Here is a 115,343-nt window from a genome sequence, read left to right as displayed (position 1 = left end):
CTAACTGACGTGATCCATTCGCCAAGAATTGCAGTTATAAGCAATAAGGTACATGAAGCGCGTTACGCAGATGTTGCAGGTCTTACGCTTTGAGTACTGAGGTTCAGAGAGTGTAATAACTATAAATGCTCAATGGAGCTGAGTGGGCAATATCGTGAAAGAAAGAAAGTCAAGACCCGTAAACCTCGACCTCCAGACGATTCGTTTCCCGATAACAGCGATTGCGTCTATATTGCATCGAGTGGCAGGTGTCATCACCTTTGTCTCGATCGCCATCCTCCTATGGCTGCTTAGCCTGTCTCTCTCTTCTCCTGATGGATTTCAATCCGCTGCTGCCATTGTCGATAGCTTTTTCGTCAAACTGATCCTTTGGGGCATTTTGACGGCGCTGGCGTATCACATTGTTGGCGGGATCCGTCATTTGATCCAAGACATGGGTTATTTTGAAGAGCTGGAGTCTGGCGCGCAAAGTGCGCAGGTTGCATTTGTTATCACTGGCGTGTTGTCTGTGTTGGCGGGGGTTTTAGTATGGTAACTAAAAACATCTCATCGGTCGGGCGCAATGGTGTGCACGACTATGTGCTGATTCGCGCCACTGCGATTCTCATCACACTTTACACACTTTATATGGTCGGTTTTGCCGTTTTTGGTCCTGAGATTACGTATGCCTCATGGACAGCGTTTTTCGGCCAGACCAGTACCAAAGTCTTTACCATGTTAGCCCTGGTCTCCGTGCTGATTCACGGCTGGATCGGAATGTGGCAAGTATTGACTGATTATATCAAGCCAGCCTTGCTGCGTGGCATGTTGCAACTGGGCGTTGTGGCCATGCTACTGATCTATGTTTTCGCCGGTTTCTTTGTATTGTGGGGTGTGTAAGTGAGTATTCCAGTTCGCGAATTTGACGCAATTGTCATTGGCGCAGGTGGCGCAGGTATGCGCGCCGCACTGCAAATATCAGAGCAGGGCCTAACCTGTGCACTGTTATCTAAAGTGTTTCCAACTCGTTCGCACACTGTGTCCGCGCAGGGTGGGATTACGGTAGCACTGGGTAACTCGCACAAGGACAACTGGCAATGGCACATGTATGACACGGTGAAAGGGTCGGATTATATTGGCGACCAAGATGCCATTGAGTACATGTGTAAGACAGGCCCTCAATCTGTGATTGAGCTTGAAAAAATGGGGCTGCCATTTTCTCGCTTCGAAAACGGATCCATCTATCAACGCCCGTTTGGTGGCCAGTCCAAAGAGTTTGGTGGCGAGCAAGCAGCGAGAACGGCAGCGGCTGCTGACCGGACCGGGCACGCACTGCTGCACACCTTGTATCAACAGAATATTAAAAACAAGACCACGATCTTCTCTGAATGGTATGCGCTTGATTTGGTTAAAAACCAAGACGGTGTAATCGTTGGTGCCACGGCCATGTGTATGGAAACTGGGGAGATTTGCTACTTCAAATCCAAAGCAACCGTGTTGGCGACAGGTGGCGCTGGTCGTATCTATCAATCAACCACCAATGCGCATATCAATACCGGTGACGGTGTTGGTATGGCGCTGCGCGCAGGCGTGCCAATGCAAGATATGGAAATGTGGCAATTCCACCCCACAGGCATTGCTGGAGCGGGTGTATTGGTGACGGAAGGTTGTCGTGGTGAAGGCGGTTATCTGCTCAATAAAGATGGTGAACGCTTTATGGAGCGTTACGCCCCCAATGTGAAAGATTTGGCAGGGCGTGACGTGGTGGCGCGTTCGATGATGATCGAGATTCGAGAAGGGCGTGGCTGTGACGGCCCATGGGGCCCACACCTCAAACTGAAGCTCGATCACCTTGGCAAAGATGTGCTCGAGTCTCGTCTCCCCGGTATTCTTGACTTGTCGCGTACCTTTGCGCACGTCGATCCTATCAAAGAACCGATTCCGGTGATCCCAACCTGTCACTACATGATGGGGGGCATTCCAACACAAGTGTCTGGCCAAGCAATCAAGCAAGACCCGCTCGGCAATGACATTGAAGTACAAGGTTTGTTTGCCTGTGGCGAGATTGCCAGCGTGTCTGTTCACGGTGCCAACCGCTTGGGCGGCAACTCATTGCTCGACTTGGTTGTCTTTGGCCGAGCGACCGGCCTGCACCTTGGCGAGACACTCGCCGCGCAAGTAGAAGCGCGCGATGCGAGCGAGTCAGACATTGAGGCGTCACTGGCACGGGTTAATCGTTGGAATAACACCCAGCAGGGTGAAGACCCGGTTGAGATCCGCAAAGATTTGCAAGCTTGTATGCAAGAAAACTTCTCTGTGTTCCGAGAAGGCGAGGCGATGGAAAAAGGGCTGAAAGAGCTGAAGGAAATTCGCGAACGCCTTAAGTCGGCGCGTCTTGATGATACGTCAACCGAGTTCAACACCCAGCGTGTCGAATGTTTGGAGCTGGAGAATTTGATGGAAACCGCGTACTCAACGGCGGTATCAGCCCATTATCGTACTGAAAGCCGTGGCGCACATGCGCGTTTCGACTATCAAGACCGCGATGATGAAAACTGGCTATGCCACTCCATCTATAACCCAGAAACCGAAGCCATGTCGAAGCGCGACGTCAATATGGCGCCAGTGCACCGTGAGGCTTTCCCACCGAAAGTCCGCAGTTACTAAGGGGGTCGAGAACGATGAATGTTAAGTTTTCTATCTATCGCTACAACCCAGATGTAGATAATGCGCCATACATGAAAGACTACACGCTGGATGTGCCTGAAGGGTCTGACATGATGCTGCTAGATGCGCTCATCCAGCTTAAAGAGCAAGATCCTACTTTGGCCTTCCGTCGCTCGTGCCGTGAAGGTGTCTGTGGCTCTGACGGCGTCAATATGAACGGTAAAAATGGTCTGGCATGCATCACGCCGCTGTCCTCACTGATGGACAAGTCCGAAATCGTGATTCGTCCGCTACCCGGTCTACCGGTGGTGCGTGATCTTATTATTGATATGGGGCAGTTCTATGAGAACTATGAGCGTGTCAAACCCTACCTGATGAATGATGAAACGCCACCGTCGCGAGAGAACTTGCAAGCGCCGGAAGATCGCGCGGAACTTGATGGCTTGTATGAGTGCATTATGTGTGCATGTTGTAGTACCGCATGCCCTTCATTTTGGTGGAACCCTGACAAGTTTGTTGGTCCAGCGGGCTTGCTTGCCGCTTACCGTTGGTTGGCGGATAGCCGTGACACAGCGACCGAAGAGCGGTTATCTGATCTAGACGACGCTTTTAGTGTCTTCCGTTGCCACGGGATCATGAACTGTGTCAGTGTATGTCCAAAGGGACTGAACCCAACCAAGGCAATTGGGCATATCAAGTCTATGCTGATTCAGCGCGGCGTTTAAAACGCTGAACCAATAACGTAGAAAAAAATGCCCCGTCCTCGGACGGGGCTTAATAACAGGTAACCCGGCCTCAGACCGGTGTTTGGATAAATAACTAGTGGTTAAGGGATAACAATGCAAAATGGCGTGATGAAGGCTTGGTTAGAGTCTTCTCATTTGGCTGGCGCCAATGCAACGTACGTAGAAGACCTCTACGAAATGTACCTCAGTGACCCGGAGTTAGTTGATCAAGAATGGAGAGCGGTTTTCGACCAGCTGCCAGTGGTAAGTGATACCGCGGTAGAACAACCTCACTCTCGTGTTCGTGATTACTTTCGACGCTTAGCTACCGATACATCGCGTGCAAGTGCTTCAGTCAATGATCCAGATGTAGACGCGAAACAAGTCAAAGTTCTTCAACTGATTAATGCTTTTCGTTTCCGCGGCCACCAACAGGCCAGCCTAGACCCTCTCGGGTTATGGAAACGTAAACCTGTACCTGATCTGTCACCTGCTTTTCACTCTCTCAATGAGCAGGATTTCAACGAAACCTTTAATGTCGGCTCATTTGCGATTGGTAAAGACAATATGCAATTGGGCGAGCTGTATGATGCGCTTGAGAAGACCTATTGTGGGTCTATCGGTGCAGAATACATGCACATTACCGATACCGAAGAAAAGCGCTGGATCCAAGGTCGCCTGGAATCTGTGGTTGGACAGCCGCAGTTTAGCGAAGAAGAAAAGCTCACCTTTTTAGAAGAGCTCACCGCAGCTGAAGGCCTCGAACGCTATCTTGGTGCCAAATTCCCCGGCGCTAAGCGGTTCTCTCTTGAAGGCGGTGATTCGCTGATCCCGATGCTGAAAGAGCTGATTCGCCACGCAGGTAGCGAAGGCGCACGAGAAGTGGTGGTCGGAATGGCTCACCGTGGGCGCCTCAATGTGTTGGTAAACGTATTAGGTAAGAAACCGTCCGAGCTTTTTGATGAGTTCGCGGGTAAACAAGACGAGAGTTGGGGAACCGGGGATGTGAAATATCACCAAGGCTTCTCGTCTGATTTCGCGACACCGGGGGGGGATGTTCACCTTGCGTTGGCGTTCAACCCCTCACACCTTGAGATTGTGAACCCGGTGGTGATGGGATCAGTGCGTGCTCGCCAAGACCGACTGGAAGATAATACCGGCTCGAGTGTTCTCCCTATCACCATCCACGGTGATGCCTCTATCGCCGGGCAAGGGGTGGTACAAGAGACCTTCAACATGTCGCAAGCGCGAGGCTTCCAAGTAGGCGGCACCGTGCGCATCGTGGTCAATAACCAAATTGGGTTTACCACGTCGAACCCGGCTGATTCACGCTCGACGCAATACTGTACAGACATCGCTAAGATGGTGCAGGCGCCGATTTTCCACGTCAATGCAGATGATCCCGAGGCGGTTGCTTTTGTATCGCGCTTGGCGCTCGATTTTCGCAACGAGTTTAAGCGTGATGTGGTGATTGACTTAGTCTGTTACCGTCGCCATGGCCACAACGAAGCGGATGAGCCCAACGCGACTCAGCCGATGATGTACCAAAAGATCAAAAAGCATCCTACTCCGCGTAAGTTGTACGCCGATATATTGGATCAACAAGGGGTCGCTAATCTCGAAAAAGCCACTGAGATGATCAATGAGTATCGTGATCTTCTTGATAGTGGTGAGTGTGTGGTGAAAGAGTGGCGCCCAATGGTGTTGCATTCTGTCGACTGGACGCCCTATCTAGGCCACGATTGGACGGTAGAGTGGGCGAATAAGTTCGATGCTAAGCGTCTGAAAGAGCTGGGTCATCGCATTTGCCAGTTGCCGGATAGCCATAAACTCCACAGCCGTGTTGCCAAGCTCTACAAAGATCGCAAAGCGATGGTAGAAGGCGAAAAGATGGTTGATTGGGGGATGGCTGAGACCCTTGCTTATGCCACTTTGGTTGATGATGGCAAACGTATCCGCATTACGGGTCAAGACTCAGGTCGCGGCACCTTCTTCCACCGTCATGCGGTGCTCCACAACCAAGAAGATGGCAGCACGTATTTGCCACTTGCAAATATCCATGACAAACAAGGACCATTCGAGATCTTCGATTCCGTGTTATCGGAAGAAGCGGTACTGGCGTTTGAGTATGGTTACGCCACCGCTGAGCCAGGCGGTTTAACCGTGTGGGAAGCACAGTTTGGTGACTTCGGCAATGGTGCGCAAGTGGTGATTGATCAGTTCATCAGCTCTGGTGAACAAAAATGGCGCCGCATGTGTGGCCTGACCATGCTGCTTCCTCATGGCTATGAAGGGCAGGGCCCCGAGCACTCGTCAGCACGTTTAGAGCGTTATCTGCAACTGTGTGCTGAGCAAAATATGCAGGTTGTGGTGCCATCAAGCCCCGCGCAGGTTTATCACATGTTGCGCCGGCAAGTGGTGCGCCCAATGCGTCGTCCTTTGATCGTTATGTCACCGAAGTCGCTGTTACGTCACCCACTGTGTGTGTCTAACTTGGAAGACTTAACCGAGGGTGATTTCCTACCAGCGATTGGTGAAATGGACGATCTTGAGCCAAGCAAGGTGAAACGCGTCGTGATGTGCTCGGGCAAAGTCTATTATGATTTGCTACAAGCACGCCGAGAGCAAGAGATTGATGACGTTGCCATTGTCCGTATTGAGCAACTTTATCCATTCCCTCTGGACGCGGTTAAAGACGCGATTGCGCCTTATAGCAATGCGAAAGACTTTGTTTGGTGCCAAGAAGAGCCACAAAACCAAGGGGCGTGGTACAGCAGCCAGCACAACTTCCGTGCTGCCTTACCGCAAGATGCCACATTGACCTATGCCGGACGCTCGGCATCCGCATCACCTGCGGTAGGTTATATGTCTGTACACCAGAAACAACAAAAAGCGTTAGTTCAAGACGCTCTGACCCTAAAGTAAGAACTAGAACATTAAGGATAAATACGATATGACAATCGAAATTCTGGTTCCCGATTTACCCGAATCTGTGGCTGACGCAACCATTGCCACATGGCACAAACAGCCAGGTGACTCGGTAACCCGTGACGAAGTACTGGTTGATATTGAAACAGATAAGGTCGTGCTGGAAGTGCCTGCCCCTGCTGATGGGGTGTTGGAGTCCATCATTGAAGATGAAGGGTCAACCGTATTAGCGAAACAGGCCATCGCTAAAATCAAAGAAGGTGCCGTCGCAGGTGAGCCAACCAAAGACGTTCCTGCACAATCAGAGTCTTCACCTGACAAGCGCCACACCGCCTCACTAGAAGAAGAGACGAACGACGCGTTAAGTCCTGCGGTACGTCGTCTGCTTGCTGAGCATGACCTCTCTCCTGACGCCGTGAAAGGCACAGGTGTGGGTGGACGCATTACGCGAGAAGATGTTGAAGCACACCTTAAGAGTCAGCCTGAGCAGGGTGAGCAAAAAGCACAAAGCCAAGATGTGCCACCTGTGGCTGAACGCGGTGAGAAGCGTGTTCCTATGACGCGCTTGCGTAAACGTGTCGCTGAGCGCTTGTTAGAAGCGAAAAACAGTACCGCGATGCTGACCACCTTCAATGAAGTGAACATGAAGCCCATCATGGACTTGCGTAAGCAATACCGTGATAGTTTTGAAGAGCGTCACGATATTCGTCTCGGCTTTATGTCTTTCTATGTGAAAGCGGTCGTCGAGGCCTTGAAGCGTTACCCAGAAGTCAACGCATCCATCGACGGTGATGATATCGTTTATCACAACTACTTCGATGTCAGCATGGCGGTATCTACACCGCGTGGTCTGGTTACCCCTGTGCTGCGCGATTGCGACAAGCTGGGCTTTGCGGATATTGAAAAGGGTATCCGTGATTTGGCGATTAAAGGCCGTGATGGCAAGCTCACCGTCGATGAACTGACAGGGGGCAACTTCACCCTCACCAATGGCGGTGTCTTTGGCTCATTGATGTCAACGCCGATCATTAATCCCCCTCAAGCAGCCATTCTTGGCATGCACAAGATCCAAGACCGCCCAATGGCGGTGGATGGCAAGGTCGAAATCTTGCCGATGATGTACCTGGCGCTTTCTTATGATCACCGTCTGATTGACGGTCGTGAATCGGTAGGCTTCTTGGTGACCATCAAAGAACTTCTAGAAGACCCAACACGTCTGCTTCTGGACGTTTAATGGCGCGCTACCCCCTGTTTTTGAGGGGAGCCATTTTAGAGGGGACGGAGGTCCCCTCATTTGGAAAGCAAAAAGACACAATAATGGACACTAACACGGATAGAACATCATGAATCTGCACGAATATCAGTCAAAGCAGCTGTTCGCTGAATATGGTCTACCAGTTTCAGAGGGCTATGCTTGCGACACACCACAAGAAGCTGCTGAAGCAGCCGATAAAATTGGCGGAAACAAATGGGTCGTTAAATGCCAGGTTCACGCTGGTGGGCGTGGCAAGGCAGGCGGGGTAAAACTGGCTAACTCCAAAGAGGAGATCCGTCAGTTTGCTCAGCAATGGCTTGGTAAAAACTTGGTGACCTTTCAAACCGACGAAAACGGTCAGCCGGTAAGCAAAATTTTGGTGGAGTCATGCACCGATATCGCCAAAGAGCTTTACCTGGGTGCGGTTGTCGACCGTGGTTCACGCCGCGTTGTTTTCATGGCATCGACTGAAGGCGGTGTCGAAATCGAGAAGGTGGCGGAAGAAACCCCTGAGCTTATCCACAAAGCATCGATTGATCCCCTTGTTGGCCCTCAGCCTTATCAAGGTCGCCAACTGGCCTTTAAACTGGGTCTAGAAGGTGAGCAAATCAAGCAATTTACCAAAATCTTTGTGGGTATCGGCCAGCTGTTTTTGGATAAAGATGTTGCACTGGTTGAGGTTAACCCTTTGGTTATTACTGACCAAGGCAACTTGCACTGCTTGGATGCTAAATTGGCCATTGATAGCAACGCTGTCTACCGCCAACCCAAAGTGCGCGCGATGCACGACCCCAGCCAAGAAGACGAGCGTGAAGCGCATGCCGCGCAATGGGAACTCAACTATGTCGCGCTAGATGGCAATATTGGCTGCATGGTTAACGGTGCGGGCCTAGCAATGGGCACCATGGACATTGTTAATTTGCACGGTGGCAGCCCAGCTAACTTCCTTGACGTTGGCGGTGGCGCGACCAAAGAGCGTGTAACAGAAGCGTTTAAAATCATTCTGTCTGACAGCAACGTAAAGGCTGTCTTGGTGAATATCTTCGGCGGTATCGTGCGCTGCGACTTGATCGCAGATGGCATTATTGGCGCAGTCGAAGAAGTTGGCGTTAAAGTTCCAGTGGTGGTTCGCCTCGAGGGAAATAATGCTGATGTAGGTGCCAAGAAACTGGCCGATAGTGGTTTGAATATCATTGCGGCAACATCGCTAACCGAAGCCGCTCAAAAAGTCGTTGCTGCCGCGGAGGGTAAATAACAATGTCAGTGCTGATTAATAAAGATACCAAAGTGATCTGCCAAGGTTTTACAGGTGGACAAGGTACTTTCCACTCAGAGCAAGCTATTGAGTATGGAACACAAATGGTCGGCGGTGTATCCCCCGGTAAGGGCGGTACGACTCACCTAGGTTTACCTGTGTTCAACACGGTGGCCGATGCGGTCGAGGCGACGGGTGCGACAGCATCAGTTATTTATGTTCCGGCCCCTTTCTGTAAAGACGCGATCCTAGAAGCGATCGATGCTGGTATTGAGCTTATTGTATGTATTACGGAAGGTATCCCAACACTGGATATGCTGGAAGTAAAAGTGAAGCTGGACCAAGCAGGCGTGCGTATGATTGGGCCTAACTGTCCAGGTGTGATCACGCCGGATGAGTCTAAAATCGGCATTATGCCGGGGCACATTCATCAATCTGGTAAAGTGGGCATTGTGTCGCGCTCGGGCACACTGACGTATGAAGCCGTTAAGCAAACCACTGATGAAGGCTTTGGCCAATCCACCTGTGTTGGTATTGGTGGGGACCCTATTCCAGGCTCAAACTTTATCGACATTTTAGAAATGTTCGAAAAGGATCCGGCGACCGAGGCGATCGTGATGATCGGTGAGATTGGCGGGACTGCAGAAGAGGAAGCGGCGGCTTACATCAAAGCCAATGTGACCAAGCCCGTAGTGGCATATATTGCCGGGGTAACAGCACCTCCAGGTAAGCGCATGGGTCATGCGGGAGCAATTATTTCTGGTGGTAAAGGAACCGCAGACGATAAATTTGCTGCCCTTGAAGCAGCGGGTGTCACGACGGTTAAAAGTCTTGCTGATATTGGTAAAGCATTGCGCGAGAAAACCAGCTGGTAAGCCAGACAAAGTAATCGCATAAACAAAAGCCGCTCATATGAGCGGCTTTTTGATATAGAAAACATAATAAGTGGTTAGGGCTTAGTGCGAGCGATTCGGCAATAACTGCGCCAACATAAAGACACTGGCTGCTGCAACCACCACAGATGGGCCAGCGGGCGTATCATAAAACCAAGAGCCTGCCATACCTAGCAGCACCGCAGCCATCCCAATGAGGCTAGCAAACGAGGCCATTTGCTCTGGTGTTGAGGCGATGCGCCGTGCCGTTGCCGCGGGAATGATTAGCATAGAGGTAATAATTAATGCCCCGACAAATTTCATCGCCAACGCAATGACCAAACCAATCAGTAGCATCAATAACAGCCGCAGCTTTTCTACTGCAATACCTTCTACCTTGGCAAGCTCTTCGCTGACTGTCATCGACAGTAACTGCTCCCAGAAATACGCGAGTACCCCGAGTGTTAAGCACGCGCCAATGGCGAGTAAAGTGAGATCGGCAAAAGAGACCGCCAACAAATCGCCAAACAAATAGGCCATGAGATCGACGCGCATGTTGTCCAAAAAGCTTACTGACACTAACCCCAATGACAGGGCACTGTGAGCCAATATACCGAGCAAGGTATCAGTCGAGACCAGGTGTTGGCGCTGTAGTCCCACCAATAAAACCGCCAGGAGTAAGCAGGTGATCACGAGTGCGAGGTTTAAGTCGATTTGCAGCAGAAAGCCTAACGCTAAACCGAGTAGTGAGGCGTGAGCGAGGGTATCGCCAAAGTAGGCCATACGTCGCCAGACCACAAATGAGCCCAAAGGGCCGGCAATGGCGGCGATCAATAAGCCGCCCATGATAGGGGCAAGTAAGAACTCAATCATGATGATGCTCTTGGTGTTCGCAGCTTACAGGTTGCCCTGCAAGATCATGTTTATGATGATGGTGGTGGTGATATAGCGCGAGTTGCTCACTGGTTTGGCGACCAAACATCGCCACATAAGAAGGGTGCTGCGAAATGGCATCGGGCTCACCGGAGCAGCAGACATGATGCTGCAAACAAATCACTTCATCGGTTTTAGCCATTACTAAATGCAAGTCATGCGACACCATGAGTACCGCGCACCCAAGGCTATCACGTAATTGACTGATCAGGCTATACATCTCCAATTGACCGCTGACATCAACCCCTTGCACTGGCTCATCTAACACCAACACATCAGGGTGCTTTAAAATGGCGCGGGCGAGTAGGACGCGTTGCGTTTCACCGCCGGAGAGGGTATGCATATTCGCATATTGCAAGGACTCGGCATTGACCGTATGTAGCGCCTGGCTAATCTGCGCATTGGTATAGCGTGTTCCCAGACGAATAAACCGATCAACCGTTAGCGGCAGAGTTTGATTTAACTGCAACTTCTGAGGTACGTAACCGATTTTTACGTCTCGGGCTATTTGTACTGTGCCGGCGCTCGGCTTAACTAAACCGATCAGTGCTTTGACAAGCGTCGATTTCCCGGCGCCATTGGGGCCAATTAGCGTGGTAATTTGCCCGCGCTTTAGTTGCATCGAAACCTTATCCAGCACATGGCGGCCATTGAAGGTCACCGTCACCGCATCGAGCGAGACTAGCGAGTCAGTCATAGTGAAAAAAGCATTGTGAATTGGAATTGTTATATTATAACATTTATAGCCAGTGAGAAAACATAAGAATGAGAGGAAAGATGATGGCGCGTATTATTGGGGTATTTATTGCACTACTACTGGCATTGCCCGCGCAAGCCACGTCGGTAATGACATCGATTAAGCCTTTACAGCTGATCGCGGCAGGACTTGTGACACAAGATGATACCGTCGATGTGTTGTTGCCGCCGGGGGCGTCACCGCATAGCTATGCGCTAAAGCCATCGGACATACGCGGTTTAAATCAAGCGGATGTGACGATTTGGGTGGGACCCGAGCTAGAGCTTTTTCTTTCTAAATTGTTGGCGGATAAACCTTCTGTATTGACCTTGACACAGGTCGAGAATATGCCGTTGCGCCATTTTGATGGCGGGCACCATCATCATCATGGACACGATCATGGCGAGCACAATATTGACCCGCACCTTTGGCTGGGACCCAAAACGACTCGAGTGGCGGCACAAGCTATTACAGAGGCATTGATTGAAGCCGCTCCCGGTAAAGCAGAGCAATACCAAGCCAACCTGACTCGTTTCAATGATAAGCTCGATCAAACCGTTGCCGATATTCAGCAAGACCTCGCCACCCGTATTCAGTCAGGGTATTTTGTCTTCCATGATGCCTATGGTTACTTTGAGGATGCTTTTGGCCTCGAAAAAACAGGACATTTTACGGTTGATCCAAGTCAAAAGCCTGGGGCGAAAACCCTGGTGACGATTCGCCGAGGTTTGCTTAATCATGATGCGACCTGTATCTTCACTGAGCCGCAGTTTAATCCCGCACTGATTGATGCTGTGACACGACATAATGACGTCAATGTACTTGCCTTAGATCCATTGGCGACATCAATTCCGGTAGCGCCTGATAGCTATCAGGTGTTTTTAAAAGATTTAGGAAATCGTTTCACACGTTGTTTAAAGCATGAAACTACTGACTAACTGGCTCGCTGTGACAGCCAGACTTCCTCGCCAGCACAAGCTGGCCCTGGCTTCATTATCTCTTTTGGTTGGCGCTGCCCTCATGTGGCAGCCCCATCCTTTTTCTCCCAAAGAACGGCAACCGTTGCCGGCGGTCAACCAACACCAAGCGCCGGCGACAGTGGATCACAGTGAACCGATTGAGCAAGGCATGGATGCAAACGATCCTGCCTTGAGTGTGCCTGAAGATGCGCTCGAGCAAGACATCACATCTGAGGCGCCGCGTGTCCATCACCACACCGTCGCGGCAGGGGATACACTCGGTGAGATCTTCTCACAGTATGGTCTCGCTATCGGTCAGCTCTACCAAATGCTGGATGTGAACGATAAAGCCGGCGATATTCGCCGCGGACAAAAAATGGAATGGCAAGTTGACGAGGAAGGTCGATTGCTGACGTTCACCGTTTATCAATCGATTAAATACCGCGACTATTACCAGTTCGATCAAGGTACCGTTGACTATCAGCGCTTGGAAACCAAAGGCGAGTTTGAGAGTGTGACCTTGATTGGACGGGTGAACAGTAGCTTTTATCAGCAGGCGCGCCAAGCTGGGCTCACACCTAATCAGATTCAAAATCTGGTCTCGGCGTTACAGTGGCGTTTTGACTTTGGACGTCAATCTCGTCGCGGCGATCAGTTTGCGGTACAAGTAAACAGAGAGTTCATCGACAATAAACCCGTGTCATCGGGTAAGGTCACGGCCATGCTCTACAAATCGGGCAGTCGAGACATTTTTGTCTATCGTCATCATGATGGACGCTTTTATGATCAGAAGGGGCAAAGCCTTGATCGTGCGCTCCGTCGTTACCCCACTGCCAAGCGCTATCGTATTAGCTCATCGTTTAACCCACATCGTAAACACCCGATCACCGGGCGTATTTCACCGCACAATGGCACTGACTTCGCGACGCCAGTGGGTACCTCAGTATTGGCCGCCGGTGATGGTGTTGTCGTTAAAGCGCGTAAACACCCGCTAGCGGGTAATTACGTGGTGATTAAACACGGGCGTGAGTATTCAACGCGATATTTACATTTGCATCGGATTTTAGTGAAGCCGGGCGATCATGTGTCGATGGGACAACGAATCGGATTAAGTGGTAATACCGGTCGCTCAACGGGGCCTCATCTTCATTTTGAATTGCTCAAATACGGTCACCCGGTCAACGCGATGAAGGTACCGCTGCCTGAGGCGCACCCCGTTCCTAATGGCGAGCGTAATGGGTTCCAGCGTCAAGCTAAACGTGCACATCAGGCGTTGGCGCAGCGATTAAATGGGTAATGGGTATCAATTATGTGAGGCCTAGCTCACATTTAGGGTTGCAGGGTTTTATTTAGGGGCAGGTCGCAGGACACTACGCTACTGAATCCTGCAACCTGTCTCTCTTCTCGTACATGAAACGCCGATGTCTCTGTTTGTTATGGCTGGCTCTCATCTTTCCTTGCCTACCTTTGCAGGCGCATGATCCCTTGCTCACATCGTTTCAATCATACGGCGGTCTCAATGGCCTCGGTGATGTTCGCGATGTGGCGGTGCAGTCATCTGGTGGTATGTGGCTGTTGGATAACCAAGGACGCATTCATTTTTTTGATGGTCATCAGCGCCATCCACTCAACGACGCCCTGACCTTGCCTGATGAAAAGATCCTGACCATTGCTTATGCTCACCAGGCGCTTTGGATGGCAGGAAGGCAACATGTTTATCGTTTCCAGCCAAGTACCAATACGCTTACCGCTTTCCCGTTGCCCGATGCCGTTGCACAGACAAGCGCTGATCATGGGCCTCGTCCCCCCCAATCGCCACGACTGGCGACGATCAATAATACGCTATGGCACATCCAAAGCGGCCAGATAAGCGTCTATCAACGGGAAGATAAGGCATTTCACGTGTGGCGAACGGGTCCGTGGCGTGCTGATAGTGTTTGGTTTACTGCGGGTCATCGATTGTTTGCGGTCGGGACAAGCTTATACCAACTCAGTGACGCGGGTGTGCGTCAACTGACACGCTTTTCTACGCCGATTACAGCGATCACGGCGAAACAAGACAGAGCATGGATCAGTACCGAAAAGCGTGTTTATCTACTGGCATTATCGGGCGATCAAGTAAAAGCACAACACGTGTTGAATACGCGTGGAGGCTACCAAAGAATGACGGTCGGCTCGGGCGGGTTGTGGGCCGCCAATCATAACGGGTTATTTCGACTTTCCCTAGACGGTGTCGCGACGCCTGTTTGGCAGCCAGGCTCTCAGGGCATAGCAGGCCAAAGCATCACTTTTTTATGGGCAGATTTTGAAGGGGGGATCTGGTTTTCAACCGATCAGGCTGCACGTTATCGTGCGCCGGGCCAGCGTTGGATCACTCATCAACACCGTGCGTTTCCCAGCGTGCTTACCCATGGTTTTATGGCGCAGAGTAACCCTTGGGGGCTAGAGAGAGGCAGTTGGCGCGATTTAAGTGGGTATCGCACTGTACCATGGACTTCGGATGCACCAAGTGGTGAATACCTCAGTGCCACCCGAGACGGTCAGCGCCTTTGGTGGTCAACACCGTCAGGTACAAAAGGGATCAATACGAAAACAGGGGCAAGCATCGTCATACCCGACCAGTTGGCAACCTTGCCCGCTGAGCATTTGTATACTGATGCCGAGGGCACCATCTGGTTATCGGTTGACGATCAGGTGATGCGCTACTGGCCGGACACACAGACATTGGTCAGTTATGGCACGCGATGGCAGACCCATCACGCGGGTGAGGTGTTAGGCTTTTACGATGATGGTCGCGGCAGTGTATGGATCCGTGACCAGAATGGCTTAACCCGTTATCGAGACGGTCATTTTAAGCCGGTCCCCTTGGCGAAAGACCGACTGCCTGTGCAGGATATGTATACCGATGAACGAGGTCGTTTATGGCTCACCAGTGCGCGCGGTGTGTATCAATACGATCCTAGCGCCCCAGACGCCGCGTCATTGGTTTATTTATCGCTACCCGATGAGCGATTCCACTGTGTCACTGGTAACCGCGACGGCGTATGGGCGTACAGTAACCAAGCATTGGTACACATTGCCCCACGAGGGTTCGTGCGCACATTTCGCCTCCCATCTGATGCAGAAAAAGTGGCCTGCTACGCGACCCAACCCCATCAACTCACTCTGTTGGCAGGGGATTATACCTACCAGATAGATACTGACCAATTGGCGTTTTCTCTGCGTAAACCGCCAAGTGTTGTGATTGGTGCGGTTTGGCAGCAACGCAAGCGTTGGCGTATTGGCCCTCGACAGCAAACAGCGGTGACATTACTAGAGCAAAGCCCCGCCTATCTAGCGTGGGGGAGTTGGCCACCAGAACGACAAGTGACACGCGTGCATTACCAGCTCGTGCCTTATCAGCACGCTGGCCAGCCAATGGCTGACAAACTGGCCGCTTGGCAGCAGACCGGCAGTGATACGATTTCTTTGGCCAATATGGTGGGAGGGCACTATCAATTACGTATTGCTATCCCGCGTGATGGTGCTTCCCATACTGTGTTAGATATCTCTGTCTCTCTTCCTCTGTTGCCTCACATTATCAATGGCATGGTACTGGCCTGCTTTGTGAGCCTGGTTCTTGCGGCTGTCATCTTAGCCTTGAGACAACGTCACTTGTCGGCGGTGCACATAGAGACATCGAGCGTGCCCATCTCCGGGCCGCTGGATGAAATCTCGGATGTCACATATCCTATCGGATTTGAATCGCCCTCATCACTGGCGCTGGCTTCAGACCAAGCCAATCAGCGATGGACAGCCGAGTTTGAGAAAGTTATCGCGGCCAAGTACCAAGATCCTGACTTTTCAATGGCTCAGGTAGCAAGCGCGTTAGCGATGTCTGAGCGTAATTTGCAACGTAAGTGTCGACAGTATTTTGGTGTGACAGTGACCGCTTATGTGACGCAGAAAAGACTGAGTGATGCCGCTGCGCGCTTGCAGCACGGGTATTCGGTTGCGGATGTGGCTGAGGCGTGCGGATATCGCGATCCGGCTTACTTTAGTCAACGGTTTAAAAGCTACTTTGGTGTCAGTCCTTCGCAGTATCGACGCACGACGACCGATATGACCGTGGCAGATATACGTGATTAGGTTGGGCTGTTGACCTGAAACCCAGGGGGAAATGCGCGTAAAAGAAAACGTGGCATAGCCGGGGAGCCATGCCACGGGTGTCAACGACACCTTCGCTTGCTGCCGAGGGCGGGGAGCCCGCCCTGGTAAAAAACGGGCTGGTCAGGCGTGTATTGTCTCAACCAGCGGCATCAATATACCGTAATTTGCGCTTGAGTCGTTATGACTAAACCGCCAATCGCATCTTGACAGGATTAAGGTTAAGGTATTGATAATTATTGCTTTTATTTCCTTTTTTCTGATTTTGACGAAAATAACGAAGTGCACTTACCCATTGACGACTAACCCACTGGCGGCGAGTGTCTCCCTCAGCTGTTGGATGAGGGGCTGTGCTTGCTCGTGAGGACGATGCCCCACTTGTAGGTGGCCCCAAATCGGATTTGGCCATACCGGATCCGTTTTAAACCGAGCAACATGGTGGAGATGGAGCTGGGGAACTAGGTTGCCGATTGCGGCGATATTGAGCTTGTCAGGGGAGAATAGACGCTCAAGACAGCGCGCCACTATGGCCGACTCTTGCCACAGCGAGTGCTGCTCAGTATCGTCAAGGTGGTGAATTTCTTCGATGTCCTGCTTACGTGGGATCAGCAAGAGCCATGGACCAATATCGGCATGCGCAAGGCGCAACTGACAAAGTGAGAAATCACCGACATAAGCGCTATCGGCGGCTAATCGTGAGTGGAGAACAAAGGACATACAGACTCCTTATTGCAATGCGAGCACATAGCTTACATCACAACTTGCTTTTGGGTCACAAACTCCTCACCGAATAGGAGGATTCGCCTCATAAGAAACAAAAAGCAAGTACGCTTAACACCAAGTACGCTTAACACAATGTTGAAGCCAAATGTGTCGACGAACGCGAGAGGAGGTGGCATGCATTATCAAGACGTCCTAGCTTTTTGGTTTGGCGACGAGCGTAGTGAGTGGGTTCCTTCGTCCGCCTCGCAGGCACGATGGTTTGGCGGTAGTCCAGACGTTGATGAGGCGATTCGCGAGCGATTCCAATCTTGGGTCAGTGCGGCCGGCGCGGGCGCATTAAATGACTGGGCCCAGACCGCAGAGGGGCGTTTGGCATTGATTATTCTGCTCGATCAATTCCCCCGAAACTTATATCGCGGGTTGGCGGCAGCATATCGGTATGATGCCTTGGCATTGGCTCTCTGTAAGGCAGGGCTTGCGAAAGGTGACGACCAAGTCTTGACCCCGCTTCAACGGGTGTTTTTCTATCTTCCCTTGGAGCATGCTGAAGAAGAAGCAGACCAAGAAGAAGCACTGTTTCGGTTTGATCAACTGCGTCAGCGAGTGAGTGGGGAGGCAAAAGCTTGGTACGAGCAATGCTTTGATTACGCACGCCAGCACTACGACATTATTACTACCTTTGGTCGATTTCCTCATCGCAATGCGGTGATGGGACGGTTATCGACTCCCGAGGAACGATTGTGGCTTAGCGAAACGGATCAGCATTTTGGTCAGGGATAAAAAAGGCGCCCACTTGCAACCAGTGGGCGCCCTTCTTCTGTGCTTATCCGCACAACAAGGATCATCTAACCTTGTTACATGCGCTCAAGCGTGTTGATACCCAACAGATCTAGGCCTTGCTTGATGGTTTTGGCCGTCAATGCAGCCATTCTTAGGCGGCTTTGGCGCGTATTCCCTTCAGAAAGCAGGATAGGGCATGCTTCGTAGAAGCTTGAGAATAGACCAGCCAGTTCAAATAGGTAGCTACACATTAAGTGAGGCTGACCCTCTCGCGCGACTGATTTAACCGCTTCTTCAAACTGAAGCAGTTTGGCGACCAGCGCTTTTTCTTTCTCATGCTCAATGAGCATTTCACCGTCGAGTGCATCACGGTCAACCCCAGACTTGGCAAAGACTGACGCCACACGGGTATAGGCATACTGCATATAGGGGGCGGTGTTGCCCTCGAAGGCCAGCATATGATCCCAGTCGAAGATATAATCCGTGGTACGATGCTTTGACAGATCGGCATACTTGACGGCTGCCATCGCGACCGTGGTTGAGATATCTCGCTGCGTATCAGCATCCATATCTGGATTTTTCTCTGCGATCAGTGCCTTGGCTCGTGTTTCTGCTTCATCGAGTAAGTCAGCGAGGCGGACTGTGCCCCCAGAGCGGGTTTTGAAAGGTTTACCGTCTTTGCCGAGCATCATGCCAAACGCGTGATGCTCAAGACTGACCGAATCCGGCACATAGCCCGCTTTGCGCACAATGGTCCAAGCTTGCATGAGATGCTGGTGCTGACGTGAGTCAATAAAGTAGAGCACACGGTCAGCGTTGAATTGCTCGTAACGATATTTGGCACAAGCAATATCAGTGGTGGTGTACAAATAGCCACCATCACGTTTTTGGATGATCACACCCATTGGCTCGCCGTCTTTGTTTTTGTACTCGTCAAGGAAGACAACTTGTGCGCCATCATCTTCTACGGCAATCCCTTTGGCTTTTAAGTCTTCAACAATACCGGGCAGCATATCGTTATACAGACTTTCGCCCATCACATCTTTATTGCTCAATGAGACATTCAGGCGATCATAGTTACGTTGGTTTTGCTCCAACGTTACTTTGACAAGCTTTTCCCACTTTTCTTTGCAGTAGGCGTCACCGCGTTGCAGGCGAACCACGTAGTCGCGCGCTGTGGCGGCGAAAGCTTCATCTTCGTCGTAGCGGGCTTTGGATTCACGATAGAAGTTTTCGATATCACCCAGTTCCATGGAGACATCGTCACCGCGTGACTCATGTAACTCGAGGTTGGCAATGAGCATACCGAACTGTGTCCCCCAATCACCGAGATGATTGGCACGGGTCACGTTGTGGCCTAAAAATTCTAGGGTGCGTACAACGGCGTCACCAATGATAGTGGAGCGAAGGTGGCCAACGTGCATTTCTTTTGCCACGTTAGGGGCTGAATAGTCCACCACAATGTTTTGTGTGTCTTGTTTATCGACACCTAAACGTGCGTCCGACAGGGCGGCATCTGCCTGTTTGGCTAACCACTGATCGTTAAGGAAGATATTGATAAAGCCTGGGCCGGCAATTTCTGTTTTGCTCGCCATATCACCGAGGTCGAGCGCATCCAAAACGTGTTGAGCAAACTCACGGGGGTTCGTGCCGAGCTTTTTGGCTGCTCCCATGACTCCATTCGCTTGATAGTCACCAAATTGTGGCTTCGCAGACTGACGCACTGCCGCTGGTGTGCCCTCAGGCGCACCCGCCGCAACCATCGCGGCAGACACTTTTTCGTTAAGAAGACTTTGAATATTCACTTGCTTACCTTTACTACTAGCCGGGCTGATTATGAACGACCCGTTATGTGGGCTTCCAGCTTATTAATACAAGAATCCGCCAACACTGCACTGCCACGTAACCAAGCGTGCAAACACAGTGTTGGCGGGATGCTGTATTGTTGCGAACCATGACGTCAATCGACGCGGATTAGCCCTAATGATACCCATAAAACAGCAGGCATTGGCAATAGTTATTCAACGCCATCCTTGATATCTTTCGCGACTGGAAGACAACGAGCACTATAAAACCTTGAGAGGTCACTATGCATGATGCCAGCAATTGGGTATCCCTGATGCGAGATCAAGCAACTTTTACAGATAAAATCAATCAGTTGCTGGAAACGCTGGCGATTGATTGTACCCAGTTAACGCTTGATCACGTTGCGATCCGTACCAATGATAGCGTGTTAACACAATCGCTTGCCGGCCATCTAAGCGAACAGGGGCAATTAATATCACAGGCGATGGTCAACCAGCGGCCGATCCATATTTATCAGCTTGATACCCCATTACACTTTGGTGTCTGGCAAACTGATTTAGTGGAATTGCCGTTTCCTCACCACAAAACCTATCCTTTTCAAAACTGGGAACATATGGAGTTTGTGGTTCCTTGCCGCCATGCCACCCTATCAGGGCTTGAAGACGCGTTACACGTGCAGTTTCCAGGCTTACTCGCGCGCGCAGCAAAGCTGAGCGAGATAACGGTTAAACACAGTGAGCCACAGGTTGCGGGAGAGCGGTTGGCCAATCCAACCATCGCGTTTAAGCAAAATGGTGTTTGCGTGAAGTTTCATCCTTATTCACTCGCGCAAATTATTGCTAGCGAAGCCAGTGCTTGAGCACTGGCTCAACCAATGTTGTCGTTTTACAAGATCACGGTTTTATTGCCATGGACAAATACCCGGTCTTCGACAACACATTCAATTGCTTGACTTAGCACACTTTTTTCCACGTCGCGGCCTGCTTTGGCCATATCTTGTGCGCTAAAGCTGTGATCAACATGAATCACGTCTTGGCCAATAATCGGCCCTTCGTCCAAGTCATTGGTGACAAAGTGGGCGGTGGCACCAATGATTTTGACCCCACGCTCAAACGCTTGATGGTATGGACGGGCACCGATAAATGCGGGCAAAAAGCTGTGATGAATATTGATGATGCGATGCGGATATTGGGCAACAAAGTCAGGCGTCAGAACCCGCATGTATTTCGCTAGAATGATGTAGTCAGGCTGATGGGGTTGAATCGCTTTGAGCATGGCTTGCTCGTGCTCTTCTCGGCTTAGGCCCTCATGGCTGACATAATGAAAAGGGATATCAAAGCGCTCAGTCAGATGTTGTAGTTTGTCGTAGTTACCGACTACCGCTGCAATATCAATCTCGAGCGAGCCATCATAGGCTTTCATTAAAATGTCGCCGAGGCAGTGGGATTCTTTGGTGACCATGATGACGACGCGTTTGCGGCGCGAGCTAATCAGCTGGCGCTGGCTGCCAGGTGGTAGCGCATGGTCAAGGTCGAGAAGCAGGGTGTGATCGTTAAAAATCCCCTCCAGCTCAGTGCGCATATAAAACTGCCCAGTGACATTATCGACATACTCTCGGTTGTGAATAATGTTGAGCTGATGTTTATAGCAAATGTTGGTGATGGTCGCGATGAGCCCTTGGGCGTCAGGACAGTCCGTGAGAAGTGTTTTTCGTTCCATGTTGGTCGTGTACTGCTGATGACTAAACCCTCGGTTGTACCCTGTCTCAGCCGCAAGGTCAAAGTGATTTTACGATGCGCCATCGGTTTCTCAGGGGAGTGGTTTCATCCCGAAGAGGGGTTTGGCATAATGGCGGCTTTCCCCCTGTGTATTTATACAATGATCCGTAAGGTTTTCTCAGACACCGGTGCGCTGGCCAAAGCGATTGATGGTTTTGTGCCTCGCCAGCCGCAAACAGATATGGCGATTGCTGTTGATGCGGCAATTCGTGACCAAGGCCAGCTCGTGGTGGAAGCGGGCACAGGAACCGGGAAAACCTATGCCTATCTGGCGCCTGTTTTATTAAGTGGTAAAAAGGCCATCATCAGCACGGGCTCGAAAAATCTGCAAGAGCAGCTCTACCATCGAGACTTACCGCTGATGAAGTCAGCCTTGGGCTATACAGGAACCACCGCCTTATTGAAAGGCCGAGTCAATTACCTGTGCCCAGAGCGACTCGAGCGACAAATTAGTGAGTGCCACCGCCCCGACAGCGAGCCTGGGCAATTGAGTCAGCTGGTTAAAATTCGCGAGTGGTCGTCCTATACCGAGTCGGGTGATCTGAGTGAATGTGACGCACTGGCTGAAGACAGCCCACTGATCCCTGTGGTGACGTCCACCAATGACAATTGCCTTGGTAAAGACTGTCCAAGTTATGAAGACTGTTATGTGGTCAAAGCGCGGCGTCGTGCGATGGATGCCGACGTGGTGGTGGTCAACCATCACCTATTTTTAGCGGATGTTGCCATCAAAGAAACGGGGTTTGGCGAGCTCATCCCAGAAGCAGACGTGATGGTGTTTGATGAGGCGCATCAGCTTCCGGACATTGCCAGTCAGTATTTTGGCCAATCTCTATCTAGCCGGCAGCTGCAAGATGTTGCCAAAGACATTCATATCGCCTATCGCACTGAGTTACGAGACACGCGTCAACTGGAAAAAGTTGCTGATCGCCTCTCGCAAGCTGCGATGGATATGCGCTTGGTGATGGGCGAGCCTGGATACCGAGGTAACTGGCGCGAATTACAGACGTCGCCCAGCGTAGAGAAAGAACTGGTACGGTTATCAGATGCGCTCGATCTTGCGCATGACGTGGTGAAATTATCACTCGGCCGCAGTCAATTGCTTGACGCTGCATTTGATCGCATCACCTTATTTAAAGCGCGGCTTGCACGCTTAAAAGATACCTCAATCACCGGGTACTCTTATTGGTACGAGTGTACTCGTCACCACTTTAGCCTCAATATTACCCCCTTATCGGTGGCGGATCGTTTTCGTGAGCAAATGGCCGAACAGGGCGGCGCTTGGATTTTTACCTCCGCTACCTTGGCCGTTGAGGGCGACTTCGCGCATTTTAATCACCGTCTCGGGATTGATGCTAAGCAACAAATGACATTGGAAAGCCCCTTTGACTACCCCAATCAAGCGAGGCTTTGCGTGCCTCGTCATGTACCGGAAACCAATAGTTTTCGTCGTGCCAACAAACTTGCCGCATTATTGGGACCGGTGATTGAACGTAACCAAGGGCGTTGCTTTTTCCTGTGTACGTCACATCAAATGGTACGAGAGCTGTCAGCCTTGTTTCGTGAGCAGCTGTCATTGCCCGTCCTCATGCAAGGAGAGATGCCCAAGCAGCGCTTATTGGCGGAGTATTTGTCGTTGGGCAATGCGTTGCTGGTGGCGACGGGCGCCTTTTGGGAAGGCATTGATGTGCGTGGACAAGCGCTCAGTTGTGTGATCATCGATAAACTCCCGTTTGCTTCCCCCGATGATCCTTTATTAAAAGCACGAATAGAAGATTGTAAACTGCAAGGGGGCGATCCCTTTGCTCAGGTACAGATCCCCGAAGCGGTGATCACCCTAAAGCAAGGGGTGGGGCGTCTCATTCGGGATCAACAAGATTTTGGTGCACTGGTTATTTGTGACAACCGATTGGTGACCCGCGCATACGGCGCAACCTTTTTGCGCAGCTTGCCGGCGATCCCTCGCACGCGGGATTTACACCACATTGACGATTTTTTGTCGGGCAGTGACACCGACAGCAACACGATGCAATCGCATTTATTAGATCAACCGATAGAGGGTTAAATGACGCTACGAATATTGGCCGTAGATACGGCGACCGAAAACTGCTCTGTCGCACTGTGCTGTGATGATCAGATTATCACACGCAGCGAAATTGCACCGCGTGAGCATACCAACAAGATCCTACCCATGGTCGACGAGGTATTGGCAGAAGCGGGCCTAACATTGACGCAATTGGATGCACTCGCGTTTGGCCGCGGGCCGGGGAGTTTCACAGGCGTCCGTATTGGCATCGGAATTGCACAAGGTCTAGCGTTTGGTGCAGATCTCCCAATGATTGGCGTTTCAACATTGGCAGCGATGGCAGCACAAAGCGGTCGCTTACATAATGCGACGCGCGTATTGACGGCGATTGATGCGCGTATGGGTGAACTCTATGTTGGCCAATATCTGCGGACTGACGCTGGCGTATGGCAGTGTGTCGGTGAAGAGAGGGTCGTCGCCCCGGACGCATTCACCCCTGAGTGCACCGAGGGGGTGTGGACATTGGCAGGAACCGGATGGGCAGCCTATCCTGATCTGGCAACACGCTTAGCATTGCAGACAGCGCCGTCAGAGGTGTTATACCCCCAAGCACAAGATATGCTGGAGATTGCTAAGCAGGCGTATCGTGCGGGAGACACAGTCGCTGCGGAGCTTGCTAGCCCCACGTATCTGCGGGATAAAGTCACTTGGAAAAAGTTACCCGGGCGCGAATAACCACCATGAGGCCGGCAGCATAGGACGTGAATATGGTATCGATTAACGGTGTATCCTCCCCACAGACAAACCGGCCTAACCATCCCCAGCGTGCGGGCAAAAAGCCGCAAACGACGCGCAAACAAACGCCCAAGACGACGCAAGTGGCTAAGGCGGTTCGCCAGCGTGTCGACCCCGCCGCGATTGCGCAAGCAGAACAGGCGAAACAAGCGTACGTGCAATATGATTTGCCGGATGGCCGCGGCCGTCAAGCGATGGCTTCCTACTTCGCGGTGTTAAATCAAGCCAGGCGAGAGGAACTGATCAACTTAGTAGGCGTCGATATCTATGTGTGATGTGGCGCGAAAGGAGCCTGATATGAAGTCTTACCTGTTAGTTTTATGCGGCATGTTACTACTGAGTGGCTGTACAAGTTTGCCTGAGTCCCTAAAAGGCCGGATGGACCAGCCCGTGACCGAATACCCGGTGGTCGCGAAAATGACAGAGGCAAACCAAGGGGAAGAGGTGCGCCTTGGTGGCTTGATCGTTGGGGTGAATAACCGTGAACAGGACTCTGTGGTTGAAATAGTGGCGGTGCCAACGTCGACAGCGGGTCGGCCCGATATCGATGCCTCGTCGCTTGGGCGCTTCAAAGCGATTTTTACTGGCTTTATTGAACCGGCTGATTATGCCAAAGGCCGGCCGATAACGGTGTTGGGCGAGTTTCAGGGCCGTCAAGCGGGAAAAGTGGGGGATTATTCCTATGATTACCCCGTGCTTAGGGTAACAGGGCACCAGCTTTGGGATATTGAACAGCATGTGGTTGATGATGACAGACCTTATTGCTACGGCTTGTACTGCTCCCGAGTGCGCATTGGCGTCGGCACGGGACGGGTGCAAAGCGTGATTAGCTTACCTTATTAGCCCTTGTATGTGATTGTGATGATGACACCGCCATTGACGGAGGCTCTCGAGGCATTATTGGCGTCTGATCCGGCAGCACTCGGGTTATCGTCTGGCTTAACGCCGACCTCGATTCGACTTAATGATGTGACAGTGGCCGCGGCAAGACGCCCAGCAAACGGCTTAGCGCCAACATTGGTTTTTTTACATGGCTGGCAAGACAACCTGGCGAGTTTTGATTCGCTGATCCCCATGCTGCCTCAAGACTACGGGTTACTTATGTTTGATTGGCCCGGGCACGGTTTGTCTGAGCACAAAACCGGGGATTATCACTACCCGTTTTTTGATTATCTAGACAGCTTGCATCAAGTGCTTCACCAAACACTTTGTTCGCAACCTGAGAAAAAGGGACCCGTCATATTGGTGGGGCACTCATTGGGAGGGTTAGTGGCTAGCTGTTACGCGGCCAGTTTTCCTGAGTCGATCGCGGGGGTTGTCTCGATAGAAGCGTTGGGGCCCATTGTTGAACCTGAACATAAAATCACCGAACGCATCGCGAAAAGTCTCAATCAGCGCTTAAATTCAGCGCAAAAACCCCCACGTCTCTTTGATTCTGCGATTAAGGCGCTACAATTGCGCGCATCCATTAATAAAGTCGCCTGTCAGTCACTGATGCCACTGGTAGCACGCGGGATCGAGACATGCGGTCATGGTGTACGTTGGCGTCATGATCCTAAGCTTCGTGGTGAGCCACTGTATCGAATGGCGCCCGGCCATGGAGAGTCGATTATTCGAGCGATTGAATGCCCTGTGCTGGCGATTCGCGCGACAGATGGGTATCCTGCGCTGCGCTCTGCCGATGCCGCGCAACGAGCCACGTGGTTTAAGCAATTGACACTCATTGAGATCCCCGGGACACACCATTGTCACCTTCAGCAACCGCAACAAACTGTGTCGTTAATAACGGATTTTGTGACCAAAATTCAAACGCGCACTTAAAATGCTCGTGTAAAAATAATATTAACGCTATGGTGGGCAGGTTAAACACCTGTTTGAATTATGCCTCGCGTCGATCGAAGCAGGCAATATAGCCTGCAAGTTAACACATAGGAGAAAGCCAGTGGAAAAGGTATGGCTTAATCGTTACCCGTCGGATGTGCCGGCGGAAATAGATCCAGATGCCCATCGCTCTCTGGTCGAGATGTTTGAACATTCTGTCCAGCAGTACGCGGATCAAACTGCCTTCATTAATATGGGGCAGGTCATGACATTTCGTAAACTGGAAGAGCGTAGCCGTGCGTTTGCAGCCTATCTACAAAACGAGCTGAAACTGAAAAAAGGCGATCGCGTTGCCATTATGATGCCGAACTTGCTGCAATACCCAATTGCCCTGTTTGGTATTTTACGAGCCGGTTGTGTCGCCGTGAACGTTAACCCGTTGTACACCCCTCGCGAGCTTGAGCACCAATTAACGGACGCCGGGGCAAAGGCGATTGTGATTGTGAGTAACTTTGCTCACACGTTAGAGAAAGTGGTCGACAATACGCCGGTGAAACACGTGGTATTGACCAGTTTGGGTGAACAGTTGCCACGAGCCAAAGGGACCCTGGTTAACTTTGTAGTCAAATACGTCAAAAAAATGGTGCCTAAGTATCATTTGCCGCACGCGACCTCGATGCGCCAAGCGCTGCGCCGTGGTCGACGTATGCAATATGTGAAGCCTTTTTTGAAAGGCGAGGATATTGCATTTTTACAATATACCGGTGGCACCACGGGGTTAGCGAAAGGCGCCGTACTCACGCATAGAAATATGTTAGCTAACGTCTATCAAGCCAAAGGGACGTATCAGCCGGTACTCAATGCAGGTGAGGAGTTAGTTGTCACTGCATTGCCGCTTTATCACGTATTTGCGCTCACGGTCAATTGCCTCTTGTTTATTGAAATGGGTGGACAAAATCTACTGATCACCAACCCACGCGATATTCCAGGTTTTGTTAAAGAGCTACAAAAGTATCCGTTTACGGCCATTACAGGCGTGAATACCCTGTTTAACGCGCTACTCCATAACGAAGATTTCCATGAGTTGGACTTTTCTAACCTGCGCTTGACCGTCGGTGGCGGTATGGCCGTGCAAAGGGCTGTCGCGGAAAATTGGAAAAAGCTGACTGGCAAGCATTTGCTCGAAGGATATGGGTTGACGGAGTGTTCGCCACTGGTTGCGGCCTATCCTTATGATTTACGTGACTACAACGGCTCCATTGGGTTGCCCGTGCCATCGACGGAGGTGCGCATCGTTGATGATCAGGGTGAAGATGTGGCGGACAACCAGCCGGGTGAGTTGTTAGTGCGTGGCCCGCAAGTGATGCAAGGGTATTGGAATCGTCCAGAGGCGACACGAGACAGTATCGACGAACAGGGTTGGTTAGCGACTGGCGATGTGGTGCAGTTCGATGATGATGGTTTCTTGCATATTGTCGATCGCAAAAAAGACATGATCCTCGTCTCTGGCTTTAATGTGTATCCTAATGAAGTGGAAGATGTCGTTGCGTTACATGACAAGGTGTTAGAAGTGGCCGCCATTGGCCAGCCAGATGAGAATTCTGGTGAAGTGGTTAAAATTTGTGTGGTCAAAAAAGATCCTTCGCTTACGCGAGATGATCTTGTGGCGCACTGTCGCAAACACCTCACTGGCTACAAGGTACCACGTGTCGTGGAATTTAGAGATGAACTGCCTAAAACCAATGTGGGTAAAATTCTGCGTCGAGAGTTACGCGATGAGCCGCAAGCCACTGAGCAAAAAGCGTCAGCTTAATGCGAACCGACCCAGAAAAGGGTAAACTGTCGATAACGAATCACGAAATGCCGGCCTCGCCGGCATTTTCTTTATGGGCTTTTTTGTGAACTATCAACAAATCACCACCGATCAACAGCTGGTCGATATCTGCGCACATTTCCGTGACCAAGCCGTTGTGATGCTTGATACCGAGTTTGTCCGTACGCGTACCTTTTATGCACAATTGGGGCTGGTCCAGATTTATGATGGCGAGCAACTGGTGCTGGTTGACCCGCTAGCCATTGATGATCTTTCTCCGTTATGGGCGCTGTTGACTGACACCCAAGTCACCAAGGTGTTACATGCGAGTAGCGAAGACTTAGAGGTTTTTCAGCACTACGCGGGCGTGTTGCCAACCCCCATGGTAGACACGCAAATCGTCGCCGCCTTTTTAGGTCATGGCGTCTCCGAGGGCTTCGCAAGCTTGGTAGAGCGTTATGTCGGCGTGAGCTTAGATAAAGGAGAGTCGCGCACTGATTGGTGTGCACGTCCCTTAACGGACAAGCAGAAACAGTATGCGGCCGCTGATGTGTATTACTTGCTACCGCTTTATCAAGCGCTGACTCAAGCGCTATCCGACACACCGTGGTATGACGCCATGGTAGAAGAGTGTGGCCTGTTGTGCCGCAAAAAGCAGTGGGTAAAGCCGGATGAAGCAGCTTATCTCGATATTAAATATGCGTGGCAGCTTAAACCTCAACAGTTAGCGGTATTGCAAGCCCTTGCCAAGTGGCGAGCTAAGGAAGCGCGCCGCCGGAATATGGCACTCAACTTTATCGTTAAAGAGCAAAACCTCTGGAAAATGGCGCGTTATGGTATTCGTACGGTTGAGCAAATGAACGAGCATGGGTTCGACAAATTTGAAGTGCGTTATCACGCGCAAACCTTGATCACGTTGGCCACGCAAGCGGATAAAACCCCGTTAGCCAAATGCCCGCCGGCCATCACACGCTTAGTCGATGAGCCTGGGTATAAGTCGGTGATTAAAGCGATTAAGGAGCAGGTGCAAGCCCAGGCAGATAAATCAGGCTTAGCGCCTGAGTTTATTGGTTCTAAAAAGCAGCTTAATCAATTGATTACCTGGGTATGGCGAGAGGAGCGTCAAGAAGACAAACGTCCTGACTTAGCCTCGGGGTGGCGCTTTCGGTTAGTGGGTGAGACATTGCTGACGATGATCCCTAACGCCCCAGGGGCATAGTGATCATCTCACGCATAAACAAAAGCGGTGGCCTTGAGCCACCGCTTTGTGTATTAGCCCGTTGTGATTGAGATCTAGCTCTCTTTTCCCTCTTCGGGCAAGGTGACATTCAGCTCCAAGACGGATAGGTCATCATCGCCTTGCTCTAGGCTGACAGACACTTGGTCCGGTGCGATATCCACGTATTTGCGGATCACGTCTAAAATATCTTGCTTGAGCTGAGGCAAATAAGTCGGCGCTGGGCTATCTGCACTGCGACGCTCGGCAACAATAATTTGTAAACGCTCTTTGGCAATATTGGCCGACTTTTTCTTAGATGGGCGGAAGAATTCAAGCAGTGCCACATTAGCCTCCAAATAAGCGTTTTAGGAAACCTTTGCGCTCTTCCTCGATAAAGCGGAAGGGACGCTCTTCACCCAGCAGACGCGCAATGGCATCTTCATAGGCTTGGCCTGCATCAGATTCTTGGTCAAGTACCACTGGCTCGCCTTTGTTTGAGGCGTGCAACACAGACTGGCTCTCCGGGATGACCCCTAACAGTGGAATACGCAAGATATCTTCAACATCCTCAACACTGAGCATTTCACCGTTGGTCACACGTGCAGGATTATAGCGAGTGAGTAATAAGTGATGTTTTACCGGATCCTCGCCGTTTTCTGCGCGGCGTGACTTGGAGTCGAGAATACCAAGAATCCGATCAGAGTCGCGTACGGATGAAACCTCTGGATTGGTGGTAACAATCGCTTCGTCAGCAAAATACAGCGCCATTAATGCACCGGCTTCAATGCCCGCGGGCGAGTCGCAAATAATGTATTCAAAGCCAAGCTCATCCATGTCTTTTAGAACCCGCTCCACGCCGTCTTTGGTTAGCGCATCTTTATCGCGTGTTTGTGAGGCTGGCAGAATAAACAAATTGTCTACGCGTTTGTCTTTAATTAATGCTTGATGCAGATTGGCTTCGCCATTAATGACATTGACAAAGTCATAGACGACCCGACGCTCACAGCCCATCACCAAATCCAGGTTACGTAGGCCAATATCAAAATCGACCACGGCGGTTTTTTTGCCTGTCATGGCCAACCCGGTCGCCAATGCCGCACTCGATGTTGTTTTACCAACACCGCCTTTACCGGAAGTAATTACAATAATTCGTGCCATTCCTCTTCCTTATTCTCTTATAGCGTGAGGGGGTCAATGTGTAAGCTTTCTTGATTAAGCGAGACCATGGAAGGTCGCTCTAAATGTTCTGATGGAATTTTATCGCTGAGCCAATAGCTTCCTGCTACTGACAATAATTCTGACTGAAGGTTCTGACAATAAATACGCGCTTGCTTTTGTCCACTTGCGCCGGCAATAGCTCGGCCACGCAAAACGCCATAGATATGAATACTGCCATCGGCTATCACTTCCGCGCCGGCACTGACATGATTGAGGATCACCAGATCGGCGTTTTTCGCATAGATTTGCTGACCTGAACGCACGGGGGCGGTGACCACTTTGGCAGGCGGCTGAATCGGATCGGCAACTCGGGATTGCTTGCTTGACTTGAGCACGGCTAGTTGCGCATTCAGCGCAAGCTCGCGTGTATCATTATGGGTGACGCCGGTCAATCCGACGAGAATCATGCCTGTGGCCTGTAAGCACTGCTTTAAGGCACCGATATCAGGACATTGTGATAGGCGGCTAATGTCAGCGACAACAGGGGCGCCTTGAAAAAAGGCCGGTGCTTGGGTGACTTTCTCTGTCAAAACATTGGCAGCGGCAGCAAAATTATCGTCAACGAGGTGGAGGACGGAAAGGGTAAAGGTTGAGCCTTTCAACTCCGGTTGTTTGAGCATGTTATTCGATCCCGGTTTTGTCATTTAAACACGAGTCAGACGCGCATTATCAGACGTTGGATAGCATGGTATATTCACAGCGCCAATGCGGCAAGCAGGGTTTGCCGTTGATGCGGCATTTCTCCCTTTAATGGTGTTTTTTTAACGTTTGAATGAGAAATGGCAGCAGAGACGCGTTTTGACACACTTTGCTGCAAAGCTTAACAAACCTTTACCCCGAGATGACAATTTATCGCCAGTAATATGGCATGCTCATGAGGACTTTTGAGATGTATTGCGCAATTTATCGTAGCAAAAAGAAAGAAGGCACCTATCTTTATCTTGCAGAGAAAGATAAATTTGATGATGTGCCTGAGGCATTAATGAATAGCTTTGGGCAACCCGAATTTGCCATGATGATCAACTTAGACAAGCGCGATAAACTGGCTGCTGTTGACATCAATAAGGTTAAACAAAGCCTGCAAAGTGATGGCTTTTTTGTGCAATTGCCCCCGCCACCTGATGCGGCATTGCAGGCCATTCGTAATAAAAACGAAAAACTGTAAAAGGAAGACTATGCGCAAAGGTATGATTTCAGCTTCTATCGCGGCGGCACTTTTGGTGAGCCCTGTGATGGCCAAGCCCGGATTCGAGCAGTATGTGACCACCTTAAAAGCCGAGGCACGAGAGGCGGGCATCAGTGATGCGTTACTTGAGCGTGCGTTTAAGGACGTTGAATACCACGAGCGTGCGGTCAGCTCCGATCGAAATCAACCTGAGCGACGCCTTACGCTGGATGAATATATTCCGCGTGCTGTGCCTGATTGGAAAGTCGCCCAAGCGAAAAAACTGTATCGTGAACATTACGACACGTTGAAAACCATCGGTGAGCAGTACCAAGTTCAGCCGCGTTTTATTGTGGCTTTATGGGGCGTAGAAAGTAATTTTGGCAAACTTCAGGGCAGTTATAATGTGATTGAAGCTTTATCAACATTAGCCTTTGATGGTCGTCGAGAGGCCTTTTTTCGTAAAGAGACCATGGCTGCACTGAAGATATTACAGCAAGGGCACATTGCGCCAGAAGCGATGAAAGGCTCTTGGGCAGGGGCAATGGGCCAATGCCAGTTTATGCCAAGCTCGTTTATTAATTACGCGGTCGATGGCAATCAAGATGGTAAGAAAGACATTTGGCAAACAGAAGCCGATGTTTTTGCGTCTGCTGCGAATTACTTAAAAAAAGCCGGGTGGGATGATACTTATACATGGGGGCGGCAAGTACAGCTACCTGCAGGAATAGATCGTACTTTGCTTGGCACCGACAGTGATAAAGCACACTCATTGAGTGCCTGGCAGACGCGTGGTGTGCGCCGTTTGAATGGTCAGGCGCTACCCGCCGTCGATATCAATGCGTGGTTGATTCAGCCTGATGATGGTAAAGGCAGGGCTTATCTTGTTTATAATAATTATCAGAGTTTATTGAAATGGAATCGCTCGCACTACTTTGCGTTAGCGGTGAGCCATTTGGCAGACAGAATTAAATTTGGTTAAGGGATAAAAAAAAAGAGGCTGAGCGCCTCTTTTTTTATGCGGGAATATGGACTTAGGCTTCTTGGCCTGGGATGAGGAAATCTTCCTGCTTAGCCGCACCGCTCTCAATCGCTTCGCGAATCACTTTCGGCATACGACCTTGGCCTGTCCAGGTTTTTTGTGAGCCATCTTCGCCCGTATATTGATATTTTGCTGGACGAGTCGCGCGTTTACCCGATGCTTTGCTCTTAGAAGCACCACCTAACAATGCCACGATTTCTTCTGGGTCAATACCGTCGGCTTCTAACATAGCACGGTATTTTTCTAACTTCTCTAAGCGCTCTTTTTCTTGCGCTTCAGCTTGGCGATCGATTTCTTTGCGCTCTTCAACAACCGTTTGTAATTTTTCTAAGGCTTCGTTCAGTTGCTCAGTAGACATCTCTTTTGCAACTGCGCGTAAGCTACGCAAATTGAGTAAGGCTTTCATTGCATCAGACATTATTGGTTCCTATTTGATTTATATGTTAATTGAAAGAATGATAGCAGTATAATTGAAATATACAATATGACCTATATTAATACGCCATATTGTTCATTAATTGCAAGTTAACCGCAAATTTGACTTTAATTCTATTGTCTTTTTTGAAACAGATGTCTAAAAAAATAGAAGATAAGACGCATTTTATTGGCATCGAGTTAAGGTGGGGGTTAATCGACGTTTTTTCAACCATAAATAGTTGCGATAGTAAACACGTTGTGTAGAATGCACCACGCTTAACGTAGAGGTGCGTTGTTTATAAGTCGTGCGCAAGAGGGTGATACCGATGAGAGCGCATAAAAGGAAACAACGCCGAAGCCAATCAGGTCATCACACCGATTGAGCTGGGGCTGTTACCGAATAGGGGCAGCACTGCCATAGTACTTGGAAATACACTATGGAGCGCTACTGTATGTAGGAGGCAAGCTGTTTGCCGTGTGATACCACACCTTACCGTCTTCATTTCTGCAGTAGATCTCCAACCACCTGGTTGACACTGAGATCATGAACTTAACAGATTTTTCTTCATCCGCTTTATCACTGCTTCCCCCTTTATTGGCGCTAGGCCTCGCGATTGCCACACGACGGGTTTTATTGTCGTTGGGCATGGGAATCGTACTAGGTACTGTGTTACTGACCGATTTTTCTTTCCTCTCTTCTGGACAGTACTTACTTGAGGTGATCACTGGACTATTTATTGCTGATGGAGGCTTAAATAGCTGGAATTTAAGTATTCTCGCGTTTCTTATTTTACTCGGTATGATCACTGCGCTCCTGTCTCTTTCTGGAGGCACACGCGCGTTCGCCAATTGGGCGCAAAGTCGGATCAAGAGTAAACGTGGGGCGAAACTGCTCGCCGCTTTTCTCGGCGTATTTATATTTGTCGATGATTATTTCAACAGCTTAGCGGTGGGCGCCGTTTCTCGCCCCGTGACAGATAGATTTCACGTCTCTCGAGCGAAACTGGCTTACATTCTTGACTCCACGGCAGCCCCTATGTGTGTGATCACACCAGCATCAAGCTGGGGAGCCTATATCATTACCGTGATTGGCTCGATTTTAGTGGCGCATGGTGTGACGGATTACACGGCGCTAGGGGCATTTGTCACCATGATCCCGATGAACTTTTACGCCATTTTTGCCTTGCTCTTAGTGTTTGCGGTGGTTTGGTTTCAACTGGATATTGGCCCGATGCGTCAGTTTGAATATCAGGCGAAAAAAGGCAGTCGATTGGGCGATGAAAGTGAAAACTGCGCTGATATCTGCGATGACTTAGGGATTGAAGAAAGTGATAAAGGCAGCGTGGCTGATTTGGTCGCCCCCATTATTATGCTAGTCGTGGCGACGGTGGGGGCGATGCTATATACCGGCGGACAGGCCTTGGCCGCTGATGCACAATCCTTTTCTCTCCTCGGCGCGTTTGAAAATACCGATGTCGGCATGTCATTGCTGTGGGGTGGACTGGCGGGTTTAGCTGTGTCCTTAGTGATGACAGGTAAACAAGGTATTGCGGTATCAGATATTGCGAAAACCCTTTGGGTGGGCGCAAAGTCTATGTTTGGCGCGATCCTCATTCTGTTATTTGCTTGGTCAATTGGCCATATTATTGGTGATCTACAAACAGGCAAATATTTGTCGTCCTTGGTTGAGGGGAACTTACCGGCGCAATTCTTGCCTGTGGTGCTCTTCTTGTTGGCGGCAGTGATGGCCTTTGCAACAGGGACGTCGTGGGGGACGTTCGGTATTATGCTTCCTATCGCGGGCGATCTTGCCGCGGCGACAGACATTGCTCTGATGCTACCTATGCTCTCAGCAGTATTGGCGGGGGCGGTATTTGGCGATCATTGTTCACCAATTTCTGATACCACTATCTTGTCTTCAACAGGGGCACGATGTGGACATATTGATCACGTCGCCACCCAGCTCCCTTATGCTATTGGCGGGGCGCTTGTCTCAACCGTAGGCTTCATGGTGTTAGGCTTTACCGCGTCACTTCTTTGGTCTTTGATGGCGACCGTGTTTGCGTTCGTTGCACTATGTGCTGGGTTAATGTGGCTTAAAAAGCGACCGTGTAAATTGGTCGGTTAATTATCTAGCCTCGCTTCGGCGGGGCTTTTCTTTTTCTGCTAGTGCGGTAGCATGCCTGTTTATTTAATCCAGCTCGCCCACAATGGGCATTACGTGTAGAGACAGTTATGGCTCAGTTATACTTTTATTATTCGGCAATGAACGCGGGTAAGTCGACCACCTTGTTACAATCGGCCTTTAACTACCAAGAGCGCGGTATGCAGCCTCTACTCTTTACCGCCGCGATTGATAACCGCTATGGGGTCGGAAAAATTAGTTCGCGAATTGGCTTAGAAGCTGATGCCCACCTGTATGACAATCAGACGTCGCTATTCGAGCACGTTGCGACTATCTTGGCGCAAGAGAAAGTTGACTGTTTATTGATTGATGAGAGCCAATTTTTGACCAAACAGCAAGTCCTTGAGCTCACTGATGTGGTGGATAAGCTGCGGATCCCAGTATTGTGTTATGGATTAAGAACGGATTTTCGTGGTGAGCTGTTTGAAGGGTCGCAGTACTTGTTGGCGTGGGCTGATAAGCTCGTTGAACTGAAAACCGTGTGCCATTGTGGACGTAAAGCGAGTCGAGTTATTCGCCAAGATAGCGAGGGTAATGCCATTGCGGATGGTGATCAGGTGGTGATTGGGGGCAATGAACGTTATGTTTCTGTGTGTCGCCGCCACTACAAACAGATGCTTGGGTTACTCTAGACGGCATTGAGTTCGGTCAAACACAACAAAGGCGAGCGGTAAGCTCGCCTTTTCCATTTGGCCGACCGGATTCAGCGCTATTTAGCCGCTTCTTGATCGACTGGCACAATTTCACTGGCATGGTAGCCTTTTGGTCCTTCCTGAACCTCGTAGTTGACGGTTTGTCCCGCCTTTAATGTCTTATATCCGTCCATCTGGATGGTAGAATAGTGGGCAAACACATCGCCTTCTCCTTCTACCGGACAAATAAAGCCAAATCCTTTTGCATTGTTAAACCATTTTACTGTACCAGTTTCCATGCGACACATCCTTCTTGCATCAAACTTTGCATACCTGCGATAAACGCGTTCATTCCACCTCATCAATCCCGGCAGCGCGGCACTGTTGCCATCACTGATATGATTGAATAGAAGTGACATGGTTAGTTTACCTACCACATGTTTCACTTTAGTAGATACTTTTAGGCAGTCAAGTGTGGGGTATAACTTATAACAGTAATGTAATATCGAATCGAAAAAGTGTGAGGAAGTGGCAATTATTCATTCAACAACAGACATCTCAATTGCATAGTTTTTTAGATTTTACCCTGGATGTTTTCGCTATAAACCCGTGTGATTACAGTGATAGATGCGCTATTACAGGGCTGAACTATTACTTTTTATTCTAATAACTTGCTCTTTAGCCCTTAAGTGTTTGGATTGGCATGAGCGCTACTGGCATTACGCAACGAGTACGCCTGCTTAAAAATGATCATGGAGTGAATATTGTCGAATCGAGAGAGGCGTGTACCTATTTCTCACCTGTCGCGCTTGATGCGATCCACCCACACGTTATTGGCTAGCCGGATTGCCTTGTTTTTTATGCATTTTGATGCAGTGAGCGATGACACGTTCGTGTCGCGCGCAGTGAACGAAATGCTGCGCCAGACACTATTACATAATGCAGTGCTTAACAATTGCTCAGGCAAACGGTGTTCGCAATGAAAAGGTTGCTGGAATACAATCTGTGGCTTAACTTTAAGTATAGGTGGACGGGAATCGTGGATGGCAGTAGTGCCCCGCCACATCACTTACCGAGACACCCTAACAATGCATTGAATGAGTTATGAGTAATTGGAACCAGTGGGGTTTGCCTGACGCAGAGGCCGAATCGTCAGAAAAAACCAAGTTGCAACCGCCATCAATGTACAAGGTGGTGCTAAATAATGATGACTATACTCCGATGGAGTTTGTTATCGATGTGCTCCAGACGTTTTTTGCCATGGATGTGGACAAAGCGACGCAAGTCATGCTGACGGTGCACTATGAAGGAAAAGCGGTCTGTGGCGTATTTACCGCCGAGGTCGCTGAAACGAAAGTGGCACAGGTAATGATGTATGCCAAAGAGCATGGCCATCCGCTACTGTGCACGATGGAGAAAGCTTAGCCGGCTCCATCACGCTTTAGCGCGGTTTTTGAGGGAGGTGCCTTTATGCTTAACAAAGAACTTGAAGCCAGTTTGAATGGCGCGTTTGCACGTGCGCGTGAAAAACGCCACGAATTCATGACGGTGGAGCACCTGCTTCTCGCGTTGATCGAAAATGCGGCCGCGCACGATGCGCTGGTCGCGTGCCGTGCAGATTTGGAGGCGCTGCGCAAAGAACTTGATGCGTTTATCGAACAAACCACGCCGCTGATCCCTGCGGACGATGAGTCGCGGGAAACGCAGCCAACGCTAAGCTTCCAGCGAGTACTCCAGCGGGCTGTTTTTCATGTGCAGTCATCCGGTCGTAGCGAAGTAAGCGGTGCGAACGTGTTGGTGGCCATCTTTAGCGAACAAGAGTCCCACGCCGCTTACCTGCTTAAAAAGAACGACGTGAGTCGCCTTGACGTAGTCAACTATATCTCTCATGGCACCACGAAAGATGAAGGCGACGATCTGCCAAGCAGTGACATGGGCGCCGATGAGGCCGGTGCGGAGCCGGGTGAAGACCGGTTGGAGAACTTCGCGACTAACCTTAATCAGCTCGCGCGGGTTGGCGGTATTGATCCGTTAATCGGTCGTGATAAGGAACTTGAGCGCACCATCCAAGTCCTGTGTCGCCGTCGTAAGAATAACCCCCTGTTGGTTGGCGAAGCCGGGGTCGGTAAGACGGCAATTGCAGAAGGGCTCGCATGGCGTATTGTCGAAGGGCAAGTGCCAGATGTGATCAAAGATTGCGTGATTTATTCGCTCGACATTGGGTCTCTGTTAGCCGGGACCAAATACCGTGGTGACTTTGAGAAGCGCTTTAAATCGATTTTGAAGCAACTCGAAAAAGAAGATCATGCGGTGCTCTTTATCGACGAGATCCACACTATCATTGGCGCAGGTGCTGCCAGTGGTGGCCAGGTAGATGCCGCCAACTTGATTAAGCCGCTGTTGAGTAGCGGAAAGTTACGCTGTATCGGCTCGACGACCTACCAAGAGTATGGCTCTATCTTCGAAAAAGAGCGGGCACTGGCGCGCCGTTTCCAGAAAATCGACGTGATTGAGCCATCTATTGATGACACCACTAAAATCTTGATGGGGCTGAAACCCAAATACGAAGCCCACCACGAAGTGCGTTATACCAATAAGGCCATTCGTGCTGCTGTGGAGCTGTCGGCGAAATACATTAATGAGCGTCATTTGCCAGATAAAGCGATCGATGTGATCGATGAGGCGGGGGCGCGGTGTCGTATGGCGCCAGCCAGCAAACGCAAGAAGACGGTCAATGTCCCTGATGTTGAGAGTATGATTGCGAAAATGGCGCGTATTCCTGAGAAGTCGATTTCTTCGTCAGATAAAGACGTGCTGCAGTCGCTGGATGACAAGCTGAAAATGTTGGTGTTTGGCCAAGATACCGCCATCACCGCGTTGTCTGAAGCGATCAAGTTAAGCCGCGCAGGACTGGGCGATGAGAATAAACCGGTCGGCTCTTTCTTATTTGCCGGGCCTACTGGGGTCGGTAAAACCGAGGTCACGGTACAATTGGCCCGCGCGATGGGCATTGAGCTGCAGCGCTTTGACATGTCGGAGTACATGGAACGTCACACAGTGAGCCGCTTGATTGGTGCTCCCCCAGGCTATGTGGGATACGATCAGGGCGGGTTGCTGACCGATGCGGTGATCAAGCACCCATACAGTGTAGTGCTGCTTGATGAAATTGAGAAAGCACACCCAGACGTGTTCAACCTGTTGTTACAGGTGATGGATAATGGCACTTTGACGGACAACAACGGACGCAAAGCCGATTTCCGCAATGTTATCTTGGTGATGACGACCAATGCTGGCGTGGCCGAGACGGTGCGTAAGTCGATTGGCCTGATTCAGCAAGACCACAGTCATGATGCAATGTCCGAAATTAAGAAGGTGTTCTCGCCAGAATTCCGTAACCGTTTGGACAACATCATCTGGTTTAATCACTTGGATGAGCAAGTTATCTTGCAAGTGGTGGACAAGTTCATTGTCGAGCTACAAGCTCAGCTGGACGCCAAGGGCGTGTCGCTTGAGGTGACGTCAGAGGCTAAGCGCTGGCTAGCGGAAGAAGGCTATGACAAGGCAATGGGAGCACGGCCGATGGGGCGCGTTATCCAAGATAACTTGAAAAAGCCACTGGCTAATGAGCTGCTGTTTGGCTGTCTGGTCAATGGAGGGACGGTTCGTGTGGTATTGAAAGATAACCGGTTAGACTTCCAATTCAGTGATCAAATGGAACCTGCTTAACCAGCTTGAGGCGAAAAAGCAAAACCCGGCATCGCTGCCGGGTTTTTTGATCGCGTTCGGAGGATTAACGCGAACGGAAAACGATGCGACCTTTGGACAAATCGTAAGGGGTCATTTCAACAGTGACTTTGTCGCCGGTCAGGATGCGGATGTAGTGCTTACGCATCTTGCCTGAAATGTGGGCAGTCACCACGTGACCGTTTTCTAGTTCTACGCGGAACATAGTATTAGGCAACGTATCGAGTACGGTGCCTTGCATTTCAATTACGTCTTCTTTTGCCATTGAATCCTCTTAGGCCTCTTCTGGTAGCCAATTTTTTGACCGACAGATAATGCCTCTATTCTGAAAGTCTGTAAAGTTCGGGTGCGAATTTTACCCTGTTGGGGCGCTCCTTGCTAGAAAAAATAGCCACTATTGTGGAATAAGCGGCCAGGAAAACGCCCGCCACTGCTGGTTGATAAAGCGTTGATGTGGATAATAGTCCGCCTTGTAGCGCATCGCTGGACAGGTGTCGATTTGATAGCCCAGGTAGAGCCAGGGTAAATGGAGTGAATTTGCCAGTTGTAGCTGTGCCTGAATACTGACGCGTCCAAGAGAGAAGCGGTGCTCTGGTTCGAAAAAGGTATAAAGCGCACTTAACCCGTCGGCGACGACATCAGTCACGGCGATGGCAACCAGGGTGAGTTGGTTATGATCGCGTTGATACAAATGGATAAAGCGCGGGGATAACCAGTCACTACCGATAAAGTCGAGAAAATCTTGGCGCTTGGCAGGGTACATATTGCCATCAGCATGGCGAGTGGCGATGTACCGTTGAAAGAGCGCAAACCAGTTCTCATCAAGCTCATCACTCACTTTAATCTCTAGGCGATTAAGCTGGCTGCGATGACGCTTTTGGCTTTTTGAGGGTTGATATTTGGCCACATCAATCCGAAGCGCTTGGCAGGCCTGGCATTGAGGACAGTGCGGCCGGTAAATAAGGTTACCACTGCGACGAAAGCCAGCGGCTAACAGTGCAGCATATCGCTCGGGCGTGTGGTAATCCGCCGACATCACCACGGCCAGTTGCTCTTGCTGGTGAGACAAGTATTGGCAAGATGCTGTAGGTGTGACGCCTACTTGGATCCCCACACTCATTGTGGCCTCCAATCTGCTATCTGCTGCGGTTGGCAGCCCTGGATAATGGAGTGATCGCGATGAGCGTGCAGCGCGGCGATAAACGCGTCGCGTGTCCAGGGTTTGGCGCCCAAAGAGGCTAAATGTGGGGTCATCATCTGACAGTCAATATAGTGCCCTCCTCGTTGCGCGAAGAATTGGCTAAATTGCCAAAGGGCAAACTTTGACGCATTGGACGTGTGGGAAAACATGGATTCACCACAGAACACACGGCCTACAGAGACACCGTAAAGCCCGCCGACAAGGTGTGCTCCGTCCCACACTTCCACACTGTGGGCATCGCCTTGCTGATGAAGCTGGCAGTAAGCGGCTTGCATCTCATCGGTAATCCAGGTCTGTTCAGGTCCACGAATAGTCGCGCAGGTAGCGATCACCGTCTCGAATGCGCGATTGAACGTGATGGTATACGCAGACTTTTTGGCGGCTTTACGCAAACTGCGACTGGCGTGAAAATCAGAGGGCTGAAGGATGGCGCGTTCACTCGGCGACCACCACAATAAAGGGTCATCTTCGCCAAACCAGGGGAAAATACCACTGCGATAAGCCGACATTAGCCGCGCAGGTGATAGATCTCCCCCAATGGCGAGCAAGCCATCGGGGTGAGAGAGCGCCTCATTCACGGGCGGAAAGCCGACATCATTTTGCGCTAAAGGGGGTAAAAAGAGGGTCATCGTACACTCTCTTATTACAAGCGGTTCATGAGTTGTGCATAGCGACCGTTACGTGCCAGCAAGTCTTGGTGCGTGCCTTGCTCAATAATGCGGCCTGCATCCATTAAACACACTGTGTCCATATGTGCCAAGCCAACCAATCGATGGGTAATGATCACCACGGTTTTATCCTGACAATGGTCTTGCAGTAAGGATAGGATCTCTGCTTCGGTTTGCACATCCAGTCCTTCCGTTGGCTCATCAAGCAACATAATCGGCGCGGGGTGCAAGAGGCCACGAGCAATCCCCAAGCGGCGGCGCTCGCCCCCAGAGAGTTGTCGTCCGCCGTCGCCCAACCATGCGTCTAGCCCTTGGCCTTCGAGCAGCCCGGTTAAGCCGACGCGGTGCAGGGCAGAGGCGAGATCATCGTCTGATGCCTCTGGGCAAGCGAGGGTAAGGTTGTCGCGCAGTGTGCCATTGAACAAATCAACGCTTTGTGTCACCACAGACATGGCGTCACGCAGCGCGGTTTCTTGCCATTGCATTAGAGGCACCCCATCAAGGGTGATTTGACCTTGGGTGGGATCCCACGCGCGGGTGAGCAAGCTCAATAAGGTTGACTTACCACATCCCGTCCTTCCTAGCAGTGCCAGTGTGTGTCCCGGTGTCACGTGGAGCGAGATATTTGAAACCGCGTCTTGTGCCGCGCCTGGGTATTGGTAACTGACGTTATCAAAGCAAATATCGCCGACGGCAGGGCCAGTATGTCCGTGGGAAGGGAAGGGGACACTGGGGGCTCGCTCGGTGATCGCATTCAGTCGTTTGGCAGCGGTAAGCGTTTTACCCAGATATTGGAACGCGGCGGTAATAGGCATCATCAGCTCAAAGCTGGCCATGGTTGTAAAGGCGACCATCGCGATCAGTGGGCCTGGCATACGCTCACCGACACCATCTGCTGCGAGCCAAATCATCATCACCAATGTTAGCCCTGTGGCCGCGACGAGCACGGCATTGGCCAATCCGGTAATACGCGCCATATTGGCTTGTGCGTGAAGCATCGCTTGCTCGCTGTCATCGATGCGGGCGCGATAACGGTCACGTGCGCCAAATAAAGCCAGCTCGGCGTGGCCTTGTAACCAATCGAGCAGTGCTATGCGTGTGGCTGCGTTTTGCTCCAATTGAGCACGGCCTTGATCGTTACCCAAGCGATAAAAAAGGATGGGCAGCCCAATCAGTAACGCGAGCAAGGTCAGTCCAAGCGCCATGCCAAGCCTTGGGTCAAACCACCCCAGGAAGATACTCACGGCCAGGATACCGACGATACCGACCATCATCGGGCTGACTAGGCGCAGATAAACGTGGTCCATCGCATCGACATCGGCGACCATGCGATTAAGCAAATCGCCATCACGCATATTCAGCCCTTGATCAGGGACTAACGGGGCGAGTTTGCGAAAAAATGACACGCGCAAATCTGCCAATAGTTTGAAGGTGGCATTGTGGCTAACCACACGTTCGGCCCAACGACCAAAGGTACGACCAATAGAGAAGCCACGCACACCCGCGGCAGGGAGCATGTAATTAAAGGTAGCGATACCCGCCAGGCCTGCAACAGCCGCAGCGGCAATAAACCAGCCGGAGAGGGTGAGTAGGCCAATAGCAGCAAATAGTGTGGCAAACGCCAGTACCATGCCTAAACTCAAACCAAACCAGTGGCGCTTATAAAGGCGAAGATAGGGCAGTAGTTCACGCATCGAGGTTTCTCCTATCGGCGGAAGCCAGCATCTCTGCCAGCGGGCCCGAGTCAGCCAGACTGTGATATGGGCCTTGTTGCACGAGTTTCCCATCCATCATTACCCAGACTTGGTCACTGTTGGCGAGTGAGTCCAAACGGTGCGATACCTGTATACAGGTTTTATCTTGTGTTGCTGCACTCAAGGTTTCCAGCACGCGATTTTCGCTATGTGCGTCTAGGCTTGCAGTCGGTTCATCCAGTACCCAGAGGGCGCCATCTTGTAATAGCGCTCGCGCGACGGCAATACGCTGTGCTTGACCCACCGATAACCCCCCATTTCGGTCACCGACAGCGTGGGCTAAGCCGTCGGTCAATCGCATCACAAATTCATCCACGTACGCTTGCGTCATCACCTGATTAATCATATCTGGCGTTGCCTCAGGGTTGGCCAGAGCAATATTGTCGCGGATACTGCCGTGGAAAAGTTGCGGATTCTGCCCGACCCAACTGATCGATTGGCGCCAGTGGCTGATGGAGAGATCACGGCGTTCGCAGCCATTAATGGTGAGGCTACCACGGTAGGGCAGAAAACCAAGCAGGGCGTTAAGGAGGCTGGATTTGCCTGCGCCACTGACGCCAATGAGCGCAATCTGCTCGCCTGGCTGAACGGAAAAACGCATGGGCCCAGCCAATACGTGGCCGTCGGGACTGAGTACCTCCAGGTCGTGCGCGATAATAGCGACGGTGGATAAATCAGGCGTGGCCTCACCTTGAGTGCCGGTATCTGGCTGAGCGTCCAGGAATTCAACGATCGACTCAGCCGCACCAATCGCTTGCGCCTTGGCGTGATAAAAGGTGCCGAGATCGCGCAACGGCTGATAAAACTCGGGGGCGAGCACTAAAACAAATAAACCGGTAAACAGCGAAATGGAGGCGCCATAGTGACCAAAGTCGAGCTCACCAATAAAGCTAAAGCCGAAATAGACGGCGACAACGGCGATGGAAATAGCGGTGAAAAACTCCAGCACGGCCGATGATAAAAAGGCGAGGCGAAGCACTTCCATGGTGCGTTGACGAAACGTGTGTGACGCGAGGTGAAGCTGTTCGGCCTCCGCTTCGACGCGGTTAAACAGCTTGAGTGTGGGCAGTCCACGTAATCGGTCGTAGAAGTAACCGGATAAACGTTGCAGTGCCTTAAAGTTCTTTCGGTTGGCATCAGCGGCTTTAATGCCAACTAAGGCCATAAAAAAGGGGACCAACGGTGCGGTCACTAAAAAGATCAATCCTGAGGCCCAGTTGATTGGGAAAACGGCGACTAAGATCACCAACGGGATCAGGACGGCGATGGCCATTTGTGGTAAATAACGGGCAAAAAAGTCTTGTAACTCTTCCACTTGCTCTAAAATCAGACTCGCCCAACTGCCTGCTGGGCGCCCTTGGATACTCACCGGCCCCAACGCCTCGAGACGATTCAGGATTAAATGACGAATATGTTGGCGAATCGCTTCACCACAGCGGTAACCCGTTTGCTCTTTCGCCCAACTGCATAGCGCACGCACTATCACGACAACAGCCAGGGCAAAAAAGCTTGGGAGTAGGGCAAATTTATCTGTTTGTTCAATAATCAACTGGTGCAGCAGGTGGGCAAGAAGTGCTGCCTGGGCAATCAAAAGCACACCGGAGAGGAGTGCAATACTAATCGTCGCAACTAACCAGGGTTTGGCTAACGTGCTCTGCGACTTGAGCCATTGGGTTAGCGCCCGCTGTTTAGATTTATCCATATCGTCTTATTGTTTTATGAGAGCCTACAAATAGGCTGGGCAGGCCACCGAACGGCAGCCTGCATGAGAGCGTGGGCTTACTGATTATTTGCCAGAGCGTCGAGATAGCGCTCGGCATCTAATGCGGCCATACAACCGGTGCCTGCAGAGGTGATCGCTTGACGGTAAACATGATCCATCACATCACCAGCAGCAAAGACACCTTCAACGCTGGTTTGGGTGGCGTTGCCATTAAGGCCCGACTCGACCTTGATGTAGCCATTTTCCATCTCTAATTGACCCGCAAAAATATCGGTGTTGGGTTTATGGCCGATAGCAACAAACACACCCATCACATCCAGTGTTTCGGTTTCATCACTTTGGGTGTCTTTCAAGCGTGCTTGGGTCACGCCCATTTCATCGCCTAAAACTTCATCCAACACGCGATTGGTATGAAGGAAAATATTGCCGTTGTTGACTTTATCCATCATGCGGTCAACGAGGATTTTCTCGGCTCGGAAGGTCTCGCGACGGTGAACAACATGCACTTCTGAGGCAATATTCGACAAGTACAAGGCCTCTTCGACCGCCGTGTTACCACCACCGATCACCGCGACTTTCTGGTTGCGATAGAAAAAGCCATCACAGGTCGCACAGGCTGAAACGCCTCGCCCTTTAAATGCCTCTTCAGATGGAAGGCCAAGATATTGCGCAGAGGCACCGGTAGAAATAACCAACGCATCACAGGTGAACTCACCGTTATCACCTTTTAAGCGGAACGGGCGTGAGGATAAGTCCACGTCATTGATGTGATCAAAGATAATCTCAGTCTCGAATTTTTCCGCATGGGCTTTCATGCGATCCATCAATGCCGGTCCTGTCAGTCCCTCAGGATCGCCAGGCCAGTTTTCAACGTCGGTGGTGGTGGTCAGCTGGCCACCTTGTTGCATTCCGGTCACCATCACAGGGTTTAAGTTAGCGCGCGCGGCGTAAACAGCGGCCGTATAGCCAGCCGGGCCTGAACCCAGGATCAATAGGTTCGCATGCTTAATGTTACTCATTCACGTCTCCGAGCAGGAAAGAGGTTCGTTTTTGAATGGACTGATTGTAGGTAAATTAGAAAGGTAAAGAAAGGGCACCGTGATGGTGCCCTCGATTTCTATGATTGGCGTGGCCGATTAATGTGCCGACTTCAGTGCGTCCATTGCGTCAACATAAGGTAAATCAAAACCTTCTGCGACTTCTTTGATGGTCACTTGACCGCCAATGACATTCAGACCGTTACGTAGATGCGCATCTTCGACCAAGGCATCACGATAGCCTTTATTCGCCAGCTTAACGATATAAGGCAGTGTGGCGTTGTTCAGAGCGACGGTAGAAGTACGTGCTACCGCGCCAGGCATATTGGCAACACAGTAGTGAACGACATCATCCACGATATAGGTAGGATCCGCATGGGTTGTTGCATGTGATGTTGCGAAACAGCCACCTTGGTCGATAGCGACGTCCACCACGGCGGCGCCTGGCTTCATACGCTTAATGTGATCTTCGTTAACCAGCTTGGGTGCAGCAGCACCTGGGATCAGCACGGCACCGACAACCAGATCGGCGTTCAATACGTGTTGTTCAAGGGTTTCTTCTGTGGAGTAGACCACTTTGGCACGCCCTTGGAACTCTTCATCAAGGCGACGTAAGGTATCGACATTTTTGTCGAGAATCGTGACGTCAGCACGCAGACCAACGGCCATACGAGCGGCGTTCGAGCCGACAACACCACCGCCTAGTACCACGATTTTCGCCGGCTCAACGCCGGGTACACCGCTGAGCAGCATGCCCGAACCGCCGTGTGATTTTTCTAGCGCTTGTGCACCTGCTTGAATAGACATACGGCCGGCGACCTCAGACATGGGCGCAAGGAGTGGCAATCGACCTTTAGAATCTGTTACCGTTTCGTAGGCAATACAGATGGCTTTACTTTTAATTAAGTCTTCTGTTTGCGGAAAATCTGGTGCAAGATGCAAATAGGTGAACAAAATCTGTCCTTCGCGGAGCATCGCACGCTCAACGGCTTGTGGCTCTTTCACTTTGACGATCATCTCTGCTTTGGCAAAGACGTCAGCAGCAGTAGGAAGGATAGACGCGCCGGCGGCTTTATAGTCGTCGTCAGAGAAACCAATACCGTTACCTGCGTTGGTCTCAATGTAGACAGAGTGGCCGTGAGAAATAAGCTCGCGAACACTCGCTGGCACCATACCAACACGGTACTCATGGTTTTTGATTTCTTTTGGAACGCCAATGATCATGCTGTCACCTCTTGTTTATTCAGTGTTATCGGCTGGCTTGTTATTGATATTGTCAATTTTCAGGCTAGTATAAAGGCAACAAACCAGCATTTGATGCTAAAGATCATTTAGATGTTATTTAATTTGGTATATCTTTTTGCAAGGAAGTAACAAGGTGGAATAAAAAATGGTAGATACCAAAAAAAAGCCCTCCAAGGAATTGGACCGCATTGACCGCAACATCCTGAACGAGCTCCAAAAGGATGGGCGAGTCTCTAACGTTGAGTTATCAAAACGTGTTGGTCTTTCTCCTACCCCCTGTCTAGAACGTGTACGACGTCTTGAGCGTCAAGGTTATATCCTTGGCTATACGGCACTGCTTAACCCCCAGTATTTGGATGCATCACTGTTGGTGTTTGTCGAAATCACACTCAACCGCGGCGCGCCTGATGTGTTCGAGCAATTTAACAAAGCGGTGCAAACGCTTGAGGACATTCAAGAGTGCTCGTTGGTGTCAGGGGATTTTGACTACCTGCTTAAAACACGAGTAGCGGATATGTCGGCTTATCGCAAGTTATTGGGTGAAACTTTGCTGCGTTTGCCCGGCGTGAATGACACCCGTACCTATGTGGTGATGGAAGAGGTTAAACAGAGCAATCATCTAGTTATCCATACCCGTTAGCCAGGTGATGAAAAGGGGTGCGATGCACCACCTATCGAGACTGAAGCCGAGCGTCATGCTCGGCTTATTTTTTGTGCGGATAGCATAAGATTGTGTGATATCTCGGTAAAGATTTGGCGTAAACATGCATCATGCCTGCCCTCACGGCATGAATGTGATAAAGTCAGGGCAACATGAGCAAGCCTCAAAGTAGGATGAGGAATGCGGTTCAAGAACGGTATTAAACAGGTGATGATGGAGTTTTCTTTACGTCGGGAGCCCAAAGCGGCTCGTGCTAAAGCGCGTTTAGATGGCGTTCAGCGATTAAAAGAGTGTGGGTTTATTCTGGTACTCGCGGCAGCCGTGTTCACCATGGTGGCCCTATTGTCTTTTAATCCGGCCGACCCATCCTGGTCGCAAACTGCCTGGCATGGTGATGTGCACAATGCGGCGGGTGCCATGGGCGCATGGCTCGCCGACAGTCTCTTCTTTTCGTTTGGCATCTTAGCGTATCCGCTGCCTCCAGCGGCGATCCTCGGAGGGTGGGTGTTCTTGCGTCGCCGCAGCGACGATGAACTCATTAATTACACCATTATCGGTGCGCGCATATTAGGACTGTTCATCCTGTTTTTAACCAGCTGCTCGTTGGCCGATTTGAATTTTGACGACTTTTGGCATTTTTCCTCTGGTGGCGTGATGGGGGATGTCACCAACAGTTTGGCGCTGCCGCTATTTAATGTATTAGGCACGACCTTGGTGATGCTGTTTGGTTGGGCGGCCGGCTTTACCCTTTTTACCGGTATTTCTTGGTTAACCATTGTTGACCATCTTGGCGCGATGACGCTCAACGGTGTGACGTGGGCGGTGAATCGGATTCGTGGTGACGCGCCGACCGAGTTAGGCGTGCCAGACACCGAGACACAAAGCACCGCAGCCAATGCATCTGAACCCATGGAGCTCAGTGATTTACGTCGCCTGACGCCGTCAGCGCCGGAAAAGGCGGAGCGTACCACCAATGATGAGCAGACACAGAGTAAGGCTGCGTCGCCTATTATTTTTGGTGGACAAGCGCGTTCGGAAACCGATGTACCAGCGACCGATAATTCATCCGTAGACGATGCGGCATCCGTGGCCCATGAGAGCGATCAACCCAGTGAACCGACGCTAGGGCAGTGGGATATCGCGATCGAGCACGAAGTGCCATCTTTCTCGTCATCGGATGTTGAGGTAGAGGACACAGAGGCGATCAGCGCATCAGCGGAGCAAATGAGTGACCACTCGCAAGCGGATGAAGCGCCTTCAGCCTCATCGTCTCGCCACGCCGACACAACCTATGGCAATCAAGATGGACTGTCCGAGCTTGAGCGTGCAGAACAAGCGAGTAGTGGCGCGGATGAAGATGACGATCCCTTCCAAGAAACCATTCGCCAAGCGCAAAAGGCTCAACAGCAGGCGGCGGGGCTCGACCATCCTTTCCTGGTAAAAGATGAGCCGGATTTACCCACGCCGACAGAGCCTTTCCCGACCCTCGATCTACTCGATCCCGCTCGCCATACTGCAGAGCAGGCGACGCGTGAAGAGCTTGAGAAGATTGCCCGCTTGGTTGAAGCACGGTTAGAAGATTTTAAAGTCCAGGCGCGAGTGGTTGGCGTGTACCCAGGCCCAGTGATCACCCGTTTTGAGCTCGACTTGGCCCCTGGGGTGAAAGTCTCGCGCATTTCTGGCCTATCCAAAGACTTGGCGCGTGCTTTGTCGACCACGGCAGTGCGTGTGGTCGAAGTGATCCCAGGGAAGCCCTACATTGGCCTTGAGCTTCCCAATGAGCACCGGGAGACGGTGTTTATGTCCGAAGTGATTGGAAGCGAACGTTTTAAGAATAGCCACTCGCCTATTTCGGTGGTGCTGGGGAATGATATCGCGGGTGAAGCGATTATCACTGATTTGGGGAAGGCACCACATATGCTGGTGGCCGGTACCACAGGCTCGGGTAAGTCGGTGGGCGTGAACGTCATGCTGGTGAGCATGTTGTATAAAGCCTCACCCGAAGACGTGCGCTTTATCATGATTGACCCTAAAATGCTCGAGCTATCGGTATACGAGGGGATCCCACACCTGTTAACAGAGGTCGTGACCGACATGAAAGACGCTGGCAATGCCCTGCGTTGGTGTGTTGGTGAGATGGAGCGTCGTTACAAGCTGATGTCGGCGCTTGGGGTGCGAAATCTAAAAGGCTTTAACGAAAAAGTGAAGGCGGCTGAAGCCGCCAACAACCCCATCCCCGATCCGCTCTGGAAACCGGGTGATTCGATGGACGAATCGGCGCCTAAACTCGAGAAATTACCTTATATCGTGGTGGTCGTGGATGAGTTTTCCGATTTGATGATGGTCGTGGGCAAAAAAGTGGAAGAACTGATTGCGCGACTAGCACAAAAAGCGCGGGCAGCGGGGATTCACCTTGTGCTTGCCACTCAGCGTCCGTCCGTTGATGTGATTACAGGCTTAATCAAAGCTAACATTCCAACGCGGATGGCGTTTACGGTGTCTACTAAGACAGATTCACGCACTATCCTCGACCAAGGCGGCGCAGAGTCGTTACTGGGGATGGGTGATATGCTCTTTATGCCCAATGGCTCCAACCACCCCATCCGCGTACATGGCGCTTTTGTCAGTGATGAAGAGGTTCACCGTGTGGTGAATAACTGGAAAGCACGTGGTAAGCCACAGTATCTAGACGAAATAACCAAAGGGGATCAAGGCTCTGATAGCTTGTTGCCCGGTGAAGCACCCTCAGGCGGAGATGGGGAAGAGTTGGACCAGCTTTTCGACCAAGTGGTTGAATTTGTCACCGAGAGCCGCCGAGGCTCTGTCTCTGGTGTGCAGCGCCGCTTTAAAATTGGCTACAACCGTGCGGCGCGTATTGTGGAACAACTGGAAGCACATGGTGTCGTAAGCTCACCAGGCCATAATGGTAATCGCGAAGTCATCGCGCCACCGCCACCCAAAGATTGATCGAATGGAAGGTTTCATGACTCGATTCTCTGCTATCCGCCACCTAATGGTGGTGCTGTCTCTACTTTTTGCATTGTCGGTGCAGGCGAAAACGCAGGCACAACAACACCTGATGGATCGCTTGAGTCAGGTTGACGCCTTTAGTGCGCAGTTTTCCCAAACAGTGCAAAGCCCAGAAGGAGAGGTGATTCATCAAGCAAAAGGGCGGTTGGCGATTCAGCGGCCAAACTTGTTTAACTGGACCACGACCTCACCAGACGAAACCATCATGATTTCCGATGGCGAGACGCTCTGGTACTACAGCCCATTTGTTGAGCAAGTGACGGCGATGTGGTTGGAGGATGCTACGGCACAAACGCCGTTTGTCCTACTGACACGCAATCAGCCAAGTGATTGGCAGGCTTATCAAATCACCCAAGAGGCTGACACCTTTACCCTAACGCCAAAAACCACAGGCACGATTGGCGAATTTGAAGTCACCGTGAAGCCGGATGGTACCTTGACCGGCTTTACCGTGGTTGAGCAAGATGGGCAACAAAGCCAGTTCACGCTGAGCCAATTTAGCCGACAAGCACCGGCGTCGGACGTGTTTTCGTTTACGCCACCCGATTCAGTGATGCTCGACGATCAGCGCCAACCAAGATAATTGCCTCGGAGGTGACTGTGTCGACCTTACCGCTTGATTTTGCAGACGATTTTCGCCCACTGGCCGCACGTATGCGGCCACTCACGCTTGACCAGTACATCGGTCAGCGTCATCTTCTCGCCGAGGGTAAACCGCTTCGCCGGGCGATTGAGTCTGGCTCCCTCCATTCGATGATTTTCTGGGGGCCTCCGGGGACCGGTAAAACCACGCTCGCCGATATTGCCGCGCGCCAAGCCAACGCAGAGCTGGAACAAATCTCGGCTGTGACGTCTGGCGTCAAGGAGATCCGAGAGGCGATTGGACGCGCAGAGCAAAACAAGCAAGCTGGTATTCGTACCGTTCTGTTTGTGGATGAAGTGCACCGCTTTAATAAAAGCCAGCAGGATGCGTTTTTGCCTCATGTGGAAGCGGGAACGGTCACGTTTATTGGTGCCACCACGGAAAATCCCTCGTTTGAGCTTAATAACGCGTTGCTATCGCGTGCCCGTGTGTACCGTTTAACCAGCCTTGACGAGAGCGATTTGGAAGCGGTGATTGATCAAGCACTTGCCGACTCACAACGTGGGCTCGGTGAGCAGTCCCTGGCCTTTGATGATGGCGTTAAAAGGGCGTTAACGGCAGCGTGCAGTGGTGATGCACGTATGGCGTTAAACCTACTGGAAATGTTGGCAGACATGGCCGATGGCCAAATCACGATGCCGATGCTTAAAGACGTGGCCGGTGAAAAAGTGGCACAGTTCGATAAGCAGGGGGATGCGTGGTATGACTTGATCTCTGCATTTCATAAATCAGTGCGTGGTTCATGTCCCGATGCCGCGCTGTATTGGTATGCACGCATTGTGAGCGCGGGAGGTGATCCGCTTTACGTGGCAAGACGTTTGTTAGCGATAGCCTCTGAGGATGTCGGTAATGCCGATCCGCGCGCGATGCAGGTGGCACTGAACGCATGGGATTGCTTTACCCGCGTCGGGCCTTCGGAGGGTGAGCGCGCCATTGCACAAGCCGTGGTGTATTTGGCCAGCGCCCCGAAAAGCAACGCGGTGTATACCGCATGGAAACAAGCCTTGCGTGACGCGAAAGACACCGCCAACGCGCCCGTTCCCATGCACCTTCGTAATGCGCCAACAGCATTGATGGAGCAAATGGGACACGGTGATGGCTATCGCTATGCCCACGATGAACCCAATGCGTATGCGGCGGGCGAGCGCTATTTGCCCCCAGAGCTTGGTGAGGCGCGTTACTATCAGCCCGTCAATCGTGGGCTAGAAATTAAAATCGCCGAAAAGCTCGCCTTTCTCGCTGAGCAAGATGCAAAAAGCCCGCAAAAGCGCTAGGCAAATTTACCCTTTTTGGGTAAGGTTTAAGTTCGTCAATTTACAGTCAATAACCCGAAAGCACAGGATTAGCATGCTGGATTCCAAATTACTTCGAACTGAGCTGGAAGAAACCGCTCAACAACTCGCTCGTCGTGGCTTTACGCTTGATGTTGACGCTATGCGTGAACTCGAGGAACAACGTAAGGCGCTGCAAATTCGCACCGAACAACTGCAAGCTGAGCGTAATTCCCGATCGAAGTCCATTGGCCAGGCTAAAGCAAAGGGTGAAGACATTGCACCATTGCTAGAAGAAGTATCAAACCTTGGTGATGAATTGGATGCGGCGAAAACGGAGCTCGCGGCACTCCAGCAAAAAGTGAATGACGTGGTCATGAGCGTGCCCAATCTACCTGCGGCCGACGTACCAAGCGGTAAAGATGAATCTGAGAACCAGGAAATCTCACGCTGGGGCGAGCCGCGTCAATTTGAGTTCGAGATTAAAGATCACGTCGACCTCGGTGAACTCACCGGTGGCCTTGATTTTGCCAGTGCAGTGAAGCTGTCTGGCTCTCGTTTTATCGTGATGAAAGGGCAAATGGCGCGTATGCACCGTGCGCTCACGCAATTTATGCTCGACTTGCACACCAATGAGCACGGTTATACTGAGATGTATGTGCCTTACTTGGTCAATGCGGACAGCTTGTATGGCACCGGTCAGCTGCCGAAATTTGGTGAAGACTTGTTCCACACCCAGCCTGCGACGGAAGAAGGGGTGGGCATGTCTTTGATCCCAACGGCGGAAGTGCCGCTGACGAACATGGTACGTGATGAGATCATCGATGAAGCCGATTTGCCGCTGTGCATGACGGCACACACACCGTGTTTCCGTTCAGAAGCTGGCTCGTATGGTCGCGATACGCGCGGTCTTATCCGTATGCACCAATTCGACAAAGTTGAGTTGGTGAAGGTGGTTAAGCCAGAAGAGTCGATGGAAGCACTTGAATCTTTGACTGCCGATGCAGAAAAGGTGTTACAACTGCTCAATTTGCCATACCGCAAAGTGTTGCTCTGCACAGGCGACATGGGTTTTGGTGCGGCGAAAACCTATGACCTAGAAGTCTGGTTGCCAGCACAAAACACCTATCGTGAGATTTCATCGTGCTCAAACACCATGGATTTCCAAGCTCGCCGTATGCAGGCGCGTTTCCGCCGTAAAGGTGAGAAAAAGCCTGAGCTGTTGCATACCTTGAATGGCTCAGGCTTGGCGGTTGGCCGTACCTTGGTAGCTATTTTGGAAAACTACCAACAAGCAGATGGCCGTATTGAAGTCCCTGAGGTATTGCGTCCATATATGGGTGGACAGACTCATATTGGGTAAGTGTCATCGTGTTGCTATTAAGCCGGCCTTGCGCCGGCTTTTTTATTGCTGTGTATGGTTGAATCCTTGATGGTGTGGATCATTGATGGGTGACAGCGTATTGAAGATATCATCTTCTGGTGTAGGAAAGCGGGCGAGCAGCGCAGCCAGAAAGGTATCGAGTGCATCCAGCATCACGGCGTTAACTTGCTGTGCCAGCGCTAGGCGGCGATTGAGTGACAAGGTGTGTACATCATCAAGCTGTGAGATAACCTGATCTATCTTATCGGTGAATGCATCGCCCAATTCAAGGTCGCGCAGTTGTGCTAAGCGCTTGGTGAGTATTTGTTGTTGTAAGCTTAGGGACTGGTGCGCATTGGGCGTTGCGTTCTCCAGTTGTATTGACGCGTAGGAAAAGCGTTGGCGAGCTTGAAGTAGCTCTAGCACGGCATACCAAATTTGTTGGTAAGACGAGAGCGTGTGGTCATCACCACAGGCAATTAACACCGGCGGGATGGCTTCATCCACCAAGTACGCTAGGTGCTGCAAGGCGCGGTTTTTCATCTTGGCCTGGGTCACATCATCATATTGTGGTAAGGCGTGAAGGTGATGGAAAAAAAGCCGATACATAGGCTTTTGCGCATGGGGTGCCAAGTGGTGTAACTGACGTGTTTGATCCAGCAATCGTTGATAGTCATACGGATCGACGCGCGGTTGGGTGGCGAGGTAACCTGCATGCTGGAGCAAAGCTCGTAACTCATGCAGTTGATGCAATCGCCAATCCGGTCGTTGACGATACACGATGACCGCCACCACGCTAGCAATCGTGAGCGCCAGTATTCCTATCATCACTAACCATCCCATATGCTCTCCTTGCTATGGCTTCCGCTTATACAGAGCAGAGCATGAAGCATGCCAAAATTGAGAGATTAATCACGCCTTGTAGCGCAATGACTGGCGCGTGGATGTGCTCTTACTGCGCACCTTACTTGGGCGTGATTGCTCCCTCGTAGTGCAGGGGAGAATCGATGGATGGCACCCATTGGACAAAAAAAGAGCCCGACTGGGCTCTTTATTCTCTGCTTGTGCAAATTGATGAGGCAGCAAGGTTACATGACCCGCATACCTGGCTGGGCGCCCTCATGAGGCTCTAAGATCCAAATCTCTTTCCCGCCAGGGCCGGCCGCTAAAATCATGCCTTCTGACATGCCAAACTTCATTTTTCTTGGTTTTAAATTAGCGACCATCACGGTGTGCTTGCCCACCAGATCTTCCGGCTTGTAGGCCGATTTGATCCCAGAGAAAACCTGACGTGTTTCACCGCCAATATCGAGCTTGAATTTGAGCAGTTTATCCGCTTTTGGCACGGCTTCACACTCAAGGATTTTAGCGACACGAAGATCGACTTTAGCAAAATCACCAAATTCGATTTCATCCGCGAGTGGTTCATCGGCAAGTGGCCCTTGCGCGCTTGCTTTCGCCGCCTCTTCAGTCGCGACATCTTCTTTGCTGTCAGCAATCATGGCATCGACCGCTTTTGGATCAATTCGGTTAAATAGCGCCTTGAACTTGGTGATTTGATGGCCAGTCAGCGGGGTCGCAATGCTCTCCCACGTTAAGGTGTCGTTTAAAAAGCCTTCCGCACGCTCGGCCAGTTTTGGCATCACAGGTTTTAGGTAGGTCATCAGCACTCGGAACAAGTTAATACCCACCGAGCAAATCGCTTGCAGTTCGGCGTCTTTACCGTCTTCTTTGGCGATGACCCAAGGGGCTTTCTCGTCGACGTATTGGTTCGCTTTATCGGCAAGCGCAATGATCTCACGGATCGCTCGGTTAAACTCGCGTGCCTCGTAGAGTTCCCCTATGTGCTCGGCTTTATCGATAAAGTTTTGATAAAGTTCAGGCTCAGAGCAAACGGGCGACAGCTGGCCGTCAAAGCGTTTGCTGATAAAACCCGCGTTGCGAGAGGCCAAGTTGACCACTTTGTTGACAATGTCGGTATTCACACGCTGAATAAAGTCATCCAAGCTTAAATCGAGATCATCAATACGGCTGTTGAGCTTGGCGGCGTAGTAATAGCGTAAGCATTCGGGATCAAGGTGTTTTAAGTAAGTGCTCGCTTTAATGAATGTCCCTTTCGACTTGGACATTTTCGCGCCATTGACGGTGACATAACCGTGCACGAAGACGTTATTTGGCTTGCGGAAACCGGCACCGTCGAGCATGGCTGGCCAGAACAGACTATGGAAATAAACAATGTCTTTGCCGATAAAGTGATATAGCTCGGTGTCGCTGTTGGCTTTCCAATACTCGTCGAAGTCGATGTCGCCGCGTTTGTCACAGTAGTTTTTAAATGACCCCATATAGCCAATCGGCGCATCAAGCCAAACGTAGAAAAACTTGCCGGGTTGATCAGGAATTTCGAAACCAAAGTAAGGGGCATCACGTGAGATATCCCACTGCTGAAGGCCGGTTTCGAACCACTCATTCATTTTGTTGGCAATTTCACTTTGCAGTGAGCCGGACTTTGTCCACTCATTCAGCATTTGCTCAAATTGCGGCAAATCGAAGAAGAAGTGCTCAGAGTCACGCATTACGGGCGTGGCGCCACTCACCGCTGAGCGTGGGTTAATCAGCTCTGCTGGGGTATAGGTCTCACCACAGTTGTCACAGTTGTCACCGTACTGATCGTCGGCGTGACATTTTGGACACTCGCCTTTGACAAAGCGATCCGGCAAGAACATTTCTTTTTCCGGATCAAATAGCTGAGAGATCGTACGGCTGGTGATGTAACCTTTATCGCGGAGCTGAGTATAAATAAACGAGGCGAGCTCACGGTTTTCATCACTGTGGGTGCTGTGATAGTTATCGAAGCTGATATCAAAGCCATCAAAGTCAGCTTGGTGCTCTTGTTGCACGCCAGCGATCATGGCTTCTGGCTCGACACCCATTTGCTGTGCTTTCAACATAATGGGGGTGCCGTGGGCATCGTCGGCACAAATAAAGTGAGTCGTGTTGCCACGTAGGCGCTGATAGCGCACCCATACATCTGCTTGAATATGCTCGAGCATGTGGCCCAAATGAATTGAGCCGTTCGCATAAGGCAGCGCACAGGTCACCAGAATTTTCCGTGGGTTTGCAGCCATAATCTTGTTTGTTCGCTCTTATGATATGAATGGAATGATTGCGGAAATCTTACCTGATACGATATGCCTTGCCTAGTGCAGGCCGTGAGTGAGGCTGTTTATCCGTTAAACGTTAGCTATCCGGCCTAATATATTTTAATCAATGGGATGGTGATGCATGTTGTTTGGCTCTAAAAAGAAAAAAGCACAAAAACAAAAAAAAGACACGGCCGCCCCGCTGACCAATGTGGATGAAGCAGTGAGTCTATTGAATCAGTTTTCACATCCGCGTTTGGTGGAGCAGTGGGCAAGCCAACCACATTGGGTGAGCGTGGCTGAACACGGCTTTAAAGTGACGTTTCCATTTGCAGCGGCGTCAGTGATGCAGGCGCTCAATGACTGGCTGAATGCCCAGTCGACGACATTGGCGCAGCAGTTTCAACTGACACAGAAAGTGGCGCCGTTAAAAAGTGGTGATAAGGCGCCTGTCAAAGGGGTGAAAAACCTGTTAGTGGTGAGCTCGGCCAAAGGCGGCGTGGGTAAATCGACGACGGCGGTCAATTTGGCACTGGCACTGCAGGCGGAAGGGGCATCGGTGGGCATTGTCGATGCGGATGTGTATGGCCCATCGCTCCCGATTATGCTCGGCGCTAAAGACAGCGAGCCGCAAACCCATGATGGCAAATTGATGGAGCCTGTGATGCGTCATGGCATTGCCTCTAATTCAATTGGTTACCTGGTGCCCGCTGATAATGCCACTGTGTGGCGTGGGCCAATGGCCTCGAAAGCCTTTGCTCAATTGATCAATGAAACCCGCTGGCCCGAACTTGATTATTTGGTAGTTGATATGCCACCAGGCACCGGTGACATTCAGCTTAGCTTGGCGCAGCAGTTTCCGGTGACGGGAGCGATGGTGGTTACCACGCCACAGGATCTCGCACTGGCTGATGCGATTAAAGGCGTGGCGATGTTTGAGAAAGTACAGGTGCCGGTTCTCGGGGTAATTGAAAACATGAGCTACCATATTTGCTCACAATGCGGTCATCATGAAGCGATTTTTGGTACTGGTGGTGCAGCGAAAATGGCTCGTGAGCAAGGCGTGCCAGTGTTAGCTCAAGTGCCGCTTCATGTCGCGATTCGTGAGGACATAGACGCAGGCACACCGAGTATGGTGGCGCGCCCTGACAGTGAGCATGCTGCTGTCTATCGTCAAATGGCCGCCACCGTCGCCAGTCAGCTTTATTGGCAAGGGGAAACGTGCCCTGAACAAATAAGCGTACAAACGGTGTCGCCCTGATTGAGCAACGTGCAGCTATCGCAGGCTTAAAGCAGCGGGTCAGTCAGGGAAGCGTGATTTTCTCTGGCGCCAGCGGCTTCAACTCCCTATAATCAGGCGGTTTATGTAGATTCCGCCAAGCTTCCTCTGGGTATTCATATTATGAGTGACAACAACCACCAATGCGTTATTATCGGCATAGCAGGTGCCTCTGCTTCCGGTAAAAGCCTGATCGCTAGCACCATTTATAAGGAATTAAAGGAAAAAGTCGGCGATCATCAAATCGGCGTGATCACGGAAGATAGATATTACCGAGATCAAAGCCATCTCAGCATGGAAGAGCGCGTACAAACCAACTATGACCATCCACAAGCGCTAGACCATGACTTGCTTTGCGAGCACCTAGAAAGCCTCGCGGCGGGTCAGTCTGTCGATGTGCCTGTGTACAGCTACTCAGAGCATACCCGCATGGATGAAACCACCACCATGACACCCAAAAAGGTGATCATTTTGGAAGGGATCCTGTTGCTAACCGATCCACGCCTGCGCAATCTTATCCATGCCAGCGTCTTTATGGATACTCCCCTTGATATTTGCTTGTTGCGCCGCATGAAACGTGATGTGGCTGAACGTGGCCGCACCATGGACTCCGTGATGGAACAATATCAGAAGACGGTCCGCCCTATGTTTATGCAGTTTATTGAGCCGTCAAAGCAATATGCCGATATTATCGTGCCACGCGGGGGTAAAAACCGCATTGCGATTGATGTGTTAAAAGCGCATATCGCGCGATTACTGAAAGCCTGATTTGGGTATGATGGTTTCACTGACCTCAATCTCGCTGCTTTTTATGCAGTGGACAACAAGCTAAATGAATGCGGTGCGTGAATGTATCGCCCCATCTATTAACCGTGAGGACTATCCGATGCGACTATGCGACAGGCATATCAAAGAACACCTTGATGATGGCCGCATCAAAATTGAGCCACGTCCGGCAGAGGCGTCGATTTCTGGTGTGACGGCGGATGTGACGTTGGGCAATCAATTCCGGGTGTTTAATGACCACGGCGCAGCATTTATCGATCTGTCTGGCCCGAAAGAAGAGGTCAATGCCCAGCTTGAACGTGTGATGAGTGATGAAATTGAGATTGCTGATGGTGAGGCTTTTTATCTTCATCCAGGCCAGCTCGCGCTTGCTGTCACGCATGAAGCGGTGACCTTGCCTGACGATATCGTCGGCTGGCTTGATGGCCGCTCGTCGTTGGCACGTTTAGGGCTGATGGTGCATGTGACTGCGCACCGGATTGACCCGGGCTGGTCGGGCCGTATTGTGCTGGAGTTCTATAACAATGGTCGTTTGCCCTTGGCGCTACGACCCGGTATGCCGATTGGTGCGTTAAGTTTTGAGCCTATGTCGGGCGCGGCTGATAAGCCGTATAACAAACGCGACAACGCAAAGTATAAAAATCAGCAAGGGGCAGTTGCCTCTCGCATTAGCCAAGACAAGGTTTAACGATTGCAATGCGCCTACGGGCGCATTTTTTTGTTAACGTGGAACCCGATCGCGAAATCATGGTCGATAATGCGGGTATCTCTCGTAAGTGGTATCGCCTGTTACGCACAAGGAGCATCTTGCAATGATAAAAAAAATCGCCCTTACTCTCGCTGTTTTGGTGGTGGTCGTCATGGGTGGCATCGCCGCTTTGCTCGCCACCATTAATCCTAACCAGTTTAAGCCATTGTTGGTCGAGCAAGTTAAAAAACAGACAGGCTATGACATGGTGATCGGTGGCGACATTGCTTGGCAGTTTTGGCCAAGTTTGGGTTTTTCAATCGAGGATGTCGCGATAAAAAATCGCCCCGGCTTTGATGAACCCGATTTGATGCGCTTATCTCAAGCACGCCTCTCTGTCGATGTGTTGCCTTTGATGTCGCAAACCTTGCAGATCGGCGAAATTACATTGCAAGACCCACATGTGTTTATTCAAACCCTGAGTAATGGGGAGAGCAATCTCATCGCGACATCGCCGACGGCTGAGCCTCAAGCTGAGCCAGCGCCACAATCAGGCACATCCGCTGATAGCACGAGCACCGAGGCAAAGGCGTGGAACGTATCGCTACAAGGGCTCAGTGTGGCCAACGCGAGTGTGGTCGTCAAAGATGACCAAGCGGGCACCATGACAGCGTTGCGCGATGTGGATCTTGAGGTGGGCAATCTGGCGACGGATGTGTGGACGCCACTGTCACTGTCGTTGCGCGGCGAGCAAAATGACGCTCGCGTTGAGCTGGAAGGTCAAGGTGAGTTGAAATTGGCCAGTGACCTGATACAAAGCCAGATGCGCAAACTGGCGTTGACGCTCTCCGCCGAGCAAGGTGCACTGACCCTAGAACAAGCGAACCTCACCCTCGATCGTTTGGCGCTGGGTGAGGCGGCGCAGTTGGGCTTTAATATCAACGCGCAAACCGCAGACATCGACGTTGAAAGCTCGGGGCAAGCCCAGGTCACTATCCCAACGACGCAAGATAAGATCACGGTTCAGGGGTTAGACATGCTCACGACGGTGTCTGGCGAGCCTATCCCCAACCAGTCGCTTAGCCAAGCGCTAGCCGCTGATATTGTGTTTGACATCAACCAGCAAACGTTGACGGTCAGTGAATTGATCAGCCGATTAAACGACGATGATGTTGTGGTGGATGGCAAAGTGGCAGTTAAATTGACGGAGATCCCCCAAGTCCGCTTTGCGCTGAATACCAACCACATTGACCTCGATACGCTGATACCGACAGACAATGCAGCGCCTAATCAATCTGCAAACGATAGTGAATCTGGCTCTAATGATAAATCCAGCCCGAGTACGCAAGCGGCGCCACTGAGCAAAGAAGAGCCTGATTTGAGTGTGTTGAAGACGCTAGATATTGCCGGCTCACTGGCAATGAAAGGGCTTACTGTGAGTAACGTTACCTTAGGGCAAACACGCGCGACGGTGGCCATCGACCGTGGCAAGGTCGACGTGTCAGAGCTGACGACGCAAGCCTATGAAGGCAGCGTGGTTGTGCAAGGGATGTTAGATGCTACGCAAACGCCCGCTCGCTATCAGGTAAGTAAAAAAGCACGTGGGATCCAAGTGCTTCCGCTGCTGGAAGACGCTGCCCAGGTTGATCTTTTAGAGGGTAAGGGTAACGTCGATATCAATGTACAGGGCAAAGGTTTGTCGCCGTATGCATTACGTCAAGCGATTCAAGGCAGTGTCGCTATTTTCTTCGAAGATGGCGCGATTAATGGGATAAACTTGGCACAGATGCTCAGAGAGGCGAAAGCGACGCTGAAAGGTGAGTCGGCAGCGGCCGCCAATGAAGTACGTAAAACAGACTTTAGCGCACTCACTGCGAGCTTTACCTTAGGTAACGGCATGGCTCGCACCACCGACTTACTGTTGGAAGCGCCCGCGCTTCGGGTACGTAGTGACGGACAAACCGATCTGTTACAAGAGACACTCGATTTTAATGTCTATACCTCGGTGGTCGAGACCAGTAAAGGCCAGGGCGGTAAAGATATTGATGAACTGCGTGATGTCACCATCCCAGTGACGGTGGCCGGTACCTGGCAATCGCCGAGCTATAAACTAGACATTAAGCAGCTACTCAGCAGTAATAACGCGTTGGAAGAAAAAGCCCGCAAAGAGGCGCAACGAGGGTTGAAAAAGCTACTGGGTGATAAAGCGGATGACGATAAGGTCAAAGAGACGGCAGATAAACTCCTTAATTTGTTTCAGTGATCGGCTGACAAGCTATTGGGCTATCTAATGCAAAGCCATTAAAGGACGTTTTATGGATTCTGTCACGCAAGCAGCGTTGGCGCCACTGTCGCGGGTCTGGTTGCCGGCAAACGCTGCTCTCCGAAAGTGCTACTGGCGGGCGCAGCCCTCGGAACCTTACCGGATCTGGATGTATTGATTGATTACGGCGACCCGGTGGCGAATACCGTGAATCATCGTGGCTTCAGCCACTCGTTGTTTGTGTTGCCTTGGGTCGGCGCGCTCATTGCATGGTGCTGGTGGCGCTGGCAGCGTCAGTGGCCACTTTGGCAAGTGATGACTCTGGTCATCGCGGTGCTTGTCACCCATCCATTGCTCGATGCAATGACGGTATATGGAACCAAGCTATTCTGGCCGCTTGAGGTGCCATCGGTAGCGGTGGCGAGTCTGTTTATTATCGATCCCCTGTATACGGTGCCTCTACTGGTTGCGCTCATCAGCGCATTGGTATGGCGCCATCTTGGAGCCAAGGCATGTGGTGTTGGGTTGATGGTCTCGAGCCTTTACTTGGCCAGTTCTGTGTACCAGCTCCAACAAATAAAAACCCGTGTTGCCGAACAAACACAAGGAACCTTGCTGGAAGGCCAGCCGTTAATCATTATGCCAACACCGTTTAATACCTTACTGTGGCGTGTGGTCGTCAGTGGCGAAGAGCAATACTGGGAGGGGTTAGCCTCACGACTTGATGCCAACCCTTCAATTGATTGGGTGGTGCAGCCTCTGGGAGAGTGGCCACTGGCCAACTCTGATACCCTCAGCGCTCTGCGGACGTTTTCACGTAATTTTATTCGCTTTGAAAACCGAAACGGGCAGCAGGTAGTCACCGACTTGCGCTTTGGTGTGGCCGCCTATCAGCCGTTCCAGTTTTTGCTTGCAGAACAAAATACAGACGGGGACTGGTACCCTGTGTCGCCCAAACAACTTGAGCCTGGCCCGTTGCCCGAGACCGCGCTACCCGCGTTGTGGCAACGTTTGTTGGGCGATCAATCGATTGACGCCAAACTCTGCCGGCAGTCGTGTCAGCAAACTGACCCGCGTTGGGCCGAGCCCATCTCATCTGCCGCCTTACCGGCGACGGCCTCTGAAAAACAATGAGCGCACTCCGTGCACACTTATTGTCTCACGTTGTCAAAGGTTACCAATCAATGCCTTGGCGCGCTTTGATACCGGCATCAAACGCATGTTTGACATTGCGAACTTCAGAGACAGTATCGGCGATTTCGATTAAACGACGGTGAGCGCCTCGACCCGTTATCAGCACAGATTGCTCACTTGGGCGTTGGCTAATTGCATCGATGACATCGTCCAGGTCAATGTAGCCATAGGTGATCATATAGGTGATTTCGTCCAGGACGACCAAATCATAACTAGGATCGCTGAGCATGGTTTTGCATCCTGACCAGATTTTTTGTGCGGCTTGCGTGTCGGCTGTTTTATCTTGGGTATCCCAGGTAAACCCTGTACTCATCACATGAAAGTCCACGCCATGCTGACTGAGTAAGTCTCGCTCACCGCATGCCCACGTTCCCTTGATATACTGCGCCACCCCGCATTTGAAACCATGGCCTGCCGCGCGTGCGACAGTGCCAAAAGCGGATGTCGATTTGCCTTTGCCGTTGCCTGTAATAATAAGAAATAGCCCTTTTTCTTGTTGTGCGGCGTCAATCCGAGCATCGACTTTTTCTTTCAGTTTTTGCTGGCGCTGTTGATGACTGTGTTCTGACATGTGATTTCCAACCTTTGGTTAACTTAGGTCTATAGTAAAGGGACGATAGGGTGGATGCCACCCATGACATTCTGGCCGCAAACCGACGGCCCCAGCCAAAGGACGCTATGATGAGAAAAGGAACGCACGCTCTTATTGCTTTGTTGGCTCTATGCTCGCTGCCTGCTGTGGCGGGTAAACAGATAGATTATCAGTTAGACGGGGAGGCATTTTCCGGCTACCTGGCTATCCCTGCCTCTTTTGAGAAAGGCAGTGTGGTGATTATTCATGACTGGGATGGGCTAACGGACTACGAACGTCAACGAGCGGATATGCTGGCAAACTTGGGCTATCGTACGTTTGCATTAGACATGTTTGGCGCCGGGAATCGACCGACCAGCCTAGAGGCGAAGAAAGCGGCGACTGGTTCACTGTATGAAGACAGAGTGCGGATGCGCGAACTGATTGAAGCAGGGATGAGTGCCGCGCAATCGCAAGGTGTGACGCAGCCAGTAGTGGCTGGCTATTGTTTCGGTGGCACGGTGACGTTAGAGCTTGCACGCAATCCAGGCAATATGCCTGTCAGTGGCTACGCGAGTTTTCATGGCGGTTTGGGCACGCCAGATGGCCAAGGCTATTCAGAGGACATTGCGCCACTGTTTATTGCTCATGGTGGGGCGGATAAAGCGGTGCCCATGGCAGATTTTGCGACCTTTATACAAACGCTAGAGCAGGCGGGTGTCGATTATTGGTCGCAAGTGTATGGTGGGGCGCCGCATGCGTTTACCGTATTTGGCTCGGAGAGGTACCGTGAAAAAGCTGATAAAAAGTCTTGGCAGGCGTTTAAAACGTTTTTGACGGATCGGATGGAATAGTGACACGAGGAGAAAAGAAATGATTCGTCATGTATTGCTTGTTCGTTTTACCGCTAATGCGCGCGATGATCAGATCCAAGCATTGAAAGATAAATTTGAATCAATGCCTAGCGTCATTGATGGCGTTGGGCCGGTCGAATGGGGAGAAAACAACAGCCCAGAAGGTAAAGACCAAGGCTACACGCATGTGATTGTGATGACGTTTCGTGATAGTGCTGCGCGGGAGCGCTATTTACCGCATCCTGAACATGAGGCGCTAAAAGCGATATTTCGTCCTATCCTAGAAGACATTATTGTTGTGGATTATTCCGTGCCTGCATAGGTGCTGACAAACTGCCCTATCACCGAGTATTACCTGCCTCACTATAGGCAGTGCTTAGCCTTATTGGTAATCTGAGGGCTTATCAATAAGGAGGTTTGACGCTGATGACAACTGATAATCAAAGGCCCAGTGTTTTGGTGGTGTGCTTGGGTAACATCTGTCGTTCGCCCACCGCAGAAGCCGTATTACGTGCTCGCGCACAGGCGCGAGGCTTGGCAGTCGATATTGATTCGGCGGGCACGGCAGGTTATCACCAGGGTAACCCGCCTGATAGACGTAGCCAAGCGGCAGGGCAGGCGAGAGGCTACTCGTTTGAAGGTATTCGAGCGCGCCAGGTCGGCCCCGCAGACTTTGTGTGTCATGACATGATTCTGGCAGCCGATGAGAGCAACCTGGCTGACTTGCAAGCACAATGCCCACCCGAGCACCAAGGCAAGCTGTCTTTATTTCTCCACTGGGGCGAGCATACCGAGGGGCCGATCCCCGACCCTTATTATGGTGGCCCTGACGGCTTTGAGCGGGTGTTAGACTTGCTTGAACAAGCGGCAGATGGGGTGCTGAATCATATTGAAGCGCATCTTTTGCCTCGATAGTTGAGAGAGTGCGCGTCTAGGATGAACGCATGGATGGGAAGAATAAGCAAAAGGCGCGTGATGAACGCGCCTTTTGTTCTAAGCCTACGTGAGCTGACTTACCATTTCTTTTTCGGTGCAAACAACTCGTCTAGATCGCTTCTTTCTTCTTCTTGCTCCGACTGGAGTTTTTCATGGCCCGTATTCAGTGTATGGGTAATATCGCTATGCATTTGCTCTAAATGCTTTTTCATCTCTTGCGAGTAATCATCGGTTTTGGGCGAGACCACATCAATGGCTTTTTTCAATAACTGCTGAGCGGTGCCCATTTGCCCTTTTTGCTTGGCGTCATTGGCACGCTTAATCACATTCTCAATATTGATTTTAAGTTGCATCTTTTCCAAGCGTGCGTTCTCAGCCACAAACGCTTGCGTCGCTAGTCGTCCCTTAGAGTGCTCCGCTTTCACCACGGAGCGTAGACGTTTTACTAGCTTGAGCATCGAAATCGCTTGTCGATCGTTATCTGGCACTTTAAAGGAAGTCGACTCGCGGTTTGAGTAGCTTTGTTTGATTTCATCGATCTGCGCTTGCGTCGCACTAATACGTTGCTTGATGGATTTATCGGAATCATCAATCTCGTACATGGCTTTCAAAGAATCTAGGATCTTCTTATTCAAGCAAACCAACAGCGTCCCGCTATATGGCAGATTATGTGCATTACCAATCAGCTCTTCAGTGGCGTCAATCACTGCAATGTGCTTAGCCATCTCTTGGCGCTTGTGAGATTCAATTTGCTTACGTTGTTGAGCCAATATGTTGTAGCCGACAATCAGGCCGAGCAATATGACACAAAGGCCAGCTATCAAGGCAATATTCATAATTCAGCGTCGATGTTCCTTGTAATAAACTCAACTGGTTAAGATACACGATCTCAACCGACAGAGATAGCATCAATCAAGGATGGAGGCAGCATGAGTGATCCGCCTCTAACTCTGCACATTACATCCGATTCGCATGCGCTGGTAATAGTGTGGCCCATAATCGTGCACTTGGCGATAAACTGGTTGAAATAATCGGATTTTAGCGATTGGGCAATACCCTATTTGTTCACCAAATTGCTTAGTGAATGTGCAATCGCTAACGTTTATATAACCAAAGCCTATTAAATAGTCTAATTTGGGTATATAAATAATCTATCACAACCCAATGCTGTCACTTAACCCATGAGGCTCGCGCGTCTGCACTATGAAATTACAACAGCTTAGATATATCGTTGAGGTCGTCAACCACAACCTAAATGTGTCTGCGACCGCAGAGAGTTTGTATACCTCTCAGCCTGGGATCAGTAAACAAGTTCGATTACTAGAAGACGAACTAGGCGTGCAAATATTTGAGCGCAGTGGCAAACACCTTACCCAAGTCACTCCTGCTGGTGAGGCCATTGTGGAAATATCTCAAAGTATTTTGTCTCGGGTTGAAAGCATTAAAGCGGTGGCGAGTGAACATACTCATCCAGAAATGGGAAATCTCAATATTTCCACCACCCACACACAGGCACGATATGCACTGCCCGATGTGATCAAAGCATTTACTGCCCGCTACCCTAAAGTCTCTTTGCATATGCATCAGGGAACGCCGACGCAGATCTCCAGCTCGGTCGCCAAAGGCACATCAGATTTTGCTATCGCGACCGAAGCTTTCCACCTCTATGAAGACTTAGTGATGCTGCCGTGTTACCACTGGAATCGTTCGATTATTGTGACGCCTGATCACCCACTGGCACAGAAAAAAAACAATATCACCATTGAGGATTTAGCGGCCTATTCTCTTGTGACCTATGTCTTCGGTTTTACCGGGCGTTCAGAGTTGGATGAGGCGTTCCATCGCGCCAATCTCACTCCCAAGATTGTATTTACCGCCACAGACGCGGACGTAATTAAAACCTATGTGAAGTTAGGGTTAGGGGTTGGCGTTATCGCCAGTATGGCGATGGATAGCCAAGCTGACTCGGATCTGGTCGCCATTGACGCTAGCCATATTTTTGGTGCTAGCACGACCAAAATTGGATTTCGTAAAGGCACCTTCCTTCGCAGCTACATGTATGACTTTATTGAACGCTTCGCCCCACACCTGACGCGCAATATGATAGATAAAGCGGTGGCTCTGCGTTCAAACGAAGAAATTGATGCCATGTTTAAGGACATTCCGCTGCCAATTCGCTAAACTGCCCGTGTACGACAAGGCTGCGTCAAGCAGCCTTTTTTGATCACGCTTTTATTCAAGTCCTGATAGCAGCCATGTCTTCCGTCTCTTTTCAGCAACAGTTCACTCAATTAACCCAACTTCTTACCCAGTTTCAATGGCTATGGCAACCGATGCCAATGGCACATAGATGTTTACCGTGGCAGGAAGAAGACGCATTGTGCGCTTGGCTGGCCAGCTTGGATTATTCCCAGATAACAGCACTCAAGGCAGCACCTGAAGTTGTGATTACCCAGTTGTCGAGCTGGTGGCCTGCGTTGGCGCCATTGACCGAACTGACTGCTGTACCGCAGGCGAGTACGACCAAGGTGGGTGTGGATCCGCGGTTGGCGGTAGGGGTTCCGGGAAGAAAGTGGGCGCAAATCGAGGCATACATCGGTGCGGTTCCCACTCACGGGGAGACGGTACGCTATCTCGAATGGTGTGCCGGAAAAGGGTATCTCGGGCGTGCCATCTCATCGGTGACCGGTAAGCCGGTTGAGAGTATCGAATGGCAAAAAGCACTTTGTGATCAAGGACAAGCGTTTGCACAGCGCAACGCCCTCGCGATGCGATTTTACCCCTTAGATGCCATGGACACGGAGGCGGCCGCTGTGATGGCCGGTTGTGACCACGGATTAGCGTTACATGCCTGCGGCGACTTGCATGTAACGCTCCTGCAAAAAGCAGTGACGTGCGGTATGCCGCGTCTATCCGTCTCTCCATGTTGCTATCAGCTGATTCGTGGGGAGATTTATCAGCCACTCTCGGATGTCGCCCAGAATACGGGAATGCGGCTGACAAAAGCTGACCTTAAACTTGCCGTCCAAGAATCGGTGACTGGCGGACAGCGAGTGCGTCGCCAACGGGAACAGGAAGTTATTTATCGCTTAGGCTTTGATGAATGGCAGCGAGACTGGCAAAACCAGGATCATTACTTGCCATTACCTGCACTGAAAAAATCACAACTTAGCCAAGGGTTTGCGGAATTCTGTCGTTGGGGTGCGGCACAAAAAGGGCTCTCGTTACCCGATGATTTCGATGTGGATGGCTACTTTCGCCGCGGGGAGGTGCGTTTTTCCATTCTCGAACAAATCAACGTCGTTAAGAGCGCTTTTCGCCGAGCAATGGAAATATGGCTGGTGTTGGACAGGGTGTTATATCTTGAGCAACACGGATACTCGGTGAGTCTGATGCAGTTTTGTGAGCGTGAATTGACGCCTCGCAATCTATTGATTCATGCTGAAATGATTAATGCGCCCAGCACACCAGCCCATCCTTGACGTGTTACGCGCGGTGAACAAGTGTCGATAAGATGATCAGCCGTAAAAGCTCGCTCAAGACTGAGTAAATCGTTACACTCTGATTACCTATCTTTACCTGAAGTTACTTTTTATGCCTGATATCGGCGTTTCCATAGCGGTGGCCATGATCTTGGGTCTCGGCTGTTTTGTGCAAAGTTTGGTAGGCTTTGGTATGGCGATTGTGGCGGCACCACTATTGCTGATGATTGATCCCAAACTCGTCCCAACCACCATTTCTATGGTGGGGCTGACATTGGCGAGCATTAATGCTTGGCAATATCGGCATCAACTCTCATTTCGTGATCTTAGTTGGGCTTATTTAGGCCGTGTGCCGGGGACTGCCGTGGCTGGGGGCGTGATGTTAGTCGTCACAACTCAAATGCTGGAAATTATCATCGGGGCAGCCGTCTTAATCGCAGTATTGGCCAGTGTCATGCGCTTTGACATTACCCCTAATCGACGAAACTTTTTTGTCGCCGGTTTTACCTCTGGGGTGATGGGCACGACGACGAGTATTGGTGGCCCGCCAATGGCCCTTGTACTGCAACACGCTGATGTCAATAAGATGCGCGCATGCCTGGCGGGGTACTTTGCGATCAGCTGCATCTTGTCTTTGATCGCCTTAAGCGCCACGGACTTTCTGACATGGTGGCACTTAAAGCAAGCGGCTTTTGCGGTGCCTGCTGTACTGGTGGCGACATGGCTTGCTTATCGGGTCGCACCCCGGGTGAAACCGCAGCTCGTCCGTCGGGCAATGTTGCTACTCTGTACCTTAGCTGGGGTCAGCACGCTGGTACGCGGCTTGATGGGTGGATGAAACGTGTAAAACGCAATGACGCCCCAGAGTTAGTGGGGCGTCATTGAATCATTGGATGGTTAGTGAGTGATAATCAGCCAATAAATTGTGCCACCACAACGCTTATTCCTCCCACCATTGCCAAGCTAAGGCCAAGGTTCCCGCCAATCACCTGATAATGCTCATCCGTCGAGACGGTTTGACGTGCTTTACGCACCATCAGCACAGGTAGCACCACCGCAAGAATCACCAGAGCAATTGCCGCGTAACCTAACGCAGTGATAAACCCTTGAGGGTAGAAAAGTGCGAACACCAAAGGCGGTAAGTAAGTAATAGCGGCGGTTTGCAAGCGGCCACGCACACTGTCTTGGCGATTAAAGCTATCGGAAATAAAGTCAAATAATCCTAAGCTAACGCCGAGAAATGACGTGGCTAAGGCTAAATCAGCAAAAAGCGAAATGCTGGAGGCGATATAATCTTGTTGCACCACCGATTGGATGATGGCAACGAACTGAGACAGTTCACCGTTTTGCACCAAGGTAGCTTGTGCCACTGTTCCTAAACTCGCGACTTGCCAAAAAATGTACAGTGCAAGTGGAAGAGTCGAGCCGACGATCATCACTTTACGTAGTGAAGGCAGATCTATCCCGACATAACGTACAATCGAGGGGATACTGCCGTGGAAGCCAAAAGAGGTGAAAATAACGGGCAGTGCAGCGACCAAGAGCCCTTTTTCGACTGGCATCTCTACGAGGTTAATACTGGAGACGTGTGGGGTGAGTAAGGTTAACGCTAAAATCAGGAATAAGACTTTAACGGTAAATAAACCACGGTTGATTAAATCCACTTTACTCGTACCCAGGGTCACCACTAAGCCAAATACGAGGGTGAACAACACCGCACCGGCTGCTGGCGGTAGCTCGATGGTTGACCATTGTGCCAGCTTCTCATTGAGCTGGCTCCCACCGCCCGCAATATAAGCGGCGCACAGAGAGTAAAATAAGAACAACATGGCGAATGAGGCAAGCCACTTGCCCTTGTCCCCTAAAAACTGTTTGGCCAGACTGTGCAATGTGGCATCCGCGTCAGCGTACTGATGGACCTCTAGCATTAACAGCGCTGTGTAGGTCATCAGAGCCCACATCGCCCCCATTAATGCCATCGATGCCCCAAATCCAATACCAGCGGAGGCAAGTGGTAAAGCTAGCATGCCTGCGCCAATGGTTGTCCCTGCGATAATCAGCGAACTTCCTAGTACTTTATTCATATTATGTTTAACCAGTGTTAATAAAAAGTTAATTGTTGTGTTCGCACAAAAGATAACGTGAATTTATGCGCATTGTGCACTGTCTATGCAGATAAAAAAACGGATGCGTGTAATGCTAAAGGTACGAATAAGTAAAGTAAAGTGTACGGTTAGGCTGGGGTAGTGAATCGAGCGGTCTAATGTCATAATCAAAGACGAATCACGGTGACCAATAAGGAGCGGCAGGGTGGAAAACCAACAACATCAAGCACCAATGCCACAAATCGCGATGCTTTCTACCGGAGAGGAAGTGTTGCTGGGAGATATCACGGATACCAATGCAGCATGGCTATCAAGGACGTTATTTGAGAACGGGCTAACAATGTCTCGTCGCGTGACCATTGGAGATGACCTTGATGATATGGCGATCGAGCTGGTTCGATTATCACAGACAGAGCAAGTGGTCATTGTGAACGGAGGGCTGGGACCGACCACAGACGATCTCACTACGGCAGCAATGGCATCGGCGATGGGGGTTGAGCTAACACTGAACGAAGCGTGGCTTGATGAGCTGAAACAGCGCTTTGAGCGACACGGCCGGCCGATGGCACAAAGCAACCTTAAGCAAGCGATGTTACCTGACGGTGCGCGCTTAATTGAGAACCCGAAAGGGACGGCGTGTGGTTTTCACTGTGAACTCAATGGGTGTCATTTTTATTTTACACCTGGTGTGCCCTCTGAGTTTTTCGACATGGTTGAGCGCCAAATCCTTCCTGAGTTGTTACATGTTTACGCGGCAAAAGCGCGATCGTGTTACCGTTTGTTTACATTTGGCTTGTCAGAGTCCGGGATCAGTGACGTGATGGCATCATTAGTGCTTCCTGACGATGTGTCACTGGGATATCGCTCGAGTTTGCCTTTTATTGAGGTGAAGCTGTTTATTGATGCAGAGCATGATGAAAAAGACACCATACTTGAGGCGCTGCAACAGCGGCTCGCTGATTATGTGGTGTCATATAATGAGCCAATGGCTTCAGCATTAGCGTTTGATGTTAATCGTCACGGTATTGCGTTGAAAGTGGCTGAGCAGTTCACCGGTGGCTGGCTATCAAGCTTACTCAATGGACAAGCGGCTTATTTGGTTGAACAAGGCTGGGTGATGTCGAACGCCCATGTGCCAGAGCAAGCGTTGGCCAATCCGTTAGCAGCCTCACTGGCGATGGCCAGTGCGACGATCAGCCCCGAGCAAAAGCAAGTTGGCCTTGCCTGTGGTCCGGAACTTCACGGACAAATCTGTGTGGCTATCTCCACACCCGAGGGTGAGTGGGGGCAGCGTTTAAGCTTTAAACGGCAACTGTCTCACGACGATGCGCGCTGCTACATCTCCACTGTATTGTTAGATATGTTAAGGCGTTATTTAAATGGATATACGGTGATTGCCGATTATGCCTCACTGACGCGACATGACGATATTTATATTGATACAGACAGCATAGAATAGAAGGTCGGTAAGAGAAGGGAAGGCGAGGCGATTGTATTACGCCTCGTTAACTTGTTTTTTGATGTCAGCGGGTTGGTAGTCGAACGCAATGGACACATCAGTCTGCGGCGCACTTTGACAAGCGAGGATTTCGCCTGGCATCACAAAGGCCATGCTTTCTCCCTGCGTGACAGACCCTTGATTAAGCTTACAGCGGCATGCGCCACACATGCCATTTCGGCATTGATATTCAGGCTGAATACCGGCGTCTTCTAACTGCTCTAGCAAGTTTTGGTGGGTGTTGCCACCCACCGTTATGCCGTTCACTTCGATGGTGATACGGGTCATAGTTCGAAGTCACCAAAGTCTTCGACGCTGACTTCGTTATCGATCTGACCGACCAGATACGAGCTAATTTCTGCTTCCTGTGGGGCCACCTGAACATTATCCGAGGACAGCCAAGCGTTAATCCAAGGAATGGGGTTTTGTGTCGCATTGTCATAGGCAGGTGCTAAACCCACGGCAGACATTCTTAGGTTGGTGATATATTCAACATACTGACACAAGATATCTTTGTTCAGGCCGATCATCGAGCCGTCACGGAACAAATACTCAGCCCAGTCTTTTTCTTGCTCAGCCGCTTTCTTGAACAGATCAAAACACTCTTGCTCGCATTCTTTGGCAATGTCGGCCATCTCAGGGTCGTCTTGACCGCTACGTAGAATGTTGAGCATGTGCTGCGTGCCAGTCAGATGCAAGGCTTCGTCACGGGCAATAAACTTGATGATCTTAGCATTACCTTCCATCAGTTCACGCTCGGCAAAGGCAAAGGAGCATGCAAAACTGACATAGAAGCGAATCGCTTCAAGCGCATTGACCGACATCAGGCACAAATACAGCTGGCGCTTCAGCGCGCGCAGGCTGACTGTGACTGTCTGGCCATTGATCGAATGCGTCCCTTCGCCAAGTTGGTGATAATAGTTACTCAGCTGAATAAGGTCATCATAATACTGGGCAATGTCTTCTGCGCGCTTTTGAATGTGCTCATTCATCACGATGTCATCAAACACAATCGCCGGATCAGCCACAATATTACGAATAATGTGGGTATAAGAGCGAGAATGAATGGTTTCAGAGAAGCTCCAGGTTTCAATCCAGGTTTCGAGTTCTGGAATAGAGACCAATGGGAGTAGCGCGACGTTAGGGCTGCGGCCTTGGATAGAGTCCAGCAACGTTTGATACTTCAAGTTACTGATGAAAATATGCTTTTCATGTTCAGGTAGCTTGTTGTAATCAATACGATCGCTCGATACGTCCACTTCTTCTGGGCGCCAAAAGAACGACAACTGCTTTTCGATCAGTTTTTCAAAAATTTCATATTTTTGCTGATCGTAGCGGGCAACATTAACGGACTGACCCAAGAACATGGGTTCTTTGAGCGGGTCATTGTTGATTTTAGAAAACGTACTGTAAGCCATGAATCTTATAAACCTCTAGAAAAGGGCCCAGAGGCCCTTTGCATGTCGTGTGTTAGATCTTACATGCACCGCCGGCACAATCGTCTTCAGCAGCTTGCGCCGCGGTTGATTCCGACTGACCATCGCTCGCGCCATCACGGGTGTTGTGGTAGTACAGGGTTTTAACCCCCAGTTTGTACGCGGTGAGCAAATCTTTAAGCAGCTGGTTCATAGGAACTTTACCGCTTGCATGTCGGCTCGGATCATAATTGGTGTTGGCAGAAATCGCTTGGTCGACGAATTTTTGCATGATACCGACTAGCTGTAAGTAGCCTTCATTGCTGCCAATGTTCCAGAGCAGTTCGTAATTATCTTTATACTTGTGATACTCAGGTACCACTTGTTTGAGAATGCCATCTTTTGAGGCTTTCACCGAGACAAAACCACGTGGTGGTTCAATGCCATTGGTGGCATTTGAAATTTGTGACGACGTTTCTGATGGCATCAAAGCGGTCAGTGTTGAGTTACGCAAACCATGGGTTTGGATATCCTTGCGCAAGGTTTCCCAATCCAAGTGTAACGGCTCATCACAAATCGCATCCAAGTCTTTCTTGTAGGTATCGATAGGAAGGATACCTTGCGAATAAGTGGTTTCGTTAAACGCAGGACACGCGCCTTTTTCTTTCGCCAGCTCCACGGATGCACGCAATAAGTGATATTGAATCGCTTCAAAGGTACGGTGCGTAAGGCCATTCGCACTGCCATCCGAATAACGTACACCGTGCTTGGCGAGGTGATAGGCAAAGTTAATCACACCCACACCGAGTGTACGGCGGTTCATGGTCGCTTTGCGCGCGGCAGGTAACGGATAATCTTGATAGTCCAATAACGCATCAAGCGCACGAATGGTCAAGTCGGCCAGTTCACCCAGCTCGTCGAGTGATTCAAGCGCACCCAGGTTAAAGGCGGATAGCGTACACAGTGCAATCTCACCGTTCTCATCTTCAACATTGTTCAGTGGCTTGGTCGGCAGCGCGATCTCTAAACACAGGTTCGACTGACGAATAGGTGCCACCGATGCATCAAACGGGCTATGGGTATTACAATGGTCAACGTTTTGAACGTAGATACGGCCTGTTGAGGCGCGCTCTTGCATCATCAGTGAGAACAGATCAACCGCTTTGACTGTTTCGCGCTGGATAGAGGCATCCGCTTCATATTGGGTATATAGACGCTCGAACTCGTCTTGGTCTTCGAAAAAGGCGTCGTATAAGCCAGGCACATCTGACGGAGAGAACAAGGAAATGTTGCCACCTTTAAGTAGGCGGGTATACATCAACTTATTGATTTGCACACCATAATCCATATGGCGTACACGGTTTTCTTCTACACCGCGGTTGTTTTTCAATACCAGTAGCGATTCCACTTCACGGTGCCAAATTGGATAGAATAAGGTTGCTGCGCCACCACGAACGCCGCCTTGCGAGCAGCACTTCACCGCCGTTTGGAAATATTTATAAAACGGGATACAGCCAGTGTGGAAGGCTTCGCCACCTCGGATAGGGCTACCCAACGCGCGAATACGGCCCGCGTTAATACCAATACCTGCGCGTTGCGATACATAGCGAACAATCGCACTGGATGTGGCATTAATAGAGTCCAAGCTATCGTCACACTCAATCAATACGCAAGAGCTAAATTGACGTGTAGGCGTACGTACGCCGGACATGATAGGCGTTGGCAGTGAGATCTTAAACTGCGAGGCTGCATCATAAAAACGACGAATGTAGTCCAAACGCGTTTCTTTAGGGTATGACGCAAACAGGCAGGCAGCGACCATCATGTACAAAAACTGTGCGCTTTCGTAAATCTCACCGGTGACACGGTTTTGCACCAGGTATTTGCCTTCCAGCTGCTTCACCGCGGCGTATGAGAAGTTCATATCGCGCCAGTGATCGAGGTAGCTGTCTAGGGTATCGAGCTCCTCTTCGCTGTAATCTTCCAAGATATGCTTATCATACTTGCCTTTCTCGACCATGTTTTTGACATGATCAACCAGCTTAGGTGGCTCGAACTGGCCATAGGCTTTTTTACGTAAGTGGAAGACGGCCAAACGCGCCGCAAGATATTGATAATCTGGGCTTTCTTCGGAGATTAGATCGGCAGCGGCTTTGATGATTGTCTCGTGAATATCTTCCGTGCGCATGCCATCGTAAAACTGGATGTGAGAGCGCATCTCAACCAGAGAAACAGAAACGTTTGAGAGGCCTTCGGCAGCCCAAGTCACTACGCGATGGATTTTATCGAGGTTTAAGTTTTCTTTGCGTCCATCACGCTTTAATACGGTAATTTCTTGGTTCATTTGTATGCTTTCCCAATATTCCCTTGCCAAACTGCTCTTTTTCGCAAGTTTTTATAAAATGCTGATGATTTTTTGGTCGGCCTCTATGCGGACATCTCGTCGCTCATACACTATATATAGGGGGCGATGTCCGAGTCGGTTACAAGATAGTGATATAACCTGCTTTTTGCAAGCCAGTCTTTGTTAGGGTGGGTGTGGATATCTTGGGGATGTTATATCTAAAGTTAGTAATCACCAACCTAGTGACGCAAGGCCGACAAGATTAGTGAGAATTTCAATCACTGAAAGGCAAAAATTGGTAATAAAAAAAATTTATTTTGGTTGATCTTAGCGATGATCAGTGATCGTTTTTAACTGATTGAAAAGACAGCAAACCCCACAAAATGTGGGGTGTGACTAGGATCCAAGAATGGCGCTAAGTTGATCAGGCTTGGCGAAAATATGATCTGCTTTCCAATTATGAACTAAGGCTTGATCGCCGGTGTAACCCCATCCTGCGACGGCTGCGCCCATATTCGCCGCGCGCGCCGCTAATATATCGTTTTCAATGTCTCCGACATACAGCCCTTGTTGTGGCACACAATTGAGGCTTTTGGCTGCTTCAAGCAAAGGCATAGGGTGCGGTTTGGCATGAGCATAGGTATCGGCGCCAACGATGACTTTGGCCTTTTGCAGGCGTGGGAAGAAGGCGAGTAACTGATGCGTGAGCCCTTCGGGCTTATTCGTCACAATGCCCCAAGGGATACGTAACTGATCCAGCTTATCGAGCAGGGTGTCTATGCCAGCGTAAAGCTGGGTGCCATGACATATCGCGTCCCCATAGTGATGAAGAAAACGCGCACGGAGGGCAACAGGGTCTTGATATTGTGCTTGTTCGCCAAACCCAGCACTTAACAGGCCGCGCGCACCGAAACTTGTATGGGTATAAATTTGCTCGCGTGTTAAAGGAGGCAAGTCAAACTCGGCGAGGACGCGGTTAGCGGCCTCACCCATGTCGGGGGCGGTGTCGAGCAAGGTGCCATCTAAATCAAAGAGAATGGTCGATGGGGTCATGCTGGCGAGCTCCTTATCAGTCGGCTAGGGCGAGACGGTGTGAACGAGATAATTCACATCGACATTGGCGTGGGAAAGTTTGTAGGTATCAAACACCGGGTTGTAATGCAGCCCTGTCATGTCTTTGGCCGTTAGCGGGGTGTTATCAATCATGTTCATCAGCTCTGAGGGGCGAATAAACTTATGGTGCTCATGGGTGCCTTTGGGAACCAATTTAAGCACATGCTCCGCGCCGACGATCGCGAACAGCCAAGATTTGGCATTGCGATTCAGTGTCGAGAAAAAAACATGACCACCGGGTTTTACCATCTGTGCACAGGCTTGAATCACGGAGGCGGGTTCAGGCACGTGTTCGAGCATTTCCATACAAGTGACAACGTCGTATTGCTGCGCATAGCTGCTGGCATGTTCTTCCGCGGTTGATTGGATGTAGTGCACATCGACTCCGGCTTCGAGGGCATGCAGCCGCGCGACGGTGAGAGGCTCTTTTCCCATATCCAGTCCTGTCACTTCCGCTCCTTCCTGAGCCATGCTTTCGGCTAAGATGCCGCCGCCGCATCCGACATCAAGTACTTTTTTGCCGAATAATCCGCCCGCTTTATCCAAGACATAATCGAGGCGTAATGGGTTGATTTGATGCAAAGGTTTAAATTCACCCTCTAAATCCCACCAACGCGAGGCCATATCCTCGAATTTTTGAATTTCTGCCGGATCGACATTGGGTACTTGGCTCATAACTGCAGCTTCCTTATCGGTTTTGCTGCATTATAACGAAATCCAACGCGATAAAAAGAAGCCGTGCTTCTCGCGGGGCCGGTGGGTGTCGTGAATAGGGATCGGCGACGCTGAGTGGGAGGTAACATGTAGAGGTAAAGAAATAGCACGACGGCCAGCCACCGCCGTGCAGAAGGGAGCGGCGTTACGCCGCGGTTAAAATGGCGCTGGTCGCTATTATTCCAGCCAAAAGGTATTTGCCTGCTATTAGGCAGGCACCAATCGCGTTAACGATACGAGTGAGCATCATGCCTCCTCTTTAGTATCAAGTTGACCAACGTTAGGTCGGTCAGGCACGTCACTTCTAAGTATGGTTGATATTTCGGCGCCTGCTAAAAAAGTGATCTTGTGCTCAAGTTAAGCTAATTATTCCTTTTTCGCGCTCAGACACCTTGTGGGCTTTCCTCGTAAAAAAACCATAGTTAGCTACGCAAGTGGTGGCTTTTTGTCCGTGTAGACGCGTTCAGAGCGCCTGCTAACGAGATCCGTGATACATCTTAGCCATATTCGCGTGTCTCCAAAGAGGGTTTGTGTTATTCTCCGTGGTCACGTATTTGAATACGCAAACATTATTTGAGGGATGTTGGCTCCATGAGCGATCTTGCTAAAGAGATCACGCCAGTCAATATCGAAGAGGAGCTAAAAAGCTCGTATCTCGACTATGCAATGTCCGTCATTGTTGGCCGAGCTCTTCCTGACGTGCGTGATGGCCTAAAGCCAGTACACCGCCGCGTATTATTCGCGATGAACGTACTTGGCAACGACTGGAACAAGCCATATAAGAAATCGGCCCGTGTGGTCGGCGATGTAATCGGTAAATATCACCCGCATGGTGATAGTGCGGTATACGATACGATTGTGCGCATGGCGCAACCGTTCTCACTGCGCTACATGTTGGTAGATGGCCAAGGTAACTTCGGCTCCATCGACGGTGATTCAGCAGCCGCAATGCGTTATACCGAAGTGCGCATGGCGAAAATTGCCCATGAGCTGCTTGCCGATCTCGATAAAGAAACCGTGGATTATGTGCCGAACTATGATGGTACTGAGCAAATCCCGGACGTATTGCCAACGCGTGTTCCCAACCTGCTGGTTAACGGCGGCTCCGGGATTGCGGTCGGGATGGCAACCAACATCCCACCTCACAACCTTACCGAAGTTGTTAACGGATGTCTGGCGTATATCGATAATGAAGATATCACTATTGATGAGCTGATGGAGCACATTCCAGGCCCAGACTTCCCGACAGCGGCAATGATTAATGGTCGCAAAGGGATTGAAGACGCGTATAAAACAGGGCGTGGAAAAATCTACTTGCGTGCCAAGGCGGATATCGAAACCGACAAAAATGGTAAAGAGACCATTGTTGTCAATGAAATCCCCTATCAAGTCAACAAAGCGCGTTTGATTGAAAAGATTGCCGAGCTGGTTAAAGACAAGAAAATTGATGGCATTTCCGCGCTACGCGATGAGTCTGATAAAGACGGCATGCGGATTGTTATTGAGTGTCGACGTGATGCGGTGGCTGAGGTAGTACTTAATAACCTCTATGCGCAAACCCAATTACAGACGTCATTCGGCATTAATATGGTGGCGCTGGATAATAACCAGCCGAAGCTCTTTAACCTAAAAGGGATGCTTGAGTGCTTTGTTAACCACCGCCGTGAAGTGGTCACACGTCGCACGGTCTATGAATTACGCAAAGCCCGTGACCGTGCCCATATCTTGGAAGGCTTGGCGGTCGCACTGGCGAACATCGACGAAGTCATTGAGCTTATTCGTCAAGCCCCTACGCCTGCGGTAGCCAAACAAGAGCTACAAGATCAAGGTTGGGGACTCGGTGGCGTGTCTGCCATGTTGGAAGCTGTGGGTGGCGAAAACGCGCGTCCTGAATGGTTGGCGCCAGAATTTGGTGCCCGTGATGATGGCTCTTACTACCTCACTGAACAACAAGCACAGGCGATTCTGGATTTACGTTTGCACAAGCTCACCGGGCTTGAGCACGAAAAAATCCTGGACGAGTATAAAGGCCTGCTCGAGCAAATTGCGGAGCTGCTGCATATCTTGGCCAGTACCGAGCGCTTGATGGAAGTGATCCGCGAAGAGCTCGAAGCCGTCCGTGATGGTTTTGGCGATAAACGCCTCACCGAAATTACTGCCGCGAGTGCAGACATTGATATTGAAGATCTTATCAATGAAGAAGACGTGGTAGTGACCTGGTCACACGATGGTTACGTTAAGTATCAGGTTCTGAGCGATTATGAAGCGCAGCGCCGTGGCGGTAAGGGGAAATCAGCGACGCGAATGAAGGATGAAGACTTCATTGAGCGACTGCTGGTTGCTAATACCCATGACACAATACTGTGCTTCTCGACGCGCGGGCGTATGTACTGGCTGAAAGTCTATCAGCTGCCGCATGCATCGCGTAATGCGCGCGGTAAGCCAATTGTGAATCTACTCCCGCTGGAAGAAGATGAGCGTATTACCGCGATCCTGCCAGTGCGTGAGTATGAAGAAGACAAATACGTCTTTATGGCCACAGCTCATGGTACCGTGAAGAAAACACCACTGACTGACTTTAGCCGTCCACGTAGCGCCGGGATCATTGCAGTGAACTTGCGTGAGGGCGATAGCCTGATTGGGGCCCAGCTCACTGATGATAGCAGTGAAGTCATGCTGTTCTCGCAATTCGGTAAAGTAGTGCGCTTCCTCGCATCGAATGACACCGTTCGCGCGATGGGTCGTACCGCCGCGGGGGTACGAGGCATTCAATTGGCTGAAAACGATCAGGTCGTCTCTTTGATTGTGCCGCAAGAGAATGCGGAAATCTTGACCGTGACCGAGAACGGTTTTGGTAAGCGTACAGCGTTGGCAGAATACCCAACCAAGAGTCGTGCGACCAAAGGGGTGGTTTCGATCAAAGTCTCTGAGCGTAATGGCGACGTTGTCAGTGCCATCCAAGTCTGTGAAGGCGATGAGCTGATGATGATCACTAATGCGGGGACCTTAGTCCGTACTCGCGCAGAAGAGGTGAGTCAAGTGGGGCGTAACACCCAAGGTGTACGCTTGATTCGCGTCAGTGATGACGAGAAAGTGGTGGGCCTACAGCGCATCGAAGAGCCAGACGAAGATGAGATGGAAGCCTTGGCCAATGAAGCCGGGACAACCACTCAGTCGGACGGCAGCGAGGCATCAGCGCCTACCGATGATGATCAACGCGATGATAACGATCAGTCGCCCGCGTCTGATGATGATCAAAACGCGTAAGTCGTCTCTTAGATAACGTCTTAAGGGTGCAGTGAACTGCACCCTTTTTTATTGCCTATTGACAGGAGAGCATGGAAATTGTGATCGAATCTGCGTTGGCGCTTTCAAATTGCGCGCGAAACGTGTTAAATCAATCACACACCATTTAAAACAGAGTCAATCCTTGTAGGCCTCCTGGCCACAAGTGATGAATAAGCAGGAGCCCCTCCCCAACATGGATAAGGTATATAATTTCTCCGCAGGCCCCGCGATGTTGCCGCGTGAAGTGATGCTAAAAGCACAAAAAGAATTGATGAATTGGCAAGACCTTGGTACCTCGGTCATGGAAGTGTCGCATCGCAGCAAAGCATTCTTAAACGTTGCTCGTCAGTCAGAGCAAGATTTGCGCGAACTCCTAGTGATTCCTGACAACTACCATATTCTATTTTGCCAAGGGGGCGCGCGTGCACAGTTTGCCGCGGTGCCCATGAATCTCATGGGGAACCACACCATCGCAGACTATGTCGATGGCGGTTACTGGGCAGAAAGTGCGGTCAAAGAGGCCAAGCGCTATTGTACGCCCAACGTTATCAATGTTCGCCGCGAGCGAGAGGGAAAACGTGCAATCTCGCCGGCGAAAGACTGGCTACTGAGTGATGATGCAGCCTATGTCCATTTCTGCCCTAACGAAACCATTGATGGCATTGAAATTAATGATTTGCCTGAGACCAATAAACCCATTGTTGCCGATATGTCATCGACCATCTTGTCACGTCCGATTGACGTATCTAAATATGGGGTGATCTACGCCGGTGCGCAAAAGAACATTGGCCCTGCAGGGCTGACCCTGGTGATTGTACGTGACGACTTATTGGGACTGGCGCGAGATGTACTTCCTAGTGTGCTTAATTACAAGGTCTTGGTAGAGAAAGACTCGATGTTCAACACGCCGCCGACCTTTGCCTGGTATCTGGCCGCCGAAGTCTTTAAATGGCTGAAAAAACAAGGCGGGATTGAAGCCGTTTATGCACGCAATCAACAAAAAGCAGCCCTGCTTTACCAAGCTATTGATCAATCGAGCTTATATCGTAATGACATTCACCAAGACAATCGTTCCTTGATGAATGTGCCGTTTCAGTTGGCGAACAGCGACCTGGATGAGACTTTCCTCGCTGAAGCAACGGAACAAGGCTTACATGCGCTGAAAGGCCACCGAGATGTGGGTGGCATGCGAGCCTCTATCTATAACGCCATGCCCCTTGAAGGGGTGCAAGCGTTGGTCGACTTTATGGCCAAGTTCGAGAAAAAATATGGCTAATGACAGACGGTAGCGATGGCTGCGTCTTTTAACGGTGTTAAGTAGAAAACCGTGTGAAAAACGAGCCGCTTCCTTGTTGGAGGCGGCTTTTGCTTTCTCTTCACTGACGGTGATAAAAATAATAATTGTGAGACTGCCGGTATTTTGGTTACTCTGGGGGCACTAAGCATCACGGATATAAACCAGAATGGAGCAACTGACACTTTCCCCGATTTCTTATGTCAACGGCCAGATTAACCTTCCCGGCTCAAAAAGCGTGTCGAATCGCGCATTACTCCTCGCCGCTCTAGCCTCAGGCACCACTCGACTAACCAACTTACTGGATAGTGACGATGTACGTCATATGCTCAATGCGTTTACCGCGTTGGGAGTAGAGTATCAATTGTCCAGCGATCGCACCGAATGTGTGGTACAAGGGCTGGGACAGCCGTTTCATCTCGCCGAGCCAACCACGCTGTTTCTCGGTAATGCGGGAACGGCGATGCGCCCTTTGACGGCGGCACTATGCTTGGGAGAGGGTGACGTCACCCTGACGGGTGAGCCACGGATGAAAGAGCGTCCTATTGGCCACCTTGTTGACGCCCTGAATGCGATTGGTGCTGATATCCAGTATCTTGAAACTGAGGGCTATCCGCCACTACGTATCCAAGGCACTGGCCTGGTAGGTGGCGATGTGAGTATCGATGGTAGCATCTCGAGTCAGTTTCTCACCGCACTACTGATGGCCGCGCCGTTTGCTGAGCAAGAGACCCGGATCACCATTAAAGGGGAGCTTGTCTCTAAGCCTTATATTGATATTACCTTGGCAATCATGGCGCAGTTTGGTGTTGAGGTACAAAATGATAACTACCAAGCGTTTGTGATCCCAGCTGGACAGCGTTATCAATCACCAGGTCACTTTATGGTAGAAGGTGATGCCTCATCCGCTTCTTACTTCCTCGCGGCGGCCGCGATTAAGGGCGGTGAAGTCAAAGTGACGGGCATCGGGCGTCATAGTGTGCAAGGTGATATCCAGTTTGCCGACGCACTCGCGGCGATGGGCGCCGAGATTGAGTGGGGAGAGGATTATGTTCTCGCCCGTGGAAAGACGCTTAAAGGCGTCGACATGGACTTTAATCATATTCCTGATGCAGCGATGACCATTGGCGTCGCGGCCTTGTTTGCAGAAGGGCCGACATGGATTCGCAACGTGTACAATTGGCGTGTTAAAGAAACCGATCGCTTATATGCCATGGCTACCGAGCTGAAAAAAGTGGGCGCTGTGGTTGAAGAGGGCGAAGACTATCTGTACATCGAGCCACCAAAGCAGTTACACCACGCGGCCATCGATACCTATGACGATCATCGGATAGCGATGTGCTTCTCGTTGGTCGCATTGAGTGATACGCCCGTCACTATTAATGACCCGGGCTGTACGTCAAAAACCTTCCCTGATTATTTCGAGAAGCTCGCGGCAATCAGCACCACGAAATAACCATGCTGCAACACATTGCTGCTGATATCCACGCAGCAGCAATGATTTCCAGCCGGATTTCTTCTATACTATGCGCCGATTTATCGATGTGCTTGTTGGGCAAACGGTGTGTTTGTCGCGTCACGGTATGGCAGGCGTCAAACCCATTTAACGCCTCAAGCGAAGCGAATCGAGTAAAGTTGACGAACGTGGAGAGATTTATGCCGACACAGGCGCCTGTGATTACAGTAGATGGACCGAGTGGTGCAGGAAAAGGAACCTTATGTATGCGGTTGGCGGAGACACTAGGCTGGCATTTGCTAGACTCTGGTGCCATCTACCGTGTTTTGGCATTAGCGGCGATTCATCATGACGTGGATACCTCATCGGAAGACGCGTTGGTACCGCTGGCTGCGAACCTAGACGTTCAATTTATCGCCGAAGGTGATCTGGTGAAGGTGATTCTCGAAGGGGAAGACGTATCGGGCACCTTACGCACAGAGCAGGTGGGTAATCAAGCGTCGAAAGTCGCTGCACTCCCGCGTGTTCGCGAGGCATTGTTGCGTCGTCAACGTGCGTTTGTCGGCGAGCCAGGTTTGATTGCTGATGGCCGTGATATGGGTACCGTGGTGTTCCCGCAAGCGGAGGCGAAAATCTTCCTTGATGCTAGCGCAGAAGAACGCGCACGCCGGCGCCAGCATCAGTTGCAAGGCAAGGGGGTTAATGTTACCTTTGACCGCCTTTTAAGCGAAATTCAAGAGCGTGATGATCGTGACCGCAATCGAGCGGTGGCACCATTGCGCCCCGCGTCAGATGCATTAGTGCTAGACTCAACGTCGTTATCAATCGATGAAGTGATTGCACAAGCACTGGCGTTTATTGAAAGCAAATTATCGGCTGCATAAGCAGTCTATAACCGTTAGCTGCAAGGATGATAGCTAACATATTTAACAACCCCATGCGGTAGGATACCCGTGGACGTTTATCAAATTGAAGATTTAAATATAATGACTGAATCTTTTGCTCAACTCTTTGAAGAGTCTCTAAAAGAAATCGAAACTCGCCCAGGTTCTATTGTTAAGGGTACTGTTGTTGCTATCGAGAACGGTTTCGTTCTGGTTGACGCAGGCCTGAAATCTGAATCGTCTATTCCAGCTGACCAATTCAAGAACGCTGCTGGCGAACTTGAAATTGAAATCGGCGGTGAAGTCGATGTAGCCCTGGACGCAGTGGAAGATGGTTTCGGTGAAACTCAGCTTTCTCGTGAGAAAGCGAAGCGTCACGAAGCTTGGATCCAGCTAGAGAAAGCGTACGAAGAAGCTGAAACCGTTAACGGTGTTATTAACGGTAAAGTGAAAGGTGGTTTCACCGTAGAACTGAACGGCATCCGTGCGTTCCTACCGGGTTCACTGGTTGACGTTCGTCCAGTACGTGATACTTCTCACCTGGAAGGCAAAGAGCTCGAGTTCAAAGTAATCAAGCTTGACCAGAAGCGCAACAACGTTGTGGTTTCTCGTCGTGCGGTTATCGAGTCAGAAAACAGCGTTGAGCGTGACGAGCTGCTAGCTTCTCTGCAAGAAGGCATGGAAGTTAAAGGTATCGTTAAGAACCTGACTGACTACGGTGCGTTCGTTGATCTTGGCGGCGTTGACGGCCTGCTTCACATCACTGACATGGCGTGGAAGCGCGTTAAGCACCCATCAGAAATCGTTAATGTTGGTGACGAAATCAACGTTAAGGTTCTGAAGTTTGACCGTGAGCGTACTCGCGTATCACTCGGCCTGAAACAACTGGGTGAAGATCCATGGGTAGCTATTGCTAACCGTTACCCAGAAGGTCACAAGCTGACTGGCCGTGTAACCAACCTGACTGACTACGGCTGCTTCGTTGAAATCGAAGAAGGCGTTGAAGGTCTGGTACACGTGTCTGAAATGGACTGGACCAACAAGAACATCCACCCATCTAAAGTGGTTAACGTGGGTGACGAAGTTGAAGTCATGGTTCTGGACATCGACGAAGAGCGTCGTCGCATCAGCCTTGGTCTGAAACAGTGTAAAGCCAACCCATGGCAGCAATTCGCTGAAACTCAGAACAAAGGCGACCGTGTTACTGGTAAGATCAAGTCAATCACTGACTTCGGTATCTTTATCGGTCTAGACGGCGGCATCGACGGTCTGGTTCACTTGTCTGACATTTCTTGGAACGTGGCTGGCGAAGAAGCCGTTCGCGAATACAAGAAAGGCGACGAGATCTCAGCAGTGGTTCTTCAGGTTGACGCAGAGCGTGAGCGCATCTCACTTGGCATCAAGCAGATGGAAGAAGACCCATTCAACAACTACCTGGCAGCTAACAAGAAAGGTGCTATCGTTAACGGTACGGTAACGGCTGTTGACGCGAAAGGCGCAACGGTTGAGCTAGCCGACGGTGTTGAAGGTTATCTGCGTGCTTCTGAAGCTGCGCGTGACCGTGTTGAAGACGCGACTCAAGTGCTTTCAGTTGGCGACAGTGTTGAAGCGAAGTTCACCGGTGTTGACCGTAAGAACCGCGTGCTAAACCTGTCTGTTCGTCTGAAAGACGAAGCTGATGAGCAAGAAGCGATGGCTAGCCTGAACAAATCTGATGAAGGCGCTATCGGTAATGCTATGGCTGACGCGTTTAAAGCAGCGAAGAGCGAATAATGTATAAGTTGAGGGGGAAATTTTCCCCCTCTGCATTTATACTGTTGAGAAACATACTAAAGCGGGGTGTCTATGACCAAATCTGAGTTAATTGAAAGGCTCTGTAGTCAGCAAGCCCATCTGTCTGCTAAGCAGGTAGAGGATGCTATCAAGGAAATCCTTGAGCATATGGCGACCACACTTGAAAGCGGTGATCGGATCGAAATCCGTGGTTTTGGTAGTTTCTCACTACATTATCGCGCGCCTCGCGTGGGGCGTAACCCGAAAACAGGGGAAAAAGTTGAGCTTGACGGTAAATACGTCCCTCACTTCAAACCTGGTAAGGAACTTCGTGATCGCGTTAACATCTATGGTTAAGCGATAGACGCTGAAAAAAACGGCATGCTGTAGGTATGCCGTTTTTTTATGTCTATCGATCATAGCTTGCGTGGCGAATTTCCTGCATAATCATACCTTCTGTGTAAGATCTTGTACCCACAACTAAACCTTGTCGCTTGCCATCATGCGAGTGGATAGCACGGGCCAAGGGTGCATTAGTAACGTTTTGTTGTATCAAGCAAACGTTCACAGTGACAAGTGCCTCGCATCTTGTCGTTCTGCCATAATTGAAGAGGCACTAGGCCTTTCGCAATGAGGGAATACTTGTGAAAATACTCGGCATTCTGTTTCTGGTGTTATGTTTTCTGATCACCTTGGCGCTGGGAGCGCAAAACCAAGATGTGGTCAACTTTAACTACTTAATCGCCCAAGGTGAGTTTCGTCTCTCTGTTATCTTGGGTATTGTCTTTGTCATTGGCTTTGGCATCGGCTGGTTAGTCTGCGGTGCGTTATACCTAAAAGCGAGAGTGACCGCTCGAGGGCTGCGTAAACAGGTGGAAAAGCAACGCAAAGAACTTGATAAATTGCGTACGGACCCGCTAAAGGAACAATAATTCATGCTAGAGCTGTTGTTTCTGTTGCTCCCTATTGCCGCCGGTTATGGCTGGTACATGGGTAACAGGAATGCTCGTCATCGACGGCAAGAACAGTCACATCACTTGTCTCGCCAGTATGTGGCGGGGCTGAATCTGCTGCTGTCTGAACAGTCTGATAAAGCGGTTGATCTGTTTATTGAGCTTTTACAGGTCGACAACGAGACCATTGACACTCACCTTGCCCTAGGCAACCTGTTTCGCTCTCGGGGCGAAGTCGATCGCGCCATTCGCATCCACCAAAACCTGATTGCTCGCCCTAATCTGACGCTTGATCAACGTAACCTTGCCATGCAACAACTGGCCAAAGATTACATGGTCGCCGGGTTTTTTGATCGCGCAGAGAAGATATTTTCTGAGCTAGTGGATGAGCCAGATTATCAAGAATTTGCCCTTCAGCAGTTGTTAGCCATCTTTCAGCAAACCCGAGAGTGGGAAAACGCGATTGATACCGCGAGCAAACTGGTCAAAATGGGCAAACAAAAATTACGTAAAGACATCGCTCATTTTCACTGCGAACTGGCGATGCAACAGCTCGCCGATGGCGACGAACATAAAGCACGGCAATGGCTACGTCGCGCCTTGTCGTATGATAAAAGTTGCGTGCGCGCCAGCTTGAAGCTGGCCAAGCTTGATATTGAGCACCAAGATTATAAAGGCGCCATCAAGCAGCTAGAGAACATCCTTGAGCAGGATGCGGATTTTGTCAGTGAGGCGTTACCACTGTTGGCGGAGAGCTATCGCGCGTTAGGACGTGAAATGCACCTGGTTCGGTTTTTAAAAGAATGCATTGAAAAGAATGCTGGGGTGAGCGCGGAGTTGATGCTATCAGAAGTGATCGGTAACAACGAAAATATCGCGATGGCGCAAAGCTTTCTCACCCGCCAGCTTACTCGCAATCCGACCATGCGCGGCTTTCACAAGTTAATGGAATACCATGTTGAGCAAGCGGAAGAGGGACGCGCAAAAACCAGTCTGAACACGCTAAAAGACTTGGTGGCGGAACAGATGAAAGTGAAGCCGCATTATCGTTGTCGAAAATGTGGTTTCTCGACCCACTCGCTCTACTGGCAATGTCCTTCTTGCAAAAGCTGGGGGGCAATCAAGCCAATTCGAGGGCTTGATGGTGAATAATGGCGATGCGCAAGCATCGCCGTTTTTTTATCTATCGTGGCGGTATACCTGCTGAGATGAATCGTAAACAAGGAACTAGGAGACAACATGCACGACCCAAAAGTCATTGTGGCACTTGATTATGCGAATATGAACCACGCCTTGGCCTTTGCCGAGAAGATAGAACCAGGTTCATGTCGCTTAAAAGTGGGCAAGGAAATGTTCACCTTATTTGGGCCGGCATTGATTAAGCAGCTGCATGCGGGTGGGCACGAGGTTTTTCTCGACCTTAAATTTCACGATATCCCGAACACGTGTGCACGAGCGGTCGCGGCAGCGGCAGAGCTGGGTGTTTGGATGGTCAACGTCCACGCCGCTGGCGGGGAACGCATGATGGTTGCTGCACGTGAAGCCTTAGTGCCTTATGGGGGCAACCGCCCTTGGCTGATTGGTGTGACCGTGTTAACCAGCATGACGGCGGTGGATTTGGCAGACAGTGGTATTCAGATATCGCCACAGGCGCAAGTGCAGCGCCTTGCGGGTCTGACGCAGCAGGCAGGCCTTGATGGTGTTGTTTGCTCCGCGCAGGAAGCGAGCCTGCTTAAGGCACAGTGTGGGGACGCCTTTAAATTAGTCACGCCAGGTATACGCCCAGCCGGGAGCGACAAGGGTGACCAACGCCGAGTGATGACGCCCGAGCAAGCGGTACAAGCCGGCTCTGATTATCTCGTCATAGGTCGCCCTGTCACGCAAGCGGCGGACCCCGCTGCTGTGCTTGCGTCAATTAACCAATCGTTGAATGACCAAAGTGCCGAGTAACTCGGGTTGCGAGTAACTTAAGCGCCTAACACTAGCGTTTACTAGCAATCGCGTTTACTAGCAATTGTGGTTGCCAATAATCGCCGTTGCTAATGACTGAGCTCGCCAATGTTTCAAGCTAAGCGCTTGACGAGGTAGAGAGCGGCAGGGGACGCGTTAACAGAGCGGCCATGGATCGCGCCGCTCGTGTTCGCCATTATGGGCGGGCGCTGACTGATTTGCGCGACCGCCTATCCAGTACCGGTGCGGTAAAATGACTGTCAATCAGCCTTTGTGTCAAGCTGTGTTGCGGGTTGGCAAAAATGTCAGCGGTATTACCCGATTCCACCACGTCGCCCTTTTGCATCACCATCAGCTTGTCGGTGACATGTTTGATCACCCCCATATGCTGCGACACATACACGTAAGACAAGCCCATCTCATCTTGAAGCTCAAGCAGTAAGTTAATGATTTGCGAGCGCATGGACATGTCGAGACCATTTAACGCCTCGTCGGCGACAATGACACTCGGTTGCAAAATTAAGGCTCTGGCGAGTGATACCCGCTGTTTTTGGCCGGTTGCCAGCATCTGCGGATAAAAGTAAGCATGCTCCGGCAGCAAGCCGACCCGCAAGAGGGTGTTCTTAATGCGCTTACCTCGCTCTTGCGGGGTCATATTGGTGTTTCGCCGCAAGGGGCCTTCTAAGATTTGGCCGATTTGGTTGCGTGGGTTGAGCGACGTGTTCGGGTCTTGGAAGATCATCCGAATCAATTTGCAGCGGGTTTGGTAATCTTTGTAACGCAGCGTCTCACCATTGACCCGGATTTCGCCTGCCGTTGGCTCGATAACGCCAGCAATCATGCGTGCTAGGGTTGATTTTCCTGAGCCATTCTCGCCCACAAAGGCAATGGTTTCCCCGACATCCAAAGAAAAAGAGACCGGCTTCACCGCGTGGGTGACACGCTTTCTCAACCACCCTGTGCGGTGGTGATAATCTTTGGTGAGCCCATCAATTTCAAGAAGAGCGGCCATGCTTGTTCTCCATGTTGAGCGGGAAATGACAGGCAAATTTATGGTTTTTCACTTTTTGCGTATGGGGCGTTTCGACACATTTACGCTGTGCGTATGGGCAACGCGGCCCCAGTCGACAACCGATGGGCAGATGCTGCAGTGGTGGTATTGAGCCAGGCAAGGTTTCGAGCTTGCTCTTGTGGGGAATGTCGCGGCTAAAATCAGGCATCGTCCGTAATAAAGCATCCGTATAAGGATGGTGCGGCGTGGTTAAAATTTGCTCGCGGTTACCGGACTCTACCGACTGGCCACAATACATCACGGTGATCCTATCAGCCCAACGCGTCACCAAGGTGAGATCATGACTAATCAGCAAGATTGTCGTGTTAGATAACTGATTGGTGCGACTCAGTAAACGGAATATCTGCGCCTGGGTAATGGGATCCAAATCGTTGGTCGGCTCATCTGCAATCAATAGGCGAGGGCGGTTAGCAATCGCCATCGCAATCATCACCTTTTGACACTCGCCATCGGTAAGCTCATACGGATAGCTTTCCATCACCCGCTTGTGATCCTTGATGCCCACTTTATGCAGCAAGGCGATAGAATGCTGCTTGCGCCAGTTTAAGCGTTGCCACCAACTGCCGGAAAATGACGCGGGTGGAATGGCCTCTTCAAGCTGATGACCCACTACTTCGGATGGGTCAAGACACGTGGAAGGCTCTTGGAAGATCATCGCAATGTCTTTGCCGACCACATGGCGACGTTCGCGCGCGGGCAGTTCTAATAGGTCGATATTACCCAAACGTAATCGGTCGGCGGTCACATGCCATTGATCCTTAGTTACGCCGCAAATGGCTTTGGCCACCAAGCTTTTGCCTGAGCCGGATTCCCCCACCAAACCACGAATCTCACCGTCATTGATGGTCAAGCTCATACGGTCGACGGCTTTCACCATACCTTGTGGGGTTTCTATCTCTATGGTCAGGTGTCGAATATCAAGTAACGGCATTATTCAGTTCCTGCATTGATGGCTTGGCTGATCCCCTCACCAACTAGGTTAACAACCAACACACTGAACGCAATCGCCATTCCAGGCAGAGTGACAGTCCAAGGCGCCGTGAAAATCAGCTCGACAGAATCCCCTAACATGGCGCCCCATTCTGGCGCCGGCGGCTGTGCTCCAAGGCCTAGAAAACCGAGTGCCGCCACATCAAGAATCGCCACCGAAATAGCACGGGTAATTTCGGTACTCAGTACCGTGACGATATTGGGTAGAATTGAATGGTAAAGCAGATAAAAATCATTGGCACCGTCCAAGCGCGCGGCAATGATATAGTCTTTCCCTATCTCATCGTGTACGGCCGTATACACCGCGCGGATAATCCGTGGAATGAGTGACAGCCAGATAGCGAGCAATACTTGGGTTTCGCCCACCCCTAAAAAGGCGACCACGATAATGGCCAACAGTAACGAAGGAATAGAGAGAATACTATCTAGGATATGATTCAACACACTCGATTTGAGCCCCTTGGTCATCCCGGCTAGCACGCCAACCGCGACCCCGATAAGTGACGCGGCCAATGCGGTCATCAGTGCATAACCAAAGGTGAGCCGAGAGCCGGCAATCAGGCGCGAGAGCATATCGCGGCTAAGATCATCGGTCCCTAAAAAATACTCAATTTGCCCTGACTGCACCCAAGAGGGCGCCATCAGTAAGTGACCTGTTTGATGCTGCGGGCTCCACGGGGCGAGTAGAGGGGCAAATAAGGTGACAAGGATGAGCCCAACCAGGCACCAAAAGCCAATCACCGCAAGCTTGTTGCGACGAAATGCATTCCAGGTGCGCTCAAATTGGGTAGGGATATGCTGTTCAACGTAAACACTATTTGAGGGCATACCATTTTTTCCTTACCAGCGGATTCATAAAAGCCCCTAATACATCCGAGATGATATTAATCAGTAACACAAACCCACCAATGACCAAAACGCCGCCTTGTACTGACACATAATCTTTAGCGATGAGCGTATCGAGCAGCCAGCGCCCAATCCCAGGCCAGTTGAATACTGACTCAACGATGATGACAAAGGTCACCATGGTGGAAACCAGTAGGCCAAAATTAGGGATGATCGGTGGAATGGCATTTTTCATCCCATGGCGAAGCACGATTTCCGTTTTTGATAGTCCCTTGGTCGCTGCCGCTTTGATGTAGTTCTGGCGCATCACATAAGCCATGGAGTCGCGCACCATCTTGATGATCTCTGTGGTAGGGACCACCGCAAGGGTCAAGGTGGGAAGTGCGAGGTGACGGACAATATCAGAGGCGACCTTGCCTTGTAGCGGTAAGTCTGACAGCCATAAATCCACCAGCGCGAAACCGGAAATATGCGGGATCTCATACAAAAGGTTATAGCGCCCTGATACCGGAAACCACTGCAAGTCGAGTGAGAAAACCATGATAAAGAGGATAGCTAACCAAAATGTAGGGATGGAGAACACCACCAGGGCAAATGACGAAATCACTTTATCTGCTGGCCCTTGGCTACGAATGCCAGCCAGCGTGCCCAAGGGCACGCCCACAATCAAGCTGATAAAGAGCGCGGCAAAGCATAGTTCCAAGGTAGCAGGCGCGACGTGTGCCAGGGTGTCAACAACCGGCGACCCACTGGCGGCCAAGCCAAGGTTTCCATCGAGCAACTGTCGAATGTAGTAAATCCAGCCTATCCAGTAATCAAATTGGTGCCACTGTGAATCGGGCGCCAGCAACATAATGTTGTAGGCGACCAAGGTGAGGATCACTAGCGTGATTAAGAACAGATTGAGGCGTCGTAACGTATAAATCAGCATGAGTTAGTGCTCCCGCGACACATCGGCGAAACTATCCGCGCCAAAGGGCGTCATCGTGAGCCCCGTCAGGCTAGCATCACGCACTTGATGCTGAATACCGTGGGCGAGCGGAATAACGGGCATGCGACGGTCGAGAATCGTCTGAGCGGCCTGATACAACGCCTTGCGCTTGGCTATCTTGTCCGTGGCGATCGCCTGATTCAGTGTTTGGTCAAAAAAGCGGTTACACCAATTAGAAATGTTCCAACCGGTAAACTTCGCGTTGCAGGTGAGCAAGGGACGTAAAAACGTATCGGGATCGCCGTTGTCGGCTACCCATCCGGTTAATACCATATCGTGGCTATCATCACCTTGGCGAATGGACGCGCGATTAACCGTTTTTTCCGGAATAATATTGACGTCGATGCCAATTTCACCCAAGTCCGCTTGGATTAGTTCTGCGGTTTTACGTGGGCTGGGATTAAACGCGGTCGGTTTTAGCGGCACGGTTAAATCGACACTAAAGCCATGGCGATAGCCTGCTTTGGCAAGGAGTGCTGCGGCCAGTTTGGGATCGTGCTGAGTTTTTCGGTTTGGATCGTAAGCCCATGACATAGGCGGAAGCAAGCTGGTGGCGGGCGCGCCCGTGCCATAATAGACCGAACTGAGCAGGGCTCCCCGGTCAATCGCAAGATTAATCGCTTGACGCACTTCCACTTCCGAAAGCGCAGGATGACGGGTGTTGAGGGCGATAAAAGCCACATTCATGCCCGTTTGCGACGACAAACTGAAGCGTTCATCACCGACAACCACGGGAAGCTGACTTGCAACCGGAGAGGCGAGCACATCACACTCGCCCGTCAGCATTTTCGCAAGCGTCCCTGTGCCGCGCGTTGAAACATCAAACACCACCTGCTCCATCGGCGCAGGGCCTTGCCAATACTGCCAATGGCGGCGTAGTCGAATAAACTCTCGCGGTTGATATTCAGCTAGCGCGAACGGGCCGGTACCAACCGGATAGGTATCGAGCTTCTCTGGCGTACCCGCTTCCAGTAATTGGTTAGCATACTCTTTTGAAAGGATCACCGAAAAGTTGGTTGCCAACGTGGAGAGAAAAGAGACATCGGGCCGAGAGAGTGTAAATTGGACGCGGTAGGTATCGAGCGCTTTAACTTGGGTCACCAAGCCGCCAAAGTTCATGCTATCAAACCACGGGTACTGACCACCGGAAATGCGATGAAAAGGATGGCGTGGATTAATAAGGCGACGAAAGGAAAACACGACATCGTCTGCGTTGAGGTAGCGTGAGGGGGTGAATTTGACACTGCGATGAAATGCCACGCCCCGGCGCAGAGAGAAGGTGTAGGTTTTACCGTCATCACTCACCTGCCAGCTTTTCGCCAGCATCGCCTCGGGTTGGTACGTCTCGGGGTTGAGTCGCAGCAGACGGTCATAAAGCTGACTCGACAAGGTATCAGCCGTGAGGCCGCCATCGGTCAACTGAGGGTTGAAGGTGTTAGGCTGGCCAGGGCCGCAAAACACAAAGCCACGATTGTCGGCCGCACGTTGATCGCTGGCAGCGTCACAACCTGCAAGGAGCAGACCACTCACACCCAGGATCAAATACTGGAAAAAAACGCGCATAAACCAAGTAAAATCAGCTATCAAAGTAAACCCCGTAATCTACCACTGAAACGGCTTTACCACCAAGCAAAGTAGGGGCTATCTGATGTTTCTTTGCGTGCGGAGTGTACCTATGCACGTACACGTTGCGTCAGTCGGTTTGCCCCACATGATGTTTTCGCAGCAATCCCCTGAATTGATGGTAGCTCAGGCCGAGTAACTGCGCGGCCTTTCTCTGATGATAGTTGGCTTGTGACAGGGCCGCTGTGACCAAATCGTGTTCTTGCGTGGTTTGCCACTGGCGAAGGTCCAGGGGCAATGACGGCAATGCCTCTCTCTCAATGGGCACAGGTGCCTCGGCATCCGCTGTGCGCCAAGGTGGTGAAAAAGGGTCTAAACATATCGTGTCGATGGGTGTACTAGGATCATTGTGGCGAGAGAGGGCGCGCTCAACCGCATTTTTTAACTCGCGCACATTACCTGGCCAGGTGTGAGCGAGAAGTTGAGATTGAGCCTGTGCCGAAAAGCCAGCAAACAGCGAATAGCCAAGCTCCACGGCCATTTTCATCGCGAAGTGCTCAGCTAACAACAGAATATCTTGCTGACGCTCACGAAGTGGCGGGAGATGAACGACATCGAACGCCAGCCGGTCAAGCAAATCGGGACGAAAAGCGTTTTGTTTGGCAAGGGCGGGTAAATCTTCATTCGTGGCACAGACAAGACGCACATCGGCACGCAGAGGAGATGTGCCGCCAACACGCTCGTATTCGCCATATTCAATCACGCGTAGCAGCTTTTCCTGCACACCTAATGGCGCGGTCGCTATCTCGTCTAAAAACAAGGTACCGCTTTCTGCTCGCTCAAAGCGCCCCGCATGCCGGCCTTTGGCGCTGGTAAAGGCACCGGCTTCATGCCCGAATAACTCTGAGTCGATCAACCCTTCGCTGAGCGCCGCACAGTTTAAGCTCACTAGTGGTTGTGACCAACGGGCGGAGAGATAATGAAGACGCTGTGCAATCAACTCTTTCCCCGTGCCGCGCTCACCCATAATCAGAACAGGACGGTTAAGCGGTGCCAGTTGGCTGACATGATCCAACACGGCGAGAAAACGGTCCGATTCACCCAGTAAATTGTCTTGTTCACGCATGGCGATTTTTACCAAATAGTGGTTTTCTTCATCATGGCCTTTTTCTCAATTTAACGCAATCTGTTTTAACCTATTGAAAATAAACACCTTAAAAGTTGGCATGGGATTTGAATTCTATTGAGTGTGTCAGAGCCGAGTACCACGGGTTAACGCGCCACTGGCCTTAACTCTAGGGCTCATCAACGAGGAAGCGTATTAAGGAGTCTATGATGGGAATTTTTTCGCGTTTTGCTGATATTGTGAATGCTAACGTCAACGCATTGTTAGACAAGGCAGAAGATCCACAAAAAATGATCCGTTTGATCATTCAAGAAATGGAGGACACCCTCGTTGAGGTGCGTACCTCGTCGGCAAAAGCGCTAGCCGATAAAAAAGAAGTGGCGCGCAAAATTGAAAACATCGAGCGTCAGATCCAAGAGTGGCAGGACAAAGCCTCACTCGCATTGCAAAAAGATCGTGAAGACCTGGCTCGCGCCGCATTGATTGAGAAGCAAAAAGCGCATGATGTTAAAGTCGCGCTGGACGAAGAGCTGACGCTGATTAATGAAAGCGTAGAGAAGCTTGCCGGCGAAATTGCGGCATTAGAAACCAAGTTAAGCGAGACACGCGCGCGTCAGCAGTCATTGACGATTCGTCGTGAAACAGCAGGCAATCGCCGTGATGTGCGCCGTCACCTCGGCAGTGGGCGTGCCGATGAGGCAATGGCGAAATTTGAACAATATGAGCGCCGTATTGACGAACTAGAAGCGGAAGCAGACAGTTATCAAATGGGCAAAGGAAAAGGCCTAGAAGACGAGTTCGCTGACTTACAAGCGCAAGACGAGATTGAAAAAGAGCTGGCGTCTTTGAAAGCTAAAATGAAAGACAATCAATCGTAACGATACCTCAAGGAGCGGACATGTCATCATTATTTCTTGGTTTCCCACTGGCGATTTTCTTGCTGTTTGTCGCCCCATTGTGGTTATTTCTGCATTACCGCAGTAAGCGACAAGTGGCGCAAGGCTTGAGTGGGCAAGATTACGAAACACTGCAACAATTGGCTCAGCGTGCCGAAAAGCTGCAGGCACGGGTGGATAACCTAGAGCGTCTACTGGATGCAGAAGCCCCTCACTGGAGGCAACGCGCATGAGTAATACCTTGTACAGAGATCCAGAAAATGGCCGCATCGCAGGGGTGTGCGCCGGGCTTGCCAATCACTTTGGCATGGAAACCTGGTTAGTGCGCATCCTGACTGTCTCGGCATTTTTACTCGGTTTTGGGTTCTTTGTGGTGGTCGCTTATATCGCGGCGGTACTGATCCTGGATAAAAAGCCGTCAGAGGTGAGTCAAGAGCCGAGTGCCGCGCCGCAAGACCATCAAGTGAAGCAAAAACCTTGGCAATCAGGGAAGTCTGCCAGCCAATTGATCGCGGATCTCGACCGCGAGTTTAGCCACATGGAAGACAAGGTGACGCACATGGAGGCGTATGTAACCTCATCGACCTTTAACGTCGACCAAGCCTTCAAAAAACTCTAACCTCGCTGCCCTGTTTGGGCAGCTTGGCCAACTAGGAGCCATATCAACCTATGCCATCAGTGAAAAGGCGCGTGAAGCAGTGGGTGAGCCGTGGGGCTGACCGTCATGTTCGCCTCGCGGTGACCGGTCTTTCTCGCGCGGGTAAAACCGCCTTTATTACCTCTCTTATCAATCAATTGACGCATTTGGGCACAGAGCCCAACTTACCGCTGATGTCACTGGTGCAACAGGGGCGTGGGCTGGGCGCACGTCGTGAACCCCACCCGCATATGCACCTGCCAGCCTTTGACTACGACAGTGCCATGCAAGCGCTTCATCAAACTCCGCCAGTATGGCCGTCGCCGACACGTGATGTCAGTGAAGTGCGCCTTGCGGTGCGCTATCGACCGCAGTCGGCTGCCCTGAGAGCGATCAACGAAATGGCCACACTATACGTGGATATTGTCGATTATCCCGGGGAGTGGCTGCTCGATTTACCCTTGTTAAGCCAAACCTACTCGCACTGGTCGGCCAAACAAGCTGGGCTACTCACCGGCCGTCGGGGCGAGCTGGCCTCCACTTGGACAACTAAGGCAGCGGCTCTTGACCCGTTTGCCCCTGCTGATGAAAAAAAGCTGGCGGAAATTGCTGAAGACTACACGGCGTTTTTACACCAATGCAAAGCACATGATGGCTTGCACTGGGTACAGCCTGGTCGATTTGTGCTGCCAGGTGAATTAGCGGGCGCGCCCGTGGTGCAATTCTTCCCTTGGGTTGGTAGCCAAAATGAACACGACCTAGCCAAAGCCGGGAAAGACTCGAATTACGGGGTGCTAAAAGCGCGCTACGACTATTATTGCGAGCACGTGGTCGCCAAGTTCTACCGCGAGCATTTTGCCAAAATAGACCGGCAAGTGATCCTGGTGGATACGTTGCAGCCCCTGAATGCAGGGCCGGCGGCATTTCACGATATGCGTCTTGCCGTTGAGCAGCTGATGCAAAGTTTTAAATATGGCAAGTCAGGGCTGATGAAACGGCTGTTTTCACCACGGATTGACAAGGTATTGTTTGCGGCCACTAAAGCCGATCATGTGACGCCCGATCAACACCCAAATATGGTGAGCTTATTACAACAAATCGTTCATCAGGCGTGGCAGCAAGCTGCGTTTGAGGGCATTGATATGCGTTGTCAAAGTTTGGCCGCGATTGAAGCCACCACACCAGGCTATGTCACGGTAAAAGGCGATAGCCAGAGTGCGCTAAAAGGTGTGCTTGCAGACAACTCGCCAGTCACCCTGTATCCCGGCGATGTGCCAGCGCAGCTACCTGATGAAACATTCTGGCAAACGCAAGGATTTGACTTTCCCTCTTTCCGTCCTCAGCAAGCGCCACTGGATGCGCCGTTACCGCACATTCGTATGGATAAGGCACTGGATTACTTGCTGGGTGATAAATTTCGATAAGCGAGGGCGCTATGACGCACTACAAGCCAAAACAAACCTTTGCACAAAATGTGGACGTAGAACGTGACACGGAAAGCGAATTACAACAAGGAACCCAATTCGAATCGGAAACCGATTTTACCCCTGTCTCGAGTGAAGAGTGGGATGCGGATCTTGATGCGACCTTAAGGCCTTCGCCACGTAAACGTCGCCCCGTGTGGCCATTTTTGCTATTGGTGACTGTGCTGCTCGCCGTGTGGCAATCGGCGGACAGCGTCTATCAAAGCTGGCTCGAACGAGATTGGTTGAGTCTGGGTTGGCAGGGTCTGCTCGTCGCGGTTGCCACAACCGGACTGGTGATGCTGGGCAAAGAATGGCGGGCGATGCGTCGTTTGGTTCAGCGTGAAGCCGTGCGGGAGCAAGCGAAACAGCTGCTAAGCAGTGATGCGGTCGGGCAAGGAGAGCGGTTTTGTCAGCAATTGGCTGAGCAAACCGGGCAGGCCCAAACGGCAGCCTTTGCCAACTGGCAGCAGCAACTGGCGGCCACACATAACGACAGTGAAATTCTGAGTCTCTATGAGCAGCAAGTACTGAGTGCGCAAGATAAAGCGGCGCGTGACCTGGTAACCAAGCACGCGCAAGAGGCGGCACTCATGGTGGCGGTGAGCCCGTTGGCGGCGGCAGACATGTTGTTGGTTGCCTGGCGTAACTTTCATTTGATGACGCGTATCGCGCAGATCTACGGGATCCAACTGGGCGTTAAAGCACGTTTTCGCCTACTGAAAATGGTGCTCACTAACATGGCGCTGGCGGGTGCCAGTGAGGCGATGACTGATGTGGGTTTTGATGTGTTGTCCGTCAATATCGCTGGCCGAGTATCAGGCCGGGTGGCGCAGGGGCTCGGCATTGGCCTGCTCACCGCGCGGTTGGGGCTTAAAACCATGACACTCATGCGGCCACTGCCTTGGCATGGTCAAGCCGCGCCTAGCCTGTCACAACTTCGCCGTGAGTTGGTCAAGCGGCTGGTGGGGAAGCGTCAACAAGACGCGTCATAGTCCACGCCGGTAAGGTGGCTGGTAGGTAGACTTACCAGCCACATTGGTATTCATTGAATAATCAGTGAGTTAATTGCGTGTTCTCTGTGCTACAAACGTGACGGCGTAAGGCAAAAATCGCATCAGGGCTTGACTGTTCCCCCCAACCCGCTCAAACTCCGCTTCAGTGTCAACTTATCCTGACAGCTAATGCAGCGCATGCAGCCGCGACGATGAATGCTTCAGTAACCCGTTGAAGCGGGCATAGTTTTAGGGTACTCATCGCAAAAAGGCTTGCTGCCGGTATTGGGTATCACTGTCAAGTTACAGGAATCCATTATGAGACTGAAAGTCTGTTGTGAAGATAGGATCGGGCTTACCCGCGAACTCCTCGATATTCTGGTGCGCCGCGACATCGACCTGCGTGGTATTGAAATTGACCAGGTCGGGATCATATACCTCAACTGTCCGGAAATTGAATTCGACGCCTTTAGCCAGTTGATGTCGGAAATTCGACTCATTTCTGGGGTCACCGACGTACGCAAAGTACAATTCTTACCGGCTGAGCGTGAACATAAAGAGTTGCGAGCGTTAGTTGAAAGCCTGACCGATCCTGTGGTGTCGATTAACCTCGATGGCTACATTGATATGGCCAACAAGGCGGCGCAAGACTTGATTGGCTCGAGTGAACACCAGCTTATCGATGAACATGCAAACAGCGTGTTTCCTGACTTTCAGTTTGCCCATTGGCTGGAAAAAGAAGAAGCCAGCCAAAGCTGTCGTATGGTGGTAATGGCTGGGCTCGACTTCCTCATGGAAGTGATGCCAGTGCACATCAATGACGAAAGTGAGCAGCCTGTATTGGTGAGTGCGGTGGTGCAGCTCAAGCAGGTGGCGATGAATAACACCTCGCAAACTGTGTTCCGTACCCCGAGCGATCACGGGTTTGATCATCTTGTGGGTCAGTCAAACAAGTTTAAGCAGCTTATTAGCCAAGCGAAAAAGCTGGCGATGTTGGATGCACCTCTCTTAGTACAAGGCGAAACGGGCACAGGTAAAGAAATGATAGCGCGTGCCTGCCACCGTCACTCCTTGCGCGCAGACAAACCTTTCCTACTCGTTAACTGCGTCTCTATGCCGGATAACGCCGCTGAAACCGAATTGTTTGGTATGGCGGCCGCCGAAGAAGGCGGTAGCGCCAAAAAAGGCATCTTAGAGCAAGCTGATGGCGGCACGGTATTCTTGTACGAAGTGGGCGAAATGAGCCGCCACCTGCAAGTGAAGCTATTGCGCTTTATGCAAGATGGTACCTTCCGCCGCGTGGGGGAAGAACGCGAGATGCAGGTGGATGTAAGAGTGATCTGTTCAACACAGAAAAACTTGCCTGAGCTGGTGGCGGCCCATCAGTTCCGTGAAGATCTCTTCTATCGTCTCAATGTGTTATCGCTCACTGTCCCACCACTTAGAGAGCGAACGGCCGACGTGATGCCGCTTGCAGAACTGTTCGTCAAACAATTTGCTGCCGATTTAGGGCAATCCAAGCCGCGCATCGATGAGGCGTTGGCGGACTATCTTACCCACTACGCGTGGCCCGGGAATATCCGCCAGTTACGCAATGTGTTGCTTCATGCGATGACCCAAATTGACGCAGAAGTGATGACGATTGATGACGTCCAACTGCCAGAAATTGAAAACACCCAGTTTATGAGTGAAGAATCGATGGATGGCTCGTTAGATGAAATCATGAAGCGTTACGAGTCGGGGATTTTGCATAACCTGTATCGAAGCTACCCTTCAACGCGCAAGCTGGCTAAACGGTTGGATGTCTCGCACACTGCCATTGCCAATAAACTGCGCGACTATGGGATTGGTAAAAAGTAAGCTGATGTCGGAAGCCAGTATGTATCAGACGTCAGTGAGTCACTTCCCGCGTTTGTCCGTTGATGAGCTACGCATAGATGCCATCAGTCACGAGGACGTGACCCGGGTGGTGCAATACTTTCAGCGCAACCGTGATTTTCTCGCCCCTTGGGAGCCTGAGCGTGCGGCTGGCTTTTATACTGAACAGGGATGGAAGCGGCGCGTGCTGCAGCTGATGGAGTTACAAAAGCATCAGCTGGCTTATTATTTTTTGATCGCCAAGCAAGACTCGCCTCACGTGTTAGGGGTGATTTCTTATACCAGTGTGATGCAATACCCGTCTTATTCGTGCACCGTGGGCTACTCGTTAGATGAAGCGGCACAAGGACAAGGGATCATGCGTCGAGCGCTCGCCGCGACCAATCAGTGGCTATTCGATAACGTCCATATCCATCGTGTGTGTGCTTCCTACATGCCGTGTAACCAGCGTAGTGCCAAGGTGCTAGAGGCAGTGGGGTTTGAATATGAAGGCCGAGCGCGTGATTACTTGTTGATTAATGGCCGATGGGAAGATCATATTCTAATGGCGCACATCAATCCGCACTGGCGACCTAAACCGGCCTGACCGGCGACCGTCTCACGGATGCTCCAGCAGTCACCCACAGGTAATAATAAAGGCGACCCGATTAGGTCGCCTTTTGCGTTTCTAGTATGCGCTTTGTCCGCGAGTTATTTACATAGCAGGCGTGAGAGCACGACTATTTCACTGTCAGCACACGCATGGTGTTGGTAGAGCCAATCACTTCCATCTGATCGCCTTGGGTCATGATCACCTGGTCTCCCTCGGCCAAAAAGCCACCTTCTTTTAAGGTTTGCAGGGCGCGCTCCGCCACTTGTAAGCCGGCACCGCTGTCACTGTCAAAATACACCGGCGTCACACCACGATAGAGTGCGGCACGGTTAAGCGTATGTTCATGACGCGATAACGCGAAAATCGGCTTACCGGATGAGATACGTGACATCATCAAGGCTGTACGGCCCGATTCGGTCAGCGACACCATGGCTTTGACCCCTTTCATATGGTTCGCCGCGTACATGGTCGCCATAGAGACTGTTTCTTCTTGGCTATCAAACTGGCGGTCTAGGCGGTGATTCGATACGTTAACCGACGGCATCTTCTCAGCCCCGACACACACTTCAGCCATTGAGCGTACTGTTTCCAGTGGGTACTGACCGGCAGCGGTTTCTGCCGATAGCATCACTGCATCGGTGCCATCGAGCACCGCATTGGCCACATCCATCACTTCCGCGCGAGTAGGCATGGGGGCGGAAATCATTGATTCCATCATCTGGGTGGCAGTGATCACCAAACGGTTCATGCTGCGCGCGCGGCGAATGAGCTGCTTTTGTACCCCAACCAATTCTGGGTCGCCAATTTCCACACCAAGATCACCGCGCGCCACCATCACCACATCAGACGCTTCAATAATGTCGTCGATACTCTCATCACTGACCACGGTTTCGGCACGTTCAACTTTGGCCACCAAACGCGCGTCCAAGCCAGCGTCGCGCGCCAAAGAGCGGGCATAGTGCATATCTTGGCCGTTGCGCGGGAAGGAGATCGCTAAGAAGTCGACGCCAATTTTGGCGGCAGTCAGAATGTCTTGCTTGTCTTTTTCCGTCAGTGCAGGGGCAGACAGGCCTCCGCCTTTTTTGTTGATCCCTTTGTTGTTAGAGAGCTTGCCGCCTACCGTGACTTCGGTATGCACTTTGGCCCCTTCAACCGCCAGTACCTTGAGCTGTACGCGGCCATCATCGAGCAGCAGAATATCGCCATTGGTGACGTCCTGAGGCAGGGCTTTATAATCAAGGCCGACCGCGTCTTGGTCGCCCATGCCAGGCGATAGCTCGCCATCTAACGTGAACTTATCGCCAACGGAGAGAGTGATGGCACCGTCTTTAAAGGTCGAAACACGGATTTTAGGACCTTGCAAATCACCCAAAATACCCACGTGGCGGCCAAGTCGCGCCGCAATCGCGCGCACTTGATCGGCGCGTTTAATATGGTCTTCCGCACTGCCGTGAGAGAAGTTGAGGCGAACGACGTTAGCACCGGCGACAATAATTGACTCCAACACACTGTCTTTGTCGGTGGCAGGGCCTAATGTGGTAACAATCTTCGTTCTTCTCAGTTTTGCAGACATGATTAACTCCTATATACAGGGTGATGTTTTAAGGGATAGTGCAGAAAGGGCAACATCACCGCCAAGTCTGGATTCGACGACATGCTGACATCAGTGTAGCGCATCAAAAACGTCGAAAAGATGACACAAAAAAGGAGTGCCAACGCACTCCTTTTAGTTAGGTCAGGGATTCTTTATGAAAGCGTGAATCGCGAATGGCTTCTTTGACACGCTTCAAGTTATCTCTAAATCCTGGGCCACGGCGAAGCGTGAAGCCTGTTGCTAGCACGTCGATAACCGTCATTTGCACGACCCGGCTTGCCATCGGCATGTATTCGTCTGTGTCTTCCGGCACATCGAGCTGGATGGTGTGGGAACACACTTTATCTAGCGGCGAGTCGCGCTGCGTGATGCCGATTACAGTGGCACCGTTTTCACGGGCTAAATTAGCCACATCAACCAAGCTTTTGGTACGCCCTGTGTGTGAAATCATTACCACCACATCGCCATCATTACAGTTAATACAGCTCATTCGTTGCATCACGATGTCGTTAAAGCACACCACCGGAATGTTAAAACGGAAGAACTTGTTTTGCGCGTCATGCGCGACCGATGCGGATGCGCCCAACCCGAAAAAGGCGATTTTTTTCGCCTGGGTTAGCATGTCGACCGCGCGGTTAATTTGGTGCGTGTCGATGCTGTTTTTCGCTACATCCAAACAGGCCATGGTTGACTCAAAAATCTTCGCCGTGTAAGCATCCGCACCATCGTTCTCTTCAACGTTGCGGTTCACATACGGGGTGCCGTTGGCCAAGCTTTGTGCCAAGTGAAGTTTAAAGTCCGGGAAGCCTTTGGTGTCCAGGCGACGACAAAAACGGTTAACCGTTGGCTCGCTCACATCAGCCATCTTTGCCAAAGTCGCAATACTCGAGTGAATAGCGGTTTGAGGGGAGGCGACAATGATTTCAGCAACTTTTCTTTCAGATTTGCTGAAGTTTTCAAGATTTTTTTGTATTTTTTCCAGAGTATTCATCTGAGTTACCGCTTACGTTCAAGACCAAAGTTAAAAACTGTCGCTCGATGAGAGCGAGCATCAATGAAGTGTTAAGTGCGTCATTCACCACGGCTTTTGACTGCCGTTTAGTAACAGATAGTCTATCCTCTCGCGGATTGTAATGACATTATTATGACTATCTGAGCATAAAAACTTTGTCACCATTCACGCTTTTAGTTATTTCCTTACATGATTAAGGAATATATTTACAGCGCGAAATAAATAAATGGTCAAAAATTAGCCGAAATGGGTGGTGTTAACCATTACATTGAAAAATAATTACGTAAACCTAGGTAATCATAAGGAGCGCGTGTGTCAGGATTGAAAGTTGGAATTTGTGGATGTGGTTGGTTGGGCCAACCGCTGGCGTCACACCTACTTGGCGCTGGACACCACGTGGTGGGGACCAAACGTGAGCTAGCCTCGGCGCAAGCATTGAGCGAGACGCTGGCGACCACCGTGGTGCCGTTTGATGTGATGGCGCCGGATTATCAATCAGCGGCGGCATTGCTCGAGACTGACATCGTGGTGATCAATATCGCGGCGGGGCGTCGTCACGCCGACTTTGATGCATACCGCGATGCCATGTGCGCGTTTATCGACCGCCTGGCCCAAGCAGGCGTTGAGCATGTGCTCTTTATCAGCACCACTTCTGTATACGGGGAGCTTAAAGGGCAGGTGACCGAGCACACCGCGACCGCCGCCACCACGGCGTCGGGCAAAGCACACGAACATATCGAAGCGCATCTGCGCGAAACGTATGGAGAGAAAGGAACAATCATGCGGCTCGCGGGGTTGATTGGCGGTGCGCGTCATCCTTCAACTATGCTCGCGGGTCGACAAGGCTTATCAGGCGGCAATGAGCCGGTAAACTTGATCCACCGCAGTGATGTGATGGCGGCGATCAGTGCGATTATCCATCAGCGTCAATGGGGTCACACCTTTCATCTGTGCGCGGAACTGCACCCAGCGAAAAGTGTGTACTACGGCTGGGCAGCGCGTGAAATGGGTTTGACACCGCCTGAGTATCAGCCAAGTGCAGGCGATGGTAAATGGATTGATGCCTCGCAGACGCTATCGCAACTGGGACTTAACTTACGTTATGCCTCACCGTATCAAATGATCGCAGATGGTCAGGTGACTTCGGACGACCCAGCCCCAAAATAAAAAAAGCCCACACAAGGTGGGCAAAAATAAAGGTAGAGACAAACAAACTCTAAAGTAAGTAGAAAAAGCAGCAGCAGGTCGGAAAGAAAGATGAATCATGCTCCCTCACGTTCTGAGGGGGATAAGGCATTTCTTACCGATGCACCCATTAGGACTGGGCGAATTTAAAGAAGTTCCTACAAATTAAAAAAAGTCGTGATATTTAATCAATAGGCGATGTAGATGTGACGCTTGTCTCATAAATGGCGGCAATTAATGCCGCCATCTCACGCTATTGCAACACAGCTATTGCAATAGAGTGAGATGGCCTAGCGTGTCACCGACGTCGGGCTAGGCGGCCCATTGCCGTTGCTTGAGCCATTGGAACAATCCACCCAACGCCACCAAGCAAAGCCCAAGGCCAATAAAGGACAATGCTCGCATCAGCCCCTCTAAACTTGCCATATCAACCAGGAACACTTTTAGGATTACTAGCGCCAACACCGCCATTGCGCCTTGCTGCACCCGTACCGATTGCTGCCAGTAGCCACCAAGCAAGCTCAAACTCCCTATTGCCAACCATACCAATGAGTAGGTATACAGCTCTGCATGTGAGGTCAATTGCGACAGGGCAATGGTATCGCCTTGCCAAGTCTGACGGATCAAACCGTTAACCAGCAAAAAACCAAACACCGCGGCACAGGTGCTGGCCGCTGTTTGCACTCGGGCTTTTGGCAAGGGTAGCGATGGATATCCCCATTTCGCTAACCACACACACGCGAGCAAAGGAACGCCCCACCAAGGCCAGAGTAAACTGGCAAGTGGCGAGTCACCAATCGAGACCCTCTCAACGTATGGGTTATGCTCGAAAAAGAGAATAAATTGGGTGAGTGCACTTAAGACTAAGAGGGCGATGCCGCCGATACGGTACAAAAACGCGAATGTCTGCGCGGCGCGAGCACGATAAAGATACACACACGCCAATAATAACCAGTTCATGCTCATGACCACCGCGCCAGAAACCGAGTGCATCACGCTGGTCAGCCCTTGAAGATCACATAGCCACAGTGTTGCACTTGTGAGCCACAGCGCGGCGAGTTGCAGTTGTGCGCCAGTGAGCCAAGCGGGCAGTGTGTGGTTTTGGACCCAGCGCTGACCAACATAAATCAACAGCCCAAGCGACGGATAAAGCCATAATGTGTCTGGCAGTGATGCCATATGATGGGTGGAGAGCAATAACAAGGTCGCGCGCGCGAGCACCACGCTGAGCAGTGCTTGGATCACCCAATTGGCGAGCGCTATCCGGTATTGATGGGTGAGCCAAAGCATCACCACTGCTTGCGCGGTCAAGGCGAAGGTCAGAGCGTAATCGCTCAGCAGCAACGTTAACGCGAGCGCCAGGTGGGCATTGACGCCACACCACAGGCTCAATCGAGCCAGAACATGGGCCTGATCGGTACCTTTAAAATGACGAGTAAAGGCCGCTAACACCGCGCCGCCACCGGCGAGGCAAGCCGCCCATAACGGTGCGCTAGACGCGTACGCAAGCGTTCCCCCCCAAAACGCGCCTGTCACCTTCGCATTAAGGCTCACCATGAAGGGCGTGGCCAGGCACGCTAGCCAGATAAAATGGATACGTTGCGGTGACCGTTTACCTAGGGCTAAGCCATAGAGCAGGGTAATGACACCCATCCCCAAGCCAACCTGCTGGGCAAGTGGGTCGCGGGCAAGATCACCGAACCATAACCAGAGGGCGACCCAAGCTAAGCCCAGCACCGGCCACGCATCCCAGCGTGCGGAGAAAAGCGGCGCGAGATAAAGCCATGCCACCAACGCGGCCATCAATGGCATCCCGACCGTAAACGGTAAAGAAAACGCTGCAGTAGAGGCAATAAACATTATTGCCAGCATCAGCCAAGTATCGAGTGCGTGATGGTGCCAAGCTCGAATATCGACAAGGGTGCGCCAAGACAGTGGCGCGTCAGATGTTGGTTTGAGTAACCACCCCAACGTTGGCACCGCGACTAATAGGTACACAGAGCCGAGGGCAAACCCGGTAACGATAAGCAATGGCACCGAAAAATGCGCAAAAGCAAACAGCCAAGCAAGGTGCATCCCCCACAAGCTATACCATAGCCATCGGCGCTCGACGCGCTGAGCCACATAGGTGATGGCGGCGGCGACGAGCAAGAAATAACTGGCGAGCAACCCGTAGCTGGGGGTGGCACTGGTAGAGAACAATGGCGCGCCATACGCCCCGATGAGCCCGACCACGGTCAGTAACGGACCAAATCTAAGCCCGTAGAAGGTGGCAGCGAGCGAAATCAGCGCCAGCATCACGACGGCGACTGGCTCGGAAATAAACTGATAGGGCGTCGCCGCCATCAAGGTCAGGCCAAACAAGCTGATAAAGCCCGCGCTCGCAATCGCAGCCGGCACATAGCTCGGCCAATCAATTTGCGTATACCGGCGCAACTTATCGTGCAGCCATTCACTGCCAACAATCAAGCCGACGCCAAACAGCGCTCCCAAGCCAAGACGGGCTAACGGAGGGAAATAACCTTCACTGATCAGGTAGGAAATTAAGAAAAGTCCGCCGAGGGTAAAAATACCGGCGCCACTCCAAACCAGCCACTGTTGTTTCGCGCGCTCAAGCCAAGCGAGACGATGACGGTTATCGCCTGATGGTTGCGCGTCAGAGGCGGTATGGGCGGTGTTGGTTGCGACCGGCTCTGCAACACTGGGCTCAGTGTTAGATGGTGCATGCCGGGTCGATGTGGTGAGGGTTTCCTGCGTTAATGGGTGGCTATCACGCGATACCATAGCCGCGTCTGTATCGCGGCCAGCTTCAACCGGCTCTGTGTGAGCCTCAGCCGTGAGGTTGGCTTGAGTGGACGTCGGCACCGCGTCAGCGTCCGCTTTCGATTGCAACTGGGAAAGGGTATGGCGCACTTCCGAGAGCTCTCGATTGAGTGCGTTGACTTTGAATAGGGCCGAGAGGCCACAAATACCACCAATAAGCATCACCAAACTGGCGACAAACACTAAGAGGAGTAAGGATTCCATATCGCGTTAACCAAGCCCGCTGTCACTAAATGCGTGCACACTGTACAGCGAGGCCGAATGAATTGGCGTAATCGCGACAAGAAAAGTCAAAACTTGGGAGCAAGTGCATAAAAAAGCCCACAAGCAAACGGCGAGTGGGCATAGAAGAAAAGTCTTCTAGAAAAAGCAGTGGCACAAGGTGTGACTACCAGAAATGCGAATGGGTTCCCACTTTTGTTCAAAAAAAGCACAGCCATGGCTGAGAGCGTGGCAGAGCTGGCTGCTTAACCATTTTTATTCAACGCGTTACATAGTCAGCCAAGCGCGCAAAACGTCATCACGATTTACCAAACAATATACGGTCATACAGCAAACGCGGGTGTAAACCCACCTGGTCGCTGTCTCGTCGAAATCACTCAATAATGTGATGTTACTCATGCGATGCGTGCGTGTTTCAGGCTTGTTAAAATCCATGTCTGGGTATAAAGTTAAACAAGCGTTTAATACAGGTGAATGAACAATGGCAGGACGAGGCGACACCAAAGCAAAAATTCTGGATGCCGCGGAGCAGCTCTTCGCCGAGCACGGGTTTAAAGAAACGTCGTTACGCACGATTACCAGCAAGGCTGGCGTTAACCTTGCCTCAGTGAACTATCACTTTGGCGACAAAAAATCACTGGTGCGTGCCGTGCTCGGACGCTACCTCGAAGCGTTTATGCCAGCGCTCGGTGAGCAGCTGCAAGCGCTCTTAGTGCGACCAGATTGCACGATGGAACAAGTGTTCTCATGCGCAAAACAGCCAGTGCTTGCGCTTGATGCGTATCGGCCACATGGTGCAGCCACCTTTATGCAACTGATTGGCCGCGGTTATACCGATGTACAAGGCCATTTACGTTGGTTTATCACCACCCGTTACGAACACGTGCTGTCGCTGTTTAACCAAGCGGTACGCAAAGCCAACCCCGCACTGACGTCAGAGGCGGTGTTTTGGCATTTGCACTTCACCCTTGGAGCGGCCATTTTCACCATGGCGTCCAGCGAAGCGTTGCGTGATATTGCCGAAAATGATTTTGGTCGCACCCTTGATACTGAAGCGATCGTTGACCGCTTAATTCCGTATCTAGCAGCAGGGATGAACGCCAAACCCGCGGCAATGGCACAACAGGGGCAAGTGCTCGCCTTCGCGACGGAGTCACAAGCGGAGTAGGGCAATCAAAACACATCAAGCGAGGATGCGATGCGTCCCGCTTATTTGAACCACTCAGCGCAGCGACAGGTGTATCACGGTGCGTGAAGTGCAATGTAAAAACCCGTTCTGGTCGCACAATAACAGTAAAAAGAGTGCAACCATGATCAACAAAAGGACCTGAATCATGAGCTCTCAAACTTCATTACGTCGTTCACTGGTGAGTGATAAAGCGTTTACTTTCTTCAAAAAAGTGCTGCCACCGTTATCCGCCACTGAGCGTGAAGCGATGGAAGCCGGCAGTGTGTGGTGGGACGGTGAACTGTTTTCCGGATCGCCGAACTGGAAAACCTTGCACCAATATGGCAAGCCGGCGTTAAGCGCGGAAGAGCAATCGTTTATCGATAATCAGCTAGAAACCCTCCTGGCGATGTTGGATGATTTTAAAATTGTCCAAGAGCAAAAAGATCTGCCGGAAGAAGTCTGGGATTATCTGAAAAAAGAGCGCTTTTTCTCGCTGATCATTCCCAAAGAATACGGTGGCCTCGCGTTCTCGGCGCTTGCCAACTCTACCATCGTATCGCGCATTGCCACCCGTAGCTTAAGCGCAGCGGTGACCGTGATGGTGCCTAACTCACTGGGGCCGGGTGAACTATTGACCCATTATGGTACCCAAGACCAGCGCGACTACTGGCTGCCACGCTTGGCCGATGGCCGTGAAGTGCCGTGCTTTGGCCTAACTGGCCCAGAAGCAGGCTCCGATGCTGGGAGTATTCCAGACCGTGGCGTGGTGTGCATGGGTGAACACAATGGTGAACAAGTGCTGGGGATCCGCTTAAGCTGGAACAAACGCTACATTACTTTGGCCCCCGTGGCGACCGTGGTGGGCTTGGCGTTTAAACTGGGCGATCCAGACGGCCTGCTGGGGGACAAAAAAGAGCTTGGCATCACCTGTGCCCTGGTCCCCGCAGAACACCCTGGCGTTGAAATTGGCGATCGTCACAATCCGCTCAACATGGCATTTATGAACGGCACCACCAAGGGCGAGGATGTCTTTATCCCGATTGATTGGGTCATCGGCGGCAAAGACTACGTTGGCCGTGGTTGGCGCATGCTGGTGGAGTGTCTGTCAGCCGGTCGAGGGATCTCGTTACCCGCACTGGGGACGGCGGTAGGGCATCTCGCCACCCGTACCACAGGCGCTTACAGTTATGTGCGTAAACAATTTGGTATGCACATTGGCCGCTTTGAAGGGGTAGCAGAAGCCCTAGGCCGCATGGGCGGGTTGAACTACTTAATTGAATCGACCCGCACCCTGACCACCACCGCGCTTGATCAGGGAGAAAAACCGGCGATCATCACCGCGATTTCCAAATATCACATGACCGAAATTGCGCGCACCATCTTGAATGATTCGATGGATGTGCACGCGGGTCGTGCGATTCAGTTGGGACCCCTAAACTACATCGGCCATCATTACTTCGGTATTCCGGTGGCAATCACGGTGGAAGGCGCGAATATTCTTACCCGCAACCTAATGATCTTTGGTCAGGGGGCGACCCGTTGCCATCCTTACGTGCTTAAAGAGATGGAAGCGGCGGCGAACCCAGACCAAGAGGCCGGCGCCCAAGCGTTTGATAAATTGCTGTTTAAACACATTGGCCATGCCACTAAAAACAGCGTGATGGGTCTGGTCAACGCGCTGACCGGATCTTTGACCAACCGCGCGCCGGTGAGTGGCGAGACGGCCAAATACTATCGTCACCTTACCCGCATGAGTCGTGCACTGGCGGTGACCACCGATGTCGCGATGTTGTCTCTTGGCGGTGAGCTGAAACGCCGAGAAATGCTGTCCGCGCGTCTGGGGGATGTTCTGAGCCACCTTTATATGGCGTCGGCAACGTTGAAGCGCTACGAAGATGAAGGCCGTCCGAGCCAAGATCTGCCGATGGTGCACTATGCGCTGCAATATTGCCTAGCCCAGTGTGCCAAAGCGTTTGATGGGGCCTTTAATAACTTCCCTGCCAAAGGGGTGGGCCGCAGCCTACGTGTGCTCTTGTTCCCGCTCGGCATGCACTACAAAATGCCCTCTGACAAGCTGCTTAATCATATTGCCGAGCAGTTAATGACACCGAGCGCAGAGCGCGACCGTTGGACGCACTTATGCTATGTGGGCGACAAAGCCGACGATCCGGTGGCGGTGATGGAGCGTGCGTTTACCGCAATGTGGGCGTGTCGTGACACTGAAAAAGCCTTGATCAAAGCGGTGAAAGCCAAGCAGATTGATGGCAAAGCCAGCTTGGCGGATCGCTCGCAACAAGCGGTTGAGCAAAATCTCATTACTGCCGAGGCGCGTGACAAACTGCTAGAGGCTGATGCACTGCGTGCTTATGCGGTACAAGTGGATGACTTTAAAGCCGAATGGTTTACCTCCAGCCAGTTAGAAGGCGGTGCCATTGCCAAGCCCAATCCAAGCAAAGCGGCATAAAGGTCGCTAACTTGCGCGAAAAAGCGTCTGCACCTCGCAGGCGCTTTTTTATTGGCGCTGACACTTGGGGCCACAATGCTGAGATCTTGCCCACTATTCTTGCCTGCAACACCTCCAACCACTGGGTATTTTTGCCCTTTTTCCGTAAAAGGGGATGCATAGGCAGGCGTTAGTATTTATCCTTAGCCTCAATTTTGTGAGGGACGTTGAATATGATCATCAAACCTAAAATTCGTGGATTTATCTGTACGACGACACATCCTGTTGGTTGTGAAGCCAACGTAAAAGAGCAAATTGACTACACCAAAGCGCAAGGCCCGATTGCGAATGCGCCTAAGCGTGTACTGGTTGTGGGTGCCTCCAGCGGCTATGGCTTGTCCTCACGCATTGCGGCAGCCTTTGGCGGCGGCGCCGCAACCATTGGCGTGTTCTTTGAAAAACCAGGCACCGAGAAAAAGCCTGGCACCGCAGGTTGGTACAACTCAGCCGCATTCGACAAGTTTGCCAAGCAAGAAGGCCTGTATTCAAAAAGCCTGAACGGTGATGCTTTCTCGCACGACGCTAAGCAAAAAACCATCGAGCTCATCAAACAAGACCTTGGTCAAATCGACATGGTGGTGTACTCGCTGGCCTCGCCAGTGCGTAAGCTACCTGACAGCGGCGAGCTGGTGCGCTCGTCACTGAAACCTATCGGTGAGACCTACACCTCAACCGCGGTAGACACCAACAAAGATGAAATCATCGAAGCCAGTGTTGAACCGGCTACCGAGCAAGAGATTCAAGATACCGTTACCGTAATGGGCGGAGAAGACTGGGAGCTTTGGATCAACGCCCTTAATGACGCCGGTGTCCTTGCTGAAGGCTGCAAAACTGTCGCTTACAGCTACATTGGTACAGAGCTTACCTGGCCAATCTACTGGGAAGGCGCGCTAGGTAAAGCGAAAATGGACTTAGACCGTGCTGCCAACGCGCTAAACCAAACACTTGCCGCCAAAGGCGGTAGCGCCAACGTGGCGGTACTCAAAAGCGTGGTCACCCAAGCCAGCTCAGCGATCCCGGTGATGCCGCTTTATATCGCCATGGTGTTCAAGAAAATGCGCGAAGAAGGCGTCCATGAGGGCTGCATGGAGCAAATCTATCGCATGTTTACTCAGCGCCTGTATCAAGCCGATGGCAGAGAGCCAGAGGTAGATAGCGAGCGTCGCCTGCGTTTAGACGACCTAGAGCTGCGCGAAGACATTCAGCAGCACTGTCGCGACCTGTGGCCACAGATCACCACAGAGAACCTCACTGAGCTGACCGACTACAACGAATACAAAGCCGAGTTCTTGAAGCTATTTGGCTTTGGCGTTGAAGGCGTAGACTACGACGCAGACGTGAGCCCGGTAGTGGAATTTGATGTCGAAAACATCTAAAACCGCCTAGCCAACACCCAAAAGAGGTCAGCCAAACGCTGGCCTCTTTTTTATTGGCTGAAAGCTAACCAAACGCACCCCAAATCATGGTTTTTTGCTTTACAAGCCAACCCCAACCCAATAATATACGCCGCGTTCCGGAGAGATGGCTGAGTGGTTGAAAGCACCGGTCTTGAAAACCGGCAAGGGTTAATAGCCCTTCTAGGGTTCAAA

At 51.0% G+C, this 115,343-nt stretch carries 98 protein-coding genes, 1 pseudogene and 1 riboswitch; of the genes and pseudogenes, 63 read left to right on the top strand and 36 right to left on the bottom strand.

The window, feature by feature from the left end; all coding sequences use genetic code 11:
* Nucleotides 1-142: 142 nt before the first annotated feature.
* The 8 genes from sdhC to sucD all read left to right on the top strand — a co-directional run bounded on the left by sdhC (nt 143) and on the right by sucD (nt 9,684).
* Entirely contained in the window at nt 143-535 is a 393-nt protein-coding gene (sdhC, locus tag BZG25_RS03005; RefSeq protein ID WP_046073558.1) for a succinate dehydrogenase cytochrome b556 subunit, read from the top strand.
* On the top strand, nt 529-879 hold the full coding sequence (gene sdhD, locus BZG25_RS03000; protein ID WP_046073557.1) for a succinate dehydrogenase, hydrophobic membrane anchor protein: 351 nt from the start codon (nt 529-531) through the stop codon (nt 877-879). Before sdhC ends, sdhD begins: the two co-directional genes overlap by 7 nt.
* The gene (gene sdhA, locus BZG25_RS02995) at nt 880-2,646 is read left to right on the top strand and encodes a succinate dehydrogenase flavoprotein subunit (protein WP_046073556.1); all 1,767 of its coding nucleotides are present in this window, start codon (nt 880-882) and stop codon (nt 2,644-2,646) included. It abuts the gene before it with no gap.
* A gap of 14 nt (nt 2,647-2,660) precedes the next feature.
* Nucleotides 2,661-3,371, top strand: coding sequence for a succinate dehydrogenase iron-sulfur subunit (locus BZG25_RS02990; protein ID WP_046073555.1), 711 nt, complete (start codon nt 2,661-2,663; stop codon nt 3,369-3,371).
* A 114-nt stretch (nt 3,372-3,485) separates the two neighbouring features.
* Nucleotides 3,486-6,296 (top strand): 2-oxoglutarate dehydrogenase E1 component, encoded by a 2,811-nt coding sequence (sucA, locus tag BZG25_RS02985; RefSeq protein ID WP_077579202.1) that lies wholly within the window; start codon nt 3,486-3,488, stop codon nt 6,294-6,296.
* 28 nt (nt 6,297-6,324) lie between these two features.
* Nucleotides 6,325-7,533, top strand: a complete 1,209-nt coding sequence (gene odhB / locus BZG25_RS02980) for a 2-oxoglutarate dehydrogenase complex dihydrolipoyllysine-residue succinyltransferase (RefSeq protein WP_046073553.1) — start codon at nt 6,325-6,327, stop codon at nt 7,531-7,533.
* A gap of 109 nt (nt 7,534-7,642) precedes the next feature.
* Complete coding sequence (gene sucC, locus BZG25_RS02975) at nt 7,643-8,809, top strand: ADP-forming succinate--CoA ligase subunit beta (protein WP_046073552.1); 1,167 nt, start codon at nt 7,643-7,645, stop codon at nt 8,807-8,809.
* A 2-nt stretch (nt 8,810-8,811) separates the two neighbouring features.
* Nucleotides 8,812-9,684, top strand: coding sequence for a succinate--CoA ligase subunit alpha (gene sucD / locus BZG25_RS02970; RefSeq protein ID WP_046073551.1), 873 nt, complete (start codon nt 8,812-8,814; stop codon nt 9,682-9,684).
* 81 nt (nt 9,685-9,765) lie between these two features.
* On the opposite strand, the gene znuB is transcribed toward sucD, so the two are convergent.
* Together znuB and znuC are read right to left on the bottom strand one after the other, a co-directional pair.
* Entirely contained in the window at nt 9,766-10,554 is a 789-nt protein-coding gene (znuB, locus tag BZG25_RS02965) for a zinc ABC transporter permease subunit ZnuB (RefSeq protein WP_077579203.1), read from the bottom strand.
* The gene (znuC, locus tag BZG25_RS02960; protein ID WP_077579204.1) at nt 10,547-11,311 is read right to left on the bottom strand and encodes a zinc ABC transporter ATP-binding protein ZnuC; all 765 of its coding nucleotides are present in this window, start codon (nt 11,309-11,311) and stop codon (nt 10,547-10,549) included. The genes znuB and znuC overlap by 8 nt, the downstream gene beginning before the upstream one ends.
* An 80-nt stretch (nt 11,312-11,391) precedes the next feature.
* Between znuC and znuA the strand changes: the two genes are divergently transcribed.
* The 3 genes from znuA to BZG25_RS02945 all read left to right on the top strand — a co-directional run bounded on the left by znuA (nt 11,392) and on the right by BZG25_RS02945 (nt 16,437).
* Nucleotides 11,392-12,288 carry a zinc ABC transporter substrate-binding protein ZnuA gene (gene znuA, locus BZG25_RS02955; RefSeq protein ID WP_231637394.1) on the top strand — a complete coding sequence of 299 codons (897 nt, stop codon included), beginning with the start codon at nt 11,392-11,394 and terminating at the stop codon, nt 12,286-12,288.
* Entirely contained in the window at nt 12,272-13,606 is a 1,335-nt protein-coding gene (gene mepM, locus BZG25_RS02950) for a murein DD-endopeptidase MepM (RefSeq protein WP_077579205.1), read from the top strand. The genes znuA and mepM overlap by 17 nt, the downstream gene beginning before the upstream one ends.
* 188 nt (nt 13,607-13,794) lie before the next feature.
* The gene (locus tag BZG25_RS02945) at nt 13,795-16,437 is read left to right on the top strand and encodes an AraC family transcriptional regulator (RefSeq protein WP_158010041.1); all 2,643 of its coding nucleotides are present in this window, start codon (nt 13,795-13,797) and stop codon (nt 16,435-16,437) included.
* 306 nt (nt 16,438-16,743) lie between these two features.
* Here the strand turns inward: BZG25_RS02945 and BZG25_RS02940 are convergent, their stop codons facing one another.
* Nucleotides 16,744-17,172, bottom strand: a complete 429-nt coding sequence (locus BZG25_RS02940; protein ID WP_077579207.1) for an HIT family protein — start codon at nt 17,170-17,172, stop codon at nt 16,744-16,746.
* 180 nt (nt 17,173-17,352) lie between these two features.
* Between BZG25_RS02940 and BZG25_RS02935 the strand changes: the two genes are divergently transcribed.
* Entirely contained in the window at nt 17,353-17,958 is a 606-nt protein-coding gene (locus BZG25_RS02935) for a DUF924 family protein (RefSeq protein WP_046073545.1), read from the top strand.
* Nucleotides 17,959-18,032: 74 nt separating this feature from the next.
* Here BZG25_RS02935 and argS read toward each other — a convergent pair whose 3' ends face one another.
* Nucleotides 18,033-19,763, bottom strand: coding sequence for an arginine--tRNA ligase (gene argS / locus BZG25_RS02930; protein ID WP_046073544.1), 1,731 nt, complete (start codon nt 19,761-19,763; stop codon nt 18,033-18,035).
* A gap of 314 nt (nt 19,764-20,077) precedes the next feature.
* Between argS and BZG25_RS02925 the strand changes: the two genes are divergently transcribed.
* The gene (locus BZG25_RS02925; protein ID WP_158010042.1) at nt 20,078-20,623 is read left to right on the top strand and encodes a VOC family protein; all 546 of its coding nucleotides are present in this window, start codon (nt 20,078-20,080) and stop codon (nt 20,621-20,623) included.
* A gap of 26 nt (nt 20,624-20,649) precedes the next feature.
* Here the strand turns inward: BZG25_RS02925 and purU are convergent, their stop codons facing one another.
* Nucleotides 20,650-21,483 (bottom strand): formyltetrahydrofolate deformylase, encoded by an 834-nt coding sequence (gene purU, locus BZG25_RS02920; protein ID WP_046073542.1) that lies wholly within the window; start codon nt 21,481-21,483, stop codon nt 20,650-20,652.
* Nucleotides 21,484-21,642: 159 nt separating this feature from the next.
* Between purU and BZG25_RS02915 the strand changes: the two genes are divergently transcribed.
* From BZG25_RS02915 to rnd, 7 genes are all read left to right on the top strand, one after another.
* Entirely contained in the window at nt 21,643-23,607 is a 1,965-nt protein-coding gene (locus BZG25_RS02915) for an ATP-dependent DNA helicase (RefSeq protein WP_046073541.1), read from the top strand.
* Nucleotides 23,608-24,303, top strand: coding sequence for a tRNA (adenosine(37)-N6)-threonylcarbamoyltransferase complex dimerization subunit type 1 TsaB (tsaB, locus tag BZG25_RS02910; RefSeq protein WP_077579209.1), 696 nt, complete (start codon nt 23,608-23,610; stop codon nt 24,301-24,303).
* Nucleotides 24,304-24,335: 32 nt separating this feature from the next.
* The gene (locus BZG25_RS16220) at nt 24,336-24,638 is read left to right on the top strand and encodes a hypothetical protein (protein ID WP_046073539.1); all 303 of its coding nucleotides are present in this window, start codon (nt 24,336-24,338) and stop codon (nt 24,636-24,638) included.
* Nucleotides 24,639-24,660: 22 nt separating this feature from the next.
* Nucleotides 24,661-25,206: a Slp family lipoprotein gene (locus tag BZG25_RS02900; RefSeq protein WP_158010043.1), complete on the top strand. Its 546-nt coding sequence runs from the start codon at nt 24,661-24,663 to the stop codon at nt 25,204-25,206.
* An 18-nt stretch (nt 25,207-25,224) separates the two neighbouring features.
* Nucleotides 25,225-26,184: an alpha/beta fold hydrolase gene (locus tag BZG25_RS02895; RefSeq protein ID WP_241828638.1), complete on the top strand. Its 960-nt coding sequence runs from the start codon at nt 25,225-25,227 to the stop codon at nt 26,182-26,184.
* A 121-nt stretch (nt 26,185-26,305) separates the two neighbouring features.
* A complete protein-coding gene (gene fadD, locus BZG25_RS02890) occupies nt 26,306-27,997 on the top strand; it encodes a long-chain-fatty-acid--CoA ligase FadD (protein ID WP_077579211.1) in 1,692 nt (563 codons plus the stop codon).
* An 85-nt stretch (nt 27,998-28,082) separates the two neighbouring features.
* Nucleotides 28,083-29,216 (top strand): ribonuclease D, encoded by a 1,134-nt coding sequence (gene rnd, locus BZG25_RS02885; RefSeq protein WP_046073844.1) that lies wholly within the window; start codon nt 28,083-28,085, stop codon nt 29,214-29,216.
* A gap of 74 nt (nt 29,217-29,290) precedes the next feature.
* On the opposite strand, the gene minE is transcribed toward rnd, so the two are convergent.
* Genes minE through minC form a run of 3 tightly spaced genes read right to left on the bottom strand, consistent with a single transcriptional unit; the run spans nt 29,291 to nt 31,054 of the window.
* On the bottom strand, nt 29,291-29,560 hold the full coding sequence (gene minE / locus BZG25_RS02880) for a cell division topological specificity factor MinE (RefSeq protein ID WP_046073536.1): 270 nt from the start codon (nt 29,558-29,560) through the stop codon (nt 29,291-29,293).
* Nucleotide 29,561: 1 nt separating this feature from the next.
* Nucleotides 29,562-30,374, bottom strand: a complete 813-nt coding sequence (gene minD, locus BZG25_RS02875; protein WP_046073535.1) for a septum site-determining protein MinD — start codon at nt 30,372-30,374, stop codon at nt 29,562-29,564.
* 17 nt (nt 30,375-30,391) lie between these two features.
* Nucleotides 30,392-31,054 (bottom strand): septum site-determining protein MinC, encoded by a 663-nt coding sequence (gene minC / locus BZG25_RS02870; RefSeq protein ID WP_077579212.1) that lies wholly within the window; start codon nt 31,052-31,054, stop codon nt 30,392-30,394.
* A 269-nt stretch (nt 31,055-31,323) separates the two neighbouring features.
* Here minC and BZG25_RS02865 point away from each other — a divergent pair, with 269 nt between their 5' ends.
* Both BZG25_RS02865 and BZG25_RS02860 read left to right on the top strand, forming a co-directional pair.
* Nucleotides 31,324-31,599, top strand: coding sequence for a YcgL domain-containing protein (locus BZG25_RS02865; protein WP_069361431.1), 276 nt, complete (start codon nt 31,324-31,326; stop codon nt 31,597-31,599).
* Nucleotides 31,600-31,609: 10 nt separating this feature from the next.
* Nucleotides 31,610-32,581 carry a lytic transglycosylase domain-containing protein gene (locus BZG25_RS02860; protein WP_046073532.1) on the top strand — a complete coding sequence of 324 codons (972 nt, stop codon included), beginning with the start codon at nt 31,610-31,612 and terminating at the stop codon, nt 32,579-32,581.
* Nucleotides 32,582-32,633: 52 nt separating this feature from the next.
* Here BZG25_RS02860 and BZG25_RS02855 read toward each other — a convergent pair whose 3' ends face one another.
* Nucleotides 32,634-33,059 carry an H-NS family nucleoid-associated regulatory protein gene (locus BZG25_RS02855; protein WP_046073531.1) on the bottom strand — a complete coding sequence of 142 codons (426 nt, stop codon included), beginning with the start codon at nt 33,057-33,059 and terminating at the stop codon, nt 32,634-32,636.
* A gap of 273 nt (nt 33,060-33,332) precedes the next feature.
* Nucleotides 33,333-33,514: riboswitch (Lysine riboswitch) on the top strand.
* Between the two features lie 88 nt (nt 33,515-33,602).
* Between BZG25_RS02855 and BZG25_RS02850 the strand changes: the two genes are divergently transcribed.
* On the top strand, nt 33,603-35,186 hold the full coding sequence (locus BZG25_RS02850) for a Na+/H+ antiporter NhaC family protein (protein WP_077638515.1): 1,584 nt from the start codon (nt 33,603-33,605) through the stop codon (nt 35,184-35,186).
* 107 nt (nt 35,187-35,293) lie between these two features.
* Complete coding sequence (locus tag BZG25_RS02845; RefSeq protein WP_046073529.1) at nt 35,294-35,875, top strand: thymidine kinase; 582 nt, start codon at nt 35,294-35,296, stop codon at nt 35,873-35,875.
* Nucleotides 35,876-35,952: 77 nt separating this feature from the next.
* Here the strand turns inward: BZG25_RS02845 and cspD are convergent, their stop codons facing one another.
* Nucleotides 35,953-36,174: a cold shock domain-containing protein CspD gene (gene cspD / locus BZG25_RS02840; protein WP_046073528.1), complete on the bottom strand. Its 222-nt coding sequence runs from the start codon at nt 36,172-36,174 to the stop codon at nt 35,953-35,955.
* Nucleotides 36,175-36,979: 805 nt separating this feature from the next.
* Here cspD and clpS point away from each other — a divergent pair.
* Together clpS and clpA are read left to right on the top strand one after the other, a co-directional pair.
* Nucleotides 36,980-37,300: an ATP-dependent Clp protease adapter ClpS gene (gene clpS, locus BZG25_RS02835; RefSeq protein ID WP_046073527.1), complete on the top strand. Its 321-nt coding sequence runs from the start codon at nt 36,980-36,982 to the stop codon at nt 37,298-37,300.
* A gap of 45 nt (nt 37,301-37,345) precedes the next feature.
* Nucleotides 37,346-39,601 (top strand): ATP-dependent Clp protease ATP-binding subunit ClpA, encoded by a 2,256-nt coding sequence (gene clpA, locus BZG25_RS02830; RefSeq protein ID WP_077579213.1) that lies wholly within the window; start codon nt 37,346-37,348, stop codon nt 39,599-39,601.
* A 64-nt stretch (nt 39,602-39,665) separates the two neighbouring features.
* Here the strand turns inward: clpA and infA are convergent, their stop codons facing one another.
* The 7 genes from infA to ald form a co-directional block, all read right to left on the bottom strand.
* Nucleotides 39,666-39,884 carry a translation initiation factor IF-1 gene (infA, locus tag BZG25_RS02825; RefSeq protein WP_021022425.1) on the bottom strand — a complete coding sequence of 73 codons (219 nt, stop codon included), beginning with the start codon at nt 39,882-39,884 and terminating at the stop codon, nt 39,666-39,668.
* A gap of 129 nt (nt 39,885-40,013) precedes the next feature.
* The gene (locus BZG25_RS02820; protein ID WP_077579214.1) at nt 40,014-40,739 is read right to left on the bottom strand and encodes an arginyltransferase; all 726 of its coding nucleotides are present in this window, start codon (nt 40,737-40,739) and stop codon (nt 40,014-40,016) included.
* On the bottom strand, nt 40,736-41,449 hold the full coding sequence (gene aat / locus BZG25_RS02815; protein ID WP_077638514.1) for a leucyl/phenylalanyl-tRNA--protein transferase: 714 nt from the start codon (nt 41,447-41,449) through the stop codon (nt 40,736-40,738). The genes BZG25_RS02820 and aat overlap by 4 nt, the downstream gene beginning before the upstream one ends.
* Nucleotides 41,450-41,463: 14 nt before the next feature.
* Nucleotides 41,464-43,182 carry a heme ABC transporter ATP-binding protein/permease CydC gene (cydC, locus tag BZG25_RS02810; RefSeq protein WP_077638513.1) on the bottom strand — a complete coding sequence of 573 codons (1,719 nt, stop codon included), beginning with the start codon at nt 43,180-43,182 and terminating at the stop codon, nt 41,464-41,466.
* Nucleotides 43,175-44,944 carry a heme ABC transporter permease/ATP-binding protein CydD gene (gene cydD, locus BZG25_RS02805; RefSeq protein ID WP_077638512.1) on the bottom strand — a complete coding sequence of 590 codons (1,770 nt, stop codon included), beginning with the start codon at nt 44,942-44,944 and terminating at the stop codon, nt 43,175-43,177. The genes cydC and cydD overlap by 8 nt, the downstream gene beginning before the upstream one ends.
* A 77-nt stretch (nt 44,945-45,021) precedes the next feature.
* Nucleotides 45,022-45,984, bottom strand: coding sequence for a thioredoxin-disulfide reductase (gene trxB / locus BZG25_RS02800; protein ID WP_077638511.1), 963 nt, complete (start codon nt 45,982-45,984; stop codon nt 45,022-45,024).
* Nucleotides 45,985-46,101: 117 nt separating this feature from the next.
* Nucleotides 46,102-47,226, bottom strand: coding sequence for an alanine dehydrogenase (gene ald / locus BZG25_RS02795; RefSeq protein WP_046073520.1), 1,125 nt, complete (start codon nt 47,224-47,226; stop codon nt 46,102-46,104).
* A 166-nt stretch (nt 47,227-47,392) separates the two neighbouring features.
* Here ald and lrp point away from each other — a divergent pair, with 166 nt between their 5' ends.
* The 5 genes from lrp to serS all read left to right on the top strand — a co-directional run bounded on the left by lrp (nt 47,393) and on the right by serS (nt 54,215).
* Nucleotides 47,393-47,887, top strand: a complete 495-nt coding sequence (gene lrp, locus BZG25_RS02790) for a leucine-responsive transcriptional regulator Lrp (RefSeq protein WP_046073519.1) — start codon at nt 47,393-47,395, stop codon at nt 47,885-47,887.
* Between the two features lie 231 nt (nt 47,888-48,118).
* Nucleotides 48,119-50,875, top strand: coding sequence for a DNA translocase FtsK 4TM domain-containing protein (locus BZG25_RS02785; protein WP_371326844.1), 2,757 nt, complete (start codon nt 48,119-48,121; stop codon nt 50,873-50,875).
* A 16-nt stretch (nt 50,876-50,891) separates the two neighbouring features.
* Entirely contained in the window at nt 50,892-51,521 is a 630-nt protein-coding gene (gene lolA, locus BZG25_RS02780; protein ID WP_371326843.1) for an outer membrane lipoprotein chaperone LolA, read from the top strand.
* Nucleotides 51,522-51,538: 17 nt separating this feature from the next.
* Complete coding sequence (locus BZG25_RS02775) at nt 51,539-52,855, top strand: replication-associated recombination protein A (RefSeq protein ID WP_077638510.1); 1,317 nt, start codon at nt 51,539-51,541, stop codon at nt 52,853-52,855.
* 73 nt (nt 52,856-52,928) lie between these two features.
* Entirely contained in the window at nt 52,929-54,215 is a 1,287-nt protein-coding gene (gene serS, locus BZG25_RS02770) for a serine--tRNA ligase (RefSeq protein WP_077638509.1), read from the top strand.
* A gap of 42 nt (nt 54,216-54,257) precedes the next feature.
* Here serS and BZG25_RS02765 read toward each other — a convergent pair whose 3' ends face one another.
* Complete coding sequence (locus tag BZG25_RS02765; protein WP_077638508.1) at nt 54,258-55,058, bottom strand: hypothetical protein; 801 nt, start codon at nt 55,056-55,058, stop codon at nt 54,258-54,260.
* 245 nt (nt 55,059-55,303) lie between these two features.
* Entirely contained in the window at nt 55,304-57,340 is a 2,037-nt protein-coding gene (gene metG / locus BZG25_RS02760; RefSeq protein WP_077638507.1) for a methionine--tRNA ligase, read from the bottom strand.
* 157 nt (nt 57,341-57,497) lie between these two features.
* Between metG and apbC the strand changes: the two genes are divergently transcribed.
* The 5 genes and pseudogenes from apbC (at nt 57,498) to BZG25_RS02735 (ending at nt 63,505) form a co-directional block, all read left to right on the top strand.
* Nucleotides 57,498-58,616 carry an iron-sulfur cluster carrier protein ApbC gene (gene apbC / locus BZG25_RS02755; RefSeq protein WP_077638506.1) on the top strand — a complete coding sequence of 373 codons (1,119 nt, stop codon included), beginning with the start codon at nt 57,498-57,500 and terminating at the stop codon, nt 58,614-58,616.
* Between the two features lie 141 nt (nt 58,617-58,757).
* Nucleotides 58,758-59,402, top strand: coding sequence for a uridine kinase (gene udk / locus BZG25_RS02750; RefSeq protein ID WP_077605938.1), 645 nt, complete (start codon nt 58,758-58,760; stop codon nt 59,400-59,402).
* A 118-nt stretch (nt 59,403-59,520) separates the two neighbouring features.
* Nucleotides 59,521-60,108, top strand: coding sequence for a dCTP deaminase (gene dcd, locus BZG25_RS02745; protein ID WP_046073840.1), 588 nt, complete (start codon nt 59,521-59,523; stop codon nt 60,106-60,108).
* Between the two features lie 124 nt (nt 60,109-60,232).
* The gene (locus BZG25_RS02740) at nt 60,233-62,371 is read left to right on the top strand and encodes an AsmA family protein (protein WP_077638505.1); all 2,139 of its coding nucleotides are present in this window, start codon (nt 60,233-60,235) and stop codon (nt 62,369-62,371) included.
* A 52-nt stretch (nt 62,372-62,423) separates the two neighbouring features.
* A pseudogene (locus BZG25_RS02735) lies at nt 62,424-63,505 on the top strand (metal-dependent hydrolase).
* A gap of 40 nt (nt 63,506-63,545) precedes the next feature.
* Here the strand turns inward: BZG25_RS02735 and cobO are convergent.
* Entirely contained in the window at nt 63,546-64,136 is a 591-nt protein-coding gene (gene cobO, locus BZG25_RS02730) for a cob(I)yrinic acid a,c-diamide adenosyltransferase (RefSeq protein ID WP_077638504.1), read from the bottom strand.
* A gap of 107 nt (nt 64,137-64,243) precedes the next feature.
* Between cobO and BZG25_RS02725 the strand changes: the two genes are divergently transcribed.
* From BZG25_RS02725 to BZG25_RS02715, 3 genes are all read left to right on the top strand, one after another.
* Nucleotides 64,244-64,990 carry a dienelactone hydrolase family protein gene (locus BZG25_RS02725; protein WP_077638503.1) on the top strand — a complete coding sequence of 249 codons (747 nt, stop codon included), beginning with the start codon at nt 64,244-64,246 and terminating at the stop codon, nt 64,988-64,990.
* A gap of 19 nt (nt 64,991-65,009) precedes the next feature.
* On the top strand, nt 65,010-65,312 hold the full coding sequence (locus tag BZG25_RS02720) for a Dabb family protein (RefSeq protein WP_077605942.1): 303 nt from the start codon (nt 65,010-65,012) through the stop codon (nt 65,310-65,312).
* Nucleotides 65,313-65,416: 104 nt separating this feature from the next.
* Nucleotides 65,417-65,905 (top strand): low molecular weight protein-tyrosine-phosphatase, encoded by a 489-nt coding sequence (locus tag BZG25_RS02715; RefSeq protein ID WP_077579228.1) that lies wholly within the window; start codon nt 65,417-65,419, stop codon nt 65,903-65,905.
* Nucleotides 65,906-66,003: 98 nt separating this feature from the next.
* Here the strand turns inward: BZG25_RS02715 and BZG25_RS02710 are convergent, their stop codons facing one another.
* Nucleotides 66,004-66,762: a DNA repair protein gene (locus tag BZG25_RS02710; RefSeq protein WP_077579229.1), complete on the bottom strand. Its 759-nt coding sequence runs from the start codon at nt 66,760-66,762 to the stop codon at nt 66,004-66,006.
* A gap of 367 nt (nt 66,763-67,129) precedes the next feature.
* On the opposite strand from BZG25_RS02710, the gene cysB reads away from it, so the two are divergent.
* From cysB to BZG25_RS02695, 3 genes are all read left to right on the top strand, one after another.
* On the top strand, nt 67,130-68,107 hold the full coding sequence (gene cysB / locus BZG25_RS02705; protein WP_046073507.1) for an HTH-type transcriptional regulator CysB: 978 nt from the start codon (nt 67,130-67,132) through the stop codon (nt 68,105-68,107).
* Nucleotides 68,108-68,181: 74 nt separating this feature from the next.
* Entirely contained in the window at nt 68,182-69,408 is a 1,227-nt protein-coding gene (locus BZG25_RS02700) for a methyltransferase (RefSeq protein ID WP_077579230.1), read from the top strand.
* A 112-nt stretch (nt 69,409-69,520) separates the two neighbouring features.
* Entirely contained in the window at nt 69,521-70,246 is a 726-nt protein-coding gene (locus tag BZG25_RS02695) for a sulfite exporter TauE/SafE family protein (RefSeq protein WP_077579231.1), read from the top strand.
* Nucleotides 70,247-70,319: 73 nt separating this feature from the next.
* Here BZG25_RS02695 and tyrP read toward each other — a convergent pair whose 3' ends face one another.
* Nucleotides 70,320-71,492 (bottom strand): tyrosine transporter TyrP, encoded by a 1,173-nt coding sequence (tyrP, locus tag BZG25_RS02690; RefSeq protein WP_046073504.1) that lies wholly within the window; start codon nt 71,490-71,492, stop codon nt 70,320-70,322.
* Nucleotides 71,493-71,718: 226 nt separating this feature from the next.
* On the opposite strand from tyrP, the gene BZG25_RS02685 reads away from it, so the two are divergent.
* A complete protein-coding gene (locus BZG25_RS02685; RefSeq protein WP_241828636.1) occupies nt 71,719-72,972 on the top strand; it encodes a CinA family nicotinamide mononucleotide deamidase-related protein in 1,254 nt (417 codons plus the stop codon).
* A 36-nt stretch (nt 72,973-73,008) separates the two neighbouring features.
* Here BZG25_RS02685 and yfaE read toward each other — a convergent pair whose 3' ends face one another.
* The 5 genes from yfaE to ubiG all read right to left on the bottom strand — a co-directional run bounded on the left by yfaE (nt 73,009) and on the right by ubiG (nt 78,558).
* A complete protein-coding gene (gene yfaE / locus BZG25_RS02680; RefSeq protein ID WP_046073503.1) occupies nt 73,009-73,299 on the bottom strand; it encodes a class I ribonucleotide reductase maintenance protein YfaE in 291 nt (96 codons plus the stop codon).
* The gene (gene nrdB / locus BZG25_RS02675) at nt 73,296-74,429 is read right to left on the bottom strand and encodes a class Ia ribonucleoside-diphosphate reductase subunit beta (protein ID WP_077579233.1); all 1,134 of its coding nucleotides are present in this window, start codon (nt 74,427-74,429) and stop codon (nt 73,296-73,298) included. The genes yfaE and nrdB overlap by 4 nt, the downstream gene beginning before the upstream one ends.
* A gap of 52 nt (nt 74,430-74,481) precedes the next feature.
* On the bottom strand, nt 74,482-76,770 hold the full coding sequence (nrdA, locus tag BZG25_RS02670; RefSeq protein ID WP_046073501.1) for a class 1a ribonucleoside-diphosphate reductase subunit alpha: 2,289 nt from the start codon (nt 76,768-76,770) through the stop codon (nt 74,482-74,484).
* Nucleotides 76,771-77,166: 396 nt separating this feature from the next.
* Nucleotides 77,167-77,823 (bottom strand): phosphoglycolate phosphatase, encoded by a 657-nt coding sequence (gph, locus tag BZG25_RS02665; RefSeq protein WP_077638502.1) that lies wholly within the window; start codon nt 77,821-77,823, stop codon nt 77,167-77,169.
* Nucleotides 77,824-77,847: 24 nt separating this feature from the next.
* On the bottom strand, nt 77,848-78,558 hold the full coding sequence (ubiG, locus tag BZG25_RS02660; RefSeq protein WP_077638501.1) for a bifunctional 2-polyprenyl-6-hydroxyphenol methylase/3-demethylubiquinol 3-O-methyltransferase UbiG: 711 nt from the start codon (nt 78,556-78,558) through the stop codon (nt 77,848-77,850).
* A 630-nt stretch (nt 78,559-79,188) separates the two neighbouring features.
* On the opposite strand from ubiG, the gene gyrA reads away from it, so the two are divergent.
* The 9 genes from gyrA to pyrF all read left to right on the top strand — a co-directional run bounded on the left by gyrA (nt 79,189) and on the right by pyrF (nt 90,195).
* Complete coding sequence (gyrA, locus tag BZG25_RS02655) at nt 79,189-81,864, top strand: DNA topoisomerase (ATP-hydrolyzing) subunit A (protein ID WP_077579237.1); 2,676 nt, start codon at nt 79,189-79,191, stop codon at nt 81,862-81,864.
* A 214-nt stretch (nt 81,865-82,078) separates the two neighbouring features.
* The gene (gene serC, locus BZG25_RS02650; RefSeq protein WP_046073497.1) at nt 82,079-83,161 is read left to right on the top strand and encodes a 3-phosphoserine/phosphohydroxythreonine transaminase; all 1,083 of its coding nucleotides are present in this window, start codon (nt 82,079-82,081) and stop codon (nt 83,159-83,161) included.
* Between the two features lie 187 nt (nt 83,162-83,348).
* Nucleotides 83,349-84,635: a 3-phosphoshikimate 1-carboxyvinyltransferase gene (aroA, locus tag BZG25_RS02645; RefSeq protein WP_077638500.1), complete on the top strand. Its 1,287-nt coding sequence runs from the start codon at nt 83,349-83,351 to the stop codon at nt 84,633-84,635.
* Nucleotides 84,636-84,835: 200 nt separating this feature from the next.
* Complete coding sequence (cmk, locus tag BZG25_RS02640; RefSeq protein ID WP_046073495.1) at nt 84,836-85,519, top strand: (d)CMP kinase; 684 nt, start codon at nt 84,836-84,838, stop codon at nt 85,517-85,519.
* A 102-nt stretch (nt 85,520-85,621) separates the two neighbouring features.
* On the top strand, nt 85,622-87,292 hold the full coding sequence (gene rpsA / locus BZG25_RS02635) for a 30S ribosomal protein S1 (RefSeq protein WP_046073837.1): 1,671 nt from the start codon (nt 85,622-85,624) through the stop codon (nt 87,290-87,292).
* A 72-nt stretch (nt 87,293-87,364) separates the two neighbouring features.
* Nucleotides 87,365-87,649, top strand: coding sequence for an integration host factor subunit beta (ihfB, locus tag BZG25_RS02630; protein WP_046073494.1), 285 nt, complete (start codon nt 87,365-87,367; stop codon nt 87,647-87,649).
* Between the two features lie 287 nt (nt 87,650-87,936).
* Nucleotides 87,937-88,224: a LapA family protein gene (locus BZG25_RS02625; RefSeq protein WP_046073493.1), complete on the top strand. Its 288-nt coding sequence runs from the start codon at nt 87,937-87,939 to the stop codon at nt 88,222-88,224.
* A 3-nt stretch (nt 88,225-88,227) separates the two neighbouring features.
* Nucleotides 88,228-89,397 (top strand): lipopolysaccharide assembly protein LapB, encoded by a 1,170-nt coding sequence (lapB, locus tag BZG25_RS02620; RefSeq protein WP_046073492.1) that lies wholly within the window; start codon nt 88,228-88,230, stop codon nt 89,395-89,397.
* A gap of 87 nt (nt 89,398-89,484) precedes the next feature.
* Nucleotides 89,485-90,195 carry an orotidine-5'-phosphate decarboxylase gene (gene pyrF / locus BZG25_RS02615; RefSeq protein WP_046073491.1) on the top strand — a complete coding sequence of 237 codons (711 nt, stop codon included), beginning with the start codon at nt 89,485-89,487 and terminating at the stop codon, nt 90,193-90,195.
* 196 nt (nt 90,196-90,391) lie between these two features.
* On the opposite strand, the gene BZG25_RS02610 is transcribed toward pyrF, so the two are convergent.
* The 6 genes from BZG25_RS02610 to pspF form a co-directional block, all read right to left on the bottom strand.
* A complete protein-coding gene (locus BZG25_RS02610; RefSeq protein WP_046073490.1) occupies nt 90,392-91,207 on the bottom strand; it encodes an ATP-binding cassette domain-containing protein in 816 nt (271 codons plus the stop codon).
* Entirely contained in the window at nt 91,191-92,198 is a 1,008-nt protein-coding gene (locus BZG25_RS02605; protein ID WP_046073489.1) for an oligopeptide/dipeptide ABC transporter ATP-binding protein, read from the bottom strand. The genes BZG25_RS02610 and BZG25_RS02605 overlap by 17 nt, the downstream gene beginning before the upstream one ends.
* A complete protein-coding gene (gene sapC / locus BZG25_RS02600) occupies nt 92,198-93,085 on the bottom strand; it encodes a putrescine export ABC transporter permease SapC (protein ID WP_077638499.1) in 888 nt (295 codons plus the stop codon). Before sapC ends, BZG25_RS02605 begins: the two co-directional genes overlap by 1 nt.
* Complete coding sequence (locus BZG25_RS02595) at nt 93,072-94,034, bottom strand: ABC transporter permease subunit (RefSeq protein ID WP_077638498.1); 963 nt, start codon at nt 94,032-94,034, stop codon at nt 93,072-93,074. Before BZG25_RS02595 ends, sapC begins: the two co-directional genes overlap by 14 nt.
* Before the next feature lie 3 nt (nt 94,035-94,037).
* Nucleotides 94,038-95,657: an ABC transporter substrate-binding protein SapA gene (sapA, locus tag BZG25_RS02590; protein ID WP_077638497.1), complete on the bottom strand. Its 1,620-nt coding sequence runs from the start codon at nt 95,655-95,657 to the stop codon at nt 94,038-94,040.
* A gap of 130 nt (nt 95,658-95,787) precedes the next feature.
* Nucleotides 95,788-96,783 (bottom strand): phage shock protein operon transcriptional activator, encoded by a 996-nt coding sequence (gene pspF / locus BZG25_RS02585; protein WP_077605956.1) that lies wholly within the window; start codon nt 96,781-96,783, stop codon nt 95,788-95,790.
* A gap of 209 nt (nt 96,784-96,992) precedes the next feature.
* Between pspF and pspA the strand changes: the two genes are divergently transcribed.
* The 7 genes from pspA to BZG25_RS02550 all read left to right on the top strand — a co-directional run bounded on the left by pspA (nt 96,993) and on the right by BZG25_RS02550 (nt 103,238).
* Nucleotides 96,993-97,661, top strand: coding sequence for a phage shock protein PspA (gene pspA / locus BZG25_RS02580; RefSeq protein WP_046073484.1), 669 nt, complete (start codon nt 96,993-96,995; stop codon nt 97,659-97,661).
* A gap of 20 nt (nt 97,662-97,681) precedes the next feature.
* Nucleotides 97,682-97,912, top strand: coding sequence for an envelope stress response membrane protein PspB (gene pspB, locus BZG25_RS02575; protein WP_046073483.1), 231 nt, complete (start codon nt 97,682-97,684; stop codon nt 97,910-97,912).
* On the top strand, nt 97,909-98,298 hold the full coding sequence (gene pspC / locus BZG25_RS02570; protein WP_077638496.1) for an envelope stress response membrane protein PspC: 390 nt from the start codon (nt 97,909-97,911) through the stop codon (nt 98,296-98,298). The genes pspB and pspC overlap by 4 nt, the downstream gene beginning before the upstream one ends.
* A 50-nt stretch (nt 98,299-98,348) precedes the next feature.
* A complete protein-coding gene (locus BZG25_RS02565; RefSeq protein WP_077638495.1) occupies nt 98,349-99,740 on the top strand; it encodes a YcjX family protein in 1,392 nt (463 codons plus the stop codon).
* 11 nt (nt 99,741-99,751) lie between these two features.
* Nucleotides 99,752-100,774, top strand: a complete 1,023-nt coding sequence (locus tag BZG25_RS02560) for a YcjF family protein (protein WP_077638494.1) — start codon at nt 99,752-99,754, stop codon at nt 100,772-100,774.
* Between the two features lie 318 nt (nt 100,775-101,092).
* Nucleotides 101,093-102,634 (top strand): transcriptional regulator TyrR, encoded by a 1,542-nt coding sequence (tyrR, locus tag BZG25_RS02555; protein ID WP_046073479.1) that lies wholly within the window; start codon nt 101,093-101,095, stop codon nt 102,632-102,634.
* Nucleotides 102,615-103,238 carry a GNAT family N-acetyltransferase gene (locus BZG25_RS02550; protein ID WP_241828635.1) on the top strand — a complete coding sequence of 208 codons (624 nt, stop codon included), beginning with the start codon at nt 102,615-102,617 and terminating at the stop codon, nt 103,236-103,238. Before tyrR ends, BZG25_RS02550 begins: the two co-directional genes overlap by 20 nt.
* A 133-nt stretch (nt 103,239-103,371) precedes the next feature.
* Here the strand turns inward: BZG25_RS02550 and pyk are convergent, their stop codons facing one another.
* Complete coding sequence (gene pyk, locus BZG25_RS02545; RefSeq protein ID WP_077579246.1) at nt 103,372-104,817, bottom strand: pyruvate kinase; 1,446 nt, start codon at nt 104,815-104,817, stop codon at nt 103,372-103,374.
* A gap of 157 nt (nt 104,818-104,974) precedes the next feature.
* Nucleotides 104,975-105,829, bottom strand: a complete 855-nt coding sequence (locus BZG25_RS02540; RefSeq protein ID WP_046073477.1) for a MurR/RpiR family transcriptional regulator — start codon at nt 105,827-105,829, stop codon at nt 104,975-104,977.
* Between the two features lie 333 nt (nt 105,830-106,162).
* Between BZG25_RS02540 and BZG25_RS02535 the strand changes: the two genes are divergently transcribed.
* On the top strand, nt 106,163-107,017 hold the full coding sequence (locus BZG25_RS02535) for an NAD(P)H-binding protein (protein WP_077638493.1): 855 nt from the start codon (nt 106,163-106,165) through the stop codon (nt 107,015-107,017).
* A 330-nt stretch (nt 107,018-107,347) separates the two neighbouring features.
* Here BZG25_RS02535 and BZG25_RS02530 read toward each other — a convergent pair whose 3' ends face one another.
* Nucleotides 107,348-110,062 carry a DUF2339 domain-containing protein gene (locus BZG25_RS02530; protein WP_077638492.1) on the bottom strand — a complete coding sequence of 905 codons (2,715 nt, stop codon included), beginning with the start codon at nt 110,060-110,062 and terminating at the stop codon, nt 107,348-107,350.
* A gap of 499 nt (nt 110,063-110,561) precedes the next feature.
* On the opposite strand from BZG25_RS02530, the gene BZG25_RS02525 reads away from it, so the two are divergent.
* From BZG25_RS02525 to fabV, 3 genes are all read left to right on the top strand, one after another.
* Nucleotides 110,562-111,248, top strand: coding sequence for a TetR/AcrR family transcriptional regulator (locus BZG25_RS02525; protein ID WP_077579249.1), 687 nt, complete (start codon nt 110,562-110,564; stop codon nt 111,246-111,248).
* Between the two features lie 166 nt (nt 111,249-111,414).
* Nucleotides 111,415-113,715 carry an acyl-CoA dehydrogenase gene (locus tag BZG25_RS02520; RefSeq protein ID WP_077638491.1) on the top strand — a complete coding sequence of 767 codons (2,301 nt, stop codon included), beginning with the start codon at nt 111,415-111,417 and terminating at the stop codon, nt 113,713-113,715.
* Nucleotides 113,716-113,927: 212 nt separating this feature from the next.
* Nucleotides 113,928-115,130, top strand: coding sequence for an enoyl-ACP reductase FabV (fabV, locus tag BZG25_RS02515; protein WP_077638490.1), 1,203 nt, complete (start codon nt 113,928-113,930; stop codon nt 115,128-115,130).
* Nucleotides 115,131-115,343 lie beyond the last annotated feature (213 nt).

Origin of the sequence: Salinivibrio sp. ML198 (assembly GCF_001996015.1) — a bacterium.
Lineage (GTDB): Bacteria > Pseudomonadota > Gammaproteobacteria > Enterobacterales > Vibrionaceae > Salinivibrio > Salinivibrio siamensis.
This window is presented reverse-complemented; position numbering and strand designations above follow the sequence as displayed.

Bases quoted from the DNA above. Each gene is read 5' to 3' on its own strand.
- sdhD (WP_046073557.1), top strand. From the start codon at position 529: ATGGTAACTAAAAACATCTCATCGGTCGGGCGCAATGGTGTGCACGAC.
- BZG25_RS02990 (WP_046073555.1), top strand. From the start codon at position 2,661: ATGAATGTTAAGTTTTCTATCTATCGCTACAACCCAGATGTAGATAAT.
- sucA (WP_077579202.1), top strand. From the start codon at position 3,486: ATGCAAAATGGCGTGATGAAGGCTTGGTTAGAGTCTTCTCATTTGGCT.
- odhB (WP_046073553.1), top strand. From the start codon at position 6,325: ATGACAATCGAAATTCTGGTTCCCGATTTACCCGAATCTGTGGCTGAC.
- sucC (WP_046073552.1), top strand. From the start codon at position 7,643: ATGAATCTGCACGAATATCAGTCAAAGCAGCTGTTCGCTGAATATGGT.
- sucD (WP_046073551.1), top strand. From the start codon at position 8,812: ATGTCAGTGCTGATTAATAAAGATACCAAAGTGATCTGCCAAGGTTTT.
- znuB (WP_077579203.1), bottom strand. From the start codon at position 10,554: ATGATTGAGTTCTTACTTGCCCCTATCATGGGCGGCTTATTGATCGCC.
- znuC (WP_077579204.1), bottom strand. From the start codon at position 11,311: ATGACTGACTCGCTAGTCTCGCTCGATGCGGTGACGGTGACCTTCAAT.
- znuA (WP_231637394.1), top strand. From the start codon at position 11,392: ATGATGGCGCGTATTATTGGGGTATTTATTGCACTACTACTGGCATTG.
- mepM (WP_077579205.1), top strand. From the start codon at position 12,272: ATGAAACTACTGACTAACTGGCTCGCTGTGACAGCCAGACTTCCTCGC.
- BZG25_RS02940 (WP_077579207.1), bottom strand. From the start codon at position 17,172: ATGTCCTTTGTTCTCCACTCACGATTAGCCGCCGATAGCGCTTATGTC.
- BZG25_RS02935 (WP_046073545.1), top strand. From the start codon at position 17,353: ATGCATTATCAAGACGTCCTAGCTTTTTGGTTTGGCGACGAGCGTAGT.
- BZG25_RS02925 (WP_158010042.1), top strand. From the start codon at position 20,078: ATGCGAGATCAAGCAACTTTTACAGATAAAATCAATCAGTTGCTGGAA.
- purU (WP_046073542.1), bottom strand. From the start codon at position 21,483: ATGGAACGAAAAACACTTCTCACGGACTGTCCTGACGCCCAAGGGCTC.
- BZG25_RS02915 (WP_046073541.1), top strand. From the start codon at position 21,643: ATGATCCGTAAGGTTTTCTCAGACACCGGTGCGCTGGCCAAAGCGATT.
- tsaB (WP_077579209.1), top strand. From the start codon at position 23,608: ATGACGCTACGAATATTGGCCGTAGATACGGCGACCGAAAACTGCTCT.
- BZG25_RS16220 (WP_046073539.1), top strand. From the start codon at position 24,336: ATGGTATCGATTAACGGTGTATCCTCCCCACAGACAAACCGGCCTAAC.
- BZG25_RS02900 (WP_158010043.1), top strand. From the start codon at position 24,661: ATGAAGTCTTACCTGTTAGTTTTATGCGGCATGTTACTACTGAGTGGC.
- BZG25_RS02895 (WP_241828638.1), top strand. From the start codon at position 25,225: ATGATGACACCGCCATTGACGGAGGCTCTCGAGGCATTATTGGCGTCT.
- minD (WP_046073535.1), bottom strand. From the start codon at position 30,374: ATGGCACGAATTATTGTAATTACTTCCGGTAAAGGCGGTGTTGGTAAA.
- minC (WP_077579212.1), bottom strand. From the start codon at position 31,054: ATGCTCAAACAACCGGAGTTGAAAGGCTCAACCTTTACCCTTTCCGTC.
- BZG25_RS02865 (WP_069361431.1), top strand. From the start codon at position 31,324: ATGTATTGCGCAATTTATCGTAGCAAAAAGAAAGAAGGCACCTATCTT.
- BZG25_RS02860 (WP_046073532.1), top strand. From the start codon at position 31,610: ATGCGCAAAGGTATGATTTCAGCTTCTATCGCGGCGGCACTTTTGGTG.
- BZG25_RS02855 (WP_046073531.1), bottom strand. From the start codon at position 33,059: ATGTCTGATGCAATGAAAGCCTTACTCAATTTGCGTAGCTTACGCGCA.
- BZG25_RS02850 (WP_077638515.1), top strand. From the start codon at position 33,603: ATGAACTTAACAGATTTTTCTTCATCCGCTTTATCACTGCTTCCCCCT.
- BZG25_RS02845 (WP_046073529.1), top strand. From the start codon at position 35,294: ATGGCTCAGTTATACTTTTATTATTCGGCAATGAACGCGGGTAAGTCG.
- cspD (WP_046073528.1), bottom strand. From the start codon at position 36,174: ATGGAAACTGGTACAGTAAAATGGTTTAACAATGCAAAAGGATTTGGC.
- clpS (WP_046073527.1), top strand. From the start codon at position 36,980: ATGAGTAATTGGAACCAGTGGGGTTTGCCTGACGCAGAGGCCGAATCG.
- clpA (WP_077579213.1), top strand. From the start codon at position 37,346: ATGCTTAACAAAGAACTTGAAGCCAGTTTGAATGGCGCGTTTGCACGT.
- infA (WP_021022425.1), bottom strand. From the start codon at position 39,884: ATGGCAAAAGAAGACGTAATTGAAATGCAAGGCACCGTACTCGATACG.
- BZG25_RS02820 (WP_077579214.1), bottom strand. From the start codon at position 40,739: ATGAGTGTGGGGATCCAAGTAGGCGTCACACCTACAGCATCTTGCCAA.
- aat (WP_077638514.1), bottom strand. From the start codon at position 41,449: ATGACCCTCTTTTTACCCCCTTTAGCGCAAAATGATGTCGGCTTTCCG.
- cydC (WP_077638513.1), bottom strand. From the start codon at position 43,182: ATGCGTGAACTACTGCCCTATCTTCGCCTTTATAAGCGCCACTGGTTT.
- cydD (WP_077638512.1), bottom strand. From the start codon at position 44,944: ATGGATAAATCTAAACAGCGGGCGCTAACCCAATGGCTCAAGTCGCAG.
- trxB (WP_077638511.1), bottom strand. From the start codon at position 45,984: ATGAGTAACATTAAGCATGCGAACCTATTGATCCTGGGTTCAGGCCCG.
- ald (WP_046073520.1), bottom strand. From the start codon at position 47,226: ATGATCATTGGCGTTCCAAAAGAAATCAAAAACCATGAGTACCGTGTT.
- lrp (WP_046073519.1), top strand. From the start codon at position 47,393: ATGGTAGATACCAAAAAAAAGCCCTCCAAGGAATTGGACCGCATTGAC.
- BZG25_RS02785 (WP_371326844.1), top strand. From the start codon at position 48,119: ATGATGGAGTTTTCTTTACGTCGGGAGCCCAAAGCGGCTCGTGCTAAA.
- lolA (WP_371326843.1), top strand. From the start codon at position 50,892: ATGACTCGATTCTCTGCTATCCGCCACCTAATGGTGGTGCTGTCTCTA.
- serS (WP_077638509.1), top strand. From the start codon at position 52,929: ATGCTGGATTCCAAATTACTTCGAACTGAGCTGGAAGAAACCGCTCAA.
- BZG25_RS02765 (WP_077638508.1), bottom strand. From the start codon at position 55,058: ATGGGATGGTTAGTGATGATAGGAATACTGGCGCTCACGATTGCTAGC.
- metG (WP_077638507.1), bottom strand. From the start codon at position 57,340: ATGGCTGCAAACCCACGGAAAATTCTGGTGACCTGTGCGCTGCCTTAT.
- apbC (WP_077638506.1), top strand. From the start codon at position 57,498: ATGTTGTTTGGCTCTAAAAAGAAAAAAGCACAAAAACAAAAAAAAGAC.
- udk (WP_077605938.1), top strand. From the start codon at position 58,758: ATGAGTGACAACAACCACCAATGCGTTATTATCGGCATAGCAGGTGCC.
- dcd (WP_046073840.1), top strand. From the start codon at position 59,521: ATGCGACTATGCGACAGGCATATCAAAGAACACCTTGATGATGGCCGC.
- BZG25_RS02740 (WP_077638505.1), top strand. From the start codon at position 60,233: ATGATAAAAAAAATCGCCCTTACTCTCGCTGTTTTGGTGGTGGTCGTC.
- cobO (WP_077638504.1), bottom strand. From the start codon at position 64,136: ATGTCAGAACACAGTCATCAACAGCGCCAGCAAAAACTGAAAGAAAAA.
- BZG25_RS02725 (WP_077638503.1), top strand. From the start codon at position 64,244: ATGATGAGAAAAGGAACGCACGCTCTTATTGCTTTGTTGGCTCTATGC.
- BZG25_RS02720 (WP_077605942.1), top strand. From the start codon at position 65,010: ATGATTCGTCATGTATTGCTTGTTCGTTTTACCGCTAATGCGCGCGAT.
- BZG25_RS02715 (WP_077579228.1), top strand. From the start codon at position 65,417: ATGACAACTGATAATCAAAGGCCCAGTGTTTTGGTGGTGTGCTTGGGT.
- BZG25_RS02710 (WP_077579229.1), bottom strand. From the start codon at position 66,762: ATGAATATTGCCTTGATAGCTGGCCTTTGTGTCATATTGCTCGGCCTG.
- cysB (WP_046073507.1), top strand. From the start codon at position 67,130: ATGAAATTACAACAGCTTAGATATATCGTTGAGGTCGTCAACCACAAC.
- BZG25_RS02700 (WP_077579230.1), top strand. From the start codon at position 68,182: ATGTCTTCCGTCTCTTTTCAGCAACAGTTCACTCAATTAACCCAACTT.
- BZG25_RS02695 (WP_077579231.1), top strand. From the start codon at position 69,521: ATGCCTGATATCGGCGTTTCCATAGCGGTGGCCATGATCTTGGGTCTC.
- tyrP (WP_046073504.1), bottom strand. From the start codon at position 71,492: ATGAATAAAGTACTAGGAAGTTCGCTGATTATCGCAGGGACAACCATT.
- yfaE (WP_046073503.1), bottom strand. From the start codon at position 73,299: ATGACCCGTATCACCATCGAAGTGAACGGCATAACGGTGGGTGGCAAC.
- nrdB (WP_077579233.1), bottom strand. From the start codon at position 74,429: ATGGCTTACAGTACGTTTTCTAAAATCAACAATGACCCGCTCAAAGAA.
- nrdA (WP_046073501.1), bottom strand. From the start codon at position 76,770: ATGAACCAAGAAATTACCGTATTAAAGCGTGATGGACGCAAAGAAAAC.
- gph (WP_077638502.1), bottom strand. From the start codon at position 77,823: ATGACCCCATCGACCATTCTCTTTGATTTAGATGGCACCTTGCTCGAC.
- ubiG (WP_077638501.1), bottom strand. From the start codon at position 78,558: ATGAGCCAAGTACCCAATGTCGATCCGGCAGAAATTCAAAAATTCGAG.
- gyrA (WP_077579237.1), top strand. From the start codon at position 79,189: ATGAGCGATCTTGCTAAAGAGATCACGCCAGTCAATATCGAAGAGGAG.
- serC (WP_046073497.1), top strand. From the start codon at position 82,079: ATGGATAAGGTATATAATTTCTCCGCAGGCCCCGCGATGTTGCCGCGT.
- aroA (WP_077638500.1), top strand. From the start codon at position 83,349: ATGGAGCAACTGACACTTTCCCCGATTTCTTATGTCAACGGCCAGATT.
- cmk (WP_046073495.1), top strand. From the start codon at position 84,836: ATGCCGACACAGGCGCCTGTGATTACAGTAGATGGACCGAGTGGTGCA.
- rpsA (WP_046073837.1), top strand. From the start codon at position 85,622: ATGACTGAATCTTTTGCTCAACTCTTTGAAGAGTCTCTAAAAGAAATC.
- ihfB (WP_046073494.1), top strand. From the start codon at position 87,365: ATGACCAAATCTGAGTTAATTGAAAGGCTCTGTAGTCAGCAAGCCCAT.
- lapB (WP_046073492.1), top strand. From the start codon at position 88,228: ATGCTAGAGCTGTTGTTTCTGTTGCTCCCTATTGCCGCCGGTTATGGC.
- pyrF (WP_046073491.1), top strand. From the start codon at position 89,485: ATGCACGACCCAAAAGTCATTGTGGCACTTGATTATGCGAATATGAAC.
- BZG25_RS02610 (WP_046073490.1), bottom strand. From the start codon at position 91,207: ATGGCCGCTCTTCTTGAAATTGATGGGCTCACCAAAGATTATCACCAC.
- BZG25_RS02605 (WP_046073489.1), bottom strand. From the start codon at position 92,198: ATGCCGTTACTTGATATTCGACACCTGACCATAGAGATAGAAACCCCA.
- sapC (WP_077638499.1), bottom strand. From the start codon at position 93,085: ATGCCCTCAAATAGTGTTTACGTTGAACAGCATATCCCTACCCAATTT.
- BZG25_RS02595 (WP_077638498.1), bottom strand. From the start codon at position 94,034: ATGCTGATTTATACGTTACGACGCCTCAATCTGTTCTTAATCACGCTA.
- sapA (WP_077638497.1), bottom strand. From the start codon at position 95,657: ATGCGCGTTTTTTTCCAGTATTTGATCCTGGGTGTGAGTGGTCTGCTC.
- pspF (WP_077605956.1), bottom strand. From the start codon at position 96,783: ATGCGTGAACAAGACAATTTACTGGGTGAATCGGACCGTTTTCTCGCC.
- pspA (WP_046073484.1), top strand. From the start codon at position 96,993: ATGGGAATTTTTTCGCGTTTTGCTGATATTGTGAATGCTAACGTCAAC.
- pspB (WP_046073483.1), top strand. From the start codon at position 97,682: ATGTCATCATTATTTCTTGGTTTCCCACTGGCGATTTTCTTGCTGTTT.
- pspC (WP_077638496.1), top strand. From the start codon at position 97,909: ATGAGTAATACCTTGTACAGAGATCCAGAAAATGGCCGCATCGCAGGG.
- BZG25_RS02565 (WP_077638495.1), top strand. From the start codon at position 98,349: ATGCCATCAGTGAAAAGGCGCGTGAAGCAGTGGGTGAGCCGTGGGGCT.
- BZG25_RS02560 (WP_077638494.1), top strand. From the start codon at position 99,752: ATGACGCACTACAAGCCAAAACAAACCTTTGCACAAAATGTGGACGTA.
- tyrR (WP_046073479.1), top strand. From the start codon at position 101,093: ATGAGACTGAAAGTCTGTTGTGAAGATAGGATCGGGCTTACCCGCGAA.
- BZG25_RS02550 (WP_241828635.1), top strand. From the start codon at position 102,615: ATGGGATTGGTAAAAAGTAAGCTGATGTCGGAAGCCAGTATGTATCAG.
- pyk (WP_077579246.1), bottom strand. From the start codon at position 104,817: ATGTCTGCAAAACTGAGAAGAACGAAGATTGTTACCACATTAGGCCCT.
- BZG25_RS02540 (WP_046073477.1), bottom strand. From the start codon at position 105,829: ATGAATACTCTGGAAAAAATACAAAAAAATCTTGAAAACTTCAGCAAA.
- BZG25_RS02530 (WP_077638492.1), bottom strand. From the start codon at position 110,062: ATGGAATCCTTACTCCTCTTAGTGTTTGTCGCCAGTTTGGTGATGCTT.
- BZG25_RS02525 (WP_077579249.1), top strand. From the start codon at position 110,562: ATGGCAGGACGAGGCGACACCAAAGCAAAAATTCTGGATGCCGCGGAG.
- BZG25_RS02520 (WP_077638491.1), top strand. From the start codon at position 111,415: ATGAGCTCTCAAACTTCATTACGTCGTTCACTGGTGAGTGATAAAGCG.
- fabV (WP_077638490.1), top strand. From the start codon at position 113,928: ATGATCATCAAACCTAAAATTCGTGGATTTATCTGTACGACGACACAT.